The sequence below is a fragment of the Mitsuaria sp. WAJ17 genome, from assembly GCF_014174515.1.
GTDB lineage: Bacteria > Pseudomonadota > Gammaproteobacteria > Burkholderiales > Burkholderiaceae_C > Roseateles_B.
Genome location: NZ_JACJUG010000005.1, coordinates 1 through 115,343, shown reverse-complemented (window position 1 = coordinate 115,343; position 115,343 = coordinate 1). Strand labels below are relative to the sequence as shown.

Here is a 115,343-nt window from a genome sequence, read left to right as displayed (position 1 = left end):
GCGAGGCGGCGTGCATCGAATCGGTAGAAGTGATCACCGATCGCGGTGATGAACTCGTGCTCGTTCAACCACACGGCATGGGTGCTGCCACGCAGCGAGGTGTCGTTGGTCTCAAAGCTGAGCGTGCTCTGGCGCGCGAGCTCCCGTGAGTCCGCACCATCGTAGATCAGCAGGTGCTGGCCTGTGTTGCCCAGGAAGCCCAGCGAGCCGCCGGGGTTCAGGCTGATCGCATGCCCGCCGGCAATGCCGTCGAAGTAGGCGATCTTCCAGGCATAGGCGTTGTCGGCGGGATCGAAGAGGAACTGGCAGACGCCGGCCAAGCCCTCCAGGCCATTGAGGCCATTGCCATCCAGTGCGACATGGAATCGGTAGGGGTAGGCTCTCATGCCGCGTTATTATCATTCCATGGCACGCCGCCCAGGCACGATTGACCCTGCCCACACCGTGTGGGTTCATCAGCGCGCCGGCGCACCGGGCACGACGCTGCTGGATGAGTTGCTGGCCCTTTGCGGCTTCTGGGACAGTGTGGCGGGCCGGCGCGGTCCCGTGGTCATCAAGCCCGATCTCGACGTCTGCGAGCAGGCACCGCATGCCGGCACCGAAGCCCTGCTGGTGGAGCACCTGATCGATCGCTTGCACGAGCATGGCTTCACCGACGTGTCGGTGGCCGATGTTCGCCATGAAGACGACAGCTGGCTGCACAACCGCGATCCACTGCTTGTGCCGGAGCTGACAGGATGGCGCTTCATCACGCCTCGGGGGCGCCCCTACGAGGTGTTCGGCGGCGCGGGTGGCGAGCGCTGGCGCGGCGCGGCCTTGCGCATCGCCTTCGCCAAGAACCGCACGCACGAGGAACAGCATTTCGCGCTCTCGATCCACAATCTGGCCAGCCTGGCCCGGCCGCGCCGCGGCCTTGTGGAAGACGCTCTGCAGGTGCTTCGCGAGGCCCCGCCGCACTGGTGCCTGATTGACGCCGTCACCAGCGCCCACGGCGGTGCTGGCCAGCGCGCGCCGCGGCCGCTCGCGACGCACACCTTGATCGCCAGCCCCAGCGCCCTGCTGGCCGACTGGGCGGGCGCCGCGCGCATGGGTCTGGACCCCTACTCTTCGCCCGTCAACGCCGCCGCCTTGCATGCGTTCGGCCTGCCGCAACACCGCGTGGAAGGCAGCCTCGCGCCGTATCCCCTGTGGCGCAACGTGCATCCGCTGATGGCGCGCTCGGCACGTCAGCGCCAGGCGTCCGAGGGCGTCGGTGCGTTGGCCCCGGCCTGGTTCCAGACGGTGGACCGCGAACGCTTCGCGCTGCGCGACTTCTACAGCGACCGGCTCAACGCGCTGGTCACGCCCTTGATGGCCCGGGTGGACGACAACCCGCGCGCCTTCTGGATCGTGGTGACGCTGAACCTGCTGCTGGCGCGCCTGGGCGGGCTGGTGACGGCGCAGCAAACCTTGTTCTCGAAGGACAGGTTGCGCCGGCGCGAGGCACCGCTGCTGATCGATCCCGAGGCCTATTGCGCCGCCGACTACGACGCCGTCCCCGATGCCATGGCCTCTTACGAGACCCTGCTGGCCCACTTGCCGCCCGCACGCAATGGCCTTCGCTGGCGCCATGTGGACGGCGCCATCGTGTTCGGCAACGAGCATGTGGTGCCTGTGCCCTACGAGCGCTGGGTGCGCAGGGTCGATATCGCGCTCGGCATCCAGTACATGAACGACTACATCGGCGGCGCCACTGTGGCCGTGCGGCGCGATGGCCGGGGCCGGGTCCGGCATCAGGCCGAGCGCAATCTCTACCTGCCGCAGCCAAACTGGATGGTGCTGTTCGGCGGAGATGTGATCGACGTCGAGAAGCTGCAGTGCATCCGGCGCACGCCGGGCCGTCAGAGCATCTACTGGCGCACCGTGGCCAGCCCCAACGGCAGCGCGCTGGCGGATGACGGCTGCGTCGAGTTCGTGAGGACACCCGAGGGCCAGGTGCGGGTGCGCGTGGCCGGGCGCCAGCAGTTCGCGCTGCCGCTGGCGTTCAAGCTCTTCGACATCGATCTCGCGCCCGGCCTGCGCGACCCCATCGTCGAGGGAGCCTACACAAGCTTCTTCGAAGGCACGGTGGCGAACCTGCAGGCGGCCTACGAGGGGCGCGACTTTCGCATCGGCCATGACCCCGCGGCCGTCAGCCCGAAGCGCGCGCTGCCACGTCTGCTGGCCACCGCCACCGCGGCCGTGGCCGAGCTGCTGCGGGGGCGACGCAGTGCGAGCGAGCCCGGCGAGCTGGGCTCGCTTGGCGATGCGATGGCCTGGCTGATGGGCGCCGGCGCCGGGGCCGCCACACCGCCTCCCGGCCCGCCAGCCCAGGCCGCGGACGCGCAGGGCTTCCGCCATTTCAGCGCCCAGTCTGCGGCCAACGATGCGCAGGCACGCGATGCCGCCTTCGCCGCGGGCATGGCTGCGCTGGTGCGTGACGCCCCCGACTTCCTGCAGGGGCTGGCCGACGCGGTGCACCGCGATCTGGACCAGCTGGCGCGCGGATGAATGCCCCCGCCCTCGTCACAGGTGCCACCGGCATCGTCGGCAATCACATCGTGCGTGCCCTACTGGAGGAAGGACACGCCGTGCGCGTGCTGGTGCGCGCGGGCAGCGACAGGCGGGCGCTGGCTGGGCTGTCGGTCGAGGCTGTCGAAGGGGACGTGCTGGACGTCGATTCCGTGCTGCGTGCCGCCAAGGGCTGCGGCTGGGTGTTCCATGCCGCCGCCGTGTTTGCCTACGCCGGCATGGCGGCCGAGGAACAGGCCGACCTGGCCGTGCGCGGCACCCGCCACGTGCTGCTGGCGGCGCGGCGCGCGGGCGTGGGGCGGGTGGTCGTGACTTCGTCCTCGGTGACGCTGGGCTCCAGTACCGTGCCCCTGGTGCTGGACGAGGATGCGGTCTTCGACGAGCGGGAGCCCTCGGCCTATGTGTTGTCCAAGCTGAGGCAGGAGGAGGCCGCCTTCGAGGCCGGCAGCCGCCTGGGCCTGGAGGTGCTGACGGTCAATCCCACCCTGGTTATCGGCGGCCATGACCATCGGCTGGGGCCCAGCAATGCCAATCTCGTCAACTATCTCAACGACCCGCTGCGCTGCACCTTCCTGGGGGGCTGCAATGTGGTGGCCGCGCCTGACATCGGCCAGGCCCACCTCGTCGCGGCACGACGAGGCGAAGCCGGCAGACGCTACGTGGCCGGCAGCGAGAATCTGCGCTGGGAGGCGCTGCATGCCACGGTGTCCGAGCTGGCCGGCACCTTCGGCCCCACGCTGACGCTCAATCACACGGCCGCCTATCTGGCTGCCGCCGGCATGGAGGCCGCGGCGCGCCTGGCCGGCCGGCCCCCTCAGGTCACGCGCGATGAGGCGCGCATGGCCTGCCGCTTCTACTGGTACCGCCATGATCGGCTGGCTGCCCTGGGCTGGCAGCCTCGACCGGCCCGGCAGGCCCTTGCCGAGTCACTGGCCTGGGTGCTGGCGCGCGGCCATGTTGCGGACGCCGTCACCGCGCGCCTGCGCCTCTCACCTGATGTGCGGGCGGCCTCATGAAGCTGATGATGGTGTTGATGCAGCCCGCCGGCCCGCTGCTGCAGGGCCTCATGGAGCGCAGCTGCGAGCTTGCGCCCGTCTTGCCGCACGTGCAGGCCGCCGAGGTGATTCGGGACGAGGTCCTGCCCACGGGCGAGCGCCAGGTGGTGCAGCTGTGGCGTGCGCAGGTTGAGGTCCCGGTGCTCCTGCAGCCTCACCTCGATCCGGGATTGCTCGAATGGTCATTGACTTTGCGGCAGCCCGCCGGCGGATCGCTGATCCGATTCCATGCGGCCTCGCGTGCGGTCCAGGTGCCGGGGCGCTGCGAAGGGACGTTTCGCTTCACGCCGGCGGCAGGCGGGCGGGGCACACGCATCGAGATGGAACTTGAGTTCCCGAACACGAGTGAGAGCCTTCGCCGGATCTTCGGCGAGCTCGTGGCGCGCCACTGGCGGGCCTTGCTCGAGGGCGTAGCCACACGGCTCAGTGGGCCAGCAGGCTGACGACCGACCATGCCAGCGCGGCCATGGCGGCGGCCTCGGCGCGGGCTTCGTGCGTCATGTGCAGACCCATGGACAGTAGGCTGGCGTCGGGGTCAAAGGCATCATGGTGAAGGCGGCAACGCCGCTCCTCCAGCACTAGATGCAGGCAGCTGCCATCGGGCAGGCGGCGGCGCCAGTGCTCGGCGCTGGCCGGCGCGCCGCTACTGGCTCGGTAACGGCCGCTGGCCTTCAGCGCGGCGGCCTCGCGCCGCGAGACCGGGCGCTCACCGTTGCTGCGTGGAGCGTGCCCGAGCACGCGCCGCTCGCTGGCACGGTAGCTCATGCCTTGGCAGAGGCGCGCCTGGTGCGGGCGCGTGCCGCAGGGAGCGCCGAGGGCGTCTTCTGCCCGCTGTTGGCCAGGCGATCGAACTCGTCGTAGTAACTGGCGCTCAGGCGCTGAGCCAGGTCGGCGTAGGCGTGGGCGCTTTGGCGGCCGAAGTCGCTCAGCTTGCGGGCGGTGTCGGCCAGCGTGGCCTTGTCCTCCTGCACGGCCTGCAGCGTCTCGGCCGCCAGGGAGGAGAACCTGGAGGCCTGGTTGATATAGACCTGCAGGGCCTCGACGCCTGCGTTGAGCAGCTTCACCTCCAGCCGCGCGGCGCCGCTGAGCACTTTCTGCAGATCGATCGACGGGGTACGCATGGCCATGCTGCTCTCCTAGGCAGATAGATGCTGCGACTATAGGGTTGCGACCGCTGCGCAGCAATCACCCCATGGACGTCCCTGGATCCGCTGCCCGAGCGGATGCGATCCGTCGAACAGTGCCGTGTGGATGGCCTGCGGCCTCATGCCGTGGGTAGCAGGCCGACCGCGCCACCCGCCAGCCTGGCGTCGCCGGATGGGCGGCCCCGCATGCGTCGCTGCGGCTCAGACGCCTGCGCAGGCCGCTCCCGCCTGAAGCGCGCGAGCCGGTTCGCATACGGGTCCAGCGCATCTTCCGGCCGATCCAGGGGCAGGCCCACCACGGCTGCGAAGCGCGCGGGGCTGAGCTGCCCCTGCTGAATCAGCTCGTCCACCAGGGACAGCAGGGCCTGGCGATGGGCCTGGAGCAGCCCGGTCGCGCGGGCATGCTCGGCCTGGAGGAGGGCTTCGATGGGCGCGTTGCTGCTTTCGACATCGGTGCAATAGTTCTCTTCGCTGTCGGTGGCGACATCGCTACGCCCGATGCGCGGGCCGTGGCCCAGATGGCGCAGCATGCGGGCCGCCGTCTCGGTGGCCTTGCGCAGGTCGCTCTCGGCACCACTGGAGCTGAGCTCGGGCCCGAAGACCAGCAGCTCCGCCGCGCGGCCGGCCAGGCTGGTGCAGATGGAGTCGCGCAGATTGCGACGCGACCAGACCTTGCGCGAGCTGTAGGCGTTGTAACCGCCCTCGAAGCTGGCCACGTGGATCTTGATCTCCTGCGGCGCCCGGCCGAAGAGCAAGGCATGGACCAGGCCGTGGCCGGCCTCGTGCACGGCCAGCAGTGCGCGGAAGTCGGCGTTGCTGCGCTGGCGCAGGCGGCTGATCTCGAACGGTGCGGCAATGGCCTGACTGAGAGTTCCCCACTGCGCGAGGAGCGCGCGGCCGTCGGCACTCAGCCGCACGCAGTCGCCCGGCTCGGCACCGCGTTCGATGGCCCACAGTGCGGCCTTTGTCAGCCCTGCACCCAGGATGGCGTGGAGCGAGGAGAACAACGGCCGGGTGCCCTGCGCGGGAAACACGGCGTTGGCATAGATCTGCTCTTGCACGCTGGCATCCAGCTCGAAGCGCAGCTGGCATCGCTCCTCGGCCTCGCGGGCATAGCGGCTGCAGCCCTGCTCGATGAGCTGCTCATAGGCCCGGCGCGAGAGCGAGGGGTAGACCACATGCTCATTGCCCAGCCGCGCCACCTGCTCGGGCTTGAAGCGCTTGTTGAGTGCCTGCTTGACGTCGATGACGCTGAGCTTGCCCGTCAGTGCATGGAAGACATCGGCATCGCTGTCGCAGTCGTCCACGCTAGTGGCCAGGTCCTCGTACATCTCGTCGAGGTTGCCGCAGACGAAGATGAGCAGGCGGCTGTAGTCGGTCTCCCAGCGTTGCTGGCCGCTTTCGCGAAAGGCCAGCAGGCGATCCTGGATCTGCTCGGGTGTCCAGGCCATGATCTCCATCAGCGGCATCTCGAGCTTGAGGTTGCGCTGCAGCTCCCTGGCTTCCCAGCTGCGCAGCTTGAAGCGACGCTGGGTCGTGTCGGCTTCCTCGCGCTCGGCGTCGAAGGCAGCCTCGGCGAGCGAGGACTCGATGTCGCCCAGCAGTGACAGCGCGGGCGGCAGGCGCCCGTCGGACAGCAGGGCCCAGACGTCCTGGTAGCGCTCCACGCGCAGCTCGCCGCGCTTGCCGTCGATGGTGCGGAAGCGCTGGAACTCATCGAGGGCCAGGATGCCGGGCTCACCCTCGCGCACGCCGGACTCGGCCAGCATGCCCGAGATGCTTTGCGCCCCGCGCCAGCCGGCGCCGTTGGAGAAGCCGTCCATCTGAACCTCGACGAATCGGTCGTAGAAACCCAGCAGCTGCGCCAGCCGGCGCACGAGCTGAGTCTTGCCGGTGCCCGTGAGGCCCCAGAGGCAGACGATGATGGGCCGTGAGACCAGCTCGGGCATCAGGTACCAGGCGCGCACCGAATCGATGACGCGGTCGATGATGGCGTCGATGCCGAACAGCTCGCGCTTGAGCTGGGCGGCGATCTCCTGGAGCCGGCGATCCTTCAGCGCCAGCTGTTCGCGCAGCGAGGCGCGACTCGTCGTGGATTCATTCATCCCAATCCTTTCTTCGCAGCAGCGCCTGCAGCGCCACGCGGTCGGCACGACGCTGGGCGCCGCGGCTCTGGATGTGCTGGCCTGCGCCGCGCATGCCTCGCTGGCCGAGTGCACGCGCCACGGGGTCGCGTGCGCTTTTGCTCTGCTCGAGCAGCAGCGTCATGGGCTGCTTCATGCGGCGCAGGGCCTTGACCCGCCCCTCCTGGAGGGCGCGGGAACGGAGTTGTGCACTCATGTCGGTTTCCGAAATGCAAAAGCCCCGGCTCGATGGCTGCGGGGCTTTGGCTACCGCGCGATCTGAGGCCGTATCTGTGATCAGACACGGTTCAGCCGGGGCTCGGGAACCGTGTTCAGTCGTAGTTCGAGAGGAACAGGGAGGACATAGGGGGATCTCCGTCATGCGGGCGCTGTCGTGGGCGCCTTCAGCAATGGGGGCGAATGATGAGGGCAGGGAAAGCCGCTGCGCAAGAGTCATGGTGCCGTCACGTTGCGGCGCGCCAACGTTTTCCCTTTTGATGCGCGCAGTCTTGATGCTAGGCCATGGCGCGACGCGATACGCGCCAGCATGCGAGCGCGCATGTGCGGCGCCGTGGCCTACCTGGTGAAGGTCTTCAGCAGCTGCTTGAGCTGCTTGCGTCCGTCGCTGTTGGTGTCTCGGTAGGTCTTCAGCGCCAGGGCCAGGAACTGTTGCTCGCCAGGCGTGAGGCCCGTGGGCGCACGCTCCTCGTCGAGCCAGCCCGCTTCCTTGCCGCAGTGCTGCTCGATCTGGCGCGCGAGCTTGTCGCCGATCGGGCGGGCGCCGCTCTTGGCCATGGACCAGGTCGCGCCGCTGACCTCGATCCTTGCAGCCCAGCTGGACTCCAGCCCCTTGGGTGGATCGCCCGCGGCGATACGCTCTTCCGCGAATGACTGGAAGAGGGCGATGGCGTTGAGGCGGCGGTGGGTGCTGGGGCTGGACACGGCGGTGTTGTGAAAACACTTCACACCCATTCTAGGGGGGCGCGTGGGCTGGAGACCTGCTTGACGCGAATGTGAACACTCTTCACAATGCATCCATTCGACAACTGTCATCAACCCTTCGACAACACGGACAGACCATGCGCGCCGCAGCCCACGCCTTTCACGCCCATCGCCCCTTCCCGGGCGAGCAGAGCGTGCATGCTGCAGCTGGCCATCTTGACCATGCGCCGCAGCAGGCGCAGAGCGCGCTGCGCCACCGCCGTGACGAGGGGAATGCCACCCTGCCGGGGAAAGCTCCAGGCCACTGAAGCTTTCAAATGCCTGGGATCCCACGATCCCATGAAGCCCGGTCTCCCACAGGAACCGGGCTTTTTGCTTGGGGCCTGATGCTCAACACAGAGGCCCTGGGCCGCGGCTGACAGCCGCTGACTCGCAGGCGAATCACACAGACGCCATCTCGGGTGTGCCCGTGCACAAGCACCGGCCGGTCCGGTGTGCATGTGTGCCGGCACGTTCTGCAGACGGAGCCGGTGTGCAGCGTGAAGGCGGGCGCGCCCCGACCTGATCGCGTGCGGACACAGCCGAGATGGCAGCAGGAACAAATCGGCCGCAGGAAGAGCGCGGCGTCGGAACCGTCACCGACATCCATCGCGCATGAAGGTGCGCATTTGGAGAAATAGAAGCACTGGACGAAATACGTGCGCTTGGGGGTGGTCGTCGCCTAGCGGCCCAAGGCTCAAGGCTGTGACCCTTGCATCGCCGGTTCGCTCGGCGCATGGCGCCGGACGCACCCTTGGGGGCGGGCCGGAGGCCGAGTGCGAAGCACGAGCAATCCGGCCACTCACCCCCAAGCGCATGAAGAACAGACGGGCTGCAGCCCAGCTGCAAGAACAGCGGGTGTTGATCCCGCGGGCCGCGGCTTGCAAGCCTGCTGCCTCTGCCAGACAGCAAACCGTGCCGGCCACGAGAAGGGAGGACGCCATGCACGACAGCAAGCACGAAGTCTTGCAGCTTGACATCACCGGCCTGCCGCAGGCCTGGATCTCGATTGAGCAGGCCGCGGCGCACGTGGCCCGGCGCAGCGTCGCCTGGTCGCTGGGCGAGGCGCCCCTGGCCGTGCTGCGCGGTGGACTGAGCCTGCGCAGCGGGCGGCAGTCGGTCCTGGAGGTGCCGGCCATACTGGCCCTCAGCGGCCGGTCGCGCCTGAATCTCTTCGACCTGGCCCCCTGCTTCAACAAGGCCAAGCTGATCCGGCGCGACCGCCAGACCTGCGCCTACTGCGGTGACTCGCAGGAGGCGCGCACGCTGACGGTCGACCACATCCTGCCCGCCTCCCGCGGGGGCGGCTTGAACTGGATGAACACGGTCGCCGCCTGCCGCGCCTGCAATGCGCGCAAGGCCGACCGCACGCCGGACGAGGCCGGCATGCCGCTGCTGTTCACGCCCTACGTGCCCAGCCGCTTCGAGGACTTCCTGCTCAAGGGCAGGCGCATCCGGGCGGACGTGCATGACTGGCTGGCCGCGCGGCTGCCTAAGGAATCGCGCCTGAGCTGAGAGGGCCGAGGATCACCAAAAAAGACATGCGCAGGCCAAAAGCCTCGCGAGGAAGACCCTCATATGGATACACAACAGAAAACACGACACGACACGCAGCACATTCACGAGGAAATCCCTGGCGGCGTGCCGCTGAAGATGTGGACGCGCGGCGTCCCCGTCGAGCCCGAGGCCCGGCGCCAGCTGAGCCACGCGGCGCGCCTGCCCATCGTCTTCAGGCACATCGCGGCCATGCCCGACGTGCACCTGGGGATCGGCGCCACCGTGGGTTCGGTCATCCCGACGCTCAAGGCCATCATTCCGGCGGCGGTGGGTGTGGACATCGGCTGCGGCATGATGGCCTGCAAGACCACGCTGCGCGCCGAGGACCTGCCCGACAACCTCGCGCCCCTGCGCGCTGCCATCGAGCGCACCGTGCCGCATGGCCGCGCGCCGGGCAACCGCGACCCGGGTGCCTGGCAGAAGACGCCGGGCGCCGTCGATACGGCCTGGGCGCAGCTGGAGCCGGCCTTCACCGAGCTGTGCCGCGACTATCCGAAGCTGGAGAAGACCAACCATCACAAGCACCTGGGCACCCTGGGCAGCGGCAACCACTTCATCGAGGTCTGCCTCGACGAGGAGGGTGCCGTCTGGTTCATGCTGCACTCGGGATCGCGCGGCGTGGGCAATGCCATCGGCACGATGTTCATCGAGCTGGCCAAGCGCGACGCCATGCGCCATCAGGCTAACCTGCCGGACCGCGACCTGGCCTACTTCGAGGAGGGCAGCCGCTACTTCGGTGATTACGTGCGCGCTGTCAGCTGGGCGCAGAAGTACGCCGCATTGAACCGCGAGGTGATGATGCGTCGCGTGATCGAGGCGGCCAAGACGGTGCTGCGCAAGAGCTTCCAGAGCCACATCGAGGCGGTGAACTGCCACCACAACTATGTGCAGCGCGAGCAGCACTTCGGCGAGGAGGTCTATGTCACCCGCAAGGGCGCCGTCAGCGCAAAGGCCGGCCAGCTGGGCATCATCCCCGGCAGCATGGGCGCGCGCAGCTACATCGTGCGAGGCAAGGGCAGCCCCGAGTCCTTCGAGTCCTGCTCCCATGGTGCCGGTCGCACCATGAGCCGCGGTGACGCCAAGCGGCGCTTCACCCTGGCGGAGCACCGTGCCGCCACCGAAGGCGTCGAGTGCCGCAAGGACAAGGACGTGCTCGACGAGACGCCCGCCGCCTACAAGGACATCGACGCCGTGATGGCCGCGCAGACCGACCTGGTGGAGGTGGTGCATACGCTGAAGCAGGTCGTGTGCGTGAAGGGCTGAGACTGCCTCAGCGCCGCGCCACCCAATAGCTCGCACCCTGAGGCCCGTAGCGCTCGTCATGCAGCACGCCTGCCGCGAGCTCGAAGCGGTCGCCAGGCCGCAAGTGCCGGGTCCGGCCCTCAGCGGTGAGCCACATCTCGCCGGCCACGACCAGGGCCCGGGCCTGGAAGGGGTGGGTATGCGGCTGGAGCACGGTGCCGGGCGGCCAGACCCGTTCCAGGACCTCGGCGTAGCCGGCCGTCAGAGCCTCGGACCGGAACTTCTCGAAACGGGGATCGGTCATGGCTGAACCCGTGGATGGCAAGGCTGCCAGTGTGCAGCCGGACGCCGCGCCGGGCGATTGAATGGGCCAATGCCCGCAATCGGAGCCGTTGATCAGGCCTTGGCCTTCATGGCCGCCATCTGGCGGTCGGTGTCGGCCTTGCGGTCGGCCGCCACCTTCTGTGCGGCAGGCCGTTCGCCGACCAGCTTGGCATGGCTCTTCCAGTCCACGCCGTGCGCGGCCAGGAGGTCCTCGCCCAGCACGGCCTTGGTGGCCATGGCGACCAGGGGCAGGCTGACCCAGGCGGCACAGTCTGCCTGGGTGAAGGTCTCGCCGCCCACATAGGGAGCGAAGCGGGCCAGGCGCTTGAAGGCGGGGATGTTCTTGTCGAGCGTCTTGCGCACCCATTCCTGCTTGGACTCGCTGACCGTGCCGCCGAAGAAGGCCTGGGCATAGAGCTCGCGCGCGACGAGCTCCAGGTGCAACTCGATGAAGGCTGTCAGCTCGCGCAGCTTGGCCGCGGCGAAGGGATCGGCGGGCAGCAGCGGGTGCTCGGGGTAGGCCGCCTCCAGGTAGTCCATGATGACCTGGCTCTCGCACAGCGGGCCCTGGGGTGTCTTGAGGAAGGGGACCTTGCCCAGGGGCGAGCAGCTCAGCACGGCCTCGTCGGCCGACTTGGTCATTACCAGCTCTTCCTGGAAGGGGATCTGCTTTTCCAGCAAGGCCAGCTTGACCTTGTTGTAGTAGTTGGACAGCGTCAGGCCGCACAGCGTGATCATTGATGTCTCCCGTGGGTAGATTGGAATCCGCGAAGTCTAGGCGCATGGCGCGCCGCGTGCTGGCGCCCGTGCGACAGGCGTCGCCCTCATCGATTCACCAGCACGATGCCCAGGGCCAGCCCGGCCATGGCCCCCATCAGCCGACCCGAGACGGCCTCGCCCAGCAGGGCGCTGCCGGCCAGCAGGCCGAAGAGAGGGGTGCTGAGCGTGAAGCTGGCCAGGCGGGTGGCCGGGTAGTGACGGATCAGCCAGAACCACACGAGATAGCTGATGAAGGACACGATCACCGCCTGGAAGCCGAACAGCCCTGCCAGGCGCCAGCTCCACTGCAGCGGCCAGGCCTCGCCCGACCAGACGGCGCCTGCGCACAGCAGCAGGGCCGAGACGGCCAACTGGTAGAACAAGGTCTTCTCGGCGCTGGCCGTGGACAGGCGCGTGGCCCGGATGGCCAGCGTGGTGCCACCCCACAGCAGGGCGGCCAGCAATCCCAGGGCGTCGCCCAGCCACTGGCGCGGCGCGTCTGGCGCGGGCGCGGCAAAGCCCTCGGCGAAGGCATAGGCTACGGCACCGAAGGCCAGCAGCAGGCCCGCGCTCTGGCGCAGGCTCAGGCGCTCGGCATGGGCGATGAAGGGCATGCCCAGGGCCACGACGAAGGGCGAGAGGTAGATCCACACCACCATGCGCGCCGCCGTCGTGTACTGCATGCCGGCGTAGATGCAGGCGAACTCGGCCGCGAAGAGCGTGCCCACCAGCAGGCCGCCGGGCAGGCTGCCATCGCGGTCGAACAGCGGGATGCCGCGGGCGCGCGCCCAGGCCCACACCAGCACCGCCGCCACCAGGGAGCGCAGGCCGGCCTGCCACATCGGCGTGATCTCGGTCAGCGCCGCCTTGATGGCGACCTGGCCCAGGCCCCACAGCAGGCAGCAGGCCAGCAGGGCGCTGATGGCGAAGAGATCCAGATGGGCGCGGCGTTCGGACATGGCGGGTACTGCGGGTGATGAAGGAAGACGGCCGGCGCGCGAGCGCACCGGGCGGGTGCATTGTGCGGGCATTGCCGCACTAGGGTGGCGCACGGCGGGCGAGGTGCGACGATCGATGCCCGCCACCGGTGCGTGGCCGGCGCTGCTGCGGATCCGGCGCTGGCACGGGGCTTGCGCTGTCCTGCCTGTCTTGATGAACTCGAACGAAGGAGGGATTTCCCATGAGCGCATCCACCCTGCCGCCCGTGGCGGCCATCGGCCTGAGCCTGCGCCTGGACGATCTCAGCGATCCGCGCATTGCCGCCCTGCTGGAGGAGCACCTCGCGGACATGCGGCGCGTGTCACCGCCGGAAAGCGTGCATGCACTGGACCTCGAGCGGCTGAAGCGGCCCGAGGTCCGCTTCTGGACCGCCTGGGATGCCTCGGGCGAGCTGCTGGGCTGCGGCGCCCTCAAGCGCCTCAGCGGTGACCATGCCGAGCTGAAGTCCATGCGCACCGCCACCGCCGCCCGCGGCCGCGGCGTGGCCCGCGCCGTGCTGAACCGCCTGCTGGCCGACGCGCGCGACCAGGGGGTGTGCCGCCTGAGCCTGGAGACCGGCCCGCAGGACTTCTTCGCGCCTGCGCATGCGCTGTACCGCTCTGCCGGCTTCGAGGCCTGCGGTCCCTTCGAAGGCTACGTGGAAGATCCCTACAGCCTCTTCATGACCCGCACGCTTTGAGCCGTCGCGCCAGGCTCAACGCTTGCCGCCGCGCAGCAGGAGCAGGCCGCACAACAGCCCCGCTGCTGCACCGGCCAGGTGCGCGAAGGGCGCGATGGGCACGTCCCAGCCGATCACCGTGCGCAGCGGCGCCCCCAGGGGCTGCTCCGACAGCAGCTTCAGCAGCAGCCCCAGCCCGATGGCCGCGCCCAGCGCGCGCTCGCGGCCCTTGCGCTGCCACAGCATCACGACCAGCACCGCTACGCCAGCGTGCAGCACGCCGGACAGCCCGCCGTAGCGGTGCAGGCCCGGCTGCAGCAGCAGGCCCAGCTGCGTCAGCGGCCAGGCGATGAACCAGGCCAGGGCCGCGCGGCCGCCGGGCTCGCTGGCCCAGCCCAGCAGGGCCAGCACCAGGCAGCCGGCGAGGTTGGCCAGCAGGTGATGCCAACTCCAGTGCACCAGGGCGCCCGTCCACAGCCGCCAGGGCTGCTGCCAGACGAGATCGGCCTGCCAGTCCACTCGCCCGCTGGGTAGCACGGAGGTGGCGAGCAGGGCGGCCAGCAGGGCCAGCGCCGCGGCGGCGGCGCAGAGGGTGGTCCAGGCGCGCATCAGTTCGAAGTCTCAGTGGGAAAGACCGCCTGCCAAAGCGCCAGCACGGCGGTCTGCAGCGGGGCGGTGCCCTGGGCCGCCTGCGCGGCCTCGTCCAGCGCGGTGCTCTGCTCGTCCAGGCGGGCCCGGTGCTGCAGGCGGCGCAGCTCGCGGTAGGCATTGGCCGCATCGCGACCCACGCCGGCGGGCAGCAGGCCCGCGTCCTCGGCGCGCTGCAGCAGGGCGATGTTGCCGGCATTGGCCAGCAGCTCGGGATGCTGGCCGGAATGCGCCAGGATCAGGTACTGCAGTGCGAACTCCGCGTCCATCATGCCGCCGGGGCTGTGCTTGACGTCGAAGAGCCCCGGCTTCACCGGCCGCGCCGCGCGCACCTTCTCGCGCATGGCCTGCACCTCCTGGCGCAGGGCCTGGGGGTCGCGCGGGGCGGTCAGCACCTGGCGGCGCACGTCCTCGAAGCGCTGGGCCAGGCCGGCATCGCCCGCGCAGAAGCGCGCCCGGGTGATGGCCTGGTGTTCCCAGGTCCAGGCGGTGTTGCTGCCGCGGCCGATCTGGTAGTTGCCGAAGGAGCTCATGGAGGTCACGAGCAGGCCGGAGTTGCCGTTGGGGCGCAGGGCGGTGTCGATGTCGAAGAGCTCGCCCGCGGCCGTGCGCAGGGTCAGCCAGGTGATGAGCTTGCGCACGAAGGCGGCGTAGACCTCGGGGGCGTTCTCGTCGGTGTCCTGCTCGTTGTCGTAGAGGAAGACGACGTCGAGGTCGCCGCCATAGCCTAGTTCCTTGCCGCCCAGCTTGCCGTAGGCGATGACGGCGAAGCGGGGCTGCTCGCGGTGCTTCTGCTTCAGGCGCGACCAGGCCCAGGCGATCACGCACTGCAGCGTGGCATCGGCCAGGGCGGAGAGATCATCTGCCACCTGCTCGACGGTGATTTCGCCCTCGACGTCGCGCACCAGGGTACGGAAGACTTCGGCATGGTGGGCGCGGCGCACGCTGTCCAGCAGCGCCTCCTCGTCGGCCTCGCCGTGCTGGGCCCAGGCGTCGTGGCGGGCCTGCAGGTCGGCGATGAAGGTGGCGCCGTCGAAGCGCTCGTGCAGCAGGCGGGTGTCGGCCAGCTCGTCGATGACGCCGGGATGCTGCATCAGGTAGCGCATGGGCCAGCGGGCCAGGCCCAGCAGTCGCAGCAGCCGCGTCTGTACCGAGGGGCGCTCGACCAGCAGGGCCAGGTAGCTCTCGCGGCGCAGCAGGGGCTCCATCCAATCAATGAAGCGCAGGGCGGCGTCCAGGCTGCATTCGCCGTCTCGCACGCCCAGCGCCGCGCGGCCGACCAGCTTGGCCAGGCGCAGTCGGGACTCCTCGCGCAGGTTCTGCACCCGCGGCTGCTGCGCCCAGCGGCGCACGGCCTCGGCCAGCTCGGGCGGCAGCTTTTCCAGGAATTCGTCGGCGTCCACCGGCAGGGGCGGGCCGCCGCACTGGCCCTTCTTGCAGCCGCCCGGCGCCTGGCCGTCGTGCAGCAGGGCGTCGAACTCGGTGGCCACCAGCTCGCGCACTTCGCACAGCCGGTCCAGCAACTGGCAGGCGTCGGCGCTGCAGGGCAGGTCCATGGAGCGGGCGATCCAGCCCAGGTCCTCGTCGCAGCCGGGCAGGCAGTGGGTCTGCTGGTCGTCCAGGAACTGGATGCGGTGCTCCACGCGGCGCAGGAAGTCGTAGGCCGCGACCAGCTTCTCGGCGGTGGCGGGCTTCATCAGGCCGCGCGCGGCCAGGCGTCCCAGGGCCTTGACGGTGGAGCGGGTGCGGATCTCCGGGAACTGGCCGCCGCGCACCACCTGCAGCAGCTGCACGATGAACTCGATCTCTCGGATGCCCCCGCGCGAGAGCTTGACGTCATTGGCGCGCTCGGGGCGGCCGGCCGCACGGCGCTGGGCCTCGTCGCGGATCTTCCGGTGCAGCTGACGCAGGCCCTCGAAGACGCCGTAGTCCAGGTAGCGGCGGTAGACGAAGGGGGTGACCAGCGAGCGCAGTGCCACGGCACGAGAGGGCGGCTCGCCAGGTTCGGGCTGGTGGGGGGCCACCACCCGGCTCTTGAGCCAGGCGAAGCGCTCCCACTCCCGGCCCTGGACGAGGAAATACTCCTCCAGCATGGACAGGCTCACGACTGGCGGACCCGAATTGCCATTGGGCCGCAGGGCCAGGTCCACGCGGAAGACCTGGCCGTCCTCGGTGACGTCGCCGATCAGGGCATAGAGCCGCTTGGCCACCAGGCCGAAATACTCATGGGCGGTGACGACCCGCGGCCCCAGGGTCTGGCCGTCGTCCTCGTAGACGTAGATCAGGTCGATGTCGGACGAGACATTGAGCTCCCGCCCGCCCAGCTTGCCCATGCCGACGACCCAGAACTCGATGGGCTCGCCGGCGTCATTGCGAGGCTCGCCATTGATTTCGTCCTGCTCCAGCCGGGCCTGGCGCAGGGCGGCGCACAGGGTCACCTCGGCCAGGGTGGTCATGGCCTCGGTGATGACGGGCATGGGGGCGGCCTGCTCGATGTCAGCCACGGCCAGGCGCTCCAGCACCAGGTGGCGGCAGACCCGCAGGCTGCTGGCCAGCGGGCGGCCACCGGCCTGCAGCCGGTCGATGAGGGACTGCATGGCCTCGCGCCCCGGGACGCCGGGCGGCAGCAGGGGCAGCTCGGCTTCGTAGCGGCGGCGTATGCGCTGCACGAAACGGCTGTGGGCTGCGCTGGGCTTCGTAAAACTTTGCTCGACCGTGCTCATGGCTGGGATGCCCCTGGGTAAGATGCCGGTGCATTCCACGAGCGAAGGGCTGCCGTGCGCTTCAGCACGCGCGCTGGCCGAGGCTTCGAATCAAAACTCATGGTGTCCACTGCCGATTCCCGGCCTCTCGTGCCTCTGTCATGTCTTCGCTGATTGCCCACACGCTTGCCGCTGCCAGGCGTCCGCTACGCTGGACGCGCCGCTGCATGCGCTGGGCTGTCGTGAGCCTGCTGCTGTTGTGCACCTTGCTGCTGGCGGCCTGGCTCACGCTTCACTGGGCGATTCTGCCGCAGCTGGATCGTTGGCGCGCGCCCTTGGAACAACAGGCCTCCAAGGCGCTGGGGTTGAAGGCCGAGATTGGCCGCCTGGAGGCTGAGCCCGGTGCCTGGCTGCCGGCCCTCACCCTGCACGACCTGCGCCTCAGCGACGCCCAGGGCCGCACCGCCCTGCGCCTGCCCGAGGTCAAGGCGGTGTTGTCCCTGCGCTCGCTCTATGCCCTGGAGATCCGCTTCGCCCAGCTGCTGATCAGCAAGCCCGAGCTGGAATTGCGGCGCGACAAGAGCGGGCGCATCTTCGTCGCCGGCCTGGACATCGCCGAGGGCGAGCGCGCCAGCGACGGCGCCGAGCTCGCCGACTGGTTCTTCTCCCAGCCTGAGTTCGTGATCCGCCAAGGCCGCATTCGCTGGGTGGACGAGAAGCGCCAGGCCCCGCCCCTGGAGCTCAGCGGCCTTGACCTGGTCATGCGCAATGGCCTGCTGCACCACGATGTGCGCCTGGACGCCACGCCGCCCCCCGCCTGGGGCCAGGCCCTGAGCCTGCGCGGACGCTTCAAGCAGGCCCTGCTGAGCCGACCCAGCGAGTTCCAGCGCTGGAGCGGCAATCTCTTCGCCGACCTGCCCCGGGCCGATGTACGCGAGCTGCGCCGCTACCTGGACCTGCCCTTCGAGCTGTCAGAGGGCGACGGCGCCCTGCGCGCCTGGGCCGAGATCCGCGAGGGCCAGCCCCAGGCCCTGACCCTGGACATGGCCCTTCGCTCGGTGCGCATGCGGCTCTCGCCGCGGGTCGATGTGCTCGACCTCGGCGGCATTGCCGGCCGTCTGGAGCTGCGTCGCAGCGGCGCCCAGCTGACCCTGGCCGCGAAGCAGCTGGGTTTCGAGCTGGACGACCGCCTGGTCTGGCCTCGCAGCGACTGGTCGCTGAGCGTGGTGGAGGAGCAGGCCGGTTCGCGCGACGTGACCCAGGGCCCGGCTCCCGGCCGCATCGTGGGCGGCGAGCTCAAGGCCCAGCGCCTGGACCTCGACCTGCTGGCCCGCATCGCCACCAAGCTGCCCCTGGGCGACCAGTTGCGCCAGCTGATCGACGACATCGCCCCGCAGGGCATGCTCAGCGAGCTCAGCGCCGGCTGGGAGGGCAGTCTGGATGCCCCCCGGCGCTACCGGGCCCGCGGCCAACTGCAGCAGTTCAGCATGCAGGCCCAGGCCGGGGCCGACGCTGTCCACGTGGGGCGGCCCGGGCTGGACGGCGCCAGCCTGCACTTCGAGGCCACCGAGCGCGGCGGCCAGGCGCAATTGCACATTGCCGAGGGCTCGGTCGTCTTCCCCGGTGTCTTCGAGGCGCCGCGCATCCCGATTCAGCGCCTGTCGGCCCAGTTGGACTGGCGCATCGAGCCGCGCGCCCAGGGCCTGCCCCTGATCGAGCTGAAGGCCAGCGAAGTGAGCGTGGCCAACGACGACCTGCTGGGGGAGCTGGAGGCCACCTGGCGCACCGGCGCCGGCGAGGGTGTGGGCCGTGGCGGGCGCCTGCCGGGACTGCTGGACCTCAACGGGCGCCTGTCCGAGACCAAGGCCGCCTCCGTGTGGCGCTACCTGCCCCTGGGCGTGGGCGATGAGGCCCGCCACTACGTGCGCGACGCCGTGCTGGACGGCACGGCCAGCAACGTGCAGTTCCGCAGCCGCGGCGACCTCTGGGATTTCCCCTATGACCGCAGCAAGGATGGCCAGTTCCGCATCAGCGCCCAGGCCCGCGATGTGCTGCTGGCCTATGTGCCCAGCCACGCCGCGCGCGACCGTACCCCCGCCTGGGAATCGCCCTGGCCCGTGATGGAGCGGGTGCAGGCCGAGCTGCTGTTCGATCGCGGCAGCATGAGCATCCGCAACGGTCGCGCCCACGTGCTGGGCTACGAGCTCAGCAATGTGCACGGTGGCATCAAGGACCTGATCCACCACCAGGTGCTGGAGCTGGACGGCAGCGGGCGTGGGCCGGCCTCGGAGCTGATCCGCTTCGTCAACGTCTCTCCCGTGGGCCGCTGGACGGGCAACGCCCTGGCCACCGCCTCGAGCAATGGCAATGCCGCGCTCAAGCTGAGCCTGCAGATGCCGCTGGATCACGTCGATGGCACGCAGCTCAAGGGCAGCGTGCAGCTGCAGGGCAATGACCTGCGCCTGCGACCCGACATTCCCCTGCTGGGCGCGGCGCGCGGCCGGCTCGATTTCGACCACAAGGGCATGCAGATCGTTGGCGGCCAGGCCCAGGTGCTGGGCGGAGAGGCCAGCTTCGAGGGCGGCAGCCAGAAGGACGGCAGTCTGCGCTTCACCTGCCAGGGCACGGCCACGGCCGAGGGCCTGCGCCGCGCCTCCGAGATGGGCCTTCTGAGCCGCCTGGGCGGCTTCATGAGCGGGCAGGCGGCCTATCGCCTGCAGCTGGGCACCCGCGGCGGCGCCACCGAGATCTCGCTGCAGTCCTCGTTGCAGGGCCTGGGCGTGGACCTGCCCGCGCCCCTGAACAAGGAGCCCGAGGCCAGCCTGCCCCTTGTGTTCCAGACCCAAAGCCTGGGGCCGCAGCGCGACGAACTGCGCCTGGACGTCGGCACCCTGCTGCACGCCCAGTACCAGCGCGACACCAGCGACCCGGAGTCGCCCAAGGTGCTGCGCGGCGCCATCGCCCTCGAGGACAGGCTGCCTGCCTTGCCGGACAGCGGCGTGCACTTCCTGGCCCGCCTGGGGCGTGTGCAGGCCGAGCCCTGGCTGGCGGTGGAGTCCCAACTGCTGGGTCCGCCGGCTTCGGCGGCGGCCGGCACTGCCGAGGGCGGCTACGGCCCCAGCCGCCTCCAGCTGCAGGTACAGCAGCTGCTGGCGGGCGGCCGCGCCATCAACAAGCTCAGCGCCACGCTGAGCCGGACCGACGCTTGGTCCTGGCGTGGCAGCCTGGAGGCCGAGCAGCTCGCCGGCCAGCTCGACTGGCGCGACAACGCCGCGCCCCAGGGCGGCCGCCTCTTCGCGCGCCTGAGCCGCCTATCCCTGCCCAAGAGCGAGGCTGATTCCGTCAGCCAGCTGCTGGACAGGCCCGATGCCCAGGTGCCGGCCCTGGACGTGGTGGTGGAGGACTTCGAGCTGCGCGGCAAGCGCCTGGGCCGCCTGGAGGTCGAGGCCCAGCTGCAGGGCCCGCGACTGCCCGGAGGCCGCGAATGGAAGCTCAATCGCCTGCAGCTCAAGAGCCCCGACGCCACGCTCAGCGCCACCGGTCAGTGGAAGGCCGAGCCGGGGCAGAGCCAGCGTCGCACGCAGCTGAACTGGCAGCTGGACGTGGCCGACGCCGGCAAGCTGCTAGAGCGCATGGGCCAGGGTCAGGTCTTGCGCAACGGCCGGGGCAAGCTGCGCGGGCAGCTGGGCTGGCAGGGCTCGCCGCTGTCGCCCGACTACGCCAGCATGGCCGGCCAACTGAACGTCGCGCTGGACGCCGGCCAGTTCCTCAAGGCCGAACCCGGTGTTGGCCGGCTGCTGGGCGTGCTGAGCCTGCAGAGCCTGCCGCGGCGCCTGCTGCTGGACTTCCGAGACGTCTTCGCCGAGGGCTTCGCGTTCGACAACTTCGAGGGCGACGTGCGCATCGAGCGCGGCCTGGCCCGCAGCGAGAATTTGCGCATGCGCGGCGTGCAAGCCCTGGTGCTGATGGACGGCACGGCGGACCTGGCGCGCGAGACCCAGGACCTGCGCGTCCTGGTCGTCCCGCAGGTCAATGCGGGCGGCGCCTCGCTGGCCTATGCGGCCATCAACCCGGCCATCGGCCTGGGCACCTTCCTGGCCCAGTTGCTGCTGCGCAAGCCCATGGCTGCGGCGGGCACCAGCGAGTTTCACGTCACCGGAAGCTGGGAGTCGCCCAAGGTCGAGGAGGTGCCGCACAAGGGCGGTGTGCCCGAGGAGGCGGCCAGCCAGCCAGCGGGCAGCGGCGCTGTGCCCGCGCCCGGCGGGGCGCCCTCATCGAGCCCCGCCGTGCCGCCCCCCTTCACGCCGTCCCCCTTCGCGCCCTGAGGAGAAGCCCATGAAGATTGCTGCCATCCAGATGGTGTCCACGCCGGACGCGGCCCGCAACCTCGCCCGCGCCTGCGAGCTGATGGCCCAGGCTGCCGCAGCGGGGGCAGAGGCCGTGGCCCTGCCCGAGTACTTCTGCCTGATGGGCCTGCAGGACCGCGACAAGCTCGCCATCGCCGAGCGCGACCTGCTGCTCGCGCCCGACGCGCCCGCACCGCTGCAGCGCGCCCTGGCGCAGGCGGCGCGCGAGCTGGGCGTCTGGGTGCTTGGCGGCACCCTGCCCATGGCCTGCGAGGGCGATTCCGCGGGGCAGCGCGTGCGCAACAGCGTCTGCGTCTACGCACCTGACGGCCGTCGCGCAGCCCGCTACGACAAGATCCACCTCTTCCGCTTCAACAACGGCCGCGAGGCCTATGACGAAGGCCAGGTGCTGGAGCGCGGAGAGCAGCCCGTCACCGTGGACCTGAAGGCCCGCGACGGCCGGACCTGGCGCACGGGCCTGTCGGTCTGCTATGACCTGCGCTTCCCCGAGCTCTTCCGAGCCATGAGCTTCGTGCCGGGCCAGCCACCCTGCGACCTCATCTCCGTGCCTGCAGCCTTCACCTACACGACCGGCGAGGCGCACTGGGAGCTGCTGCTGCGCGCCCGCGCTGTCGAGAACCAGTCCTATGTGATCGCCCCCGCGCAGGGCGGCCGGCATGAGAACGGCCGCCGTACCTGGGGACACAGCCTGATCATCGATCCCTGGGGCCAGGTGCTGGCCTGCCTGCCCGAAGGCGAGGGCGTGGTGATGGCCGAGCTGGACGCCGAACGCCTGGCCGCCGTGCGCAGGCAACTGCCTGCCCTGCAGCACCGGTTGCTGTGAGCTGAGGCGCCGGCTAGAGACGGGCAGGCTTTGTCCGTCTTTTCCCGGCATCGGTGGCGGCCCGCGACGGCACCATGGAGGCCTGGAGACTGCCCACGATGCGCCCCGCCCTGACCCTTTCCTGTGCGCTGGCCCTGGCTGCCCTGCTGGGCGGCTGTGGCACGCCGGCCGAGCCCGAGCGCATGAGCCTGCGCGCCGCCGAGCGCCTGCAGCTGCGCAGCTGGATCCCTGAGGCGCTGCGCGGTCAGATCCGGCTGGGCAAGGTGGAGGGGGGCGCCGAGACCTGGCGCTACTGGGGCTCCAAGATCAGCGACGAGAGCCTGCGCATCGCCCTGGACGAGTCCCTGCGCGGCGTCGGCCTGGCGGCGCTGATGCCCGAGGGCGGTCGCTTCGAGCTGCAGGCCAGGCTGCTGAAGCTGGAGCAGCCCAAGGTCGCGGCCGATGTCACCGTGGCCCTCTACATGCATTACCGGCTGGTGGAAGTCGCCAGCGGCAAGCTGGTCTATGAACGCCAGATGCGCCTGGTGCACACCACTCCCCTGGATGCCGCCTGGCTGGACATGAACGAGCGCCTTCGCCTGGCCAACGAGGCGGCGCTGCACCAGTCGCTGGAAGCCCTGGTGCGCGAGCTGATCGAGCTGCGCCCGGCCTGAGCCGCGGGACAATGGCGGCACCGCCTGCGTGGCGACTGCCGGAGACCGCCATGACCGCCCCCGATCCCGACCGCCCCCTGTTGATGCTCACCACCCTGCCCAGCCGCGAGGCCGCGCAGGCCCTGGCGCGCGAAGCCGTGCAGCGCCGCCTGGCCGCCTGCGCGCAGATCCAGGCCATCGAGAGCATCTACCACTGGCAGGGCGCGCTCTGCGAAGACCCCGAATGGCGTCTGCTCCTCAAGACCACGCAGGCCCGCCAGGCCGCACTGGCGGCGCTGGTGGCGGACCTGCACCCCTACGAACTGCCGGCCCTGCTGAGCCTGCCGGTGCAATGGGCCGAGCCGGCCTTCGCAGCCTGGATCGTCGAATCGGTGGCAGCCCCGCAAGCCTGAACGCGGGCCAAGGCCTCAGGCCTTGGCGGTGGCCTGCAGCAGGCTGGTCTCGCGCTGCCCGCAATGCCGGGGATGCGGCGGATCTCGCCAACGGCCGCGCTGAAGCCTCCAGAGAGTCCGCCCGCAGCTCGGCAATCGGGTCCCTGCGGCCATAGGTGGTGTGCAGGCCCACCCCCTGGGCATGGCCCCACAGCGCGCGCCGCACAGTCTCGCCCAGGCTGCCCTCGACGGCGATGCTCATCGCCGCGCGCAGGCGGCCGGACTCCGTCTCGGGGGCGCAGCCTCAGCGTGCAGCCCTGGATCCGCTGGCGGGCGTGCACCTGCTGGTGGGGGCCTGAAGCAGGTTGCGCTCGTGCGTTGCTCGCCCAACTGGTTGGGTGGTGGTCATCTGCAGCAGGAAAAGAAGCGCTGATGGAACCTGTAATGTCTTACAGGTTGCCCCTGTGTTTCACGTAAAGGCCGTGCGTCCTAGGTGGTTGCCCCATGGGGTGCCTCTTGGCTCGCCGCATAGCCTTCGATCCGCTTTGCGCGGTGCCAGGCCGCGGGCCTTTCCTGGACATGACGCAGTACTTCCGTGGAGCAGGGAACCCGCAGCCGCTATCGCGTGCGCAAGGCTTTCAAACCTAACCTAGCAAGGAAAACCCATGAACGAAATCACCAGCGCACTGCAGCAAGTCGAACAGTGGATGCAAGACGAGTCCGCCGCCAGCCCCGCCGGCCCGCTGTTCTCCAGCGGCGTGTACAGCGAAGCCGAAATCGCTGGCGACGTGTCGCGTGAAACCCGTCAGGGCTGCTCCAGCTGCTCCGGCTCGCGCACCATCATGTGCTGCTGATGCACTGATGTGCAGACGCCAGGGGTTTCTATCCCTGGCGTCGAGACCCCGCCCTGGAGGCGGGGTCAGGCTTCCAGTCCTGGCTTACCGCCCAGGCGCCTCCCCTGATTACCGCCCGACCTGATCCGCTCGCCCATGCAGTCCACGCCCCCCGCTGAATCCGTCGCCGCCCGCGAGCATCCCGACCACGCCGCGCAGGCCCAGCCGACCGAGGCGACCGAGCCCGACTTCGTCCCCTGCCTGGTCCACTGGATCGCTCCCGCGGTTGCCACGCTCACCCACTCCCTGCAGGAGCTGGCCAGCCTCGACGCATCCGAGCGCTCCGTCATTGCTGACGCCTTGCGTCAGCACCTCGAACAACAGCTCCATGCCAAGCTCGCCCGCGTGCTGGTCATGGACATCAACGCTGCCCGCGTACAGGGCCGGCTGACCGCGGCAAGCTCCGCGGCACGCTGGGAGGAATACCTGGCCCAGGCCGCCACCCCGCAGCACTGGGAGAGGCTGGGCGAGCAATACCCGAGCCTGCTGGCCCGGGTCGGCTGGATCGTGGACCACAAGGTCAGCTTCGTGGCCACCCTGGCGCGCCATTTCGCCGAGGACAGGGCCTTGCTGGGCACGCTGCTGGGCCAGGCGCCCGGTACGCTGCAGGCCCTGGAACTGGCCAAGGGCGACAGCCACAATGGCGGCGCCGGCGTGGCCCTGCTGCGCCTGGAGGGCGGCACCGCGGTCTACAAGCCCCGGCCGCTCAATACCGACCAGGCCCTGGCCGATTTCCTGCAGCAGGTCCTGGCGGATGAGCCGGTCGCTCAGCGCGTGCGAGTGCCCGCGGTGCTGGACCGTGGCGATCATGGCTGGAGCGAGTTCATCGTCCATCGCCATGCCGCCGGCGAGCAGGAGCTGCGGCTGTTCTACCGCAATATGGGCCACTGGCTGGCCATCATGCGCTTGCTGGGGGGCACCGATTTCCACGGCGAGAACGTCATCGCCCAGGGTTGCCTTCCCATCATCGTGGACTGTGAGACCCTCTTCTGCCCGCGCACTGAGATCAAGCCCTCCGGCTTCGGCAATGCGGTGGACAAGGCCGACGAGGCCATGTTCGCCTCCCTCATGAAGACAGGCCTGCTGCCCGGTCGCGGCGCCTCGCTGGGCTGGCGCGGCGTGGACAACTCCGGCATGGGCAGCATCCGCCAGCAGCAGCCCAAGATCAGCATTCCCGCCCTGGTGGACGGCGGCCTCGATACCGTGCGAATCGGCCAGGTCCTGGTCGAGGTGGAGATCGCCAAGAACCACCCCTGCGAGACGCCCTCGCTGGAACGCTACTGGGGCCAGGTGCTGGAGGGCTATGACAGCCTCACCGCACGACTGGTCCAGCTGCACGCGCAGGGCCGTTTGGCGCCGCTGCTGCAGCCCTTCAAGCCCTGCCACATCCGCCTGGTGCCGCGGGCGACGGAGGTCTATGCCGAGCTGATTCGCATGCTCTGGCATCCCATCTCCCTGGCCGATGAGGCTCAGGCGCGCCAGCGCGCAGCGGGACTGCTGGCGCGCGCTGCGGCGCTGGTCTCGACCACGCCGTCCGACCCCGTGGTGATCCAGGCCGAGATCGACGACATGCTGCGCGGCGACGTGCCCTACTTCCACAGCACGGCAGGCCATGGCCGCATGTCCGGGCCTGGCGGCACGCACTGGCTGCCGGAGAGCGACCTCGTCGAGCAATGCCTGCGCGCCTGGAGCGCCTCGGACCAGCGCCTGGACCGCGACATCATCAAGGCCTCCCTGCTGAGCGCCTACCTCAATGACGGCTGGATGCCCACGGAGAAGTCCTTCCGCGTCCATGCCGTCCATGCGGCCAGCCCTGAGGATCTGGAGGCAAGGCGCCAGGCCTGGGCCCGTCGCCTGATCGTGCCCTTCCTGCAGAACTGCATCCGGGGCGAGGACGGCACGGTCACCTGGATCTCGCCCACCCTGGGTCCGACGGGCTGGGGCATCCAGGCCATCGACCAGAACCTCTACGGCGGCAATGCCGGGGTCGCCCTGCTGCTGGCCGCCTACCAGCGCGAGGTGGCCCAGGGTCGCGCACTGCCCCTGCCAGGGGCCGACGAACTGCTGGCCGCAGTGATCGAGACCATGAGAAAGGGCCTGTACCGCCAGGTCGAGCTGCAGCGATCCGCCGGCAAGGTGCGGCCGCACCAGCCAGGGGGCTACCTGGGCATCGGCTCGCAGATCTGGGGTTGGCTGCAGCTGGAGTCGCTGGGCGCCATCGGGGCCGAGGCTGTCGAGTGCGCCGCCCTGACCGCCGAATACATGCAGGGCTCCCTGGAGGCCGACCAGACCTATGACCTGCTGGCCGGAGCGGCCGGCGCCATCCCTGGCCTGCTGCTGCTGCACCGGCGCACCCAGCAGGCCGCGCACCTGGCACTGGCCGTGGCGGCCGGCGACCATCTGCTGGCGGCCGCGCGGCGCGAGGGCGGCCGGGCCTGCTGGCCCACGGCCGCAGCGCCCGAGGGCATGGGGGGCTTCGGCCACGGCAGCTGTGGCATTGGCTGGGCCCTGCTGAAGTTGCATGAGGCCTGCGGCGAGCCGCGCTTCCTGCATGCGGCGCAGGAGGCGCTGGCCTTCGAGGAATCCCTCTTCGATGTGGCTGACCAGAACTGGCGCGACCTGCGACACCTGGACGGCGTCAACTGCTCCACGGCCTGGTGCCACGGTGCCGTGGGCAACGGCCTGGGCTACCTGGACTTCACGGCCCTGATCGGCGAGGACCGGGTGCGCGAGCGTGTGCACCAGGCCGCAGGCGCGACCTTCCGTCAGGGCATGGGCTGGAATCACTGCGCCTGCCACGGGGACGCCAGCGCCCTGGAACTGCTGCAGGAAGCCGCCGACCGCGGCCTGGCACCGCCCGGCGTGAGCCGTGACGCCGAGCTGGCGCGCCTGCTGGCCAGCCTGGAGCTGCACGGCAGCCGCTGTGGCATCACGAACGACGTCTTCTCGCCCTCGCTGATGACGGGGCCGGGCGGCATCGCCTACCAGCTGCTGCGCTCGCATCCCCAGGCACGTCTGCCGTCCTTCGTGCGGCCATGAGCCAGACGAGGGACAGGGAGGGCGACGCGGCGGCGGCGCAACGGTCGCCGCAACAGCAGCCGACTCAGCGGCAAGACGAAGGCGACGTCTTCATCGCCACCGACAACCCCTACTGGGAGCTGGGCCAGTCCGATGCCCAGCTGAGCAGCTTTCCCGCCTTCTTCCGGCGGGTGGCTCGCGCCGCGCCGCCTGTCATCGCCCTGATGCGGCGGGTGGGGCTGGCCGCCGTCGTCGGCGTGCTGGTTTGCCAGCTGCTGGCCGGCCTGCTGTGGGCCTACACCCTGGTGCTGGGCGGCGGGCTCCTGCAGTCCCTGCTCGATGCCCATGCCCTGGCTCAGTCCATGAGGCAACACCTCGCGCCGCAGCTGGGCACGGTGCTGGGCCTGGCCCTGGCCTTCCTGGGCAAGCTGGCGCTGGACGCCTTGGCCGAGGTGCTGCGGGCCCGGCTCAGCCCTGCCCTGGTGGCCATGGCCGAACAGGACTTCGTCGAGGCCTGCCTGCGTGCGCCGCTGCAGCGCTTCGATGATCCGGAATTCGTCGATCGCATGCACCGCGCCCGCGATCGCGGCCTGCACTACGTCGAGAGCATCGTCGATCAGACGGTGGCGCTGAGCAGCGCGGGCATCGGCCTGGCGTCCGGCGCCGTGGCCCTGCTGGTGCTGCATCCGGCCCTGCTGCCCGTGCTGCTGCTGTGCCTGCTGCCCCAGGCGTGGACGGCCATTCGCGCTCTGCTGTGCGTGCAGAGCCACTGGGACCAGAGCATTGCCTTGTCTCGCCAGGGCTGGATGCTGCAGGAGCTGGCCAGCCAGCCCGAGCCCGCGGCCGAGTTGCGTGCCTTGCAGATGGAGCCTCTGCTCGGCGAGCGTCATCGGCGCGTCGCCGAGGCCTTGCGCACGAGCCTGGAACGGCTCAAGGCGGGCATTGCCCGCACGCGGGCCTGGGGCGCCGTCGTGAGCGGTCTGGCCCAAGGCCTGGCCTATCTCTGGCTGGTGCTGCTGGTGGACCGCGGCAGCCTGGCTCCGGCCCTGGCCGGCGCGGCCGCCCTGGGCCTGCGCACCAGCCTCGATGCGGTGCGCCAACTGGTGCATGCGCTGGACCAGATGATGGAGAAGGCGTTGTACCTGGACGACTACTTCGGCTTCGTTGGCCAGTCCCCAGTCGCGGCACCGCCGCCAGGCGGGCCGGCCGTGGCGGCGCCCCAGCGCATCACGCTGCAGGGCGTGGGCTTCGCCTACGCCGGTGCGCCGGACCGCCCGGTGCTGCACGACATCCACCTGGACCTGCAGTGCGGCAGCACCATCGCCCTGGTGGGCGAAAACGGCTCGGGCAAGTCCACGCTGGCCAAGCTGCTGGCGGGGCTTTACGAGCCCAGCGGCGGCAGCATGGCTTGGGACGGTGTGGACTGCCGCAGCCTGGACGCCCGACAGCGCCTGGCCCATACCCTCATCGTGCCCCAGCACCCGCTGCGCTGGCCCTACAGCGCAGCGCAGAACGTGCGCCTGGGGCGCGTGGGCCTGGCGGCGAGCGGTGATGACAGCGCCCGCTTCGCTCAGGCCGTGCGCGAGGCCGAGGCCGACGAGGTGGCCGCCCAGCTGCCCCAGGGCTGGCAGACCCTGCTCAACCGGCTGTTCAAGGGCGGCATCGAGCTTTCCTCCGGCCAATGGCAGCGCCTGGCCGTGGCCCGCGGCCTCTATCGCCAGGCCGCACTGACCATCTGGGACGAGCCCACCGCGCCCCTGGATGCCAAGGCCGAGGCCGCCGTCTTCGCGAGCCTGGCCAGGCTGCGCCGCGACCGCATGGTGGTGCTGATCACGCACCGCCTGGCCAGCGCACAGACGGCGGACCGCATCTATTTCCTCAAGGCCGGGCGCATTGCCGAGTCCGGCACGCATGAGGAGTTGATGGCCCTGGGCGGCGGTTATGCGCAGCTGCATGCGCTGCAGGCGCGGCTGTCCGAACGCATGGAGGAGGCCGCGGCGCAAGAGGCCACCGAGGCCATTGAGGCCGTGCAGGCCTTGCCCGAAGCGCCGCGCGAAGCCGAGGCCGCCTGAGCTGGCATTGCGCGACGAGCGCAGCCCTAGCGGCGCCCGAACATCATCTGCCGTGCCAGCGCCTTCTTCACCGGCGGCAGCGCCTGCAGCGCGGCCAGGCCCAGGCCGCGCAGGGCGGGCAGGGCGGGCCAGCGCCAGCTGAAGCTGCGAGCGAGGAAGTCGGTGCCGAGGATGGTGGACCAGCGGTCCGGCCCGCGCTGCCACTGCACGCGCTGCAAGGCCTGGGCCACGGCGGCGGCCAGTGGTGAGCCTGGCTGGCGAGCCTGCGCGTGCACCAGGGCCTCGACCAGGGCATAGGCATCGCGCAGGCCGAGATTGAGCCCTTGGCCGGCGACGGGATGCAGGGTTTGGGCCGCATTGCCGATGCGCACCAGCCGGCCCTCCACGAGGCTGCGCTCGGCATTGAGCCCCAGCGGGAAGCACTTCAGCGGGCTGATGCCGCGCAGGGGCGGCAGGCCCGGCGGCAGCTGCTGGTTGATCACGGTGAGGCGCTGGGCGTCCGTCAGTCCGGCCACCTCGTCCTCGGCCTGCGGCAGGCACCAGACCAGAGCCGCGCGGTGCGGCTGTTGGGGCGTGGGCGGCAGCGGCAGCAGGGCCAGCGGGCCATTGCGCGTGAAGCGCTCGTAGGCCACGCCCGGCGGCGAGGCCGGGTCCAGGGTCACCGTGCCCACCCAGGCGTTTTGCTGGTAGTCGTGGCTGAGGCTCTTGCGGGACTGCTCGGCAAAGACACCGCCCTCGGCGATCACGACCAGGTCGAAGCGATCGGCGATGCCGGCATCGACCTCCATCTCGTCGCCCACGGCGCGGATGCCGGCCACCGGCTGGCCAAAGCGCGCCATGGCCTGGGCCGGCCGCGACTCGCAATGGCGCAGCCAGGCGGCCTGCATGGGGGCCACCAGCTGTCCGTAGGCCAGCACCGCGCCCAGGCGCTCCTCTCCCTGCTCGCGGGCCTGGATGCTCACCACCGGCTGGCCGGCCTCGCCGAAGACCGGGTGGCGCAGCGTGGGCGGAGCCTGGCTGACCTGGACCTGCAGGATGGACTGCGCCGCCGCCTCGTTCCAGGCCTGCAGGCGCTGCAGCAGCTGCACGCTGCCCAGCGACAGGGCCAGGGTGCGCGGGTCGCCGCTGATGTCCTTGTCCAGGGGGCGGGCGTCGAAGAGCTGGATCTGGGCCTCTGGCAGGCGCCGGGCCGCCAGCAAGGCCAGGCCCAGCCCGGCCGGGCCCGCGCCGACGACGGCGATGCGCAGGGGCGCGGCGGGAGAGGGCGGGGCTGCAGGGGCGTCGGTGCGCATGGCGTGGGGGCGTCGCCGAGGGGACAGATGCCCGCAGGCGGCGCCACGGTATTGCGGGGGTTCCGCACTATAGCGAGCCCGCTGGGCTACGCTCCTGTCCATTGCCATGACGGCAGGTCAGGCTTGGCCCGGAGGCGGGCCGGTTGCTCATGTCGTCCAGGGCGCAAACCACGCCAAGAACCAAGAAGGAGTCAGGCATGCAATACCGTCGACTGGGCCGCAGCGGCCTGCAGGTGTCCGAGCTGTCGCTGGGTTCCTGGGTGACCTATCACAACCAAGTGGACAGCAAGTCCGCTGCCGAGATGCTGGCCGCGGCACGCGATGCCGGGGTCAACTTCTTCGACAACGCCGAGGTCTATGCCCAGGGCGCGAGCGAGCGCGTGATGGGCGAGGCCTTCAGGCAGCTGAAGTGGGCCCGCGAGAGCTATGTGGTCTCGACCAAGTTCTTCTGGGGCCTGCAGCGCGAGGGCAGCACCGTCAACCTGCAAAACACCCTCAATCGCAAGTATCTGATGCAGGCCATCGACGGCTCGCTCAAGCGCCTGCAGCTGGACTTCATCGACCTGGTCTACTGCCATCGCCCCGATCCGCATACGCCCGTCGAGGAGACCGTGCGCGCGATGAGCGACATGATCACCCAGGGCAAGGCCCTCTACTGGGGCACCAGTGAGTGGAGCGCTGCCGACATCCGCGCCGCCTGGGAGATCGCCGAGCGCCACCACCTGCACAAGCCGGTGATGGAACAGCCCCAGTACCACCTCTTCCACCGCAAGCGGGTGGAGCAGGAATACGCCCGCCTGTACGAGGACCTGGGCCTGGGCCTGACCACTTGGAGTCCGCTGGCCTCCGGTCTGCTGACGGGCAAGTACCGGCAGGGCATCCCCGAGGGCAGCCGCGGCTCGCTGGAGAGCATGAGCTGGCTGCGCGAGCAACTGCAGCACCCGCAGCGCAATGCCGCCGTGGCCGAGCTGGAGGCCATCGCCGCCGAGCTGGGCGGCAGCGTGGCCCAGCTGGCGATTGCCTGGGTGAACCGCAATCCTCGCGTGTCCACGGTGATCCTGGGCGCCAGCCGCATGAGCCAGTTGCAGGACAACCTGGCCGCACTGGCCTTGACGCCCAGGCTGAGCCCCGAGGTGCTGGAGCGCATCGACGCCCTGACCCTGCCCCTGGCCCAGTGAGGGCCCACGGCGGAGCGTTGCGCGCACCCCCCACTCAGGAGGGAGTGGCTCCCTCTTTGTAAGGGAGTGTCATGCTGCCCCGCTAACATCTGCCGGATGCTTGTTCGCCTGCTTTCACGCCCATTCGTTTCGGCGCTCGTCATGATGGCGCTGGCTGTTTCGGCCCGGGGCCAGGCGCTGGGCCCGGCGCATGTGCTGGTGGAGCCGCGCTTCGAGGCGGTGGGTGATGTGGCCTCGATCACCGATGGCGTGGTGTCCGCCCTGGCCCAGGATGGGCGCGGCTTCATCTGGATCGGCACCACGGCCGGTCTGGTGCGCTTCGACGGCTACCAGCTGCGCACCTACCAACTGGGCAACGACAGTCGCAAGACGCCCTCCGGCACCAGTTTCGTGCGCTCCTTGCTGGCTTCGCAGGAAGGAGTGCTCTGGATCGGCACCGAGAGCGACGGCCTGGCGCGCTTCGACCCGCAGACCGACCGCTGGACCTTCTTCCGCAGCAAGCCGGACGACCCGCAAGCCCTGGCCCCCGGCACCGTCCGCGCCCTGGCCCAGGCCCTGGATGGCACGCTGTGGGTGGGCACCATCGGCGGCGGCCTGGACCGCTTCGATCCGGCCACAGGCCAGTTCACCCACTTCCGCCAGGGCGCCGCCAGCGGGCTGCCGGACGACCGCATCCAGACCCTCTTCTTCGATTCCCACGGCGACCTGTGGGTAGGCACCTGGAACGGCCTGGCCCGCCTGCGCAAGGGCGCCGATCGCTTCGAGACCCTGCAGGTGGAGGGCCGCCCGCTGGGCGAGCGCATCATCACCCTGCTGGCGGAATCGCCGGACGGGCATCTTTGGGTGGGCACGCAGCAGGGCGACCTCCTGCGCCTGGGCAAGGAGTCTCCCAGGCTGCAATGGGTGGAGCTGGGCGAGCAGTCCGGTCGGCGCGACACGCTCTACGCCATGGTGGCGCCCGACCCGCAGCGCCTATGGATGGCGCGGGCCAGCGGCATCGAGGAGCGCGATCCCGCCAGCGGCCGCCTGCTGCGCCGCCTACAGCATGACACCCGCCGCCCCTGGGGTCTGGCCGGCAACGACGCGCGCGCCCTGGTCAAGGACGCCGCCGGCTGGATCTGGGTGGGCAGCTATGGCGGAGGACTGCAACTGCACAACCCGGCCAATGCAGGCCTGTGGGTGCGGCACTCCGACCTCGACGAGCGCAGCCCCCTGGCCCAGGCCGATGTGCGCAGCATCCTGCAGCTGCGCAGCGGCGCCATCTGGATGGGGACCAACGAGCGCGGCGTGGCCATCCTGGACCGCGATCTGCATCTGCAGGGCCATATCGCGCCGCAGGAGGGCAGTGGTGGCTTCCGCGGCGGGCGCGTGGGCGGCTTGGCGCAGACGCCCGACGGCCAGGTCTGGGTCGGCACCGACACGGCCCTCTACCGCTTCAACGAGGCACGCCAGCTGCTGGGCCAGTACGCCGCCGGCAAGGGGCGAATCCGGCGCCTGATGGCCGACAGCGCGGGCCGGCTGTGGGTGGCCACGCAGGACGGGCTCTTCCGCTATGACCCGGGCCAGGATCGTCTGCAGCGCATGGCGCTCAGTGGTGGCCGCAAGCTCAGTGGCGACGTCAACGCCCTGGCCGAGGACCCCGACGGCCGCCTGTGGATGGGCGGCGAGGGGGGGCTCTACCTGCTGCCCAAGGGCGGCGAGGAGCTGGAGGAGCTGCGCTCCCCGGCCGGCGCGGGTCTGTCCAATCACTCGGTGCTGGGCCTGCTGCTGGACCGCCAGGGGCGTTTCTGGGTGGACACGGCGGCCGGCCTTCACAAGCTCCAGCGATGGGAGGGCCAGGAAGCCCTGTTCGACCGCGTCAGCGAACGCCACGGCCTGGGAGGCAAGGCCTTCGGTGCCAATCTGATGGACGACGAGCAGGGCCGCATCTGGACCCACCGCGCCGTCTTTGATCCCAAGACCGGCAGCCACCACGAGCTCAGTGCGGCCGACGGCGCCGCCTTCGGCACGGGCTGGTTCCGCGCCTACACCCGGCTGCAGGATGGGCGCATGCTCATCGGCGGTAGCAAGGGCGTGTTGGTCATCGACGCCAGCCGCTTCAAGCCCTGGACCTACCAGCCGCCGCTGGTGGTGTCCGAGCTGCGCATTGCTGGCGAGCGCACCTCGCCGGGCCCCGTGGGCCACACCGTGGTGCTGCAGTCCGGGCAGCGCGATGTCAGCGTGGACTTCGCCGCCCTGGACTTCAGCCATCCGGCGGTGCTGAAGTACCGCTACCGGCTGCAGGGCTATGACAAGGACTGGATCCTCAGCGAGGCCAGTCAGCGCACCGCCAGCTACACCAACCTCGATCCCGGCCGCTACCTGCTGCAGGTGCAGGGCAGCAACCGCGTCGGCCAGTGGAGCCCGCACGAGCTGCTGATCCCCCTGCATGTGCTGCCGGCCTGGTGGCAGACCTGGTGGGCGCGCCTGGGCGGTGTGCTGCTGGGCCTGCTGGGCATCTACGGCATCGTGCAGATCCGCACCGGCTACCTGCGCCGTGCGCAGGTTGTGCTGGAGGCGCGGGTGCGGGAGCGCACGCACGAGCTGCTCACCCTGAGCCAGGCGCTCAAGGAGGCCAGCCTGACCGATCCGCTGACCGGTCTGCGCAATCGCCGCTTCCTGGCCCAGCACATCGAGTCCGATATCAACAGTGTGGTGCGCGGCTATGAGGGCGAGGTGCAGCGCATGGCCCGCGAGCCGGGGCAGGACATGGTCTTCTTCATGGTGGACCTGGATCACTTCAAGCAGGTCAACGACGACTACGGCCACGCCGCCGGTGACGCCGTGCTGGCCCAGATGCAGGCCTTGCTGCGCCAGGTCTTCCGCGATGCGGACTACCTGATCCGCTGGGGCGGCGAGGAGTTCCTGGTCGTGGCCCGCAACACCGACCGTCACCATGCGGCCGAGCTGGCCGAGCGCGCACGCCGCACGCTGTCGCGCTACGACTTCCAGCTGGACGACGGCCGCACCCTGCGGCGCACCTGCTCGCTGGGCTTTGCCGCCTTCCCGCTGTCGACGAAGTTCCCGCGCGGGCTTGACTGGAGCACAGTGGTGGACCTGGCCGATGCGGCGCTTTACGCCGTCAAGCGCGCTGGCCGTGACGGCTGGCTGGGCCTGGTCAGCGCCGAGGCCGACACGCTGGAGGAGCTGCGCGAATGGAGCCGCCGGCCCCTGGCCGAATGGGCGGCCACCGGCAGGCTCAAGGTGGCCGGCTCGGGCCAGCAGCCCGATGCGGTGCCGGCGGCCAGGGCCGAGGCCTGAGCGCGACGCTGAATCCAGAGGGAAGCAAGACCTGACCCCGCGGTGCGAGGCCAGGCCTGCCTTCAAAGGGCGCCACGGCAGGCGCAGCGCCCTGCACCTTACTGCGGGCGGTAGGTCACAGTCAGCGTGTAGCTGCCAGCCGTGTAGCCCTTCACCAGCACATAGCCGTCACTGTTCGTCGTGACGTTGATCGTGCAGCTCTCCGTGGCCGTGCTGCCATCGGACTTGCAGCCGTAGCTGCTGGTCGTGGGCACGGCGCCGAGCTTGCCGTAGATGTCGATGTCACCCGTGCCGGTGGTGGACAGCTTGAACGAGCCGCCGCCCTTGACCTTGAAGGGACCGTAGCTCTTCGTCTGGCCCGTGCTGAGGCTGCCGGAGAAGGTCTCGGTCTTGTCGGTGGGCGTGGTGGTGGGGCCGTCGCTGCCCAGCTCCACCGCATAGGCCAGGCCCATGCGCGCGAACTTCAGCGAATGGGCGCCGGTGCTGTCGCTGTTGGCCAGGGTGTCGTAGGCGGTGTGGATGTTCTTGTTGTCGCCGGACATTGAGGACTCGAAGGGCATGGTGGTCGCATAGCCCTTGGCGTTCCAGGAGGCGTGGTCCGAGCAGGCATAGCCGCAGCGGTCGGTGCCCACGGCGAGGGTCGGCAGGTAGGTCTTGATCAGGTTGGTGACGAAGGTGTTCTGCGCGCTGTCCGTGTAGTCGGTGAAGATGTAGATGTCGCTGGCTGAGCCCTTGTAGTTGGTCATGTCCAGCTGCATCACGCCCACGACGTTGGCGCCTGCCGCGGAGAAGCTGTTGGCAATCTCCGCCGAACCGCGCAGGCCCACTTCCTCGGCCGCGTAGGCCATGAACTTGATGGTGCGACGCGGCTTGTAGTTGTTGGCCAGCAGGGTGCGGTAGATCTCGGTGAGGCTGGCGACGCCGGAGGCGTCGTCATCGGCGCCCGGCGCGCGGGTGGTCTCGGAGGTGCCGGACTGGTTGATCGAATCCAGGTGGCCGCCCAGCACCACGATCTCGCTGCCGTTGTCCGTGCCCTTGATGGTGGCGATCACCGACTTCTGCTTCCAGCCGCTGTGGGTGAACTGCTCCACCGTGATGTCAGTGCGGCCGTTGGCCATGGTCAGCCACTTGTTCTTCAGCCAGTCCGAGGCGTTCACGCCGCCGCTGGTTTGGTAGTAGCGGTTGCTGTAGTTGTTGGACAGGTCGGAGATGGTCTGCACGATGTTGCTGGCCTGCATCTGCGACAGCATGGGGTTGACCACGGTCTGCTGGTCGATCACGTAGCTGGGGCGGGTGGCCAGGGTGCTGCGCTCGGTCAGGATGCGGGCGTTGCTGCGGCTGGCCGAGTGCAGATCCAGGGCGCGACGGCCGTCGCGCTCGCTGGCGTGGTGCATGTAGCCGCCGCAGCGGTGCTGGTTCTCATGCAGCGCGCTGGAGAGGGCTGGCAGCAGGTCTTCGTCGAGCTGCACCAGATGCAGCTTCTCGGCCTTGAGGGCGGCGCTGGGCGTGGCCAGGCCGGCGATGTCGCCGCGGCGCAGCTGGGCCTCGGACACGGCCACGGAGGCGGTGGCGCGGGCGCCAGGCTGCAGCTTCTGCAGCTCGGCGAAGGCGCCGTCGCCCAGGCTGATCCAGACTTTGTCACCAGCCTGGGCCGGGACGCTGAGGCAGAAGAGGCTGGCGGCGAGGGCCAGGGCAGACAAGGCATTCTTGCGTTGCATGGAGGTCTCCTAAAGGTAAGGAAGATGGGACCTCACACCGCCCTGCTCGTGGCAGCGATCAATGTCAGCAGGCCCCTGTTGCTTGCGCGCTGCGGGACTGCCAGCGTCGGCGACGCGATTGTTCGGGCGGCAATCGCCCGTTGTGCTCAGGGTTTGTGCTGGATTCGCAGTCCGTTCGGCTCATTGCCTGGGCGAATCTGTAAGACTTGACAGGGGTCCAGACGGCCTGACCCCCCTGCCTGTTGTGGCAGGCAGACGCCTTGCATCAGGACGTTGGGGCGGTGCCGAGGCCGTTCAGGGGGCGGGTGCCGGGGCGTTCACCGCGGCCAGGCGTTCGGGCGTGCCGACGTCCGTCCATTCGCCGCCATAGAGCGAGGCGCTGATGCGCCCGGCGCCGATGCCGCGCTCCAGGCAGGGGCGCAGGGGCAGGGGCTGGTCGGGGGCCACGCCCTCGAACAGGGCGCGCTTGAAGAGGCCCACGCAGGACCAGGTGAAACGCGGGCCGATCGCCTCGCCGCTGAGGGCCAGGCCTTGCGGGCTGATGCCGAAGTCGCCGCGCGGATGATGCGGCTGGTTGGGCACCAGCCAGAGGTGGGCCAGGCGCTCGCTGGCGGCGAAGTCCCGGGCGGCCTGCACGTCCAGGACCAGGCCGGGCAGGAAGACGTCGCCGGACAGCACCCAGAAGGCCTCGTCGCCGTCCGCGCACAGCTGGGGCAGGGCCTTGGCGATGCCGCCGGCGGTCTCCAGGGCGCGGCCGTGGTCGCGCTGCTCGTCGCTGTAGTGCAGGCGCAGGCCAAAGCGGCTGCCGTCCCCCAGCTGCGCCGGGAACTGCTCGGCCAGCCAGGCGCAGTTGATGACGACGTCGCGCACGCCGGCCGCGGCCAGGGCCTGGATGTGCCAGCTGATCAGCGGCTGGCCGCGCACGTCCAGCAGGGGCTTGGGGGTGTGGTCGGTCAGGGGCCGCATGCGCTCGCCGCGGCCGGCCGCCAGGATGATGGCTCTCATGCCCCGCAGTCTACGAGTCCCGGGGCCCGGGCCCTCAGCCCGGCAGGCGCGGCGCCAGGCCCAGCGGTTCGGGCAAGGCATTGAGCACGCGCTGGAACACGGCGTGGTAGGGCCCGTCCAACTCGGCCTGCAGCTGGCCCAGGTGGCGGCCGGTGAGCGGGTCCTTGTTCTCGGCGAAGGCCTGGTCCAGGTCCTGCCAGTCCTCCTCGCTGAAGAGCTGCATGGCGGCGGGCAGGATCTCGCGCTCCTCGATGTCCATGTGCTGCAGGTAGTGGCGCACATAGCGCTCGGCCTGCTGCTCGAAGGCGGCGCGGCGGGCATCGCCCAGCATCTCGAAGCCCAGCAGGCTGTGCTCCAGGTCGCGGATGGCGCGCTCGCCGCGGGCATGGTCCTCGTCGAGCTTGTCCAGCAACTCGCGCATGGCCGGCGCACGGGCGCGCAGCTTGGGGAAGAGAAGCTCGGACTCCTTGGGATGGTGCAGGCGCTCCGGGAACTCGTCCACATAAAAAAGCATGGCGCGCAGGGCGGCGAAGTCGGGCAGAGTGCCGACGCGGCGGTGCTCGGCCAGCAGCAGGGGCAGGGTGCGCAGCATGGCGGCCAGGGCCGCATGCTCGTCGCGGATGATGCGCAGGGTCAGGGGCTTGGGGCCGGTCATGGCGATGTCTCCGTGCGTTCTTTTCAGGCTTTGACGAAGACTCGCGCCAGCAGGCCCCGGTGGCCTTGCCATGGATCAAGAAGCGTGAAGCCCTTGGCGGAACCCCGGGGGCGTAATCGTTTGCGCGCAGCCAGGGTTTGCAGGCGGGGCGAAGAGACTTCATCGCCCCTTAAAATGCCGGGTTTACCCCCAACTTACCGCCCGCACCCACCATGGTTGACACCGCTGCAAGCACCCCCACCCTGATGGCCCACGCCATCCGCGCACTGGCCATGGACGCCGTGCAGCAGGCCAACTCCGGTCACCCGGGGGCACCGATGGGCATGGCCGAGATGGCCGTCGCCCTTTGGGGGCGCCACCTGCGCCACAACCCGGCCAACCCGCACTGGGCGGACCGCGACCGTTTCGTGCTGTCCAACGGCCACGGTTCCATGCTGATCTACGCCCTGCTGCACCTGAGCGGCTACGCGCTGTCGATCGAGGAGCTGAAGAACTTCCGCCAGCTGCACAGCAAGACCCCGGGCCACCCCGAGGTGGGCATCACCCCGGGCGTCGAGACGACCACCGGCCCCCTGGGCCAGGGCATCACCAACGCCGTGGGTCTGGCCCTGGCGGAGAAGATGCTGGCCAAGGAATTCAACCGTGAGGGTCACGCTGTCGTCGATCACCACACCTACGTTTTCCTGGGCGATGGCTGCCTGATGGAAGGCATCTCGCACGAGGCCTGTGCCCTGGCCGGCGCTTGGAAGCTGAACAAGCTGGTCGCTCTGTACGACGACAACGGCATCTCCATCGACGGCCAGGTCGCCCCCTGGTTCATCGACAACACCGCTCAGCGTTTCGAGGCCTATGGCTGGAACGTGATCGGCCCCATCGACGGCCATGACGTGGACGCCGTGGACGCCGCCATTGCCGCCGCCAAGAAGAGCAGCGACAAGCCCACGCTGATCATCTCCAAGACCCATATCGGCAAGGGCTCGCCCAACCGTGCCAACACCGCCAAGGCCCACGGCGAGCCCCTGGGCGCCGAGGAAATCAAGCTGACCCGCGAGGTGCTGGGCTGGGGCCACGAGCCCTTCCACATCCCGGCGGATGTCTACGCCGCCTGGGACGCCAAGACCGCCGGCGCCGCCGCCGAGAAGGCCTGGGACGAGCGCTTCGACGCCTACGCCGCCGCCCACCCCGAGCTGGCCGCCGAGTTCCAGCGCCGCATGGCCGGCGTGCTACCCGCCAACTTCGCACAGATCGCCGTGGACGCCGTCGTGGCCGCCCACGAGAAGGCCGAGACCGTGGCCAGCCGCAAGGCCAGCCAACTGGCCCTGGAAGCCTTCACCGCCGCGCTGCCCGAGCTGCTGGGTGGCTCGGCCGACCTGACCGGCTCCAACCTGACCAACACCAAGAGCACGCCCGCCTTCCGCCTGGAAGCCGATGGCAGCGCCAACGGTGGCCGCCACATCAACTACGGCGTGCGCGAGTTCGGCATGGCCGCCATCATGAACGGCATCGCCCTGCATGGCGGCTACATCCCCTACGGCGGCACCTTCCTGACCTTCAGTGACTACAGCCGCAACGCCATCCGCATGGCCGCGCTGATGAAGCAGCGCGTCATCCACGTCTTCACCCATGACTCCATCGGCCTGGGCGAAGACGGCCCGACGCACCAGTCCATCGAGCACGTTTCCAGCCTGCGCCTGATCCCGGGCCTGGACGTCTGGCGCCCGGCCGATACCGTCGAGACCGTGGTCGCCTGGACCATGGCCATTGGCAACGCCCAGCGCCCCAGCGTGCTGGCCCTGTCGCGCCAGAACCTGCCCTATGCGCCCAAGACCGCCGTCGATGAAATCGCCCGCGGCGCCTACGTGCTGGCCGAGCCCGCCGAGGTGGGCCTGAAGAAGAAGGCCCAGGTGGTGATCATGGCCTCGGGTTCGGAAGTGCAGCTGGCCATGAATGCCCAGGCCCTGCTGGCCAAGGACGGCATCGCCGCCCGCGTGGTCTCGGTGCCCAGCACAAACGTGTTCGACCGCCAGGACGCCGCCTACAAGGCCAGCGTGCTGCCCGCGGGCGTGCCCCGCGTGGCCGTGGAGGCCGGCGTGACGGACTTCTGGTGGAAGTACGGCGTCTCGGCCGTCGTGGGCATCGACACCTATGGCGAATCCGCTCCGGCGCCGGTGCTGTTCAAGCACTTCGGCTTCACGGCCGAGAACGTGGTGGACACGGTCAAGGTGGCGGTGGGGGCCGCACGTCTGAAGCGTTAAGCGCCTCGAAGGGCTATACAGTGTGCGCTTCACCACAGGAGGAGCGCATGACAGAAAAATCGCGCATCAACGCCACGAAAGGCCGCCTGCTGGCGGCCTTTTTCATTGCCGCCGCCATGAGCGGTGCCGCCCAGGCCCAGACCGACAGCACGCCGCCCTCGGCGGCTCAGTCGCTGAGCTGCCTGAAGCGGCCGTCGTCGGCCATCGAGTACCCCGCCAAGCATCAGCTCGACCGAGGCAGCGGCTTCATGCGCCTGCGCCTGCATTTTGAGAAGCCGGACGCCGCGCCGCGCGTCGAGGTGCTCAGCAACACGGCCCGCGAGGACATGCAGGACCGCGTCTACCGCTATGTGGCGGATTACCGCCTGCCTTGCCTGCAGCCCGAGGACGGCACCGTCAGCGCGGTGCAGGAGTTCAGCTTCAGCAACACCGCCATGGAGGACCTGCCCGTGCCGGAGGCGCCGCAGCGACGGCACTCCTTCTGCATCGTGATGCCCCGCGAGGGCATGCATGCGCCCCTGACGCTGTCGACCCAGGTCCAGCACGTGGTGGCCGCGGCGATGTTCACCGGCAACGGGGAGCAGCCGCCGGAGGTCAAGCTGCTGCACTCGACGGGCGACAAGCGCCTGGAGGCGTCCGTCGTCGAGCGGGTCCGCAGCTATCGCATGCCCTGCCGTACCGGGCAGGAGGGGCCGCAGGCCATGCAGCAGCAGTTCACCTTCACGCCGGCCGGCCACCGGCGCTATGTGCTGAAGCATGACGCCTTCACGCTGATGGCCTTCCTCAGCATGACCCAGGGCGTGCAGCAGCTGAAGGCCTTCTTCGACTTCAACACCATGAACTGCCCCTTCAAGGTCAACTACACGATGTACGGGCCGGCCCTGCCCAACGAGGTCGAGGTGGAGGGCGAGCGCGATCCCAACCGCATCCCCTTCCTCAAGTGGCTCAACCAGCGCCAGCTGGCCTTTGGCTCCGAGAAGCAGTCCAACGAGCTCTTCGGGCAGACCCTGCAGATCCAGGTGCCTTGCGGACAGCTGGACCTCGAACCCGCCGCGACGGCGGCGGCGCGCTGACGGGCGGGCGCGGAGGGGCGCGGGCTTGCGCTGGATCGAAAAGTGCAGCCTGCGTACCCCCTTTGTTCCGGGGCGGCAGCGCCCAGGGCTCCGGAATCGGCGAAAATCCCGCGCAGTCGAGATTTCACAGCTTTTTCATTTCACTCCGGAGACTTCCGCATGACGATCAAGATCGGTATCAATGGCTTCGGCCGTATCGGCCGCATGGTGTTCCGCGCCGCTGTCCAGAACTTCAATGACATCGAGGTCGTGGGCATCAACGACCTGCTGGAGCCGGACTACCTGGCCTACATGCTGAAGTACGACAGCGTGCACGGCCGCTTCAAGGGGGACGTGGCCGTGGACGGCAACACCCTGATCGTCAACGGCAAGAAGATCCGCCTGACCGCCGTGAAGAACCCGGCCGAGCTGAAGTGGGATGAGGTCGGTGCCGACATCGTCGTCGAGTCCACCGGCCTGTTCCTGACCAAGGACACCGCCGAGGCCCACCTGAAGGCCGGCGCCAAGAAGGTGATCATGTCGGCCCCGTCCAAGGACGACACCCCCATGTTCGTCTACGGCGTCAACGACAAGACCTACGCCGGCCAGGCCATCATCTCCAACGCCTCGTGCACCACCAACTGCCTGGCCCCCGTGGCCAAGGTGCTGAACGACAAGTGGGGCATCAAGCGCGGTCTGATGACCACCGTGCACGCCGCCACCGCCACCCAGAAGACCGTGGACGGCCCGTCCAACAAGGACTGGCGCGGCGGCCGCGGCATCCTCGAGAACATCATCCCCAGCAGCACCGGTGCCGCCAAGGCCGTGGGCGTGGTGATCCCCGAGCTGAACAAGAAGCTGACCGGCATGTCCTTCCGCGTGCCGACCTCCGACGTCTCCGTGGTCGATCTGACCGTCGAGCTGAACAACGCTGCCAGCTACGCCGACATCTGCGCCGAAATGAAGGCCCAGTCCGAAGGCGCGCTCAAGGGCGTGCTGGGCTACACGGAAGACAAGGTGGTGGCCACCGACTTCCGTGGCGAGTCCTGCACCTCGGTGTTCGATGCTGAAGCCGGCATCGCCCTGGACAGCACCTTCGTCAAGATCGTGTCCTGGTACGACAACGAATGGGGCTATTCCAACAAGGTCCTGGAAATGGTCCGCGTGGTCGCCAAGTAAGACCCGGCGCGGCCGCAGGGCCGCGTTTCAATCTCGATGCAAGGCCGCCCGGTCGCTCGACCTGGCGGCCTTCTTCATGGATGACGCGGTCCGCGCGGCGGCGGGCGTCCTTTCCAGGGCCCGGAGCAGGGCTGGCAGGTCCACGCGGTAGGTGGGACGTGCCAAGCCCTCGGTGTCTGCGCAAGGCAGCACCACGGACCGCCCTTGCGGACTGCCCAGCTCGACAGCCGGACTGCCTTGTGCCTCGCGGCAGCGGGCGTCGAGGTGCGCGGGCAGGCGAGCATCGGCCAGGGCCAGGCCATCGACTGTCGTGACGGTCAGGTCCTCGCGCAGCACCTGGCAGCCGGGCAGGCCGTCCAGGGTGACGCGCCCTGGTCCCGGGGTGAGGCTCACCGCGCCCCCGCAGTCTTTGCGCATCAGGGTGGCCAGCCACAGGGCCAGGCGCTCCTCCCGATCGGCCGCGGACGGCGGCTGCGGTGTGATCCAAGGCAGCGCGGCCAGCCATTGCTGCCAGGCCTCGTCCATCGTCTGCGGACCTTCGAGCAGCGCGCGCAGGTGCTGCAGGGCCCTCGCGCCCGCTGGGGTGCAGGTGGCGCGCAGACCGCAGCTTAGCGCCGTGGCGAAGTCGGGGGCTCGGCCCGCGCCAAGCTCGAGGTAGTAGTCGTCGATGCGTGCCCAGGCGTCCTGCGGCCCCGGGGCGGCTGCGAGTGCCATGGCATACACCGCGAAACCGCAGTCGTAAGGGCGTCTTCTTGCATCGCGCTCGGCGAGGCTCAGCGCGGCCCAGGGACGCCCGCCCGAGCTGGCCCGGCAGCGCTGCAGGGCGCCCGTCACCTCCTGCGCAGCCTCCTCCGCGGTGATCCATCCCTGTGCCAGCGACACCCGCCAGCGCAGGAACTCGGCGCCACCTTCGTGGATCAGCCGCCCCTGCGGGTCTGCTGCCGTGAGGTCCCTTCGCTGGAAGCGGTGGCTGATCTCGTGGCTGACGAGCCGGGCCAGCAAGCGTTCGCTTTCGCGGTCGGGCTGTGCCGGCCAGTTGACGAGGGTCAGGCGCAGCACATCGTGCGCATCGCCGTTCACTCCAGGCTCGCCTGCCTCGCCGTCCCGCCGGGCCACCGTCGCGGCCAAGACGACAGGCTGGTAGCGGGCGCCCGGCAGCGCCCGGGTGAGCGCCGTCCGCGTGGCCTGGGCAAGCTGCAGGATCCGCGCCGCCTCGCCCGGTGGCAGGCGTGGATCGAGAAAGGCCGGCAGCGGCTGCTCCCGGACGGGGCTCGCCCGGTCCAGGAGCAGTGCGGACACCTGCCCGTCTCCGGCTGGCTCCGGGCTGGCATGCCCGAGGACGAAGCGTCCCGACACGCCGATCCGCTCCGCCTCGACATGGTGCCGCATGCGGCTGCAGTGGCCCGTCAAGGCGTAGTCACCCGTGTGCACATAGGTCGCCCCTTGCATCGGGAAGGCGGGCGGGAAGGCGGCGGCTCGGGCGGTGGTGGTCGGCACCCGGAAGCGCCGTTGCCGGCAGGTCTCGCCGGTCGCCTCGAGCGGACCGAGGTGGACGCCATCCGTGGGTCCGCAGTCATCCAAGGGCACCCAGGTCCGCCGGAAGGCCTGGCTTGCCGGGTCCTGTTGGGCGAAGGCGGCCCGGGTGCAGCCGGCTGGCAGCTCATAGCGCAGCTCCAGGGATGCGTCATCCAGCCGCCGCAGCGTGAGCTGCACGAAAGGGTCAGGCGGGACGGGCGTGGAGCGAGGGGCCGCATCGGCCGTCCCGGTCAGCACGGCAAGCCCGATGCTCAGCAAGGAGGTCTGCAGGAGTGGGGGACGCAGGTACATGGCTGGGTGAGCGGTGAGAGAGGCGCCTAGCGGCCGCCGACGGTCAGGCCATCGACACGTACCGTGGGCTGCCCGAAGCCGACATGCAGGCGCTGCCCCTTCTTGACGCAAGTGCCGTAGCCCGGGTCCATGGCGAAGTCGCTGCCTACGAGCCGGACGTTGCGCAGCACCTCGCGACTGGTGCCGGTGAAGGTGCAGCCGAGCAGGGGTGCGGTGATCCGTCCGTGCTCGATGAGGAAGGCCTGATCGGACTCGAAGGTGAAGGTGCCGGTGCTGATGTTGGCCTGGCCGCCCGCGAGTTCGGCGATGTACACGCCATGCTGGACCGAGGCGAGGATCTCGCCGGGGTCCGCATGGCCAGGCAGCAGACAGGTGTTGGTCATGCGGGGCTGCGGCAGGCTGGCTGCACTTGCGCGTCGGGCATTGGCACTGTGCGGCACGCCCATGCGCATCGCGCTGGTCTGGTCGTGCAGGCCGCCTCGCAGACGCCCGTTCTCGATCAGCACGGTCGTGCGGCTGGGCTGACCCTCGTCGTCGCACTGCAGGCTGCCCCAGGCCCCCGCGCGGGTGCCATCGTCCACCAGCTGCACGCAGGGGGCGGCGATGCGCCGGCCCAACTGTCCAGAGAAGGGCGAGATGCCTTTGTGCAGCGCGTCCCCCTCCAGTGCGTGGCCGATCACCTCATGCATCAGCAGCCCCGGGCCACCGGGGCCCAGCACCAGGGGCAGGGGGCCGGCGGGCGCCGGCCTAGCCTCGCGCTGCTGGGCCACGGCCTCGCAGAAGGCGCTCAGGAAGGTCGCCAGCGCGGCGGCTTGCGGCGTCGGGGAGCCTGCGCGCCATCCCAGCGTCCGAAACACGGCAACCGGATCAGGGCGGCCCGTGGCCACCAGCTCCAACTCCAGCCAGGTGTAGCGCCGCCGCTCGGCCACAGGCTGCCCCTGCGGGCTCACGAGCAGCGTTCGGCACTCCTCGTGACGCAGCGCGAGCTCCACATCGAGCACCCCCGGAATCTCCCTGCGCAGCCCGTCCTCGATGCCGACCAGCCAAGCCTGCACTTGTTCGGGTGCCAGTCGGGCATCGGGCGGATCGAGGACCGTGGGCCGGGACGCAGGGCCCGGCGCCACATGGATCACCCCCCGGGGGCTGTGCGGCGACCGGTGCCGGCGAGGGAAGCTGCGCAGCGCTTCCTGCGCACCGCGCAATGCGGCTTCGAAGCTGGCCGGGTCCAGGTCGGCCCCGTTGACCAGGGCGCTGCAGCCCTCGCCGACGCAGCGCAGGCCCACGCCCTGCTCGGTCCTCGCCTCGCCGCTGTGCAGGCGGCCATTGCGCAGGACCCATGCCGCGCGCTGCCAGGACTGCGCGAAGACATCGGCCAGCAGCACGCCCCCGCGCTGCAGCTCACGCCAGCCCTGCAGGAGCTGCGCGTGGTCGATGCAGCCCGCCGCAAAGGCGGCGGGGGAAGCCGGGGCTGGGGAAGAGCTCGTGTCGTTCATGTCAGGCCGGGTGGGCGGCGGGCGAGATCCGGGGATTGAGGGCGCCGTTCCATCCTGCGCCGTGCGGGGTTCTGCGCACCGGCCGTATCCGGCCTGCGCCAGCCCGCAAGGCTACCTCGGGCGCCGCTGGATGCGAAATCAGGGGGGAGGCACCGCGGCGTCCGACGCCGCAGCGCCTCCCGCCGCCGCGGAGGTCGCAAGGGCTGGGGCCTCCAGACGCTGGAAACGGCCTTCGCGCACCACCAGCGGCGTCATCACCTTGCCGATCACGTCGCCGCTGGCGCTGACATCGAACGCCCCGGTCACCCCCTGGAAGCCGCGCACCTGCCGCAGGGACTCGGCAATGCGTGCGGGCACGGCCGACCGAGCGTCGCGCAGGGCGCGGGCCAGCAGCATCATCGTGTCGTAGCCCTGGGCAGCGCTGCTGTCCGGCAGCGTGCCGAAGCGGGCCTGGTAGGCCTTCACGAAGGCCGCGACCTCCGGCCGCGGTGTCTGATGGCTGAACTGGGAGAACACCACGACGCCCTCGACATCGCGCCCGCCCAGTTCGATCAGCTGCAGTGAGTCCAGGCCGGCCGCGCCGAAGATCGGCACGCGGATACCGGCCTGGCGCGCCTCCCTCACAATCTGGGCGCTCTCCGGCAGTGAGCCGGCCAGGAAGATGGCGTCGAAGTGCAGCAGCGAGGCCCAGTCGTGCATCACGGCCGCGTAGTGGTCCCCACCCATGCGGTAGGAGCGGCGGTCGGCGATCTGCACGCCCATCTCGCGGCACTGCTGCTCGAAGTGGTTGGCCAGGTCCGTGCCGTACTCGTTCTTGATGTAGTAGACCGCGATGTTGTGCAGGCCCTGGCTGCGCGCGTAGTCGCAGATCTGGCGCCCCTGGTCGCTGTTGTTCTGCAGCGTCCGGAAGGTGAGGCTGCTGCCGCCCTCGGTGAGCTTGTTGCCGCTCGAGCCAGGCGAGAGGTAGAGGATGCCGGCCCGCTCGTAGATGCGGGCGGCCGGAATGGCGATGAAGGTGTTGAGGTGGCCGATCGTGGCCACCACGTCCTCGTGGTTGGCGATCTCCTGCGCGGCCATGCGGCCATGGGCCAGCGTGCCGCCATCGTCCTTGACCAGCAGCCGCAGCGCACGCCCGTCGAAGGCGCCACCGCCCGCATTCACCTGCTCCGTCGCGAGCTGAACCCCCTTGAGCAGCGTGGACTTGCCGCCGCCCAGTGGCCAGGCCAGGGCCACCAGGAGGTCACCGCGGGAGGCCGCGAGGCGCTGCTCGCGTTCCTGCTGAGGGCTGAGCTTCTGGCAGGCTGCGAGCAGCAGACACAGGCACAGGCACAGCCGCTGCAGCAGGGTGGGGAAGGGGGGAACTCGGCGCATGGTGGGCTCAGGCAAGTTGACGCTTGGCCATGTCGGCGAACAGGCCCGGCGTCTGCATCAGCGTTGAATAGGTGCCCCGCTGCACGATGCGTCCCTTGTCCAGGACGTAGATGCAGTCGGCATGGAGGATTGTGCTGAGCCGGTGGGCGATCACGATGCGTGAGGCTCGCAGCTGGCCCAGGCTTTCGCTGACGATGGCCTGGGTCCGGTTGTCCAGGGCGCTGGTGGCCTCGTCGAAGTAGACGATGGCGGGCTTGTGCGCGATGGCGCGAGCGATGATCAGGCGCTGGCGCTGCCCGCCGGACAGCGTGCTGCCGCCGTCGCTCACCACGGTGTGCATGCCCATGGGCATGGCCTGGATGTCCGCGGCGAGTCCGCTGGACCGCGCGGCCTCCCAGGCGTCATCCAGCGAGAGCGAGGACGCGCCGACGATGTTCTTGAAGATGTCCCCACTCATCACCTTGCCACCCTGCAGCACGACGCCCAGCTGGCTGCGCAGCGCCACGAGGTCGATGTCATGGAGGTTTTGACGGTCGTAGTAGATGTCGCCCTGCTGTGCCTTCTCGAAGCCCAGCAGCAGGCGCAGCAGCGTGGACTTTCCGGAGCCCGACTCGCCCACCAGCGCTACGAACTGGCCGGGCTCGACCGTCAGAGACACGTCCTGCAGCACCGGCTGCTCGGAGCCGGGATAGCTGAAGCTGAGACTGGCGACCTCGATGGCGCCTCGCAGCCGGCCTGGGTCCCGGCGGCGCTCGCCGGCTTCGGGTGTGGCCGTGAGGATGGGCAGGGCGCGCTGGTAGATCGGGATGACGTCCAGCAGCGTCACGCCGATCCGCACCAGGCCCAGCATGGCGTTCAGGAACAGCGCGAACAGCGCGCTGAAGGCCACAAAGTCGCCGCTGGAGAAGCGCTCCGTGTGCTGCGACAACGCCGACGAGGAGATCAGCGCGAACAGCAGGGCGTTGGTCAGCACGGGAAAGACGCTGTTGAAGACCTGGGTGACGCAGCCCAGCAGGCCGGACTGCATCTGCAGGCGCTGCTGGTCAGCGAAATGCCGGCTCCAGTTGGCGAAGGCCTTGGATTCCGCGCCGGTCATGCGCAGCTTCGACAAGCCGCTCAGGTACTCGAGCGCACGGCCAGCCGTCTCGCCCCGGATGTCCGCGCTGGCCTTGGTGTAGCGGTAGCGCCGCCGTCCGATGAAGGCATGGAAGCCCGCCGCCACCAGCACGAGCGCCACGGCCAGCGCCGTCAGCGGCACGCTGTAGTGCAGCATCAGGACGAGGTTCACCATCGAGAACAGGCAGTTCATGGCGGAGCCGATGAGCGCGCCGGACAGCAGCTGACGGATCTCGTTGATGCCGTTGATGCGGGTGGCCAGGTCTCCTGCCGAGAAGTTGCGGAAGAAGGGCACCGGCAGCTTCAGCACGCGGTCCCAGATTGCCGCCTGGAGGTCGCTGCCGGCCCGGCTCTCGATGCGCAGCAGCAGCTGGGCACGGTACAGCTCGAAGACGAAGCTGGCCACCGCGATGACGGCCAGCAGCGCCAGGATCTGCGCCAGCTGGCTGCTGTCAGCCGCCGGGATGATGTCGTCAAACAGGTGACCGCTGGCGATGGGGATCAGCGTGGACAGCAGCGTGCCCAGCAGCCCGATGAGCAGGACGCCGCGGGCGTCGCGGTGCAGGTCCCGCAGGCAGAAGCGCAGCAACTCGGCGACGCCGACCGCGGTGGACGGCAGCTTGCGGTAGAACTGGAAGGCCAGCGTCGACAGGCCTTGCACGCTCGTCTCGTCCACGAGAAAGTGCAGGCCGTCCTTGGGGCCCACGGCCTCGTAGCGCCCTTGTGCATTGCGCAGCAGGGCCACGGGCCGACGCCCCTCGGTGACGAAGGTCAGCAGGGGGCCGTTGTCTTCCTCCCACCAGCGCCCCTTGAGCATCGTCGTGCGCATGCGCACGCCGGAGGCCTCGGCCAGGGTGCCCAGCGGCCCCCGCTTGCCTGCGGGTTGGCCTGGCGTGGGGGGCTTGAATTCGATGCCCTGGCGTGCGCCCAGCAACTGGCAGGCCACGAGCAGCGCATCGCCCTCGACCTCGTCACCTTCGGTGCTCGGGGAGAAGAGCGAGGCGAGATGCCCCAGCGCCTGCGACAGCGCCTGGCGGCTGAGGACCGCCTTGCGCTGCAGGCGGATTTCCTCCTCGATCTCCTCCTCGCGCCGGCGCTCATGAGCGGCCCGCAGTCCGGCTCGCCCTGCATCCAGGAGCGCCTGCAGGCGTGGGGCCTGGCCTGCAGGGGCGGCCGCGGTCGCGCCCTCCTCCCGCGAGGGTGGCTCCAGCAGGGCCAACCACTGCCCCAGGGCCGCCGTCAGGGCCGTGGCGCCCTCCGGCCCCTGGTCCTCGGCCCCCTCGGGCAGCACGAGGCACTGCGCGTGCTCGCGGGCCTGCAGGGTCCAACCGTCCTCGGCCCCATCGGGCACCACCGGCAGGGCGAAGACCTGCCCGGGCTCGAGGCATTGCCAGTGCGACCGCCGGGTGCCGCCATCGGTGTCCGTGATGGTGAGGAACAGGTCCGCAGGCCCCGAGGTAACGAGGCACAGCGCCCCGGCGGGCTGACAGGGCTCGCGCACATCGATGCGCCGGGCGCCGGCACGCTCGAAGCGCAGGATCAGGGCGGACAGCTCACTCATCGGACACCAGCCTTGCGTAATGGCCGCCGAGGGCCATGAGCGTCGCGTGAGTGCCGCGTTCCAGCACCTTGCCGCGCTCCAGGAAGATGATTTCGTCGCAGTCGCGGATGGCGCTCAGGCGGTGCGCGATGACGAGGCAGCTGCAGCCGCGCCGCCGGATGCTCTGCTCGACCAGGCGCTCCGTCAGCGGGTCCAGTGCGCTGGTGGCCTCGTCGAGGATCAGCAGCCGGGGATTCGTGCTGAGGGCCCGGGCAATCTCCAGGCGCTGGCGCTGGCCGCCGCTGAAGTTCGCGCCACCCTCGGAGACGAGGCTCTGGTAGCCGCCGGGGCGGGAGGAGATGAAGTCGTGGATCTGGGCATCCCTGGCGGCCTGGATCATCACGGAGTCCGGCACGGTGCGGTCCCACAGCGTCAGGTTGTCCCGCACGGTGCCGCTGAACAGCGAGATGTCCTGATCCACGACGGCCACCGAGTTCAGCAGCTGGTGGCGGGGCACGGCGCTGCGCGGGATGCGGTCCAGCAGGATCTCTCCCTGCCAGGGCTGGTGCAATCCGGCCACCAGCTTGGCGATCGTGGACTTGCCGCAGCCGGAGGGGCCGACCAGGGCGACGCGCTGCCCCGGCTTGAGCTGCAGGTTGAAGTTCTCCAGCAGCGGGGGCTCCATGCGGCTGAAGCCGAAGGTGAGCTGCCGCAGTTCCAGGGCACCGCTCAAGCGTGTGCCGTCGGTAACCTCGCTGTCGTCGTCGGGGCCGGTGTCGATGGGGGCATCGAGCGCGTCATCCAGCCGCTTCACGTCGCCGTGGAAGCTCTGCAGCTTCGCGCCCAGCGAGACCAGCGTATTGATTGGGCCCATGAAGCTGGCCACCAGCATCTGGAAGGCCACGAGCGAGCCCATGGACATCTCGCCGCTCATCACGCGCAGGCCGCCGATGCCCAGGATCGCCGTGGCGTTCAGCAGGCTCAGCAAGCGGGGCGCGAGGTCCAGCGGGATGGAGGTCCGGCTCATCTCCTGCATCGAACGCGCGAACCGCGCCTGGAAGCCCGCCCATCGAGCGAAGAAGTCGGTCTCCCAGCCCGAAGCCTTGAGCGTCTCGATGAGCATGAGGCCGTCCATCGAGGTGCCCATGACCTTGCTCTGGTCTATCGCCAGGCGCATGTTCAGCTCGCGGCGCTTCACGGAGACGGCGCGCAGCAGGCCGAAGTTCACACCGGCCACGCCGATGCTGAGCATGCCCATCCAGGGGTCATAGAAGAGCATGACGGCGGCGAAGAAGGTGGCGGTGATGAGGCCCAGCGTTGCATCTACAAGATCGCCGGACAGCACCTCGGCCACACGCGCGTTGATGAGCACCCGAGAGCTCACCTCCGAGGCCGAGCGCTGCTGAAAGAAGCTCAGCGGCAGCCTCAGCACATGCCAGAAGAAGCGCGCAGAGGTGCCCAGTGCGATGCGTGCCTCCAGTCGCAGCAGGTAGTAGTGCTGCAGCCAGGTCAGCGCACCCAGCAGCGCGCTGGTGGCGGCCATGCCGAGCACCAGCGGCCCTATCCAGCCCTGCAGCTGGCCCACGAGGATGGTGTCAATGAAGATCGCGCTGAAGGCCGGCACGGCGATGCCGGGCACGACCAGCAGCAGCCCAACCAGCAGCAGGTAGGTCAGGGCCCATCGCGTGTCGCCCAGGCGTGAGCGCAGCGCTTCCAGAAGGCTGTCTGGGCGCCCGCCGGGCTCAAAGTGCTCGGTCTTGCCGAAGGTGAGCACGATGCCGGTGAAGGACGTGTCGAACTCCGCAGCGCTGACCTCACGCCGGCCGCGCGCCGGGTCGTTCAGATGGAAGGTGTCGCGCCCCACGCCTTCGAGCAGGAGGAAGTGGTTGAAGTTCCAGTACAGCACCGCCGGCAGCGGGAGGCCGGCAAGCTGTGCCGGCTCGGCCTTGAAGGCGCGGGCTTCCAGGCCGTAGCCCCGAGCCGCCTTCACGAGGTTCAAGGCCTTGGTCCCGTCGCGGGAGACGCCGCAGGCTGTGCGCAGCTCTGCCAGCGAAACGTGGCGACCGTGGTAGGCCAGCACCATGGCCAGGCTGGCGGCACCACACTCCACGGCCTCCATCTGCAGGATCGTGGGTGCACGGACCCGAGGAGAGGCACCACGCCCGCCGCGAAGCGCATGCCAGCATCGCGTGATCAGGGAAAGCATGCCCACGTCACTCCGTGCCGAAGAGGCGCTTGAGCGCCGGGATGACGAGGGTGATCGGCCGGCGCACGGACAGGGTGATAGACGCCTGACACAGCGTGCCGTTCTGGATCGTGAAGGGCGGTCCCTGGCGCGTGGACCAGGCATAGCCGCTGGGCGTCTCCGGCGCCGGATTCAGCGTGGCCACAAGCTGGATGGGCGGCGTGGTGCCGACCAGCTGCTGCACCAGCTTCTCATTGCCGAAGACCTGCATCAGGCCACGGTCGGACGATGGGTACTCGGCCACGGAGGCGATGCTGCCCGAGAGGAAGCCGAACTCCTCCCGCCGGGCCGTGCTGGGGCTGATCTCCGCGCTCATGCCGATGCGCATGCGCTTGCCCTCCGCGGCGGGCAGGTAGATGAAGGCCTCCACCTCGTTCCGGTCGTTGCCGCTGGACTCGATGCTCACCATGGCGGCGCCGCGGTCCACGAACTGGCCGTCGCTGACGGTGACCTCGAGGATGCGGCCCGCGGCGGGGCTCACCACCAGGCCCGAGGTCTTGGCCTCGCGGGCCAGGGAGTCGAGCGAGGACTTGATCTCCTCGACCTGGCGCGCTGCCAGGGCGATCTCGTTGCTGCTGCGGGTGCTGGCGTCCTCGCGGCTGACCTCGGCCTGCTTGATCTGCGACTTGCTGGCTTCCACCTGCAGCTGAGCGGCGCTCAGCTCCAACTGGGTCGAGATGAGCGTCTGGCGCGTCAGCAGGCCCTGTTCCACGAGCGCCTGCTGGGAGCGGATGCGCTCCTTGAGCAGGCCGATCTGGCGCTCCGCCGCGGCGATCTGCGCAAGGGCTGCGTCGCGCTGCTGCTGGTAGCTGAGCTCCCGCAGCCGGCCGAGCTCCTGGTTGGCCTGGCGCGTCTGCTGCAGCTGCTGCTGTGCCTCCGCCAGGCGGGCTTCGGTCGCCTTGATCTTCTGCAGCGTGTCGTACTGGTCGATGCGGCCGATGATCTGGCCACGCACGACCCTGTCTCCGCGCTCCACGGAGAGGTCGGTCAGCCGCCCGCTCGAGGGCGCGGTGGTGAGCGTGATCCCGCCGCTCTTCACCAGGATGCACTGCTGCGCGCTGACCTTGCTGGGCAGGCGGCCGAAGACGGCCCACAGCAGCACGGCGCCCGTCACGAGGCCCAGGGCCATGAGGACGATCCAGGCCCGCGGAGACGTCACCTGCAGCAGGCTGTCCAGTTCGTCGGGGGAGGACAGGCGGTCGAGTGCCGCCTTTCTGAACAGGCCGTCTTTCATGGGAGCTTTCTGCCCACGGGATCACCGGAGCGCTGCAGGCTGTCAAGGGAATCCAGGGTGCTGAGGGCCCGGACATCCAGGCTGCCCAGCGTGTCCGCGTCCTGGTCGCTGCTGGGCGGCTCGAACAGGGTGCCGGTCTCGTGGCGCAGCCGCGCCAGGGCGGTGGCGTGGCTCAGCTGCAGCTGGGTGATGCCGACCTGGGCGTTCACGTATCGGGTCTCGAGGTTGATCACGTCCATCAGCGTCGCGATGCCCGAACGCAGCTTGACCACCTCCTGTGCCACAGCTTTCTCGTACAGGCTGAGGCCTTCGCTGGCCGTGCGGATCTGCTGGCCGTTGCGCCACAGCGTCTGGAGGGCGGATTCCACCTCGGACAGGGCTGATTCCCGGTTGTCCGCGGCGCGCAGCTGCAGCTGTTCCAGGCTTGCGATCAGCTCGCGCAGCCGGCCGCCGGCCCGGCGGTTCTCCACGGCGAACTGGTAGTTGAGCGTGGCGAACCACGAGGGGCCGGTGGCGCTGCGTCCCGAGAGCGGCGGCAGGCCCAGCAGGCGGCTGCCTTCCGAGGCCTGGCCATAGCTGAGGCCGAGCTTGAGGTCCAGTTGAGGGCGCTCAGCGTCGCGGGCGGCATCCAGCAGGGCACGCTGGGACTGCTGCTGCAGGGCATCCGCCCGCAGGTCAGGGCGTGCGGCCAGGGCCCGCTGCTTCAGTGTCTCGGCCTGGGAGAGCAAGGTGCCGATGGACTCCGACGGCACGGGAAACGGGTCTTCCGCCACGGGCAGCCGGTCGCTGGCCCGGGCATCCAGTCCCATGCTGCGGCCGAGCCGGCGCCTCGCCTCGCGTACGCGCAGCTGCGCCGCCTCGAGGGCATTGGCCTTGTCGGTGAGGTCCGCCCGCAGCAGGACGAGGTCGCCGGCCGGCTTCTCGTCCGCCTTCACCAGGGTCTCATTGGAGGCGAGCAGATCCCGCGAGCGCTGCAGCGAGCGCGTGGCGATGCCCAGCAGCGCGCACTCGGCCCGGTACTCCCAGTAGCGCTGGGTCAAGCCGAGCACCGCCTCGCTGGCCGTGGCACGCACGCGCCAGCGCTGGGTGTCCCAGGCCAGGCGCGCTGCCTCGTCCTCGGCCCGCGCCAGACGGCTGCCTCGAAGCACCGGCACCACGAACTGCAGCGTCAGGCGCGTCTGGTGCTGGCGCTGCGGCAGCTCGGCCGGCTGATCCAGGACGCCGCTCGTCTCCAGTCCCGTCTCCAGGCGGACCCCTTGACCCAGAAGTCGCTCGGCGCCCACGCGGTAGCTGCTGCTGCTGCGCGTGGTCTGGTCTGGTGTGGCGGATGGCGAGGCCGGGGTGACCGTGCGTGCCTGCCGGGCCTCGGTAGAGAGCGTCCAGTCGTACTGCCCAGCCGCCTGCTGGGCGCGTGCGGATGCGGCCTCCAGCTCATGCCGCTGGAGACGGGTCTGCACATGGCTCGACAGCCCCTGCGTCAGGACCTCGGCCAGCGAAAGCGGCTCCGCCACGGCCGGACAACTCACCAGGCCCAGCGTGGCGAGTAGCAGGGCGCCGCGCCCTGAGCTTGCGCACGCTCGTCGGCTCATGCGTCCGTCGGGATGTCGTAGCCTCGGGCGTTCAACAGCTCGGCCTGGCCGACGAACAGTGCCCGGCCGATGGGCATCAGGGCGTCGCTGCTGCGCAGGATATCGGCAAGGCTGAGCGTGTGACGCAGCATGACGTCGTGCTCCTTGAGGTTCTCCGCGGAACCTCGCCCCAGCTTGTGCAGCAGGTCGTGCCAGTAGAGCAGCATGTTGGCGGTGGCGTGGTAGGTCAGCAGGATCTTGCTGATCGTCCGCTTCTTGCCCTTGAGCGTGGAGTAGTGCGTGGACTCCTTGCGGGCCGGGTCGGTCAGGTGCTGGATGGCCGACATCAGCAGATAGTGCTGGTGGCTCATCTCGTGCACGAACACCTCTCCCAGGAACTCGGTGCTCAGCGGGAACCCACAGCTGAATACGCCCGCGCTCGGCAGGAAGCTGCCGCTCTGACGCATGTCCTCGCTGGTGAGCGGGCAGCAGGCCAGGCCGCGCAGCAGCGGAAGAATCCACTCGATGTAGCGAGGGTCTGCTTGCTGCAGCAGTTGCAGGGCCTCGCCGACCTGCTGCGCCGAACGCGCGGCTATATGGGCGTCCTCACCCTGCTGCGGGGGGACGGGCCAATCGACGAAGATGTCCACCACCGTGGATTCGTCGGGCTCCTTCCAGCTCTGCAGATAGAGATGCTCGAATCCAGGGGCGCGCAGGTGCGTCGGGCCGACGTAGACCCAGCGGGCGTCGGGGACGTGCCCGGTGCCAATGCGCAGGCCAAGGGGCGTCCACTCCAGGACCAGGGGCGGCACGGTGTCGTCGAGGCGCTCCACGCGCACCTCTTCGGTGGTGCAGGTCAGCCGCAGATGGCCCGCGACGTCGAAGAGATGGCCGTCCACGCCGAGGCGAACCGGTGCCTCCAGCCGGGTCTGCCACTGCCCGGGGATGCGCAGCGTGTGCAGGGCGCACATGAGATGCATCAGCGCCTCCTGCGGCCGGCCGGCCTGGTGCTTGCGCAGCGCCGCGCCCGCGTCGGGCTGCCAGGCCTGCGGCTGGGAGGGCAGGGCCTGGGACGACAGCGTGTGGCACTGGTCCAGCAGCGTCATCAGCGGGGAGCCGGCGTCGATCGTCCGGGAGACGGCGTCCAGCACGCCGCGGTGGAAGGTCGCCGCCATGACGCCCATGGGCTTGGCGGAGGTGAAGAGCTGAGGCGCGAAGCCGTGGGCAAAGAGGGCGCTGGTCATGATCGTGATCTCGGGGGCAGGAGAGGAAAGGTGCCGTGCGGGAGTCTGGAGCGAGCCGGTGGCTCAGGTCGTCGGCAGCGGGCCCGTCAGGCGGTGCTCGATGGCCTCGGCAGAGACGCCCCCCTGCACCAGCATCGAGGCGATGAAGGCGTAGATGCGCTTGAGGGCCTCGCAGTAGATCGATGGGTTGTCGAAGCCCCGGGCTGCCGAAAAGCGGTGCTGCGGCGCACCGCCGCGGCACAGGCGCTGCCAGAGGCATCCGGTGCAGGCCGCAGGCAACTGGCCCTGCGAGGCGTAGATCTCCAGCCAGGCATCGCTGTCCATCAGCGCCGACATCGTGCTTTCTTGCACCGTGTGGCCGGTCTCCCGGAAACGAGGGGCCAGCACGCGGATTGCGTCGTCGGGTGAGATGTCGCCGTTGCTCGAGACCGTGATCAGCTCGAAGGGGTTGTACTGGTTGGCAGCCAGGCGCTGGCAGCTCTCGTCATCGAGCAACGAATTCACGACGTGCCGGATGAAGCGCACCCGCGGGCGGTGCTGGCCGGCAAACCAGGCACGGCACACCTCCAGCATGTAGTCGCCGCAGGCCTGCACCAGTGCGGGGCTGACTTCCGGCGAATCATGGTTGAAGTCCGGCAGCAGGAAATTCACCGAGCTCGCGCGCAGCTCCTGCGCGAAATGCTGGTAGATGCGTCCGGCCGGCTGCCCGGGCGACACCACGCACAGGATGCCCGGCTTCTGCAGCCGCCCCTGGGCCGCCGCTTGCTGCAGCAGCTCCCAGCCGCGGCGGGATTCGCGGTAGGTGCCGCGGCCGCTGCGGGTGACGCGGGTGAGGTTGTGCAGGGACTCGTCGCCGTCCATGCTCATGCCGATGCCGATGTCGTACTGCGAGAAGATCTCGATCCAGGCCTCGTCGATCAGAACGCCGTTGGTCTGCATGGACAGCTGCAGCCGGCAGCGGCCCGCAAGACCTTCGCGCAGGGCTGCGCACAGCTGGCGGAAGGCCTTCTTGTTCATCAGCAGCGGCTCGCCGCCGTGAAGTCCGATGTGCAGCGAGCGCAGCCCCTGCGTGTGGACGGCTTCCTGAAGCCAGCCGACGAGGCCTGCGAGCGTGTCCGTGGACATCAGCGGCGGATGCTCTCGGTAGGACTCGTCGCCCATGAAGAACATGTAGCAGTAGGGGCAGGCGAGATTGCAGCGCTCGGTGATCTTGAGGATCATGAAGAGCGCGCCATAGGGCGAGGATCGCTGGGGCCGGGGCAAGCGGCTCGTCGAGGGGCGCGGCCGGTGGACGCGGACGATCTGGGCTTCGGTGGTGAGCATGGTGTCGGGTCGATGGAGGGCTCAGGCGGCCAGGGCGGACGGCGTTGCGGTACGCGCCAGGAAGTCGAGGCAGGCGCGGTCGCTGCCCGCAAAGAGGCGCTCTAGGCCGGCGCTGTCGTCCGGGCCGAGGCCGGCGCGGCGCAGCTCATCGACCAGATGGCCAAAGTGGCCGTCCCGACGTTGGCTGAACGGGAGGAAAGCCCGGATTTCCGCCAGCAGGCGCTGGTGCATCGGCAGCGTCGGGGACCAGCCCTGCAGCGCTCCGAGGGCGCTCTCGAATCGGTACTGATGCAGGCCCAGCAGGGCGCTGCCGAGCTGGTGGGCCTGCTGCACGAGGCCGGCATCGAAGGCGGGCAGGGGCGAGGCGTGGGGCGCCAGCAGCGTCATGCAGCAGGTGGCGCCCACCAGCGTGAGGTGGAAGGATCGGGCCCAGTCGGATTCGCCGGGGCAGGCGGCCGTGAAATCCCGGACCACCCAGGTGGGCTCGGCCGGGCACAGCCAGCCCTGGTCGAGCAGCGGGGGCAGCATTTGTGCGAGCAGGGCTTGCGCTTCAGGCCCGAGCGCCAAGCCGCGCAGGCTGGCGGTCTCGACCAGCTCAAGACCCAGGTCCAGGTCGCCTTGCGCCAGACAGCGCGCCATCGCGCCGGAGAGTGCGACGGGCACGAAAGGATCCGCACCGCTGAACTCGTGACCCAGCAAGGTCCGGTAGTACTCGGCATGCGTGAGCGCGAACAGCGCATCCTGGGTGGCATGGATCGGCGAGGGTGCGAGGGCCAGGGCGGAGCTGCGCAGCACGGCATCGACGTCAAGCGGCGCCTTGGCGCCGGCGTAGTGGCAGGCCGTGAGCAGCTCCAGGTGGCGGAAGGCATTGCCCTCGATGCCCCAGGCGAAGCGGCTGCCAAGGAGTGTCCGCACCCGCTCCTGCAGACCCTCGTCCAGCCAGCCCTGCTGCACAGCCAGCCCGAGTCCGCAGGTGAACATGAGCAGCGTGCCGCTGCGCCGCGCCGCCAGCGACAGATAGCGCTCATCGATGTGGCGGGCGACCTGCGCCTTCAGGCGCATCCAGTCCCCGCTGGTCGGCGTGCCGAGACGCTCGCCCACCATCAGCAGCAGGGCGAGTTCGTTGAAGCACTTGCGCCGGAACAGGTACTCCTGCGGCGTCGCGCCCTTGTGTGGATCGCAATGGTGGGCCTGCGCGACCAGCCAGGCCAGTGCCTGGTCTCTGGCCTCGCGCAGCCGTGTCGTGCTCAGGGATGGCGCCTGCATGGGGCTCTTCTCAGTGCTCGGCCAGTGCGGCAGCCCGCAGGCCGCGCGCCTGAAGCATCGAGGACTGCAGCTCGAAGCAGGCCAGGCCGGTGGGGCTCAGCCCCGGTGCCTCGCGCAATGTCTGTCCGAGGCTGTCGATGTAGCCGACCAGCTTGCCGAGCTCGCGGTCTGCCAGGTCCTGCCAGGGGCCGGACATCTGCAGCAGCCCATGCCAATAGAACGCCATGTTGGCGGTGGCGTGGAAGGCGAACAGGATCTTCTCCAGCGGGCGGTCCTTGCGCTTGAAGGACGAGTAGTAAAGCCCCGAGGCGACCTGCCGGTCGATCAGGGGCACCGCATAGCTCAGCAGGCTGTAGTACTGGTGGCTGATCTCATGCACCAGCGTCTCGGCCAGCAGCGGTGTCTGGATGGGGAAACCGACCGTCAGCATGCCCGCATGCGAGCGGTAGCTGCCACTCACGAGCATCTGCGCGTGGGGCACCCGACAGGCAGCAAGGCCGCGCAGCAGCGGCTGGCACCAGGGACGGTAGTTGCCGTGCAGTTGTCCGAGCAGGTCCAGGGCCTCCCCGGTCTGTCGAGCGGCCTGGTCTCGCCAGGCGGGGCCGAGGTCGGCGGCCGTCTGTGCGGGAGGCCAGTCCACCTCGGGATCGTCGCCGCTGCGGTAGCTGGCGGGCAGGGTCCAGGACTGCACTTGCTTGTCCTCGAAGCCGGCCGATGTGACCGTCGCCCCGGCGGCGAAGTCGATCCGGCTGTCCGTGGCCTGTCCGGGCTCCAGCACCCAGTGGGCGCCGATGTGCTGCCAGCACAGCGGCGCGGCGGGGGGCGGCAGGACCCACAGTTGCAGTCGGCCTTGCTCGCAGCGCGCCTTCACCGCTTCGTGCGCAGTGAAGGTTGCGCCGGCAAAGGAGAGGCGGCAAGGCTGCGGCAGGTCGAGCGTCCAGTCGCCCGTCGCGCCGGTGCCATGGGCCGCCAGCAGGAAGAAGATCGTCGCTTCTCGCAGCTGACCCCGGGACAGGCGGGCCATGCAGCTGCCCAGCTCCGGGCTCCACCAGCGCGCGGAGGCGGGCCAGTCGTGCAGGCCCAGGTTGTTCAGCGCGACGGCCAATGGCGTGTCCGGGGCCTCTTGCCCGTGCGCGCCTGTGGCGCCGGCCGCCTCGCAGGCGGCCTGCAGCTTGCGCCAGGTGGCCCGCGCCAGGGCGGTGGCCAGGGCTTGAACGCCGGGTTGGGGCTGGTGCCCATGCAGAGGCACGAGCAGCGATAGCAGCCAGTCCGGCGTGGCGGGCGTGTGCAATTCAGACATGACTCACCTCTTGCGTGGGCGCGGTCTGCGTCCAGTCCGTCGTCAGGCGACGCTCGATGGCGTCCTCGGAGGCCCCGGCCTGGATCAGGCTCCAGGCCACATGGCGATACAGCTTCTTCAGGCCGGCGCAGTAGACGCTCGGGTTGTCGAAGCCGTTCGCGTGGGAATAGCGATGGGCAAGGGCGCCGCCGCCGCACACATTGCGCCACAGGCAGCCGCTGCAGGCCGCCGGCAGGCTTGACTGGGCCTCGATGAGCTCCAGCCACACGGGCGTCTCGCGAAGCGCGGCGGCGCTGTCGATGCCGACCCGGTAGGGCAGTTGGCGCAGGCGCGGGGCGAAACCGCGGATCACGTCGTCGGGGCAGATCTCGCCGTCGGTGGAGATGGCGAACTGGTTGGGCAGCACCCGGCGGCCAAGGGCGGCTCGGCGGCACAGCTGATCGTCCAGCAGGGGGCCGACGAGCTCCTCGATGAAGCGCACGCTACCGCGCGTGCTGCTGCCGCCGAGCTCGACCCAGGCGTTGTAGACGCCGATGAGGAAGTCGCCGCAAGCCTCGATGTGGGCGGGGCTGGCCTCGGGGGCGTCGTGCGTGAGATCCGGCAGCAGGAAGTTCATGCCGTCGGCGTCCAGCGCCTCGCGGAAGTGGCGGTACGTTGCGGCGCCGCAGCGGTCCGGCGCGACAACGGCCAGGATGCTGGCTGAGGCGGCCCGACCCTCTTTCACGGCTTCATTCAGGAGCCGCCAGCCGCGCAGCGTCTCGGCGTAGGTGCCGCGACCTTTCTTGGTGATGCGGGTTCGGTCATGGGCCTGGGCATCGCCGTCGATGCTGACCCCGACGCGGATGCGATGGCGAGAGAGGATCTCGACCCAGCGAGCGTCCAGCAGCACGCCGTTGGTCTGCACCAGGAGCATCAGCTCGCACACGGGCTCGATGGCATCGCGCAGGGTCTGGCACAGGGCGTCGAAGCGGGCCGGCTTCAGCAGGAGCGGCTCGCCGCCATGCAGGCCGATCTGGACCTGGCGGATGCCCTGCTCGCGCACGGCGTCAAGGATGAAGGCCAGCGTGCGGCTCAGCATCTCATCGTCGGCGAAGGCGGGGTGCTCGCGATGCGTGTCATCCCCGCTGAAGTAGAAGTAGCAGTAGGGGCAGGCGAGGTTGCAGCGCTCGGTCACCTTCAGGATGACGCTGAGCGTGTGAAAGCGCTGAACCGGCGCAGCCGGCGCCTCAGTCCGCGCGGAACGGCGCGAACTGGGAAAGAAAGTGATCGGAGCGTCCATCGGTCGCCAGCGGATCCCGGGAATGCAAAGCTTGTTGTTGTGGTGTCGCGGCGCGGGGAGCGACCAGCCCGGAAGGCTGGCCGGCTGCACCGCGACGCGGCGTGCGACGGACCCATTGCTGGCCCGTCGCACGCAACGGGCAGGCGAGGCCGCCCAGAGGGCGATGCCGTCGCCGGCCCGCGCCGATCAGGCCGGGCTCTTGGAGTGCTTGGCTTCGTAGCGGCTGTAGCCGCCGCAGCCTTCGGCCTCGACGTCCAAGGCGATGCCGCCGGACAGGACTTCCAGCTCGGCCTCGACGATCTCGGTCAGCTGCTCGACGCTGGGTTGCACGGCCGGCACGTTGTCTTGTTCGGCTTTCTTGATTTCTTCGTTGAGCTTGGTCATGTTGATCTCCTGGTTGAAAAGTTGAGCGGGAACATTCCCGCGGGCTTGAGCCCATCCGCAAAACTGCGCCTCGGATGAATTCAATGGGTCACGGCGCACTACTCACGTGCGTCCGCAGAGTCGTTGATGACTTCGGCCACCTTGAACAGCGCTACGGGCGGATAGGTGCCCAGCTGCTTGGCCGACTTCATGTTGATCAGATAGGTGAACCGGTTGAGCGGCTCGATGGGAATGGCCGCCGGTGACGCATTCCGGAGCAGGATCTGCTCGGCCTTGTGCGCCGCGAGCTCGCCGGCGCTGAAGTAGTTGGACACGAGCCCGATCAGGGCGCCGTCGTTGCGGATCGGAGCCTCGGTGGCCGCGAACACCGGCACCCTGGCCGCCCGCGCCATGTCCACCACGGTGCGGGCGTGCTTGATCAGGAAGGAGTCGCTTGGCAGATAGATGAAATCCGGCTGGCGGGCCAGCAGGTTGTGCAGGGCACCGCGCAGCATGTCCAGCGTCGGCTGGGTCTGGCCGTCGGCAGCCAGCTGTCCCACCTGGACCACGATGCCGTTCTTCTCGGCCGTCGCCTTGACGTCCTGGACGGTCAGGGTGGAGTTGCGCTCATAGGGGTTGTGCAGGACACCCAGGCTGCGGACCTTGCGCATCGCCAGCAAGGCCTGGATCTGCGCCGGGACAGGCGCCAAATGCGTCACGCCCGTGAAGTTGCGCCCCGAGGACTTGAGGGACCGCGTGATGTTGGCGCCCAGCGGGTCGGCCACCACATTGAAGACCACCGGAATGTCCGTGACGCGCTCGTCGCTCGAGGCCTCGTCCAGCGTGCCGACGACCTTGGCGGTGACCGTCGTACCGAAGGTGTAGATGAGGTCCGGCCTGACTGCGCGAGCCTCCCGCACGAATTCGCTGACGCGCTGGTTGTCGGCCTGCGCGTCGCGCACGATGAACTCGACCGGGATGGCGTGCTTGTCGAAGTAGGCCATGAAGCCCTTCTCGGCATCCGTGGTGCCCCGGTAGAGGATCATCATGATCTTCAACGGGCGAGGAGACTGACTGGCCCATGCCGGCAGCATCAGCACCGAGGCGAGTGTGAGGGCGGTTCTGCGGTGGGCGTTCATGGGATTACAGCGGCTTGGTTTGGGTGGATGCGTTCTTGCCTGACTCGAGCCACTGCAGGCTGAGCATGAAGACCAACGCGCAGCTCATGACGATCGCGCCAATGCCGACAAACGCCCCGGAGAAGCCGAAGTGGGCGATCAGGAGGCCCGCGAGGATGGGGCCGAGGACGTTGCCGAGCCGCTCGATGAGCCTGAAGATGCCGGTCGTGGTGCCCGCGCCCATCTCCTGGACGAGCTCGCGGCAGCATTCGTTGATCAGCGAGAGCTGCGGCGACACGCCGATGGCATGGGCGATGCCGAGCAGGGTGGTGCTGATCAGCACGCCGGTGAGCGAGTCGAAGCTGGTCAGGCTGAGCATGGCCGCCGCCGATAGGAAGCCTCCCAGCCCGACGAACCAGCGCAGCTTGCCGATGCGGTCGGCCAGGTTCGCGATGAGCGGTGACAGGACGATGATGGCCAGCCCGTAGGCCATGATGATCCGGCCCGTGGTCGACTGGCTGTTGCCCAGCAGCTTGAGATAAAGCGGAACGGTGTAGTAAAGGAAGCCGGACAGTGCGATCTTGGACGGCACGGCGGCGAAGAAGGTCACCAGCACGAAGCGTGGGTTGGACAGCAGGCGCTTGAACTCCTTCATGCCCGGCGGCTGGCGGGGCGTGGCGGCGGCGTCGCTGCCATGGATGAAGTTCAATACCACGAGCGCGGCCGTTGCGCTCAGCAGCCCGGACATCAGGATGGTCGGGGCATAGCCGATGCGGTCGGCCAAGATGCCACCGATGGCCGAGCCCGAGAGGGATCCCGCGAAGAACGTCGAGATGAACGTCGCCATCGCCTTCGTCCTCTGGGAGGGCGGCGTGTTCGCGCTGATGTAGCTCTGCGTGGTGATGAAGGCGAGGCCGTAGCCCACGGCCGTCATGCTGCGCCAGACCAGCAGCTGAACAAGGCTGGTGGCTGTGGCGGTCAGCAGTAGGCCGAGCGTGGTGATGCCGGCCCCGACGATGAAGGCCTTGCGGCTGCCGACCTTGTCGCTCCAGGTACCGACCCAGGGCATCGAAAGTGCCCAGGTGAACATGAAGATGGAGATGGGCAGGCCTACCACCAGCTCGCGGGAGAGTCCGCCGATGTCTGTGTAGAACTGCCCGGCGTAGACCGGAAAGAAGGACAGCGAGAGCGAGTCCGCGAAGATCAGCAGGAAGAAGGGCCAGCGGATATGGTCCACGGCGGCGCATTCGATGACATTGGGCTTGCCGGGGTCGCCGAAGCGGTTGTGTCCGATGAGGTGCTGATAGCCAGGGTGCTCAGCCAGCGCGGTGGCGCCCCAGCGCTGCCTGAGCGCCTGGACGCGGCGGTTGAGCGCCTCCACCGTGAGGTTGAAGCTGCGGCCGAGCTGCGCGATGCCGCCCAGCCGCTCATGCGGCAGACGGTAGGAAAAGTCGCGTTCCCGGACCTTGCTGAGCAGAATCTGCGTGGCCGTCATGGGCGTCGCAAAGACGAAGGTCAGCGTGAAGCGCAGCAGCTCCACGGTGATCAGGCCAGACACCACGAGCACGGCCAGCAGGTCGTAGAGGATGGCGCGCATCCGCTCCGTCACGAACGACGCGGGGCGGCCCAGGTGCAGCGTGGCCCAGGCGCCGCTCGACAGGGGCATGCGCATGCAGGTGTGGAAATGCTCCCCGCGCAGCGTGGTGCCATCGACGTCGCAGGTGGTGCTCAGCGCAGCTCGCGCCGCGCTGCCAGAGTTCCTGAACAGCACGTGCCCCTTGTCATCGGCGACGTAGAGATAGGCGAGACCGGCGTGCTCGCGCATGGCTTCGTCGAGGAATTCGTTCGCCCCGAACATGTCCGGCAGCGCGATGCCGTGCTGATGCGCGCGCTCGAAGACCGCAAAGACTGACTCACCCACGGTGCGCGATGTGCGCGCCATCTCGGGGATGATGTTGCGCTCGAAGCGCTGCAGCGTGAGCCAGGTCAGCAGCATGGCGGCCACGACAAGCAGCAGGGCGATGAAGACCGTGAGCCGGATTCGCAGGGCGTTCATGGTGCGCGTGCCTCAACGGGGGCGGGAGGCCGGCGCCTGCCCGAGCTGCTGCTCGATGGCGGTGATCTGATGGGCCACCTCTTGGGTGGTCGCCACGAAGTCGGCGATGGCGCCGTAGGTGTGCTCGTCCAGCAGCTGGTCGTCCAGCGGTGCGGCCGCGGCACCGGTGCCGGCGCCTTGGATATAGGACGCGACCGCCCGGATCCGTCGAGTCATGCGTCGGGCGAGGAGGTACACACCGCCCAGCGTGATCAAGGCCAGGACCAGGAGGTTCAGCAGGGCGTCCTGCCCGAGCTGCCAGCCCATCTGGCGTGCCTGCTGCTCCACTGGCGTGCGTGCATAGGCAATCACGACGGCCCCTGCCTTGGCACCGAAGTCGTTGGCGTAGGACAGCCCGATTTGGTCATTGGCGTCGTCGGCGACCTGCCAGACTTGATCAACCCCCGCTTCGGCGTAGCGCGCGGCCCACCGTTCACGAGACGCCGGGCTCGCCGGACCCTTGACGAGCTCCCGGTTGCTGTCGCCGATGATGGCGATGTATTGAATATCCGGGTGCTTTTGCAGCATTTCCCCGATATTGGTATTCAGCTGCGCATTTTCCTGAGGCTGTAATCCTGCGCTGAAACCAAGGGTGATGGCCTGGCGAAGATCTCTTGCCAGTACCAGAACGCTGTTTTGATTCAGCTCATTAATGGTTTTCCTGTAATTTGAGTAATTCAGGAATGAAATCAGGCCGAGCACGAAGGCAATGATGAGCGTCAGCAGTATTCCGATCCGCAACCAGATGGCATCCGCCTTCGCCGCGCCCATTGTGGGCAGGGCGGAAGTCAGGGTTTGTGCCGAGTTTGGCGCGACGTCGTGTTGCATCGTGACGAGGTATCGAGTCGAGGTGGGTGTGCCGTATAGAAATTAGGAAACGAGTTTTCAGGGCTCAGATCGACTTGGCGGCCGGAGTCTAGAGCAAAAGGTTTGCGACGCATCAAGGAGTGGAGGGGTAAAAGGGAAAGTCAGGATGTAAGAGTTGACTATGTAAGATGTTTCTATTTCATGAAAAATGCGTTGACTTCAGGTATTAGAGCTGCTATTTGAGCCCGCTCCAGGGCCCTCGCGTTGGGCTCGACGGGCGGCGCTGCACCACCTGGCAGGTGTGAGGCGATGGGTGTTTTGCCTAGCGCTTCTTTTCGTTCGCGTGGGGCGCAAGTCCCTAAACTGCCGGGCATTGGCCAGCCCTAGACCGGAGTCTTCCCCCCATGTCACAGCCCACCGTTTTGCGCCCGCTTGCCCTGGGCCTGCTCATGGCCGCGTTGGCGGCTGCCTCCGGCCTTCAGGCCGAGCCGATGGTTTCATCGACCGCTGCGCTCACGCCGGCCCCCGTGGGGCGGGTCATCGTTCGCTTCAAGGCGGGTGCCCAGAGCCTGCGCGCCCAGGCGCTCAGTGCCAGGACCGACGTGGCCACCGCCCGCCAGATTGCCCGCAACCGCGCCCAGGGTTTGGGGCAGCGCACGGGTCTGACCCTGCACGCCCACCACAGCCTGGACGAGCGCACCCAGGTCGTGCTGGCCAGGGGCCTGAGTTCCGAGGCCCTGGCGGCCCGTCTGGCCCGTGACAGCGAGATCGAGCTCGTGGCCGTGGACCATCGCCGTCGCGCCGCCAATGTGCCCAACGACCCGCTCTATCCGCAGGTCAACCAGGCACAGGGCAGCAATGGCCATGGCCAGTGGTACCTGATGCCGCCAAGCAAGGACCTGATCTCCAGCATCAACGCCGAAGGCGCCTGGGACCTGGGCACGGGCAGCAGCAGCGTGATCGTGGCTGTGCTGGACACGGGCGTGCGCTACGACCACCCGGACCTGTCGGCCAAGCTGCTGCCCGGCTACGACATGATCGGCGCGATGACCAATGACGTTGACGCCCCGGCTGTCGCCAACGACGGCGACCGGGCCGATAGCGATGCCCGCGATCCCGGCGACTGGGTCAGCAATGCCGATATCGAGGCCGGCAGCATCAGCGGCTGCACCTACGACGATGTCGCGAACAGCTCCTGGCACGGCACGCGGGTGGCCGGTCTCATCGGCGCGGCGAGCAACAACGGTGTCGGCATCGCCGGCGTCAGCTGGGCCAGCAAGATCCTGCCCGTTCGGGTGCTGGGCAAGTGCGGTGGCTATGACTCGGACATCTGGGCCGGCATGCGCTGGGCGGCGGGCATCGCCGTCCCCGGCCTCCCGCAGAATGCCACGCCTGCACGAGTGCTGAACATGAGCCTGGGCGGCGGAGGCAGTTGCAGCGATGGCGGCGGCACTGCCACGCTGTATGCAGAGACCGTGGCCGCGGTGCGGGCCAAGGGCGCGGTCATTGTGGCCGCGGCGGGCAACACCTCAGGGCAGGCGGTCGGCCTGCCGGCCAACTGCAGCGGCGTCATCGCGGTGGCGGGCCTGCGCCATGCCGGCACCAAGGTGGGCTTCTCCAGCGTGGGGCCTGAGGTCGCGCTTGCAGCACCGGGGGGCAACTGCGTCAATGCCAGCGGCGCCTGCCTCTATCCCATGCTCAGCACCACCAACTCGGGCAAGCAAGGGCCGGTTGCCAACGACAACGCCTACACCAACAGCGATGCCTCGGTGGGCACCAGTTTCTCCGCGCCCCTGGTCTCGGGCGTCGCCGCGCTGCTGCTGTCCGCGCGGCCCGATCTGACGCCGGACCAGGTCCGCCAGGCCCTGGTGAGCACGGTCCGTCCCTTCCCGACCACGGGCGGCGGCTCGGCCGGCGATGCCAACCCGCCCGCCTGCTCGGCCCCCACGGGCGCCGAGCAGCTGGAGTGTTACTGCACCACCAGCACCTGCGGCGCAGGCATGCTGGACGCGCGCGCCGCACTGGCCAGCGTGGCCCCGCCGCCCACCACTTCCGGCGGCGGCGGTGTCATGAGCCCTGCCTGGCTGCTGGCCCTGCTGGCCAGCGTGCCACTGCTGCGCCGCGCGCGGCGCGCGCCATGAGTCATCGGTTGGAAGATGGGGCGGCGCTGGCTGCCTCGGCGTCACTGGCGGCATTGCCGGCGGCACAGCTGCGACCCTCGCCCAGCTCCTTGATGCCGCGCAGCTTGCCCTGGGTGACCCCGTCGGCCTGGGCGAAGCGCAGCACATGCAGGCTGCTGGCGGCCTGCAGCTGCATCACCCGCAGGCCCTTGAGCGCACGCTGGCTCATGGCCTCCAGGGCGGCCTCGGCGGCCTTCTCGCTGCCATGGCGAGACAGCACCATGGTGGGCACCTCTTCAGGCGGGCCGGCCAGGTACTCGAAGTTGATGCGCATGCGCTTGTAGGTCTCTTCCTTGCGCTGCTGGAAGTCCTTGTTGGGAAGGCGGATGGTGGCCACGGCCCAAACGCCGGCCTGCTCGGCGCGCAGGTCCTGCCACTGCGCGGCGGCGATGCCGGCCTTGTCCAGTTGGGCCTGTGCGCTGCGCAGGGCCTCGTCACCGATCAGGGGGCCGTACTCGAGGCAGGCGCGGGCCTGGACCGACTTCGCGGCCTGGGCGTTCAGCAGCTGCATTTGGTCGGGGTTCACCTGCTGCTGCAGGCGGGCGGGGTCGCTGTCGCCGCGGGCATGCAGGCCGGTGAGGCCATCCAGCCAGCCCTGGGTGAAGATGAAGACCAGCAGGTTCAGCAGCAGGGTCGCGACGAGGAGGATTCTCAGCATGCGGGCGGCTCGCTGACTTGCAGGCGCACGGACACCTCGCCCGCGCTGACAGTCTGGCGCTGGCCCTGCACGTCCATCAGCAGCTCGCCCTGGACAGTGACGCCCGCGCCCACGCCCTCGATGCCGGCGGCCATGAGAGGGCGGCCGCGCAGCAGGTCCCGGGCCTCGTAGCGCTGCTGCCAGGCGCCAAAGCCGCCCTGCCCGAAGCCGGTGACGGCCAGGATCAGCGGACGGGCGACACGGCGCAGCACCTCGGGCGCGGTCAGGGTGGTGTCGAGTTCGTCCAGGCTGGCATAGCCGCTCATGAACTGGCTCTCGTTGCCGGGCTTCTGCGGACGGATGTTCAGCCCCACGCCGATCACCGCGATGCGCTGGTCGCCCGCGCTGACGGTTTCGATGAGGATGCCGCCCAGCTTGCGGCCGTCCAGCCACAGATCATTGGGCCACTTCAGCTGCAGGCGCGGCGGGCGGGCGGGCGCCGGCTCCAGGGCCTCCGCCATCGCGCAGCCCACGGCCAGGGACAGGCCGGCCCAGTCCGCCAGCGCCAGCGGCAGTGCGAGGGAGAAGGTCAGCGAGGCACCGGCCTCGGCATGCCAGATGCGACCCATGCGGCCGCGGCCGGCGGTCTGGTGCTCGGCAACCAGCAGGCAGGGCTGCATGTCGTGGGCGCGGCGGCCGAAGCCGCCCCGCTCGCCCGCGCGTTCCTGGCCGCGCTCGCCAGCGGAGTGCTGCTCCGAACGCACACGCTCCAGCAGCACGCTGTTGGTGGAGTCGGCGCGGGCCAGGACCTCGATGGACAGGCCAGGCAGCAGCGGTTCCAGGTCTTGCCAGAGCGACTCGGCGCCCCAGTTCTGATGATTGGCAGCCATGTGGTGCAGGGATGTCAGCGTTTGGGCGTGAGCATGGTGCCACGGCATTGCGGCGCGCCGCAATGACAGGCGTATTCCTTCTTCAGCTTGGGGGTGTAGCGCTCGTCCACCGTCAGCCCGTAGTCATAGAACAGCTCTTCGCCGGGCATCAGGTCGCGCAGGGCCTTGATGAAGACGCGGCCGTTGACCTCGTCGGCCTCGCAGTTGGGATCGCAGCTGTGGTTGATCCAGCGCGCGCTGTTGCCGCCGTGCAGGGCATCGATCACCGAGCCGTCGTCCAGGCCAAAGTAAAAGGTGTGGTTGGGCTGGCTGGGGTCATGGGGATGCCGGTCCATGGCCTCGTCCCAGTCGATGCGCTCGCCGGTGTATTCGACGATGACCTCGCCCATGGCGATCTCCGCCACCGCGTACACCCCGCGCCCGTGCACGCCCGAGCGCCGCACCTGGATGCGGCGGCCGCCTCCCTTGGTCACCTTGGCGGCCTTCCTCACTGCCATGGTGGATGGCGCGTCTGCGGACTTCTTGCGGGCGGCTTGCGGCATGGCTCGAGTTGGTTACATTGAAATCATGGGTGCGTGCGCGTGTGCGTGCGCGCGAGGCCGCATTGTAGGCAGAGCTTTTGCTGCCGGCGGCCAGCCCCACCAGGAACGTCAGAAGAGACCATGAGCAAAGCCCTGATCATTGCCGAGAAGCCTTCCGTCGCGCAGGACATCGTGCGCGCCCTCACGCCCCAGTCCGGCAAGTTCGACAAGCACGATGAATACTTCGAGAACGACCAGTACGTGGTGAGCTCTGCCGTGGGCCACCTGGTGGAGATCAAGGCGCCGGAGGAATACGACGTCAAGCGCGGCAAGTGGAGCTTCGCCCACCTGCCCGTGATCCCGCCGCACTTCGATCTCAACCCCATCGACAAGAGCAAGGGCCGGCTCAACGCCCTGGTCAAGCTCATCCGCCGCAAGGACATCGAGACCCTGATCAACGCCTGTGACGCGGGCCGTGAAGGGGAGCTGATCTTCCGCCTGATCGTGCAGTACGCTGGCACGGCCAAGGCGGCCATCAACAAGCCGGTGAGCCGGCTGTGGCTGCAATCCATGACGCCGCAGGCCATCCGCGAAGGCTTCGAGCGCCTGCGCAGCGATGCGCAGATGCTGCCCCTGGCCGACGCCGCGCGCTGCCGCTCCGAGGCCGACTGGCTGGTGGGCATCAATGGCACACGCGCCATGACGGCCTTCAACTCGCGCGACGGCGGTTTCTTCCTGACCACCGTGGGCCGGGTGCAGACGCCCACGCTGTCCATCGTCGTGGAGCGCGAGGAGAAGATCCGCAAGCACGTGGCCCGCGACTACTGGGAAATCCGCGGCAGTTTCGACGCCGAGGCCGGCCAGTACGAGGGCAAGTGGTTCGACCCCGCCTGGAAGAAGAACGCCGAGGATGCCGAGCTCCGGGCCGACCGCGTCTGGACCAAGGCTGAGGCCGAGGCCATCGCTGCCGCGGTCAAAGGCCAGCCCGCCACCGTCACCGAAGAGAGCAAGCCCAGCTCGCAAAGCAGCCCGGGTCTCTATGACCTCACCACGCTGCAGCGCGAGGCCAACTCGCGCTTCGGCTTCTCGGCCAAGACCACGCTGGGCCTGGCGCAGGCCCTCTATGAAAAGCACAAGGTCCTGACTTACCCGCGTACCGATTCCCGCTATCTGCCCGAGGACTACCTGGCCGTTGCCAAGCAGACCGCCGAGATGATTGCCTCCGAGGACCTGCCCGGCCCGCTGCAGGCGCTGGCCGGCCATGCGCGCGTGGCGCTGAACAAGGGCTACATCAAGCCCACCAAGAAGGTCTTCGACAACGCCAAGGTCTCGGACCACTTCGCCATCATCCCCACGCTGCAGGCGCCCAAGAGCCTCACCGAGGCTGAGGCCAAGCTCTACGAGCTGGTGGTCAAGCGCTTCCTGGCGGTGTTCTTCCCGGCGGCCGAGTTCCAGGTCACCACCCGCATCTCCACGGTGAAGGCCGGCGGCAAGGACTACAAGTTCCAGACCAACGGCAAGGTGTTGGTCAACCCGGGCTGGCTGGCCGTCTACGGCAAGGAAGCTCAGAACGAAGAGGACGGCAGCGGTGCCAGCCTCGTGCCCGTGAAGCCCGGCGAGGTGGTGCGCACCGAGAGCGTGGACGTCAAGGGCCTGGCCACCAAGCCCCCGGCCCGCTACACCGAAGCCACGCTGCTCTCCGCCATGGAAGGCGCGGGCAAGCTGGTGGATGACGACGAACTCCGCGAGGCCATGGCCGAGAAGGGCCTGGGCACGCCAGCCACGCGAGCCGCCACCATCGAAGGCCTGATCACCGAGAAGTACATGCTGCGCGAGGGCCGCGAGCTCATCCCGACCGCCAAGGCGTTCCAGTTGATGACGCTGCTGCGCGGCCTGGGCGTCGAGGACCTCACCAAGCCCGAGCTGACCGGCAACTGGGAATACCAGTTGGCCGAGATGGAGAAGGGGCGACTGAACCGCGAGGAGTTCATGGCCCGCATCGCCGAGATGACCGAGCGCGTGGTTCAGAAGGCCAAGGAATATGACCGCGACACCATCCCCGGCGACTACGCCACCCTCAAGACGCCCTGCCCCAAGTGCGGCGGTGTGGTGAAGGAGAACTACCGCCGCTTCACCTGCTGCGGCCAGGACGGCGCATCCGAGGGCTGCGGCTTCTCCATCGGCAAGATCCCCGGCGGCCGCAGCTTCGAGCTGCACGAGGTCGAGCAGTTCCTGCGCGACAAGAAGATCGGCCCGCTGGAAGGCTTCCGCTCCAAGGCAGGCTGGCCCTTCACGGCCGAGCTGGCCCTGGTCTATGACGAGGAGATCCAGAACTGGAAACTGGAGTTCGACTTCGGCGAAGACGCCAAGAAGGCCGACGAGGCCGCCGAGGCCGTGGACTTCAGCCAGGCCGAGCCCCTGGGCGCCTGCCCCAAGTGCGGCGGCACCGTCTACGAGCACGGCAGCAACTACGTCTGCGAGAAGAGCACCGGCCCGGCGCCCAGCTGCGACTTCAAGAGCGGCAAGATCATCCTGCAGCAGCCCATCGAGCTGAACCAGATGCGCAAGCTGCTGGAGACCGGCAAGACCGACCTGCTGGAGAACTTTGTCTCCAACAAGACCCGCCGCAAGTTCAAGGCCTTCCTCAGCTATGACGCGAAGGCCGGCAAGGTGATGTTCGAGTTCGAGCCCCGCGCGGCCAAGCCGGCCGCCAAGACCGCGGCCCGCAAGACGGCGGCCAAGAAGGCCTGAGGGGCGCCACCGGCGTCCCGATGCAAGGAGTCGCATGCGAGCACCGCTGAGGGACTGGAGCATCCAGACCCGCCTGATGGCCGGCCTGGGCGCCGTTGCGACCCTGCTGGTGCTGGCCGTGGGCGCCTACTGGACCAGTCGCGAGGAGCGCCAGCTGACCGAGGCCCTGCTGCAGCGCCAGGAGCGCCTTTCCCAAATCGCGGCGCGCGGCTTCGCGGGGCCCATCTGGAACCTGGACAGCGCGGCGATCTCCAACCTGCTGGATGCCGTCATGGCCGATCCCGAGGTGCAGGCCATCGAGCTGGAGGCGCTGGGCGTCGATGTCCAGCCCTTGCGCCGCCAGCGGGACAAGGTCGCCACGACCGCTCCCCTGGTCAAGGAGTTCGACGTGGTCTACCAGGCTGTGGCGCAGCAGCGGCCGGTCAAGGTGGGCCAGGCCCGGCTCTACTTTACCGGCGAGCGCGTGGCCGCCGCGGTGGCGGAGATGCGGCGCTTCGTGGCGATGCTTCTGGCGGCGGTGCTGGTGGCGGTGCTGGCCTCCTGCTACTGGCTGGTGAACCGCCTGGTGAAGCAGCCGGTCTCGCGCCTGGGCGCTCTGGCGCAGCGGGTCTCGCACGGCGAGCTGGGCGTGACGCTGGCCGTCGAGCGCCGGGACGAGATCGGCGAGCTGACCGAGCAGTTCAACCGCATGAGCCACCAGCTGCGCCAGTCTTCGGAGGGCTTGCGCGCCAGCGAGGCCCGCTACCGCAGCCTCTTCGAGAACGCCACCGAGGGCATCTTCCAGACCGACGGGCGCGGCCGCCTGCTCGGCCTCAACAAGGCCATGGCCCAGATGCTGGGCTACGAGCGGCCCGCCCTGGCCCTGGCCGCCTCGCGCAACCTGCGCCGCCTGGTCCAGCTGGAGCCGGGCGAGCTGCGCCGCGTGCTGCGCGCGCTGATGCGCCACCGTCTGCTGCAGCAGGTGCCCATGCTGGTTGGTACACACGACGGCCGGCAGCTGTGGATCGAGCTCAGCGCCCATGTCGTGCCCGAGGGGCAGGGGCAGGAGGCCCGCATCGAGGGCATGATCAGCGACATCACCCAGCGCCGCCTCGCCGAGCAGGAGCTCACCCGGCATCGCGACCACCTCGAGGAGTTGGTCGAGGCGCGCACCATGGAGTTGTCCCAAGCCAAGATCCGTGCCGAAGCGGCCAACCAGTCCAAGAGCCGCTTCCTGGCCACCATGAGCCATGAGTTCCGCACGCCGCTCAACGCCATCCTGGGCTTTGCCCAGCTGCTGCAGATGGACGAGGGCCTGGACGAGGCCCAGCGCAACAAGATCAACCTCGTGCGCGACTCCGGCGAGCACCTGCTGGCCCTGATCACCGATCTGCTGGACATGGCCAGCATCGAGGCCGGCAAAGTGCGGCTGCAACCCGCCACCGTGGACTTGCGCGCCCTGCTGGAGGTGGCCTGCGATGCCATCCGCCTGCGCGTGGCCGAGAAGCGCCTGGCCTTCCTGGTCCGCATCGACGAGAACCTGCCGCTGCGCGTGCGCGTGGACGGCCAGCGCCTGCGCCAGGTGCTGCTCAACCTCCTCTCCAACGCCGTCAAGTTCACTGACCACGGCCGCCTGGGCCTGGTGGCGGAGCTGGTCGGGCAGTCGCCGGCCACCGCGACGGTGCGCATCGAGGTCAGCGACACCGGCATCGGCATGAACGAGGCCCAAGTGGGCCGGCTGTTCCAGCCCTTCGAGCAGGTGGCCGAGGATGCCCGCCGCAGCGGCGGCACGGGCCTGGGCCTGTCCATCAGCCAGCAGCTGGTGCGCCTGATGGGCAGCCGCATCGAGGTGCACAGCGAGCCGGGCGCGGGCAGCAGTTTCTGGTTCGACCTCGAACTGCCCCTGCAGGCCTGAAGGCCATGTGCCTCCAGCAATACTGTCGGCCATGAACGAGGGCGTCCTGGACAAGCTGCTGGCCATCATGGTGGCGGTGGGCATTGGCTGGCTCGTGGGCCGCATGCGCTGGCTGGGCGGGCTTGACGCCGGCGGCACGGGCGGAGACCCGGCCCGGGTGCTGTCCAACGCCGCCTTCTACATCTTCGTGCCGGCCCTGATGTTCCGCACCACGGCGCGCATCGACTTCCATCACCTGCCCTGGGCCACTCTGCTGGGCTTCTTCCTTCCCGTGGTGCTGGGCATGCTGGCCTGCTATGCCTGGCTGCGCTGGCGCGGGCGGGGCGCGGTGGCCAGCCCCAGCGTGCGGGCCATCACGGCCAGCTTCGGCAACACCCTGCAGGTGGGCGTGCCCCTGGCGGCGGCAGTCTTCGGCGAGCAGGGCCTGGCCATCCACATCACCGTGGTGAGCCTGCATGCCCTGACCCTGCTGAGCGTGCTGACCCTGCTGGTGGAGCTGGACCTCGCCAGCGCCGCACATGCACACAACCCGCAGGGCCTGCGCGCCACCATGCTGGCGACGGCCCGCAACACCATCATCCATCCGGTGGTGCTTCCCGTGCTGGCCGGTCTGCTCTGGAACGCCACCGGCTGGCGCCTGCCCCAGGCACTGGACGAGGTGCTGCAGATGCTGGGCACGGCCGTGGTACCCCTGTGCCTGACGCTGATCGGCATGTCCCTGGCCTACTACGGCTGGCCGGTGCGCTGGCGCTCGGTGCTGGGGCTGCTGGCCTGGAAGCTGCTGGTGCTGCCGGCCCTGGTGCTGGGCCTGGGCCTGTGGCTGCTGGAGCTGCCCGCGCTGCCGCTGGCGGTGATCGTGATGATGGCGGCGCTGCCGCCGGGCTCCAACGCCCTGATCTTCGCTCAGCGCTACCGCTGCGAGGAAGCCGAGACGACAGCCGCCGTGGTGCTGGGCACCCTGCTCTTCGCCTTCAGCGCGCCGCTATGGCTGACGGGACTGGTGCGCCTGGGCCTGCTCTGATGTACTGAGGGTCTCGCCTTGCGGCGTCGTGGTGTCAGGTCTTGCCTCATGTCCATTGCCCTTGAGTTTTGTCCCGCCACGCAGGTGCCGGCCACGGCCCTGCACGAGGCCTTCGGTGCCGCCTTTGCTGACTACCTGATCGGCCCCTTCATGCTGCCCTTCGAGGCCTGGCCGGCCTTTCTGGCGCGCCAGGGCGTGGATCTGGGCCTGAGCCGCGTCGCGCTGGACGGCCAGGGGCGCATCCTCGCCTTTGCACTCAGCGCGCCGCGCCCCCGGCATGCCAGCTGGCGCCTGGGCACCATGGGCGCGCTGCCGGCCGCGCGGGGCAGCGGCGCGGCGCCGGCCCTGCTGGAGGACTTCCTCGCCCGCGCGCGCCAGGCAGGCTGCCGGCGGGCCGAGCTGGAGGTCTTCGCCCAGAACGAGCGGGCACGCCGGCTCTATGAGCGCCAGGGCTTCGTTGCCCGTGATCCGCTGCACGGCTACACCGGCGCGGTGCCCGCCGGCCCGCTGCTCGTCGCACGCGAGCTGGCTTGGAAGGAGGCCCTGGACTGGCTGGATGAGGCGGAGGGGCAAGACCTGGCCCTGCCCCTGCAGCAGACCCGCCCGGGCCTGGACGGCGCCATGGGCCAGCGTGCCTGGGCCTGGGGCTCGGCCCTGCTCACCGGCGCGCCCAGGGCGGACGATGCCGAGGTCTTCCAGATCGGAGCTCTGGTGGATCGATCGCCCGCCCAGTTAGACGCTCAGGCCCTGCTGCAGAGCCTGGCCGCGCAGCATCCGCAATGGCAGGAATGGCGCATGGCCCAACTGCTGCGGCCCGGCGTGGGCGGCGAGGCCCTGGAGCGCCTGGGCCTGCAGCGCCAGCCCCTGTACCAGCTCTGGATGCTGCGGGCGCTTTGAGTGCGCTGAGCGCGGTGGGCCCTGTGAGCCGGCGCCGCGCGGCTCAGGCGGCCTGCAGAGGCAGGTGGATCTCCACCAGCGCCTCGTGCGCCGGCACCTCGGGGAAGAAGCGCAGGCGCTGAAGGAAGGGCGGGGCGTGGCGCAACTCCAGGCCGCTCTGGGGCAGCCACACGCCGTAGAGCCAGCGCATGGCCTGGTCCAGGCTGGCATCGGGGCCCTCATGGCGCAGCACGGCATGCAGGCCGCCCGGGATGCGATCAGCGACGAGGCCCTGTGGGTTCGGTGGCACGGGCTGGTCCCAGGCCACGGCCAGGCCGAAGCGGCAGTCGGCGGGCGCCACCGAGCCGGGGTCGTCATAGAGCACGTTGAATGTGGCGGCCTTGGTCGGTGGCAACTGGCGTTCCTTGCGCCAGGCGATGAAGCGCTGCAGGCTGGGGGCCAGGTCTTGCATGGGCCCCCGGTGGATCAGCAGCGCCACGGGGATGTCGGGGGTCTGAGCCAGGCGCACCTGGTCGAGCTGGAAGGGGTCGTCGTTCATGGGCCATTGCTCCGCTTGATGAAGTTGCCGCTCGCAGGCCGCCCAGGCCGCGGAGCGCGGATCGCGCCGCCACTGGCTGGGGGTCTTGTCGAACAGACGACGAAAGGCGCGCGTGAAGGCCTCCGGGCTCTCGTAGCCGCTTGCCAGGGCCACCTCCAGCACCGGCATGGCCGGCCGGTGGGCCAGCCACTGGGCCGCGCGGCGCATGCGTGAGAGCTGCACATAGCGGGCCAGGGGCAGGCCGCACAGGGCGGCGAACTGGCGATGGAAGTGATAGGGCGAGCTGTGGGCCAGGGCGGCCAGGCCGCCGAGGTCCAGGGCCGCCTCGGGCTGGCTGTCCACATGGCGCAGCACCTGCTGCATGCGGGCCTGCCAGCGGTGCAGGGAGTCGGTGGAGGAGGCTTTCTCGGGCGCTTTCATCGTGGGGCGAAGCCTAGGGGCCGGGGCGAAATCCCGCCGTGCCGCTCTTGCTGACCTGGGCGGATGCCGGCGGCGAAAGAAGGGCTTGTCCAGCGGCGAAAGCCTGTCGCGGGGCGTGCCGGGGCTGTTGTCGGAGAATCGGGCGCATGAGTACCGCAGTTTCGCTCGCCTCCCTGCCCGATCCCGCCCAGGACATTGCCGCCTACATGGACGCCCTGGGCGCCGCCGCGCGCGACGCCAGCCGCCAGATGGCCGCCGCGCCCACGGCCGCGAAGAACGCCGCCCTGCTGGCCCTGGCTCGCCGTCTGCGCACGGCAGGGCCAGCCTTGGCCGAGGCCAATGCGCGCGACCTGCAGGCCGCCGAGGCCGCGGGCCTGGCCGGCCCCATGCTGGACCGCCTGCGCCTCTCGCCCGCCGTGATCGCCACCGTGGCCGAGGGCTGCGAGCAGATTGCCGCCATGCCCGACCCCATCGGCGAGATCACCGGCGTCAAGCGCCGCCCCAGCGGGATCAGCGTGGGTCAGATGCGCGTGCCCCTGGGCGTCTTCGGCATGATCTATGAGAGCCGCCCCAACGTGACCATCGAGGCCGCCTCGCTGGCCATCAAGAGTGGCAACGCCTGCCTGCTGCGCGGCGGCTCCGAGGCCATTCACTCCAACATGGCCCTGGCCGCCCTGGTGGCGCAGAGCCTGGAAGAGGCCGGCCTGCCCGGCAGCGCGGTGCAGCTGGTCGGCACCACCGACCGCGCTGCCGTCGGCCGGCTGATCGCCATGCCCGAGTTCGTGGACGTGATCATCCCGCGCGGCGGCAAGGGCCTGATCGAGCGCATCGCCAGCGAGGCCCGCGTGCCCGTCATCAAGCACCTGGACGGCAACTGCCACTGCTATGTGGACGCCGAGGTGGACCTGGACCTGGCCCTGTGCGTGGTCGATAACGCCAAGACGCAGAAGTACAGCCCCTGCAACGCAACCGAGTCGCTGCTGGTGCATGCAGCGCAGGCTGCGGCCTTTCTGCCGCGCATCGGCGCCGTGTTCGCGGCCAAGGGCGTGGAGATGCGCGGCTGCCCGCGCAGCCTGGAGGCGCTGCAGGCCGTGCCGGGCGCCCAGGTGGTGCCCGCCACCGAGGCCGACTGGAGCACCGAGTACCTTGCCCCCGTCATCAGCATCAAGGTGGTGGACAGCCTGGACGAGGCCATGGCCCACATCAACCAGCACGGCTCGCACCACACCGACGCCATCCTCACCACGAACCACCCCAACGCCATGCGCTTCCTGCGCGAGGTCGACTCCGCCAGCGTGATGGTCAACGCCAGCACCCGCTTCGCCGATGGCTTCGAGTACGGCCTGGGCGCGGAGATCGGCATCTCCACCGACAAGTTCCACGCCCGCGGACCGGTGGGCCTGGAGGGGCTCACCTCGATGAAGTGGATCGTGCTGGGCCAGGGCGAGGTGCGCGGCTGAGGCGCCCCGGGCCGAGCAGCAGGCGTGTTATGGTCCGCGCCAGTATTTTTACCGCTCAGCCATGATTGCTCCTCGTTCCCTGACGCGCCTGCTGAACGCTTCCCTGCTGTCGATCCTGGCCCTGGCAGCACAGGCCGCGCCGCCTCCCACGACCTATGTCACGGAGGCCGGCTGGGGCAACCTCAGCTTCCAGGGGGAGCGCTTCGAGCTGCTGGCCATGGGGTCCAACGGCCACAGCTGCACCCTGGACGGCGCACGCCAGGGCAGCCAGGGCGACGCAGGGGAGGGCTGCAAGCTGCAGTTCAAGCCCCTGCCGGGCGGGCGCCTGCAGGTGGGGCCCGCGTCGCCGGCCATGGAGTCGGTCTGCCGCATGTTCTGCGGCCAGCGGGCTGCCTTCGATGGCATCTACCACCCGACGCCGGTCGGCTGCACCGACGCCGAGCGGCAAGCGCGCCGCTCGGCCGGCCTCAAGGACTACAAGGCGGGCCGCCATGCGGAGGCCGCGGCGCGCTGGGGCGAGCTGGCGAGCGCCTGCGGCCCCTACTTGCACTGGTCGGAGGCCTATGCGCTGAACAATGACCGCGCCGTGGCGGCCTATCACCTGGGCCGGCCGGACGAGTGCCGCCGGCTGTCCCGCGAGGGGGCTGACGAGGAGCAGCTGAAGATGTTCCGCGAGACAGCGCCCACCGACCACGACATCCTGCTGCCCCTCTACCGCGCCGCGCGCTTCAACCTGCAGCGCTGCAGCGAGCAGGCCGCCGGGAAGCGCTGAGCCCGCGCCGGCTCAGCGCCAGCCCGTCACCTGCGCATCGGCCGGCGCCGAGAGCTTGTAGCGGGCGCTGAAGCGCTGAGTCTGCTTCGGGGCCAGGGTCTGGCGCCAGGCGCGGATGCCGCGCTGCTCGCGCCAGTCGCCGGCCTGGGGCTCGGGGCTGAGCAGGGCCTCGATGCGGATGTCCGCATGCTGGCTCACCGGGCTGGCCTCCAGCACCAGCAGGGGCAGGGGCTTGTCCGTGCGGTTCTCGACCTCGTAGGCCCGCTCCACCTGGCGCTCCTGGCGCTGGCTGATCAGGCCGGCGTTGGCGCCGTCCAGGCGTTCGGGCAGGCGGCGCACGCGCAGGCGGTCGTCGCGGCCGAAGACCCAGTCGGCCTTCTGCTCGCCGCTAAAGAAGAGCTGCGTCTCGCCCACCAGAAGGCCGTCACGGTAGAGCTGCAGCTTGCCGCGCGGCCAACTGCCGGCAGGGCGGGCCAGTTCGGCGATGAGGAAGGCGGCGCTGTCCACCTGGGGCTGGACGCGGCTGTAGACCGCGGTCTCCACCGCCTCCTTGCCGAGCGAGAGCTGCAAGGGCTGGGCGCCGCTGAGCAGGCGCTGGCGGGTGGGGATGGCGTACTCGGTGGCGAACTCGCCGACGAAGACCTCGGGGCGGAAGTCGGTGCGCGCGCGTGAGCCGGCCACGGTCACGGACTCCTTGAGCATCTGGACCGCAGGCGCCGGTGCCGCCGCCGCCATGGGCGCAGGCAAGGGCCTGGCCTCGCGGCGGGCGAGTTCTTCCTTGGGGCGGATGTCCAGCAGCCAGGGCGACAGATAGCCCGGCCCGCCCTGCGTCCGGCCCAGCTCGGTGCTCAGGCGCAGGGGCACGTTGCTCCAGTCCTCGCCGGTGCTTTGCGAGACCTCCGCGCGCCGCTCCAGGCTCAGCTGGCCCGTCGTCGTGTCCAGTCGCGCGCGGTACAGGGGCGTCCAGCCGGCCTGCTCGCTGCGGTAGCGCAGGCGCAGCTCGCCGCCCTGCACGGTGTCCACGGGCACGGTCAGCACCTGGTATTGGCGCTGGTCGCCCTCCTGCTCGCGGGCCTGGGCCAACTGGCGATCCAGCGCCTCCATGCGCTCCTTCAGGGCCTGCTGGCGCTGCAGCTGGTCCAGGGTCTGGCGGCGCAGGGTCTCCAGGGTCTCGGAGAGCTTGCCGCCGGGCGGCAGGTCCTTGCCCGTCAACTGCTTGAGGAAGTTGAGGGAGACCGCCAGGGCCTCCGATTCCGCCTGCAGTTGCCGCGACTGGTGCTCCAGCTCGCGCACCTTGCTGCCGCGTTCGCATTCGGGCAGCAGCTCGGCGGGCTTCAACTCCAGGCGGACCTCGCCCACGCCCATGTCGGCGGCGGGCAGCAGCTGGAGGGAATCGGCGACCAGCTCGGGGCTGAGGCAGCTGAAGCGTGCCTCGCGGGCCTGGGGCGCCAGGGCCAGGGCCCGCTCGATGGTCGCGCCCTGGGGGTGCAGGGTGACCTGGCGAAGGGTGTCGGCCGCCTGGGCCAGCAGGGCCGGGCTGGCCAGGGCGGAGAGGGCGAGAAGGGACTGCAGGGGCTTTGCTTGAGGCATGGCTGCGGGGCTTCCAGGGGGGACTTCAGCCTAACACCGACGGCCCGCCGCCGGGCGATGTCGAGAGGGCTCCCGGCGCGTGCTGCGATCGGCAATGGCACACTGCGGCCCATGAGTCTTCCTCCGCAAGCCAATTCCACCCGCAAGGCCCTGGTGCTCTTCTCCGGCGGCCAGGACTCCACCGCCTGCCTGGCCTGGGCGCTCGATCGCTACGCCCAGGTCGAGACGATCGGGTTCGACTACGGTCAGCGCCACCGCATCGAGCTGGACTGCCGCCAGACCGTGCGCCGCGAACTCGCCGCGCAGTTTCCCGCCTGGGCCGCCAGGCTGGGCGAGGACCATATGCTGGACCTCGCCCTGCTGGGCCAGATCTCCGACACCGCGCTGACCGAATCCCGCGCCATTGAGATGCAGGCCAACGGCCTGCCCAACACCTTCGTGCCGGGCCGCAACCTGCTCTTCCTGAGCTTCGCCGCCACCCTGGCCTACCGCCGCGGCGCCTCGGTGCTGGTGGGCGGCATGTGCGAGACGGACTACTCCGGCTACCCCGACTGCCGCGACAACACCCTCAAGGCCCTGCAGGTGGCCCTGAGCCTGGGCCTGGACCAGCCCATGACCATCGAGACGCCGCTGATGTTCATCACCAAGGCCCAGACCTGGGCCCTGACCCAGCAGCTGGGCGGCGCCGCGCTGAACGAGCTCATCATCGAGCACACCCACACCTGCTACCTGGGCGAGCGCCAGCAGCGCCACGCCTGGGGCTATGGCTGCGGGAGCTGCCCGGCCTGTGAGCTACGGGCCCAGGGCTACGAGGGTTTCCTGGCGCTGCAGCGCGCCGGTGCATGATGTCCTGGATGACGTCCTGGTCCTGGACCCCCTGGCTGCTGGCCGCCATGCTCTTCTTCTGGGGCGTGGGCGGCTACAACCGCATGATGCGGCTGCGCAACGCCATCGGCACCGCCTACGGCCAACTGGACGGCCTGCTGACGCAGCGTGCCCAGCTCTGCGCCCGGCTGCTGGAGCAGCTGCGGCCCCTGCTGCAGAACGAGCAGGCCACCTTCGACGCTCTGGAGAACGCCCAGGGCGAGGCCCAGTCCGCCGCCAATGCCGTGCGTGCCAAGCCCTATGCGGCGGACCCGGTGGCCGCCCTGGCCGTGGCGGCGGCCGTGCATGCGGCGGCGCTGACGCGGCTGATGTCGCTCGTGGAGCACCATGGCGCGTTGGCCGAGCATCCGGAGGTCTTCGCCCTGGTGGACGAGTTGAAGATGGTGGAGCGCCAGCGCGCCTTCGCCCGGCAGGTCTTCAACCAGGCCGTGGGCGTCTACAACGAGGCGGTGCAGCAGTTCCCCACGCGGCTGCTGGCCAGCTTCTTCGGCTTTGGCGAGGCGCGCTCGCTGTGATCAGCCTGCCGGGCTGATCAGCTGCACTCGATCACGCCCGAGCTCACCAGCTCCTGGAACAGCGCCATCAAGGCCTGGCCGCGCATGGTGTAAGGGTTGAGGCGGGTGCTCTCGCAGTACTTGAGCACCAGGGCCGGGTTGAGCCGGTGCAGGTTGACCTGGCCCATGCTCCAGCCGGCGAAGCGGCGCTCGTCGATCTCTTCATAGCTCAGCAGGATCACGTCGTGGTGGCGCGGGTCCTGCACGATGGCTTTGTAGCGCGCGTTGACGGCATCGCGGCCGCCCTCCAGCACCTGGATGAAGACGCCGTCGCTGAGGCACAGCAAGCCGGTGATGCCCTCGGCCGGGTTGTGTTCGCGGGACTGCTTGAGGATGGCCGCCAGCTGGGCTTCCTTGGTGCCTTCGGCGGCACGGCTGGCGTAGAGAAGACGGACGAGCATGGCTGGCTCCTGGGAAAGTGCTTACTTCTTGCTGAGCAGGGAGAGGAACTCGCGGCGCAGATTGGGGTCCTTGAGGAAGGCGCCGCGCATCACACTGTTGGTCATCATGGACTCGCTGTCCTTGACGCCGCGCCAATGCATGCAGAAATGGTCGGCCTCCATCACGATGCCCAGGCCGTCCGGCTGCACACGCTCCTGCAGCTCGTTGGCCAGCATGGTCACGGCCTCTTCCTGGATCTGGGGGCGGCTCATGATCCAGTCGGTGAGCCGCGCGTACTTGGACAGACCGATCAGGTTGGAGTGCTCATTGGGCAGCAGGCCGATCCACACCCGGCCGACGATGGGGCACAGGTGGTGCGAGCAGGCCGAGCGCACGGTGATGGGTCCCACGATCATCAGCTCGTTGAGCCGGGTGACGTTGGGGAACTCGGTGACGTCCGGGGCCTGGACGTAGCGCCCCTTGAAGACCTCGCGCACGAACATCTTGGCCACGCGCTTGGCGGTCTCCTGGGTGTTGTGGTCGCTGTCGGTGTCGATCACCAGGGCGCGGAGCACGCCCTGCAGCTGCCGCTGGACTTCGGCCTGGATCTCGTCGAGCTCGCCGTCCTCGATGAAGTCGGCAATATTGTCATTGGCATGGTGGCGGCAGTCGGCGGCCAGCAGCCGGTAGCGCACGCGCTCCGAGGCGGGCAGGGCGGCCAGCTCGTCGGCGCTGAGGGCGGGAAGGGGGGCGGTCTTGCCGGGCATGGGGATCTCTCGCTGCTTTTCCTGCGCGGATTGTGGCCTTTTTGGATCGATCCGGTGCGCTGGGTCCGGACTTGGCCCCAGGCCACGACCGGGCAAGCCTCTGCGCGCTTCACGCCGGTCTAAGCCTGGCCGCAGCCCCGCACTTACACTGCCCGGGTGTCAGAAACCTCCTCTTCCCCTGCTGCCGGCATCCCCCTGCAGCGCCTCCTGCAGCAGACGGCGGACGCCGTCCAGGCCGTGCGCCAGGGGCGTTCGCTCACTGATGTGCTGGCCCGCTGCCCGCGCGAGCTGCGCCCCGGCACCCAGGCCCTGAGCTTCCTGGTGCTGCGCCAACTGGGGGCGGCCCAGGCCCTACGCCGCCAGCTGGCGCCCAAGGCGCCGCCGCCCAAGGTCGAGAACCTGCTGCTGTGCGCCCTGGCCCTGCTGTGGCCCAGTGACGATCCGCCCTACGCCGCGCACACCGTGGTCGATCAGACTGTGCGCGCTGTGCGCCAGCGCGCAGCGCCCAGCGCGGGCTTCGTCAATGCGGTGCTGCGCCGCTTCCTGCGCGAGCGCGAGGCCCTGGTCCAGGGCCTGCAGCGCGACCCGGTGGCCCACCACAACCATCCGCAGTGGTGGATAGACCGCGTCCGCCAGGACTGGCCCCAGCACTGGCAGGGCATCCTCGCCGCCAACAACAGTCGCCCGCCCATGACCCTGCGCGTCAATGCCCGCCAGGGCAGTGCCACGGCCTATCAGGCGCGGCTGGCGGCGCAGGGCATGGCTTCGCGCCTGCCGGGCGAGCGCCTGCCCCAGGCCCTGCTGCTGGAGCGGCCCCAGCCCGTGGCTGCCCTGCCGGGCTTCGAGCAGGGCGCCGTCTCGGTCCAGGACGCCGCCGCCCAGATAGCCGCCCCGCTGACCGTGGCCGCGCTGACCGTGGCCGCGCTGCGGGGGCGCGGCGCAGAGGGGCAAGATCTGACCCTGCCCGCCCTGCCGCCCGGCGCCCGGGTGCTGGACGCCTGCTCGGCCCCCGGGGGCAAGACCGCGCACCTGCTGGAGCTGCAATCGCTGGACCTCCTGGCTCTGGACGCCGATCCCGAGCGTCTGTCCCGCGTCGAGGACAACCTGCGCCGCCTCCAGCTGCAGGCCCAGACCCGCGCCGTGGACGCCCGCCAGACCGCTCAGTGGTGGGACGGCCGCCCCTTTGACGCCATCTTGCTGGACGCCCCCTGCAGCGCCTCCGGCATCGTGCGCCGCCACCCGGACGTGCGCTGGCTGCGCCGCCCCGAAGACATCCCCCAGCTGGCCCGCATCCAGGCCGAGCTGCTGGACGCCCTGTGGCCCCTGCTCAAGCCCGGTGGTCGCTTGGTCTATGCCACCTGCTCGCTCTTCAAGGCCGAGGGGCAGGACCAGGTCGACGCATTTTTGCAACGCCAGCCGGACGCCGAAGCCGCGGAGTGCGCAGGGCTCACGGGCCATCTGCTGCCCGTGCCTGACAATGGCTCCCGAGACGCGGCCGGGCAGGCCGTCCCGCTGGACGGCTTCTTCTATGCCCTGCTCCTGAAATCGCCTGCATCCACCCGCTGATGGTTTTCGCCCCCCTGGCGCACGAGGCGCCATGTCTGCTGCGCTGTGCCTGGTCCTTCAAGGGCCCGGGCTGCGCCGTGGCCTGGAGGCAGCGGGCGCTGCGCTGGGCCTGGAGCCTGCTGATGGTGCTGACCCTGGTGCTGGGGGCGGTGCCCGTAGCGCGGGCGGAGGGCATCCACCTGAGCGACCTGCGCACCGAGCGCACCGACGAAGGCCTGCTGCTGAGCTTCAGCGCCCGCTTCGAGCTGACCAAGCCGGTCGAGGAAGCCCTGCTCAAGGGTCTGCCGGTCTATTTCCAGGCCGAAGTCAATGTGATGCGCAGCCGCTGGTACTGGCGCGATGCCCGGGCTGCCCGTGGCGTGCGCAGCTGGCGCCTGGTCTGGCAGCCCCTGACCCGACAGTACCGGGTGACCACCGAAGGCCTGCACCAGAACTTCGACAGCCTGCCCGAGGCCCTGGCTTTCATGCGCGGAGTCTCCGGCTGGCGTATCGCCGAGCCTCGTGACATCGATGAGGACGGCAAGTACTACCTCGAGTTCAGCTACAAGCTGGACACCTCCCAACTGCCCCGCCCCATGCAGATCGGCCTGGGCGCGCCCCAGGGCTGGGGCCTGAGCGTGGAGCACAAGCTCAATCTCGCGCCTGACTTCAGCGGCCGGCTGCAGCCATGAGCGCCGCCCGGCCGCCCGAAGGGGCTCATTCCCGCCTGGCGGGACAGCACGCAGTGCGAAGGGTGCGCACGGTGATCGCCGCCCGGCCGCCCGAAGGGGCTCATTCCCGCCTGGCGGGACAGCACGCAGTGCGAAGGGTGCGCGCGGTGATCGCCGCCCGGCCGCCCGAAGGGGCTCATTCCCGCCTGGCGGGACAGCACGCAGTGCGAAGGGTGCTCCAATGAGCCGTGTGAGGCGCTGGGCCTGGCTGGTCTCGCTCCTGGCGGTTGCCGGGGCGGCGGGCCTGCTGGCCTTCCTGCTGTCCATCGGCGCTACAGCCGAGCGCGGTTTCTTCGAGCGGCACTACGGCTGGCTGTTCTGGCTCAACGTGGGTGTGGCCCTGGTGCTGGCCACCGTGATCATCAGCGCCGGCGTGCGCCTGGTGCTGCGCGTGCGGCGCGGCAAGTTTGGCAGCCGCCTGCTGCTCAAGCTGGCCGGCATCTTCGCCCTGGTGGGCGTGGTGCCCGGCGTGCTGATCTACACCGTGTCCTACCAGTTCGTGAACCGCTCCATCGAGAGCTGGTTCGACGTGCGCCTGGCCAGCGCGCTGGAGGCCGGGCTGAAGCTGGGCCAGGGCACGCTGGACGGCTTGGTCAACGAGCTGGGCAGCAAGACCAAGAGTGCCGCCGAGCGCCTGGGCGAACAGGGCGGCAGCACGCCGATGACGCTTGCCCTGGAGCGGCTGCGCGACCAGCTCTCGGCTCGCTCCGTGAGCCTGCTGGGCGCCAATGGTCAGCCCCTGTTCGTGGTGGGCGGCGCCGAGAATCCGGCCCTCACCCTCAGCCGCACCAGCAGCAACCTGCTGCGCGATGCCCGGCGCCAGGGCGTGATCAGCAAGATCGAGGGCCTGGAGGACGAGTCCAAGGCCCTGGAGGGCCAGGCCCGCATCCGCGCCCTGGCCGTGGTGCCCAGCAACGACTTCAGCCTGGGGGCCAGCGACCGCTACCTGATGGTGGTGCAGGGCCTGCCGGGCTCGGTGCTGGCCAATGCCCTGGCCGTGCAGAACGCCAACCTCGAGTACCAGCAGCGTTCCCTGGAGCGCGACGGCATGCGCCAGATGTACCTCGGCACCCTGACTCTGGTGCTGATCCTGGCCGTGTTCGCGGCCCTGCTGCTGGCCGTGACCCTGGGCGATCAGCTCGCCCAGCCCCTGCTGCTGCTGGCCGACGGCATGCGCCAGGTGGCCCAGGGCGACCTCACCGCCAAGCCCACCATCGCCTCGCGCGACGAGCTGGGCGGCCTGACCCGCAGCTTCGCCGACATGACCCAGCAGTTGGCCGACGCTCGCCACATGGTCGAGCAGAGCGTAACCCAGCTGGAGAGCGCCCGCACCCATCTGCAGACCATCCTGGACAACCTCACTGCCGGCGTGATCGGCTTCGATGCCCGCGGCGGCATGGACACCATCAACCCCGGCGCCACCCGCATCCTGCGCCTGCCCCTGTCGGCCTACCAGGGCCAGCGCATGGAGGCCGTGCCCGAGCTGCAGGACTTCGCGGCGGAGGTGGCGCAGCGCTTCGCTAGCAGCATGGACAACGACGGCACCTGGCAGGACAGCTTCGAGCTCAAGCTGCCCGGCAAGGAGGAGGCCCTCACACTGCTCGTGCGCGGCGCCAGCCTGCCCGAGGGCGAGCGCCTGATCGTGTTCGACGACATCTCCGAGGTGGTCTCCGCCCAGCGCTCTGCCGCGTGGAGCGAGGTCGCGCGGCGTCTGGCCCATGAGATCAAGAACCCGTTGACGCCAATCCAGCTCTCCGCCGAGCGCCTGCAGCACAAGCTCGAGGCCAAGCTGGAGGGGGCGGACCAGGCCATGCTGGTGCGCTCGGTGGGCACCATCGTCAATCAGGTGCAGGCCATGAAGCAGCTGGTCAACGAGTTCCGCGACTACGCCCGCCTGCCCGCCGCCCAGCTCAAGCCCCTGGACCTCAACGCCCTGGTGGGCGAGGTGCTGATGCTCTACGTCTCGGCCCAGGAAGCCGGCCGCCTGCATGCCGAGCTGAGCCATGAGCTGCCCCTCATCGTGGGCGACGCCACCCAGCTGCGCCAGGTCATCCACAACCTCGTGCAGAACGCCCTGGACGCAGTTGCTGATCGAGAGCAAGGGCATGTGCGGGTACGCACGCTCAAATCCGTCGGCGACACTGGCGAACTGCGTGGCTTGCGCCTCGTGATCTCGGACAACGGCCCCGGCTTTGCGGAGAAGGTGCTCAAGAGAGCCTTCGAACCCTACGTGACCACCAAGTCCAAGGGCACGGGCCTGGGGCTTGCCGTGGTCAAGAAGATCGCCGATGAACACGGGGCGCGGATCCGCCTCAGCAATCTGCATCCCGAGGGCGACGAGTCCCTGCCGCCGAATGGCGCGCAAGTTTCGTTATCATTTTCAAAACTCGCGACTGCACCGAGCCCGGCCGAGCCGAGCGACGCTCCCGGGGCCGCGTGAACAGTAGGCATACATGGCAACCATTCTTGTTGTTGACGACGAACTGGGCATCCGCGCCCTGTTGTCTGAAATCCTGACCGACGAAGGTCACACCATCGAACTGGCCGAGAACGCCGGCCAGGCGCGCGCCGTCCGCGAGCGCATGCGGCCCGACCTCGTGCTGCTGGACATCTGGATGCCCGACGTCGATGGCGTCACCCTGCTCAAAGAGTGGGGCAGCAGCGGCCAGCTGACCATGCCCGTGATCATGATGAGCGGCCACGGCACCATCGACACCGCGGTGGAGGCCACCAAGTTCGGCGCCATCGCCTTCCTTGAAAAGCCCATCACCTTGCAGAAGCTGCTGCGCGCCGTGGAGCAGGCCCTGGTGAAGACCGCCCCGCGCCCCGCCGCGCCGCCGCCCGGCATGCCCAGCTATGCCACGAGGCCTGAGCTGCCCATGCACGCGCACGGGGCCGTGATGAGCCATGGCGTCCACAGTGCCGCCCCGGCTATCGCCCCCGTGCAGGCACTGGCTTCCGAGCAACTGTTCGAGCTGGACCGCCCCCTGCGCGAGGCCCGCGACGCCTTCGAGAAGAGCTACTTCGAGTTCCACCTAGCCAAGGAGAACGGCTCCATGACCCGCGTGGCTGAAAAGACCGGCCTGGAACGCACCCACCTGTACCGCAAGCTGAAGCAGCTGGGCGTCGATCTTTCAAGAAACAAGCGCAACAGCCAAATTTAGTGTTATAGTCATGGTCTTCGCTGATCACGGCGTCGCAAGACGAAGCGGTTGGTGAGGCAAAGATGGCCAAGTAGCTCAGTTGGTAGAGCAGCGGATTGAAAATCCGCGTGTCGGTGGTTCGATTCCGCCCTTGGCCACCAAGATAAAAACTCCAAGCGCCGCTTAGCGTTTTGGGGTGCAAGAAGCCCGGCATGACCGGGCTTTTTTTCGTTCGCGAGAAACCTCAGTCCGCATGTCGCCGGGCGATTTCCGGTGTGCGCTTTGCGCGCCAAGCGAGTTCGATGCCCCCTGGTGCGCTGACAGCTGCGTAACATTCTGTTCGCTGCATGCGCTGCACAAGGGGGTAAAAGAAGGGAACGCTATGCCAATCGTAGTGGCGATTCGAACGTGATCGCGTTCGAATCAGTCGACTCGTCTATCAAAGTGCAATTCCGTGACCGTACGGTGTACCTGTGCACGGCCCAAAGCGCGGGAGCGCAAAACGTGGAGGAAATGAAGCGCTTGGCTCAGCAGGGGCGCGGGTTGAACAGCTTCATCAATCGGCGAGTGAAGAAGGCGTACGCGTCAAAGACGCGCTAGGGTGCACCATGGAAACATTGCCAGTACACCTCTTCAAGAGCAGCTTCGGTCCCTTTCTGGAAGAGCTGAACGCGCACGGTGTGCGCTACCAGATGCGCGCTGTGCGATCAGGTGTTCCCATGGCCTCAGGCGAGGCGCTAGAGATCGTCAAGGTCCTTGGCTCCGCGACCTTCTGGCCTGCGGTCGCAGCTGTAGTTGTTGCCTTCATCAACAAACGCAACGGGCGCAAGGTCATCATCACGACGCAAGACAAGACCGCCGTGCACGCCGAAGGGTTGTCCATGGTGGAACTGGAAAAGGTGTTGAAAGCGGCCGCGCACTTCACGGCGATCGACCCCAACCCTCCGGCCGGTTCTGGTCAGCGCCGCGACGACAAAGCTATGTAAGGAGCGGTTGCAGCCGGCCGCCAAAATCGACTAGCTGGGCAGCATCACTACAACTGCTACCGCCTGCGCCGCAGCATCGGTGGCCTGCCGCCCATCGCCAGACCCAGTTCGACAAGAAGCAACCTCTTGACGTTTCACAACTAAGCCGTGCATTCGAGTTCTCTTCGCCCAGGGTTTCTTCAGCCTTCCGCGAGGCTGCATGGCCTCGGGTAGTTCTCACTCCTACTTCTTGGGGGGGGGGGGGGCTATCCTCTTGCTCGCTGCTACATTGCCCAAGCCGGGCAATCTGAACCTGAACGGTGATGGATGCTTGGCAATAGGGAGAAGACTAAGTCTTCTATGGGAAGCCATTAGATATTTTTATACTATGCAAGAAATTTTTGATGTGCAATTGCTGGAAGTAATTTCCGGGGGGGATCGTTGGGGAGATACACCCGAAGGACGATCGACGGCGAATGGAGGAAGTCCTGATAAGCAAGGGCCCCATGAAATCTGCAAAGATCTCGGGTTCCGAATTGACGGACATGAGGTTGAAATCTGCATCGTTTCGAAAACAACAAAATGAGGGTTGCGATGATTGAATTGAAGTGCGATGAATTGGTCCATATTTCGGGCGGCGATCGATGGGGAGATGGACATGATGAGAAAAATCATGAAGACCCCAATCTTCTTGGCCGTGCGTGCACTCCCGTAAAAGACCCCGCCCTGGGTGAGGGATGGGAAATCTGTGTGGTGACGCGCTACAAGATCCCCATGTAAACTAAGGCGCCCTTCCGCTTTATGGAAGGGCGTTGCTTATGATGAAACTAATTGCATTTTGCCTGCTGTGGCTGGCCTCCTTTAGTTCGCAGGCATTCGAGTCTGGCTCCATAACGAGAGTGTCTGATGCCGTGTTGCGGATTGAGGGGGTTCTTACGCCGGCTGTTTCTAGGCGGTTTTATGAATTAATTGATGATAAGGTAAAGTTGATTCAGATTTCAAGTGAGGGTGGGGTTACTGAGTCTGGGCTGGAAATTGCGGAAGAGATTCAGCGTCGATCGCTTGATATCGAGATTGAGGATTTTTGTGCTTCCAGCTGCGCGAATTATCTGTTCATAGCTGGAAATAGAAAGTTTATTAAATCTGGGGCGATTATTGGATGGCATGGCGGCCATTCGTTCACGCCATTTAGACCAGGTTTGGACTCTCAGGTGCGACTTGAGGAAAAGAAGATAATACTGCAGCGCGAGCAGCTTTTGTATGCTAAGGCCGGAGTTTCTGTTGACTTGATTGTGTATTCTGGAATACTCACTGTTGGAGCACTAAAGGAAGGGCTGGTTCGCAGAGACTACACTCTATGGTGCCCTTCAGTTGCAGAGTTGGAACGGCTCGGTGTAAAGAATATAGTGTCGAGCGGGAGTTGGGGGGGTTCAAGAGAAATTGAGGAGAGGTTGAATGCTTTGGGATATCTTGGGCAGTCCGTTTATGTTGGCAAAGCCTATTCATACATTCCTGAGGCGTTTTTGATTGAAAAGAGATAGGCGCTCGGAAAAGTGGGATATCCGGTTTGATATGGTGGGGAGGACAGGAGGGTCTTCATTTGTGAGCGACGGTTCGGTCGGTTCGCATGGTGCGTCGAAACTATGCCTTTGTCACAAATCATGAAATTTCGTTCCGGCGAGGAACTCAAGTGAAGCTGTTCGGGCCTAAGTTCTGCGGTTCGGTCAATAAAGGGAACAGGCGCCTCGTAACTCGTTGAGAATATTTGGGCTTTCAGCGGAGCTCGCCAGGCTAGAAGTTCAGTCGTAATGAACTTCTGCTGCATGTGCGAAGCTGACAATAAGATCTTCTCGGTGAGGCTCAGCTTTTCACGCCGAGGATGAGTTCGGGTCTATAGGTAATAACGTCGCGCCCTTTGCCGACGGGGTAAAGACGTGAGTCCAGAGCGCGCTGAGCAAATTGCTTCCACGATCTATGCGGAGGCAAAGCCGGTTTTGCAGATTTCTGGGATTGGTGGCCGGCTCTGGAGACGAAGCGTGCCGACTACGGATGCGCGCTACGGACCGTGGCTGCGGGCTCGGTACACCGTCCTAGATCAAGAGGTCTGGAATGAACGGGTGCCTTGCCTCTATCTTGTCGGGGGCGCCGAAGACAGTCGAATTCGATATGCAGGCATCTCACGCAACCGCATGCGTGACAGGTGGCGCGAGTCTCCAGCGGTTGATCATGAGACCGGGGCGAAGATTGCAAACCAGCTGTTCCATAGTCAGTGCTGGAAACGCATCCAGATGGAGCATGCACTGACAGGGCATGCCGAGTACATTGTGAAGTGCATTAACGGCCACGCATTACGGACCGTGATTGAGCGCATCGGCCCTCCTGTGTCTGGCTTTGCTGCCCTGGGGGCAGACGCCGAAGGTATCGCGGCAAGCGTGGAACGTTGGCTGTGCAATCACAGTAGCGAGCGCCTCGTCTCCTGGAACGTGGCAATGACAGCAAAGCTGCGCCCTGCAAAGGGCAAGGTGAGCTAGCAAGAAGTGACCGAGGCAGGGAGGGCAGGGCGCCAGTGCATCGGGTCTTACCTGATCGGTGCTCCACTCGGATCCCGCCCAAAAGTAAGAGGGTGGGTAGACCGAACTTGAAGGTTCGGGTGCCAAGTTCGGTGCTCGGTAGACGTATTGCCTTGTCAGGCATGAGGAAAACGCCCATCGCCATAGTGGCTGCCGAGGCAAGGGGTTCGGTTCAGAGTTCGGTCGTTCGGTCGACACTCGGTTCGGCAGTACCGTAACTCGTTGACGATGCTAAAGATTTCAGCGGAGCTCGCCTGACCGTTCCTTGTGTTGAAAATCCGCGTGTCGGTGGTTCGATTCCGCCCTTGGCCACCAGAATTCGCGAAAGCCCGATCAGTGATGGTCGGGCTTTTTGCTTTCCAGGGCCTGATCCCTGCTCCGTCTGGACCTGCTGTGTCCTCGCGCAAGGCTTCAGGTCCCGCTGACCTGCCACGGTTGGGCAAAGGCTGAGGCGCGCGTTTCGCTGTCGCCGAGCGCCATGTTCGTCAATGCCGACACAGGCGCGAACGAGCACTCACCATTGGAAGCTGTCGCACAATGCTCTAGCGCCGCTGCCTTGCGCGGAGCATCCGTTGAGGCCACAGATGCAAACTTGGTATCGCGTAACCGTCCGCCTTGAGTCGATCGGCGCAGAAGCCAGGACGCTTTACAGCCGAGGCAGAGACGGTGGCATCGAACACTGGTTCGAAGGAGGCTTGCGGCATGAGCTGTTTTTGCGCCCCGGTGGCGAGAGCGAAACGATAGAGCTTCGACCAGGTGAGCCTGTTTCGCTATCGGCACTGATTCAGTGTCTTTGTGGCCTGACCATCGCCGAAGGCACGAAATGGCTCTCCCATGAAAGCAATCGAGGCACCGTTGCTTGTGGTGAAGTGGTGGCTGTGCACGAGGCGTGGATTGAGGGTCAAAGCCCAGATCTGCCATCAGATGCCAATTGGGCTGGACATCTCCTCTTCTGACGTTCTGTAAGGATGAATCCGCGTGTCGGTGGTTCGATTCCGCCCTTGGCCACCAGAATTCATGAGTGCTGACAAGCACTTGCAGAGAGCCCCGCGCAGCTAGACTGTCCGGGGCTTTTCTACAATTCGCACTGACATCTACAAACACAGTCGAAGATTCCTGGGGAGGGCTTTGAACATGTTCTCGGCCCTGCGCGCAGGCGTGACTGCGCCGCCAGCGCCCACTTCTTCAAGGCATCTGCAGGGGCGACCAGACGGTCCGTGCGATCAGATTGATCGCATGATCGGCGGGAATGAAGGCGCCCAGGCTGCAGCCCCGGCCTCAGCGGTCGCCAGCCGGCGGGACCGCCCGGGTGACGATCTCCTGCCGCTTGTACTGCGCCAGGCCCTGCCAGGCGCTGCCCGTCAGGCTGACCAGGATCAGCAGGGCAAAGGCCTGCAGCTTGGTGATGCGCGGCAGCTGCCAGATCGGAACGACGGCGTGGTTCCAGCAGACCTGGAACGCCCAGCAGGCGATATACCCGACCAGCACCACCAGCACGGCAGGCCCGAAGCCCAGGGCCGCCTGGCTCCATTCGATGTCCATGGTTTCCTCCTCCCCGCTGTCTTGGCATCCCTTGTGCGCGCCCGCGTTCCGGATCAGGCGCGGGCCGCCATCTTGAAAACATGCGGCGGGGAGTGTGCCATGGGGAGGCTGCACCGGCGCCATCCCCTAAAATCGGGGATCTGACAGCCCCATGTCAGCGCCAGCGCCCACATTGCGGCGCGCGCCTTCATGCACGAACCGGGGCACGAACCGGGGCACGCAGCGGTCCGAGCGGTCGCCCCGCAAGGGCTGGGCAAGTCCTTGTCAGAGGCAGTTACACAGGGTAGCCAGGGCGTCAACGTAACGCCAAGTTGGGGATCTTCATGGACGTGACCGCGCAGCGGCACCACGCCTTTGCCGGGCCACCCGGCCTGCTGTTTCTGGCACGCCTGTGCTGTGTGGCCCTGGGCTACTACCTAACCGCCCGCATGGGTCTGCAGATCCCTTATGTGGGCACGCATGTCTCCCTGTTCTGGCTGCCCACCGGCATTGCGGTGGCGGCCTACTACCGCTGGGGCGGCCGCATGGCCCTGGCCGTGCTGGCGGCAGCCTTCCTGGTCAATCTGGAGCTGGGTGGGCCGTTGTGGGCGGTCGCGGGCATTGCGCTGGGCAACACCTTGGGCCCCTTGTTGAGCAAGCAGGTGCTGACGCGTCTGGACTTCGACGCCACGCTGGGCCGCCGTCGCGACCTTGGCGTCTACCTGCTGGCCGTGGCGCTTGGCATGCTGGGGAGCGCCAGCAATGGCACGCTGTGTCTGCTGGGAAGCGGCCTGCTGGCGCCCGATCAGTGGCTCTCGGCCTGGACCACCTGGTGGACGGGCGACGCCGTGGGCGCGTTGCTGGGCGGCATCCCCCTGATCACGCTGAGCGCCAGCGCCCTGCGCCAGGGCTTCGCAGGACGCCGGGGTGTACTCAACCTGCTGCTGCTGGGCATGGTGCTGGGCTGCGGGCTGCTGAGCTTCACGCCCTGGGTCCCCCCGCATCCCGGCCTGGCCTTTCCCCTGCTGGCCCTGCCTCTGTTCCTGATGGCCCTGCTTGCGCTGCGGGGGGGCGTGATGGTGGCCTCGCTGGCGGTGCTGCTGCTGTCCGGCACGGCGGCCTGGGGCACGGCCAATGGCGCCGGCCCCTTCGCTTCGCAGGACGCTCACCTGGGCCTGCTGGCCTTGTGGAGCTACATCACGGCACAGGCCTGCACCAGCGTGCTGATCTGCGGTCTCGTGACCGAGCTTCTGGCCAGCCGGCGCCAGCAGCAGGCCCTGTTCCAGCATGCGCAGCAGGGCATTCTGATGGTCGAGCCCGATGGACGGCTGCGTGCCTTCAACCCGGCCGCGCGGCGCATCCTGGACCTGGACGCCAGCATCCAGCCCGGCCTCCCGCTGTCCGCCCTGCCGGCCGGTACGGGCACGCAACTGCAGGTCTGGCTGCAGGCCAACGGGGCGCTGCCCCAGGTGTCCCAGCAGCCCTACCTGAGCATCGTCACCTGCCAGGGGCGGCGCGTGGAGCTTGACGTTCAGACTGCCCGCTACCGCGATGCGCGCGGGCGCTGGCAGACACAGCTGATGCTGCGCGACGTCACCGAGCGCCGGCAGGCCGAGGAGGCGCTGCGCCAGAGCGAGCAGCGCATGCGCAGCATCGCCGACCGACTGCCCATGCGCGTGGGCTACGTGGACCGGGAGCAGCGCTTCCGCTTCATGAATCTGGCCTTCGAACGGGACTTTGGCCGCCCGCGCGCGGCGATGCTGGGCTGCACGATCCAGGAGGTGGTCGGCCCGGCGGCCCATGCGCAGGCCGCGAGCGCCATCCAGCGTGTGCTGGCCGGCGAGCCCGTCACCCTGGACGCCGAGAAGACCACGCAGGAGGGCTACCACTGCGAGCGTCTGACCTTCGTGCCGCAGTTCGGCGAGGATGGCCGCAGCGTGCTGGGCTTCGTGACCATGGTGGTCGATACCACGGCCCAGAAACTGGAGGAGCGCCGCCTGATCGAGCTGAGCCTGTCGGATCCGCTGACCGGCCTGCTGAACCGGGCCGGCTTTGATCAGCGCCTGCAGGAGGCATTGGGCCGGGCCGGCGCGCGCCCCAGCTGCATGGCCTTGCTGCTGCTGGACATCGATGGTTTCAAAGGTGTGAACGACCGCCTGGGCCATCCGGCAGGTGACCTGCTGCTGCGCGGTTTTGCCGGCCGCCTGGCCCGCACGCTGCGCAGTGCAGACATCCTCGCGCGGCCGGGGGGCGATGAGTTCGCGGTGATCGTCGAAGGGCTGCCGGACGAGGCCACCGCGGCGCGCATCGCCGGCAATCTTGTCGAGGCCATGCGTGCGCCCTTCGTGCTGGAGTCGCACGCCGTTTGCATCAGCACCAGCATCGGCGTGGCCGTGCATGGCGGCGAGCTGCCCGTGCAGGCCGGCGAGCTGCTCAAGCGGGCCGACCAGCGCCTCTATGCGGCCAAGGCCGCGGGGCGGGATCGCTACACCGCGCACTGAAAACTGCCGACGCCTGCATCAAGCTGTCATCCTGCGCTGCGATGCTTCCGGGCATTTCCCCGGAGTTACGCATGCAGAATTCACCCCGCATCCTTGGTCACCTGATGCCGCTGGCCGGCCTTCTCCTCGCTGCCCTGGCCGCCTGCGGCGGCAGTTCCTCGGAGCCCAAGGACTGGCCGCTGGCCTCCGCCGTGATCGCCCACCGCGGCGCTTCGGCCCTGCGCCCGGAGCACACGCTGGCGGCCTACCAGAAGGCCATCGACGACGGCGCGGACATCATCGAGCCCGACCTGGTGTCCACCAAGGACGGCGTGCTGGTGGCCCGGCACGAAAACGCCATTGCCATCCTCAACGCCGACGGCAGCGTCAAGGAAGCCACCAGCAATGTGGCCGACAAGCCCGAGTTCAAGGACAGGCTGCGGACCAAGAGCATTGATGGCGTCAGCATCCGCGGCTGGTTCACGGAGGACTTCACCCTGGCCGAGCTCAAGACCCTGCGGGCCCGCGAGCGCATCCCCGCCGTGCGCCCGGCCAACGCGGCCTACAACGACCAGTTCGAGATCCCGACGCTGCAGGAGGTGATCGACCTGGCCAAGGCCCAGACGGCCGCCAAGGGCCGCACCATCGGCATCATTCCCGAGACCAAGCACCCGTCCTACTTCCAGTCCATCGGCCTGCCCCTGGAGCCGGCCCTGCTGGCGGTGCTGGACAAGAACGGTTGGAACCACCGTGACGCGCCGGTGATCGTGCAGTCCTTCGAGGTGGCCAACCTCAAGGCCATCGCCCAGAAGAGCACGGTGCGCTTGGTGCAGTTGATCAACAGCAGTGGCCGGCCCTGGGACTTCGTCCTGGAAGGCGCCGCCAACACGCGCGGCTATGCCGACATGGTCACGGCCAGCGGTCTCAAGGAGATCGCGCGCTATGCCTATGCGGTGGGGCCGTACAAGGAATGGGTGATTCCCCAGACCCGCGATGCCAAGGGCGTGCCCACCGGCCTCGGGCAGGCCACCAGCTTTGCCCGCGATGCGCATGCGGCCGGGCTGAAGATCACCATCTGGACCCTGCGCCCCGAGAACGCCTTCCTGCCCGCCAGCCTGCAGGGCACGCCCGGCAGCGATGCGACGGCGCGCGGCAACAGCGTGGCCGAGATCCGGGCCTACCTGGACGCCGGCATTGACGGCTTCTTCACCGACGATTCGGCCGTGGGCCGGCAGGCGGTGCAGGGCTGGAAGCCGGCGAACTGAAGCGCGGGGGCTTGCGGAGCGCCGCGCCGCCGCCGTGGAAGGCGCGGTCACAACGCGTTAGTTGCGTGAGCATCGGTTCGGCGTCCCACAAAGCCGCTGCGTCAGGCGTCATGGATAAATCCAGATTAATACCTTTCTGGGATCGGTAATGGGCCATAACGACACAACTGGTTATTAAGTGGACTGGTTTTGCCGGATGTTGGCCGGGCGTTGATCGCCCAGCATGGCGTCACCGCTGAGCCTGAAGGCGCGTTCCTATCCGGGGCCGCCGGGTCGGCCCTGCGGTGCAGGACCGACCTCGCGCGGGCTGCCCGGGCGACGGCCGCGCCCGGGATGGGCTGGCGTGATGCAAGCCTGCGGTGCCTTCCATCCCAACCCCGCCCGGCCCACTTCCGCCTCTGCCTCACAAGGTGCACAGGTCTTCGGGCCCGGGCACTCTTGAAAGGTGATCCATGACCAAGTCATCCCAAGCCCCCCGTCGCCAGGCCCTGCAGCTGATGGGCGCGGCGTCCGTCCTCGCCCTCACCGGGCGCGAGGCCGCCAGCGGTGAGCTGCTCTACGGAGCGGCAGCGGCGGCCTGCCGCAACGACATCGAGTCCACCGCCGGGCCCTATCCCAATATCGACCCCCTGGAGCGGCGCGACCTGCGCGCCAACTCGCGCGGCAACACCAGCCTCAAGCCCGGTGCGCCGCTGACGCTCAAGATACGCATCCATGACGTCGAGAACGCCTGCGCGCCCATCCCGGGTGCGGTGGTGGACATCTGGGGCGCCGATGCCGTCGGCACCTACGCCGGCTATGCGCCCTTCAACACCGTGGGCCAGGACTTCTGCCGCGGCTACCAGCGCACCGACGCCAATGGCCAGGCCGAGTTCCTGACCCTGTTCCCCGGTAGCTACACGGGCCGCGCCCTGCACATCCACTTCTCCATCCAGAGCCAGGCCCGCAACCTGCGTCCCAATGACGACGGGCGCAACCTGCCGGACGTGTTCGTGGCCCAGCTCTACTTCGCGGCCAGCACCGCCAACGAGGTTTTCAGCAGCTACCCCGTCTACCAGCAGGGCGCGCGGCGCACGCCCAACGAGGCCGACAGCATCTATCTCAGCGATGGCGGCAGCACCTACATCGTCACGGTCACCAAGACGGCCAGCGGCTATGTGGGCGAGATCGACGTGGGCGTGCGCAAGGCCGCCATCGGCATGGGCACGCCCTCCACCGAGGTGCCGCTGTCGTCCGGCGTGCCGGTGGCGGTGAGCCTGGCCGCCAAGCAGACGCGGCTCTACAGCATCAAGCCGGCAGCCGGCGCCCGCCAGCTGCAGCTGCGGCTCAGCGGCGGCGCGGGCGATGGCGACCTGTTCCTGCGTGCCAACGGCGCGCCGACGCCCACGCTCTACGACCGCAAGTCCGACGGGCCCACGAATGCCGAGAGCATCACCTTGACGCCGGTCGCGGCCGGCGCCAAGTACTACGTGCTGGTGCAGGCCTATGCCGCGGTCTCGGGCGCCAGCCTGGTGGCCACGTTGAGTTGAGGCCGCCGGTGATTTGACGCGATGAGCGGGGATCCAAGGCCGCCCGCCCCGGCGCAAGGGGCGGGCGGCACGCTAGGATGCCGGGCTTTCCCTTCTTCGCCCGACCCCTGCCATGAGATCGTCCATCCACATCGTCGATGTTGATCGCACGGAGACCTGGACGCGCTACCGCAAGGGCCTGTGCGACAGCTGCGCCGCCAACTGCTGCACCATGCCCGTGGAGGCCCGCCTGGCCGACTTGGTGCGGCTGGGCCTGGTCGATGCATTCGAGGCCGAGCACGAGGCACCCAAGCATATCGCCAAGCGCCTGGCCAAGGCCGGGGTGATCGAGCACTTCAGCTTCAAGCACGAGATCTTCCAACTGGCCCGTCGCGCCGGTGGGGACTGCCAGTTCCTTGACGCGCAGAGCCGGCGATGCACGGTGTACGAGCGCCGCCCCGACATCTGCCGCAAGCACCCGCAGGTGGGGCCGCGGCCCGGCCACTGCCCCTACGGCGCACGTCGGGAGCCGGCTTCGCGCGACTGACGCTGCGGCTGGCCGCAGCATCCCGCCCGCATCTTCCCTCCCTGACCGGCGCCTTGGCCTGCAACCGCCCGCCCGACGATCCCAGCCGCTAGGCCGCTTGAGGCGCAGCCGCGCTTGGGTTAAAAAGACTGCCCAATGGCCGCAGAGCCAGGGTGTCATTCGGGCTTGACGGCTTTATGCGTCGAGGGTGAAAAAGACGCAGCGGCTGTTCCGCCTGACCATTCATCAGGAAGGAAATCGTCGTGCGCAACAACCAACCGGTCACCGACCGCGAGTACCTCTTTCCGCCCGGGCAGAACCTGGTATCAACCACGGATCTTCAAGGGCGCATCCTCTACTGCAACCCGGCCTTCGTCGAGGTCAGCGGCTTCGAGCGCGACGAGTTGCTGGGCCAGCCCCACAACATGATCCGCCATCCAGACATGCCGCCAGAGGCCTTCCGGGACATGTGGGAGACCATCGCCAGCGGCCATCCCTGGTCCGGCCTAGTTAAGAACCGCCGCAAGAACGGCGACCACTACTGGGTGATGGCCAATGTGACACCGCTGATGGAGGGCTCGCGCGTGGCCGGCTATATGTCGGTGCGCACGGAGCCTGAGCGCGAGCACGTGCGGGCCGCCGAGGCCCTCTACCGCAAGCTGCGCCACGAGGCGGACCAGGGGCGGCCGCTGCACCGCCTGCACCGCGGCCAGCTCGTGCGTGTCGATCTCCTAGGGCGGCTGAGGGCTCGCCTGCAGCTCGGGCCGCAGGGCGCGCTGGCCGGCCTTTTCCTGCTGCAGGCCCTGCTGCTGGCCCTGGTGTTCCAGCTGGGCAGCGCCTGGGCCGTGGCTGCCGGCGTGCTGAGTGCCCTGGCAGGCAGCTGGCTGGCCCGGCGGCTGCTGGCCGGCCCGTTGGATGACCTACTGCCCTTTGCCAACCGCATGGCGGCGGGCGATCTGACCCAAAGCATCAGCCAGTGCCAGAGGGGGCACAGCGGGCGACTGGCGCTGGCCATGAATCAGCTCAATGTGAACCTGCAATCGGTGGTGCGCGACGCGCGCACCGAGGCCCACAAGATGCAGGCCGCTACCTCGGACATCGCCACGGGCAATCTGGAGCTGTCCCAGCGCACCGAGTCGCAGGCCAGCAGCCTGCAGCAGACAGCGGCCTCCATGGAGCAGATCACCGGCACCGTGCGCCAGACCACTGCCTCGGCCCACCAGGCCACGGTGCTGGCTCGCGAGGCCAGTGCCGTGGCCGCCAACGGGCAGGCGGCGGTGGACGAGGTATCGCGCACCATGGATGCCATCCGACAGTCCTCCAGCAAGATGGCCGACATCATCCAGGTCATCGACACCATCGCCTTCCAGACCAATATTCTGGCCCTCAATGCTGCGGTGGAGGCCGCGCGGGCCGGGGATTCGGGGCGTGGCTTTGCCGTGGTGGCCAGCGAGGTGCGGGCCCTGGCCCAGCGCTCGGCTACGGCGGCGCGGGAGATCAAGGCGCTCATCGAAGCCTCTGCCTCCGACGTGGAGGCCGGCCATCGGCACGCAGGGGAGGCACAGCAGACCATGCATGGTGCCGTCGAGTCGGTGCAGCGGGTCGCGGCCCTGATCAGCGGCATCGAGCGTGCGGCCACCGAGCAGCTGGACGGCATCTCGCAGGTCAACTCGGCCGTCGCCAGCCTGGACATCATCACGCAGCAGAACGCCGCCCTGGTCGAGCAGATCGCGGCCGCCGCCGCTGCCCTCAAGGACCAGGCGGACACCGTCAGTGACACGGTGAGTATCTTCAAGGTGGAGTGGCAGCGGGAGGCTGCAGAGGCTCCGGATGCCGTGGCCCTGCGCAAGTCGGCCAAGGCCAGGCGCCAGGGCCTGCAGGTGCGGCCTGTGGTCTGAGCGTGGGGGCGACGCAGCGGTCCCGAGGCCGTACAGTCGCCCCCCATGCAAGACCAGCACCCTGACGCCCAGCACCCTGACGATCAGCACCCTGACGCCCAGAGCCCGCAGCCCATGGTCGAGGACGATCCGTCGCCGGCCTCTAGCAGCAGGCACGGCACGGCACGGCGCGAGAAGCTGGGCCTGGCCCTGGCCGGCGGCGGTTTCCGGGCCAGCCTTTTCCATGTGGGCGTGCTGCGCTACCTGGCCCGGGCCGATCTGCTGAGGTATGTGGAGGTGCTCTCCACGGTGTCCGGGGGCAGCCTGGTGGGGGCGCTGTATGTGCTGCAGCTGAAGCAAGTGCTGGAGGACCGGGATGCACGGGTGCCGGGCAGCGGGCCCCTGCGCCTGGAGGTGGACGACTACGTAGGCATCGTCGCCGAGGTGGAGGCGCGCATCCGCGAGATCGTCAGCCAGAACCTGCGCATGCGACTGCTGCTGAACGTGGGGCGATGGACAGCGATCAGCCTCGGCCTGGCCTCGCTGGGCAAGCACTTTGCGCGCTACCTGGACGCACAGCTGTTCAATCGGGTCTGCCAGCAGCTGCACAAGCAGTCGGCCGCGTTACAGCGGCGGCAGGGGGGCTGCCCGGAGGGGCCCTTCACGGACTTCATCCGCAGGCGACCGAAGTTCGCCCAGCCTCGCCTGAGCCTGCGTGCGCTGCGCATGTGCGCGGCGCGGGTCGATGCGCAGGGCGGCACGGAGAACTACAACCACGCCGCCTTGTGGAGCCCGGCGCCCGGCGCGAAGCCGGCCTCCGCCGTCACCCGGCTGATCGTCAACACCACCTCGCTGAACTCCAGCGGCCGCTTCTGGTTTTCGCATGCGGAGTTTGGCGAGTGGTACCTGGGCTATGTGCGGCAGGCCGACATCCGGGGCGACCTGTGGCCGCGCAAATGGCTGCAGCAGGAAGCCCGTTCCCTTGGCTCTGCGCAGGCGGCGCCGGAACAGGTCGAGCAGGCGCTGGCCGAGCTGTCGCGGGCCTACTGCAAGGAATTTCGCGTGGCCACCATGCCGGACGAGGCCGAGGTCCGGGCGCAGATGCTGGACCGCTGGCCGCTGCTGTGCTGGTGGCGCGAAGCGGAGCAGCCCCTGCAATGGCCGCGCCTGCTCGCCCTGCAGGCGCGCCTGGCGTCCTGCCGGCAGGGGCCGGCCGCGAAGTCGAGGACCGTGCCCAGGCTGGCCACCCTGCTGCGGGACATCGAGATGGGCAGGGCCCGGCAGCTGAAGAACTTCGCCTGGCTGCTGCGCGTCGGCCGGCATGGCATCAAGGGCGGCCCTGCCGTGCGCGATGGCATGAGCGACCTGCAGCTGGCGGCGGGCTTCATTGAAGCGCTCAAGGCCGTGGACGACGGCTGGTTGCCGGCGCTGGGCCTGGAGCCGGGTGCGGGCGCGGCGGCGATGCTGCAAGGGGGCGGCCAGGCCCAGGGCATGAGCGCGGCGCCCCTGCAGGACTGGGCCGACGCGCTCCTGCTGCTGGTGATCGAGGTCTACCAGTGCCGTTGCGCCGAGTTCATGTCACCCCATGTCTGGCGGGACTGGCAGGACATGCCCTTGTCGGAGGCCGTGGCGGCCTCGGCCTCCTTTCCGCCCGTGTTCCCGCCCCATGTGCTGTCGACCCTGGTGGACGATCGCAAGATCCGCGCGCTGGGCCTCACCGATGGTGGCGTGTTTGACAACCTGGGCAGCACCGCCCTGCTGGACGAGCAGTGCACCATGATCATCGCCAGTGATCCCGGCGGCGTCTTCGACACCCGCGCCCGCGAGGTGTCGGTGGGCCGCATCGGCCTCATGGGGCGCCTGGTGGAACTGCTGAGCGAGCGGCCCAACCAGCTGTTCCGGCATGAGCTGCGCGAGCGCCGGCGCATGGGCGAAGCCTTCGAGACCTTGGCGGCCGGCGCCGTGGGCGGGGACGCCGCCCAGTTCGTCGGCGCCCGCTCGCTGACGGCCCTGAGCACTTTTCGCATCGCTCCCGCGGCGGACCTCAACAGGCCGGGCAGCCGCGGCCAGCTGCTGTCGGCCGTTCGCACGGACCTCGATGTGTTCGGCCCGATTGAGCAAAACGCCCTGATCCAGCAGGGCGAGCATCAGGCTGAGCGGCACCTGCAGCGTCGTTTCGCGCCCGGCGCTGGCAGGCCTGTGCAGGTGGCGCAGCGCGAGCTGCCGGATCTGCCAGGGCCCACGGCCCGGGAGCAGGATGTCCTTGCCGTGGCCAGTCACCGCTTTTTGCGCCTGCCGCGCCTGTGGCCGCTCAGCTGCCTGCTGCTGCTGGTGCTCTTGATGGCTGCGGCCTGGCATTGGCCCTGGCCGGCCGCCTTGGACGCTGCCCTGGTGGCGTTCTGGCGAAGCCTGTCCTGCCTGCCCCAGGGGCCGGGCCTGCTGGGCGCGGCGACGCTGTCCGCGCTGTGGGCTCAGGTGGCGGCCTGGCACTACCTGCCCTTGCTGGCGCCGCCGGCACTGCCCCTGGCCTGGCTGGCCTTCAAGCGCTGGCTGGCCGCGCCTGGCCTCTGGCGGACGGGTTTTGCCGCGCTGGGCCGGTGGCTGCGCCGTTCGGCCCTCATGCTGGGCCTGCGGGCCGTTCATGAGCTGCTGCTGCGCTGGTCTGTCGGGCGCTGGCTGTTCGGACAGAGCGGGGCCACCTGGCGGCGGCGGCTGCGCTACGTCAGGGGGCTCGTCGTGTATGGCCTGGGCCTGGTGCTGCTGCCCGGCACCCTGGGCCCCCTGTGGATGATGCTGCCGCTGCTGTTCGCGCTGGCGCTGGCGGGCGTTGGCCTGCTGTCGCTGGGCACCACCTGGCTGTACCGGCGGCTGACGCGCTGAAGGGGGGCGACGGCCCCATTGCCCCGACGCGCCAGCCCTCGCGGCCGATCCGGGATAATCGGCCCGTCCCCCATTCCAGGGGCCCGACCCTCTCGCTGCAGCATCCATGTCGAATCTGATTGTTCACGGCGGTACCCCGCTGGCTGGCCGCATCATCCCCTCGGCCAACAAGAACGCCATCCTGCCCATCCTCTGTGCCACCTTGCTCACCGCCGAGCCGGTGCGTCTGCGGGGCATTACCGAGATCACCGACGTCAAGAAGATCCTCGAGGTCTTCCGCAAGCTGGGCAGCACGGTCGAGGTCGATTACAAGACCGGCATCCTGGACGTGCACCACCGGGACACCCACTTCGACGCCGCCACCGACCGCCTGCCCGAGGAAATGCGCTCGTCCATCATGCTGGTGCCCGGCCTGATGGCGCGCTTCGGCGCCGCCCGCATCGAGGACGACGTCAAGGGCTGCACCCTGGGCGCTCGCGAGATCGATCCGCATGTGGAAGTCTTCGAACGCTTCGGTGCCAGCGTGCAACGCCTGCCCGATGGCCTGCTGCTGAGCGTGGACCGCCCGCTCAAGGGCAATGACCACTGGACGGACTACGCCTCCGTCACCACCACCGAGAATTTCGTGCTCTGCGCCGCGCTGGCGCAGGGCACGTCCACGCTGATGAACGCGGCCTCGGAGCCGCATGTGCAGGAATTCTGCGCCTTCATGCAGATGCTGGGCGCGAAGATCGAAGGCCTGGGCACCTCGCGCCTCAAGATCACCGGCGTGGAGCGCCTGGGCGGCGGAGACTTCAGCTTCGCCGAGGACTTCCACGAAATCGTCACCTTCCTGGCCCTGGGCGCCATCACGGGCGGCGACGTCCAGGTGAAGAATTCCCAGCCCGAGCAGTTCCCGCTGATCGACCGCACCTTCGCCAAGTTCGGCGTGCACATCGAGCACAAGGACGGCTGGTCGCGCGCCCTCACGCAGGGCCCGCTGAAGGTCAAGGAGCCCTTCACCCGCAACATCCTGCAGAAGGTCGAGGCGGCGCCTTGGCCTTACCTGCCCGTGGACCTGCTGCCCATCTTCGTGGCCCTGGGCGTCAAGGCCGAAGGCAGCGTGATGTTCTGGAACAAGATCTACGACGGCGCCATGGGCTGGACCTCGGAGCTGTCCAAGTTCGGCGCGCATGCCTTCCTGTCCGACCCGCACCGCATGGTCACCTTCGGCGGCAAGCCCCTGCATGCGGCGGAGGTGGAGAGCCCCTACATCATCCGCGTGGCCATCGCCCTGCTGATGGTGGCGGCGTCCATCCCGGGGCGCTCGGTGATCCGCAATGCCACGCCCATCCGGCGGGCGCACCCGCATTTCGTCGAGAACATCTGCACGCTCGGTGCCCGTATCGAGTGGGTGGAGGGGGACTGACCCGCCCCTTGGGCTGGCCCAACCCTGATACTGCGGCGAGTTTCCTGCTGTCCGAACGCTGCCCCGGCCCATGGCCAAGTTCCTGTCGTCCCTGCTGTTGAGTCTGGCCCTGCTGCCCTGCGCGGCACGGGCGACAGAGCCGCTGCCGACCCTGCACTGGCTGGTGCAGGACGTGCCGCCGCATTTCAGCTACGTACGGCCTGGCCAGGTGCCGCAGACGGTGGAGGACATCGGCCAGGGCGAGCTCGACGGCTTCATGCGCATCCTGGTGCGGCGCCTGCCGCAGTACCGCCACGTGCTGCTGGAGATGCCCTTCACCCGCTTCGAGCTCCAGGCGCGCCAGGGCCAGACACTGTGCTCCGTCCTGCATGTGAAGACGCCGGAGCGCCTGGGCTGGCTCTATTTCAGCCACCTCTATCCGCCGCTGTTCTCGCGCCAGCTGCATGTGGTCGTCCACAAGGACCGCCTGGCGCAGTTCGAGACCGCGATCACCGGTCAGCCCCTGCAGCTGGCGGATCTGCTGCAGCGTCAGGAATTGCAGGGCCTGCTGCCGCGGGATCGTGCCTTCGGGCCTCGCATCGACGCCTTGCTGAAGCAGGCGGGAGATGCCGCGCCGCGCACGGTGGTGCCCAATCGCAACATGCACCTGCTGCACATGCTGCGGGCCCGGCGTATGGACTACACGCTGGAGTACCCCTCGGTGGTCGATGAGTTCATGCGCCTCAACGGCGGGGACGACCTGGTCAAGCTGCCCCTGGCCGAGGGCCGCAGCACGCAGCTGGCCACCGTGGCCTGCACGCGCAATGCCGACGGCCGTCAGCAGATCGAGGCCATCGACGCCGCCGTGCGCCGCCTGGCGCAGGAGAAGGACCGCGAAGCCTGGCAGCGCAGCTGGCGCAGGGAGCCTCTGGACGAGCAGGACCGCCAGCGCGTCAACCGCTATATGGACGAGCGGGCCCGCGGCGGCCCCGTCATTGAATGAGCCGTCCGCCCAAGCTGGCCCTGCCCATGCGCGAGGGTGTCAGCGCCTCGGCCCTGGCCTGCCCGCCGGGGGACTGGCCGCTGCTGCTGGACTTCCTGGCCCATCGCCTGCCCCTGGTCAGCCGCGAGGACTGGGCCGGGCGCATGGCCGGCGGCGAGGTGCTGGGCCCGCAGGGTCAGGTCTTGCCTGAGGGCACGCCCTACCGCGGCGGGCAGCGCATCTACTACTACCGCCGTGTGGCCCGGGAGACTCCCGTGCCCTTCGAGGAGCTGCTGGTCCATGTGGACGATCAGCTGGTGGTGGCCGACAAGCCGCATTTCCTCTCGGTGACGCCCAAGGGCCGCCATGTGCAGCAGACTCTGCTGACCCGGCTCAAGCGTCGCCTGGGCCTGCAAGACCTGACCCCCATCCATCGCCTGGACCGCGAGACGGCGGGGCTCACTGTGTTCTGCGTGCAGCCCGCGCACCGCGATGCCTATCAGCGCCTCTTTCGCGAACGCAGCGTGGACAAGGTCTACGAAGCCGTGGCTGCGGCGCCACCTTCCGGGCTTGCGCTGCCACAACGTTACCGCAGCCGGCTCGTGGAACGCGAAGGCGAGGCCTTCATGCAGATGGCTGAGGCGCCGGGCGAGCCCAATGCCGAGACCGACATCCGCTGCCTGCGGCTGCTGGGCCCGGGGCGGGCGCTTTACGAGCTGCGTCCGTTGACCGGCCAGAAGCACCAGCTGCGGGCGCAGATGTGCGCACTGGGCCTGCCCCTGGCGGGCGATCGCATCTATCCGTTGCTGCAGCCGCCGCGCGAGGACTTTGACCAGCCTTTGCAGCTGCTGGCTCGGTCCATCGCCTTCGTCGATCCCGTCAGCGGGGCGCCGCGGGCCTTCCGTTCGGAGCGCCAGCTGGCGCTGGTCGAGGCCGCAGGCGGCGCGCCCACGGCCTGACGGGGCGGCCGCTGCGGGCCTCGAGCGCCCCTGTGCGATTTGCGGCCTTCGCGCCCTGCCATCACCCCAGCAGGAGGGAGCAACAAGGCGCAACAGCAGCCTGGCGCGCCAGGCCGGCCGGCCTACACTGCCAGCGCCCCGGTCGAGCAAGGGGCGGGAGCAGAACAATGGCAGCGATGGGCAGAGGAGTGAAGATCCTGGCAGGCGTGGGCCTGGCGGCGGCGGTGGCCGCGGCGGGCTGGTGGGGCTGGCAGCGCCAGCGCGGTGCCCCCGAGGCCAGCGAGGCCGACAGCGGCCCGCCGGCCGCCTTCGCGCTGGCGGACTGCAAGGCCCGGCTCTTCGACGGCTCGCCGGCCATCGCGGTGATGTTCACCCAGGCCCTGGCCGGGGGGCAGGACTTCGGCAAGCTGCTCACGGCAACCGAATCCGCCCCCAACGAGGAGGCCGACAAGGCCACGCCCGTCGAGGCCCGCTGGGTGCTGGGCGACAACCCCCGCGTGCTCTACCTCCCCTACGTGAAGCCCGAGCGCAAGTTCCGAGTGAAGCTGGCCGGCGAGCTGGCGGCCCGGGCCGGCGCGACGCTGGCCACGCCCCAGCAGTGCGAGGTGGCCAGCGAGGCCATGCCCGACGCCTACTACTTCGCCAGCCGCGGCACCGTGCTGCCGGCTGAGATCAACGGCGGCCTGCCCGTCGTGACCGTCAACACCCCCCAGGTCGATGTGCAGTTCCTGCGCATCCGCCCCGAGAACCTCAGCGCTTTTCTGGACCAGGTTGGCGGACGGCGCGAGCGCCCGAAGGCGGCCAGCTACGAGGAAGGCAGCGAGGACTACGAAGGCGGCTACTACTACGAGGATCCGGGCCGCCGGCTCAAGGGCCGGACCTCCGGCTATGTGCTGGACCAGCTGCGCGGCATGTCCGACAGCGTCTACATCGGCCGCTTCACCACTGACGAGCGTTCCAACCGCCGCAACGTCTCCTTCCTGCCTGTCGAGCGCATCAAGGAGCTGCAGGAGCCGGGCATCTACGTGGCGGTGATGAACACGCCGGGCCGTTTCGGCTGGGACTACCAGGTCACGCACTTCTACGTCACCGACATCGGCCTGCACCTGCGCCGCCATGCCGCGCAGCTGGATGTGTTCGCCACCTCGCTCAAGAGCGGCACGGCGCTGTCCGGCACCGAGCTGACCCTGGTGGATGAGGCTGGCAAGGCCCTGCAGCAGCTCAGCAGCGACGGCCAGGGCCATGGCGTCTTCACCCAGAAGCTGGACAAGGCCCGCGTGGTGCTGGCCCGGCGGGGCAAGGAGATGTCCGTGCTCTCGCTCAACGATGCGGCGCTGGACCTCTCGGAGTTCGACGCCATCGGGCACCCCTCGCGCAACAACAAGCTCTTCATCTATGCCGGGCGTGACCTCTACCGCCCCGGCGAGAGTTTCCAGGCCTCGGTATTGGCCCGCGACGCCGACGGTCGCGCCTGGGACAAGGCCGTCCCGCTGACCCTGAGCCTCAAGAAGCCCGACGGCAGCAATGCCGCCACCCTGCTGGTACGCCCGGGGACCACCGGCGCCGGCTACTACCAGCAGGCCATCACCCTGCCGGCCGACGCCCCCACGGGCCGCTGGCAGCTGCAGGCGCGCGTGGACCCGGCCGCCAAGCAGCCGGACGCGCAATGGGGCTTCCAGGTCGAGGAGTTCCTGCCCGAGCGCATGAAGCTGCAGCTCAACGCCGCCGAGGCCGTGCTGACGGGCGACGCCGCGCTGCGCGTGGACGTGCAGGGCGACTACCTCTATGGCGCGCCGGCCTCGGGCAACCGCGTCCAGGCCAGCCTCTACACGGAGCGTCAGCTCAACCCCCTGGCCCGCGCACTGCCCGGCTTCATCTTCGGCGACTTTGCCGACGACAAGGCCCAGAAGCGCAGCGACGCCGAGGACGACGAACTGGACGACAAGGGCCACACCACCCTCAATTTCCACCCCGCGCTGCGCGAGCGCAGCTCCCCCATGCTGCTGCGCGCCAGCGTCAGCCTGCTGGAAAGCGGCGGCCGCCCGGTGGTGCGCTCGCTGGAGCGCAGCTGGTGGCCGGCCGAGCAGCTGCTGGCTATCCGCCCGCTCTTCGATCGCAACGTGGTGCAGGAAGGCGGCTTGGCCGAGTTCGAGCTGACCCGTGTGGATGCCGCCGGCAAGTTCCACCCGGCCGCTGAGCTGCAGCTGCGACTCGTCTACGAGGAGCGGCAGTGGTACTGGCGCTATGACGACAGCCGCGGATGGCATTCGGGCTTCAACACCCAGGAAGAGCTGGTGGAGGCCCGCCAGATCAAGCTGGACAAGCGCAGCAAGATCGCGCTGCCGGTGCGCTGGGGCCGCTACCGCCTGGAGATCGCCGATCCGACGACGCAGCAGACCCTGCGCTACGGCTTCTATGCCGGCTGGGGCGCTCAGGATGCCGACGATGTCGGCAACCGGCCCGACCGCGTGCAGCTCAAGCTGGAGGGAGCGCCCTTCAAGCCGGGCCAGAAGGCGAAGCTTGAGATCAAGCCGCCGCATGACGGCGAAGCCCTGGTGACGGTGGAGGGCGACCGCGTGCTGTGGAGCGAGCGCCTGGCCGTGAAGGCGCGCGGCACCACGGTGGAGATCCCCGTGGCCGAGGACTGGAAGCGACATGACCTCTACATCACCGTGGCTGCCTTCCGGCCCGGCAGCCAGGGCGACAAGGTCACGCCGGCCCGCGCCCTGGGCCTGGTGCACCTGCCCCTGTGGCGCGAGGACCGCAAGCCCAAGGTGGAGCTGGTCGCGCCGCCGAAGGCCACGCCGGAGCAGTCACTGCCCATCAAGGTCAAGGTGCCGCAGCTGGCCGGCAAGCCAGCCCTGGTGACCGTGTCTGCGGTGGACGTGGGCATCCTCAGCATCACCCGCTACAAGACGCCGGACCCGCAGGATTTCTTCTTCGGCAAGCACCGCTACGGCGCCGACCTGCTGGACCTCTACGGCAAAGTGATCGAGCGCATGGAGGGCAATGCCGCCCGCCAGCGTTTCGGCGGCGATGCCGGCAAGCGCGACACCCAGAGCATGCCGCGCAAGGTGCTGCTGGTGGACCTCTTCAGCGGCCCGGTGCAGCTCGATGCCAAGGGCGAGGCCACGGTGAGCCTCAAGCTGCCGGACTTCAACGGCACCCTGCGCGTGATGGCCGTGGTGTCCAGTATCGACAGCTATGGCAGCGCCCAGGCGGAGACCGTGGTGGCCGCGCCCCTGGTGGCCGAGCTGTCCATGCCGCGCTTTCTCTCGCCCGGTGATAAGGCCACCATCGCGCTGGACGTGAGCAACCTCTCCGGCAGCGCCCGCGAGGTCAGGGTGCGCCTGGAGGCCGACGGCCCGCTGCGCGTGGCCGCGCAGCCCGAGCCCGTGCAGCTGGCCGACAAGCAGCGCAAGGTGCTGAGCTTCCAGGTCGAGGCGACCGAGGCAGCGGGCCTGGTGCCGCTCAAGCTGCATGTGCAGGCCGGCGAGCTGAAGCTGACGCGCGAGGCTGCGCTGCAGCTGCAGCCGCTGACCCCGCCCGTTCATGAGCTCAAGCGCACGCGCCTGGAACCCGGCGCCACGCTGAAGCTCGATGCCAACCTGCTCGACGGCTATTGGGGCGGCTCGGCCAGCGCCACGCTGAGTCTCTCCGACAAGCCGCCCATCGACATCCGCGAGCAGGTCAAGGGCCTGCTGGGCTACCCCTATGGCTGTCTTGAGCAGACCACCAGCAGCGCCTACCCGCTGGCCATGATCGATGAGGAGGCCGCCAAGGCCTTCGGCGTCACGCCGGTCCCCCGCGAGGAGCGTGCCCGCCGCCTGGACAGCGCCTTCGGCCGCCTGGCCGGCATGCAACAGGCCAAGGGCGGCTTCGGCCTCTGGGCCAACACCAGCCCCTACGAGGCCTGGCTGTCGGCCTATGTGACCGGCTTCCTGCAGGACGCCAAGGACGCCGGCTTCGCGCCCCCCGAGAGCATGCTCAGCCGCTCCATGGACAACCTCCTGGAGCAGTTCCAGCGCAGCCCCGGCCAGCAGACCCAGCCGCCCAAGGAGCCCAAGCGGGATGACAAGGGCCGGGTGGCCAGCTACAGCGACATCGAGCTGATCCGCATCGCCCACCAGCGCTTTGCCGAAGCGGCCCATGCGGGCTATGTGCTGGCGCGCGCGCAGAAGGCGCCGCTGGCCACGCTCAAGACCCTGCATGACCAGTACCGCGGCAATGCCCGCTCGCCCCTGCCCCTGATCCACCTGGGCCTGGCCCTCAAGCTCATGGGCGACGAGAAGCGGGCCAGGCAGGCCCTGGACGAGGGCCTGAACCGCGCCTACGGCATCAACCCGTCGTTTGCTGCGGCGCAGGAGTCGTGGTGGGAAGAGTGGCTGGGCGACTACGGCAGCCGTGTGCGCGACCAGGCCATGGCCTATGCGCTGCTGGCCCGTCACGGCATCCAGCACGAACGCCGCGAAGGCCTGCTCTTCGACCTGGCCGGCGACTTCGACCGCCGCCGCTACTTCTCCACCCAGGAGCGCCTGGCGCTCTTCCTGGCGGTGCGAAGCGCCCATGGCCAGGCGGGCGGGGAGGGCTGGAGCGCCAGCCTGCAGACGGGCAGCGGCGCGCCCGAGGTGCTCAGCGGCAAGGAGACGGCACAGCGCGACGTCGCTGCCACCCGGCTCAAGGCGGGCGCCGTGCTGAAGAACGAGGGCAAGGGCTCGCTGTTCGTAGAGCTGCATGCCCAGGGCTATCCGACCAAGCCCCTGTCGTCGCAGACCGACAGCATCGTGATCGAGCGCAGCCTCTTCACCATCGATGGCAAGCCCGTCACCGCGCGCCAGTTCACTACCGGCGAGATGCTCGTCGTGCGCCTGCGCGCCACGGCCAGGCGCCCCATCAAGGACGGTCTGATCGTGGACCGCATCCCGGCCGGCTTCGAGGTGGAGAACCTCAACCTCAGCCAGGGACCGCAGGCCGGCGAGTTCACCGTGGAGGGGCAGAACATCGCCCAGGCCAACGCGAACACGCGCATCGTGCACACCGAGTACCGAGATGACCGCTTCGTGGCCGCCGCGCAGCTGGACGGCAGCCCGCTGGATGTCTTCTACCTCGTGCGCGTGGTGACCCCGGGCCGCTACCAGGTGCCGGCGCCCTTTGCCGAGGATATGTACCGGCCCGAGCTGCGCGGCATCGGCAAGTCGGAGGCCGAGATCACTGTCCTCAACAAAAAATGAAGCCACGCCCTGATCGTGCTCGCCTGAACGGCGTGCAGGCCTCGCATCGATGACGCGGCCATGCCTGCACGATTGAGCCTGATGCGCCGGGCCCCGCGCCGCCGGGCCTGGTGCGTGCTCGCCGTCCTCGTGCTGGCGCTGCTGGGCCTGGACCGACTCTTTCCGCTGCCAGCCGCGGCCTGGCCGGACAGCCCGGCGCGGCGGCCGCTGGAAGCGGTTGCAGTGCTGGCCGAGGACGGCACGCCGCTGCGCTACTGGCCGGGCGCGGACGGCGCCATGCGGCACCGGGTCACGCTGGAGCAGGTCTCGCCGCTGTATGTCGAGGCCCTGCTGGGCTACGAGGACCGCGCCTTCTGGTGGCACCCCGGCATCAATCCGGCGGCCCTGCTGCGGGCCGCGTGGCAATGGCTGCGGGCAGGGCAGGTGGTGTCGGGCGGCTCCACGCTGACCATGCAGGTGGCTCGCCTGCTGGACGCGGAGTGCGCCGATCGCCAGCGCAATCTGCAGACCTGCGCCACCCGCAGCGTTGGCGCCAAGGTGCGTCAGATGCTGCGCGCCCTGCAGCTGGAATGGCACCTCGGCAAGCGTGAGATCCTCACGCTCTACCTCAACGAGGCGCCCATGGGCGGCATGGTGGAGGGGGTGGAGATGGCGGCGCAATCCTACCTTGGAAAGTCCGCGCGCTATCTGTCCCATGCCGAAGCGGCGCTGCTGGCGGCTCTGCCGCAGAGCCCCTCGCGGCTGCGACCCGATCGCCACCCGGCCCTGGCCCAGCTCGCGCGCGACAAGGTGCTGGATCGCCTCATGAGCCAAGGCGCCTGGAACGCCGCACAGGTGCAGGACGCCAAGCTGGAGAGGGTCTTTGCACCCCCCCTGCGCTCGCGCGTGCTCGCCCCGTTGCTGGCTGAGCGTCTGCGCCAGCGTGGGCTGAAGGCAGGGCAGGCTGTGGTGCCTTCCCTGCTGGATGCGGGCCTGCAGCAGCGCCTGGAGCAAGTTCTGCTGGACCGGCTCAACACGCTGCCAGAGCAGGTCTCCATCGCCGCGCTGGTCGTGGACAACAGCGACGGCGCCGTGCGCGCCTACGCGGGCTCGGCCGATTTCAGCGACATGAAGCGTGCAGCCCACGTGGACATGGTGCGCGGTCTGCGCTCCCCGGGGTCCACGCTCAAGCCCTTCCTCTATGCCATGGCCCTGGACCAGGGCCTGGTGCACTCCGAAAGCCTGCTGGTCGATGCGCCGCAGAACTTCGGCGGCTATGCGCCCGGTAATTTTCAGGCGGATTTCTCGGGGCCGGTGAGTGTGTCCGAGGCCCTGCAGCGCTCGCTCAACGTGCCGGCGGTGGACCTGCTGGAGCGTCTGGGTCCCGAACGTTTCGCGGCCCAGTTGCGAGGGGCGGGCCTGCGTCTGCGCATGCCGGCCAATGCCACGCCCAACCTGAGCCTGATCCTGGGCGGCGGCAGCACGCGGCTGGAGGAGCTGGTGGGCGCCTACACGGCCCTGGCCCGCGGTGGCGAGGCCCTGCTGCCGCGCCTGCAGGCCGAGGATCCCATGCGCCCGACGCGCCTGATGAGCGAGGGCGCCGCCTTCATCGTGCGGGAGATCCTGGAGAACGGCGGCCGCCCTGGCGCGCCCTTCCGGGAGTCCGAGGCCCGCATTGCCTGGAAGACGGGCACCAGCTTCGGCTTCCGCGATGCCTGGGCCTTGGGCGTGACGGATCGCTACACCCTGGGCGTCTGGATGGGCCGCCCGGACGGCACGCCCAACCCGGGCCACTTCGGCGCCAACAGCGCGGCGCCGCTGCTGCGCGACCTGGCCGCCGCCCTCGGGCCCCAGCAGCTCGCACCGCGCCGCC

86 protein-coding genes, 1 tRNA gene and 2 pseudogenes (1 of these 89 running past the window's edge) are annotated in these 115,343 nt (G+C 69.0%); 49 read left to right on the top strand and 40 right to left on the bottom strand.

Translation table 11 applies throughout. The features are described from left to right. Window positions 1–386, bottom strand: partial view of a hypothetical protein gene (locus H5407_RS05770; protein ID WP_183103486.1) — the beginning only. The gene continues 823 nt to the left of window position 1, outside the view; 386 of the gene's 1,209 nt are visible here — the first part of the coding sequence; its start codon is at window positions 384–386; its stop codon lies off the left edge, out of view. 19 nt (window positions 387–405) lie between these two features. Here H5407_RS05770 and H5407_RS05765 point away from each other — a divergent pair, with 19 nt between their 5' ends. From H5407_RS05765 to H5407_RS05755, 3 genes are read left to right on the top strand one after another with little or no spacing between them, the layout of a single operon-like run. Next, complete coding sequence (locus H5407_RS05765; RefSeq protein WP_183103485.1) at window positions 406–2,529, top strand: hypothetical protein; 2,124 nt, start codon at window positions 406–408, stop codon at window positions 2,527–2,529. Beyond that, window positions 2,526–3,566 carry an NAD-dependent epimerase/dehydratase family protein gene (locus H5407_RS05760; RefSeq protein WP_183103484.1) on the top strand — a complete coding sequence of 347 codons (1,041 nt, stop codon included), beginning with the start codon at window positions 2,526–2,528 and terminating at the stop codon, window positions 3,564–3,566. Before H5407_RS05765 ends, H5407_RS05760 begins: the two co-directional genes overlap by 4 nt. Next, window positions 3,563–4,048: a hypothetical protein gene (locus H5407_RS05755; RefSeq protein WP_183103483.1), complete on the top strand. Its 486-nt coding sequence runs from the start codon at window positions 3,563–3,565 to the stop codon at window positions 4,046–4,048. Before H5407_RS05760 ends, H5407_RS05755 begins: the two co-directional genes overlap by 4 nt. Here H5407_RS05755 and H5407_RS05750 read toward each other — a convergent pair. From H5407_RS05750 to H5407_RS05725, 6 genes are all read right to left on the bottom strand, one after another. After that, window positions 4,029–4,370, bottom strand: coding sequence for a hypothetical protein (locus H5407_RS05750; RefSeq protein ID WP_183103482.1), 342 nt, complete (start codon window positions 4,368–4,370; stop codon window positions 4,029–4,031). The genes H5407_RS05755 and H5407_RS05750 overlap by 20 nt on opposite strands. After that, window positions 4,367–4,732, bottom strand: coding sequence for a hypothetical protein (locus tag H5407_RS05745; protein WP_183103481.1), 366 nt, complete (start codon window positions 4,730–4,732; stop codon window positions 4,367–4,369). Before H5407_RS05745 ends, H5407_RS05750 begins: the two co-directional genes overlap by 4 nt. Window positions 4,733–4,869: 137 nt before the next feature. Beyond that, on the bottom strand, window positions 4,870–6,855 hold the full coding sequence (locus H5407_RS05740; protein WP_183103480.1) for an AAA family ATPase: 1,986 nt from the start codon (window positions 6,853–6,855) through the stop codon (window positions 4,870–4,872). Further along, window positions 6,848–7,090 (bottom strand): hypothetical protein, encoded by a 243-nt coding sequence (locus H5407_RS05735; protein ID WP_183103479.1) that lies wholly within the window; start codon window positions 7,088–7,090, stop codon window positions 6,848–6,850. Before H5407_RS05735 ends, H5407_RS05740 begins: the two co-directional genes overlap by 8 nt. A gap of 359 nt (window positions 7,091–7,449) precedes the next feature. Continuing rightward, a complete protein-coding gene (locus H5407_RS05730) occupies window positions 7,450–7,815 on the bottom strand; it encodes a hypothetical protein (protein ID WP_255501088.1) in 366 nt (121 codons plus the stop codon). 110 nt (window positions 7,816–7,925) lie between these two features. Next, window positions 7,926–8,156: a hypothetical protein gene (locus tag H5407_RS05725; protein ID WP_183103477.1), complete on the bottom strand. Its 231-nt coding sequence runs from the start codon at window positions 8,154–8,156 to the stop codon at window positions 7,926–7,928. A 640-nt stretch (window positions 8,157–8,796) separates the two neighbouring features. On the opposite strand from H5407_RS05725, the gene H5407_RS05720 reads away from it, so the two are divergent. Both H5407_RS05720 and H5407_RS05715 read left to right on the top strand, forming a co-directional pair. Next, entirely contained in the window at window positions 8,797–9,369 is a 573-nt protein-coding gene (locus tag H5407_RS05720; protein WP_183103476.1) for an HNH endonuclease, read from the top strand. A gap of 63 nt (window positions 9,370–9,432) precedes the next feature. After that, on the top strand, window positions 9,433–10,674 hold the full coding sequence (locus H5407_RS05715) for an RtcB family protein (RefSeq protein WP_183103475.1): 1,242 nt from the start codon (window positions 9,433–9,435) through the stop codon (window positions 10,672–10,674). Between the two features lie 7 nt (window positions 10,675–10,681). Here H5407_RS05715 and H5407_RS05710 read toward each other — a convergent pair whose 3' ends face one another. From H5407_RS05710 to H5407_RS05700, 3 genes are all read right to left on the bottom strand, one after another. Next, window positions 10,682–10,957 carry a cupin domain-containing protein gene (locus H5407_RS05710; RefSeq protein WP_183103474.1) on the bottom strand — a complete coding sequence of 92 codons (276 nt, stop codon included), beginning with the start codon at window positions 10,955–10,957 and terminating at the stop codon, window positions 10,682–10,684. A 92-nt stretch (window positions 10,958–11,049) separates the two neighbouring features. After that, a complete protein-coding gene (locus tag H5407_RS05705) occupies window positions 11,050–11,715 on the bottom strand; it encodes a glutathione S-transferase (protein WP_183103473.1) in 666 nt (221 codons plus the stop codon). 86 nt (window positions 11,716–11,801) lie between these two features. Continuing rightward, window positions 11,802–12,695, bottom strand: coding sequence for a DMT family transporter (locus H5407_RS05700; RefSeq protein WP_183103472.1), 894 nt, complete (start codon window positions 12,693–12,695; stop codon window positions 11,802–11,804). 221 nt (window positions 12,696–12,916) lie between these two features. Between H5407_RS05700 and H5407_RS05695 the strand changes: the two genes are divergently transcribed. Next, window positions 12,917–13,414 carry a GNAT family N-acetyltransferase gene (locus H5407_RS05695; protein WP_183103471.1) on the top strand — a complete coding sequence of 166 codons (498 nt, stop codon included), beginning with the start codon at window positions 12,917–12,919 and terminating at the stop codon, window positions 13,412–13,414. 15 nt (window positions 13,415–13,429) lie between these two features. Here H5407_RS05695 and rrtA read toward each other — a convergent pair whose 3' ends face one another. Both rrtA and glnE read right to left on the bottom strand, forming a co-directional pair. After that, the gene (rrtA, locus tag H5407_RS05690; RefSeq protein ID WP_183103470.1) at window positions 13,430–14,002 is read right to left on the bottom strand and encodes a rhombosortase; all 573 of its coding nucleotides are present in this window, start codon (window positions 14,000–14,002) and stop codon (window positions 13,430–13,432) included. Beyond that, entirely contained in the window at window positions 14,002–16,764 is a 2,763-nt protein-coding gene (gene glnE, locus H5407_RS05685; RefSeq protein WP_183103469.1) for a bifunctional [glutamate--ammonia ligase]-adenylyl-L-tyrosine phosphorylase/[glutamate--ammonia-ligase] adenylyltransferase, read from the bottom strand. Before glnE ends, rrtA begins: the two co-directional genes overlap by 1 nt. A gap of 206 nt (window positions 16,765–16,970) precedes the next feature. On the opposite strand from glnE, the gene H5407_RS05680 reads away from it, so the two are divergent. The 7 genes from H5407_RS05680 (at window position 16,971) to H5407_RS05650 (ending at window position 28,940) form a co-directional block, all read left to right on the top strand. After that, window positions 16,971–21,068 (top strand): YhdP family protein, encoded by a 4,098-nt coding sequence (locus H5407_RS05680; protein ID WP_183103468.1) that lies wholly within the window; start codon window positions 16,971–16,973, stop codon window positions 21,066–21,068. 10 nt (window positions 21,069–21,078) lie between these two features. Next, entirely contained in the window at window positions 21,079–21,933 is an 855-nt protein-coding gene (locus H5407_RS05675; protein WP_183103467.1) for a carbon-nitrogen hydrolase family protein, read from the top strand. 98 nt (window positions 21,934–22,031) lie between these two features. Beyond that, window positions 22,032–22,586 (top strand): hypothetical protein, encoded by a 555-nt coding sequence (locus H5407_RS05670; protein ID WP_183103466.1) that lies wholly within the window; start codon window positions 22,032–22,034, stop codon window positions 22,584–22,586. Between the two features lie 50 nt (window positions 22,587–22,636). Then, window positions 22,637–22,978, top strand: a complete 342-nt coding sequence (cutA, locus tag H5407_RS05665) for a divalent-cation tolerance protein CutA (protein WP_183103465.1) — start codon at window positions 22,637–22,639, stop codon at window positions 22,976–22,978. A gap of 644 nt (window positions 22,979–23,622) precedes the next feature. Beyond that, window positions 23,623–23,811 carry a DUF6229 family protein gene (locus H5407_RS05660; RefSeq protein WP_183103464.1) on the top strand — a complete coding sequence of 63 codons (189 nt, stop codon included), beginning with the start codon at window positions 23,623–23,625 and terminating at the stop codon, window positions 23,809–23,811. Window positions 23,812–23,946: 135 nt separating this feature from the next. Further along, entirely contained in the window at window positions 23,947–26,889 is a 2,943-nt protein-coding gene (locus tag H5407_RS05655) for a type 2 lanthipeptide synthetase LanM family protein (protein WP_183103463.1), read from the top strand. After that, window positions 26,886–28,940, top strand: a complete 2,055-nt coding sequence (locus tag H5407_RS05650) for an ATP-binding cassette domain-containing protein (RefSeq protein ID WP_183103462.1) — start codon at window positions 26,886–26,888, stop codon at window positions 28,938–28,940. Before H5407_RS05655 ends, H5407_RS05650 begins: the two co-directional genes overlap by 4 nt. Window positions 28,941–28,966: 26 nt before the next feature. Here H5407_RS05650 and H5407_RS05645 read toward each other — a convergent pair whose 3' ends face one another. Continuing rightward, a complete protein-coding gene (locus tag H5407_RS05645) occupies window positions 28,967–30,232 on the bottom strand; it encodes an FAD-dependent monooxygenase (RefSeq protein WP_183103461.1) in 1,266 nt (421 codons plus the stop codon). A gap of 197 nt (window positions 30,233–30,429) precedes the next feature. Between H5407_RS05645 and H5407_RS05640 the strand changes: the two genes are divergently transcribed. Then, entirely contained in the window at window positions 30,430–31,410 is a 981-nt protein-coding gene (locus H5407_RS05640; RefSeq protein ID WP_183103460.1) for an aldo/keto reductase, read from the top strand. A gap of 141 nt (window positions 31,411–31,551) precedes the next feature. Continuing rightward, the gene (locus H5407_RS05635) at window positions 31,552–34,710 is read left to right on the top strand and encodes a ligand-binding sensor domain-containing diguanylate cyclase (RefSeq protein ID WP_183103459.1); all 3,159 of its coding nucleotides are present in this window, start codon (window positions 31,552–31,554) and stop codon (window positions 34,708–34,710) included. A 98-nt stretch (window positions 34,711–34,808) separates the two neighbouring features. On the opposite strand, the gene H5407_RS05630 is transcribed toward H5407_RS05635, so the two are convergent. From H5407_RS05630 to H5407_RS05620, 3 genes are all read right to left on the bottom strand, one after another. Beyond that, a complete protein-coding gene (locus H5407_RS05630; RefSeq protein ID WP_183103458.1) occupies window positions 34,809–36,428 on the bottom strand; it encodes a M20/M25/M40 family metallo-hydrolase in 1,620 nt (539 codons plus the stop codon). A 294-nt stretch (window positions 36,429–36,722) separates the two neighbouring features. Then, complete coding sequence (gene murU, locus H5407_RS05625; protein WP_183103457.1) at window positions 36,723–37,433, bottom strand: N-acetylmuramate alpha-1-phosphate uridylyltransferase MurU; 711 nt, start codon at window positions 37,431–37,433, stop codon at window positions 36,723–36,725. A 34-nt stretch (window positions 37,434–37,467) separates the two neighbouring features. After that, window positions 37,468–38,088: a hemerythrin domain-containing protein gene (locus H5407_RS05620; protein WP_183103456.1), complete on the bottom strand. Its 621-nt coding sequence runs from the start codon at window positions 38,086–38,088 to the stop codon at window positions 37,468–37,470. Window positions 38,089–38,300: 212 nt separating this feature from the next. Here H5407_RS05620 and tkt point away from each other — a divergent pair, with 212 nt between their 5' ends. From tkt to gap, 3 genes are all read left to right on the top strand, one after another. Continuing rightward, window positions 38,301–40,343, top strand: coding sequence for a transketolase (gene tkt, locus H5407_RS05615; RefSeq protein WP_183103455.1), 2,043 nt, complete (start codon window positions 38,301–38,303; stop codon window positions 40,341–40,343). Window positions 40,344–40,390: 47 nt separating this feature from the next. Further along, window positions 40,391–41,416, top strand: a complete 1,026-nt coding sequence (locus H5407_RS05610) for a hypothetical protein (protein ID WP_183103454.1) — start codon at window positions 40,391–40,393, stop codon at window positions 41,414–41,416. 159 nt (window positions 41,417–41,575) lie between these two features. Next, window positions 41,576–42,574: a type I glyceraldehyde-3-phosphate dehydrogenase gene (gene gap, locus H5407_RS05605; RefSeq protein WP_183103453.1), complete on the top strand. Its 999-nt coding sequence runs from the start codon at window positions 41,576–41,578 to the stop codon at window positions 42,572–42,574. 27 nt (window positions 42,575–42,601) lie between these two features. Here gap and H5407_RS05600 read toward each other — a convergent pair whose 3' ends face one another. The 16 genes from H5407_RS05600 to H5407_RS05525 form a co-directional block, all read right to left on the bottom strand. Beyond that, entirely contained in the window at window positions 42,602–44,401 is a 1,800-nt protein-coding gene (locus tag H5407_RS05600; protein WP_183103452.1) for a hypothetical protein, read from the bottom strand. A 26-nt stretch (window positions 44,402–44,427) separates the two neighbouring features. Beyond that, a complete protein-coding gene (locus tag H5407_RS05595) occupies window positions 44,428–45,894 on the bottom strand; it encodes a TldD/PmbA family protein (RefSeq protein WP_183103451.1) in 1,467 nt (488 codons plus the stop codon). A 138-nt stretch (window positions 45,895–46,032) separates the two neighbouring features. Further along, window positions 46,033–47,265, bottom strand: coding sequence for an ABC transporter substrate-binding protein (locus H5407_RS05590; protein WP_183103450.1), 1,233 nt, complete (start codon window positions 47,263–47,265; stop codon window positions 46,033–46,035). Window positions 47,266–47,272: 7 nt separating this feature from the next. Beyond that, complete coding sequence (locus H5407_RS05585; RefSeq protein ID WP_183103449.1) at window positions 47,273–49,942, bottom strand: NHLP bacteriocin export ABC transporter permease/ATPase subunit; 2,670 nt, start codon at window positions 49,940–49,942, stop codon at window positions 47,273–47,275. Continuing rightward, window positions 49,935–52,127: an NHLP family bacteriocin export ABC transporter peptidase/permease/ATPase subunit gene (locus H5407_RS05580; RefSeq protein ID WP_183103448.1), complete on the bottom strand. Its 2,193-nt coding sequence runs from the start codon at window positions 52,125–52,127 to the stop codon at window positions 49,935–49,937. Before H5407_RS05580 ends, H5407_RS05585 begins: the two co-directional genes overlap by 8 nt. 7 nt (window positions 52,128–52,134) lie before the next feature. Beyond that, on the bottom strand, window positions 52,135–53,400 hold the full coding sequence (locus tag H5407_RS05575; protein ID WP_183103447.1) for an NHLP bacteriocin system secretion protein: 1,266 nt from the start codon (window positions 53,398–53,400) through the stop codon (window positions 52,135–52,137). Next, window positions 53,397–54,911, bottom strand: coding sequence for a TolC family protein (locus H5407_RS05570; protein WP_183103446.1), 1,515 nt, complete (start codon window positions 54,909–54,911; stop codon window positions 53,397–53,399). The genes H5407_RS05575 and H5407_RS05570 overlap by 4 nt, the downstream gene beginning before the upstream one ends. A 74-nt stretch (window positions 54,912–54,985) precedes the next feature. Further along, window positions 54,986–56,212, bottom strand: coding sequence for an aKG-HExxH-type peptide beta-hydroxylase (locus H5407_RS05565; RefSeq protein WP_183103445.1), 1,227 nt, complete (start codon window positions 56,210–56,212; stop codon window positions 54,986–54,988). A gap of 63 nt (window positions 56,213–56,275) precedes the next feature. Next, complete coding sequence (locus H5407_RS05560; protein WP_183103444.1) at window positions 56,276–57,535, bottom strand: radical SAM protein; 1,260 nt, start codon at window positions 57,533–57,535, stop codon at window positions 56,276–56,278. Window positions 57,536–57,556: 21 nt separating this feature from the next. After that, the gene (locus tag H5407_RS05555) at window positions 57,557–58,801 is read right to left on the bottom strand and encodes a DUF6895 family protein (protein WP_183103443.1); all 1,245 of its coding nucleotides are present in this window, start codon (window positions 58,799–58,801) and stop codon (window positions 57,557–57,559) included. A gap of 10 nt (window positions 58,802–58,811) precedes the next feature. Further along, window positions 58,812–60,101, bottom strand: a complete 1,290-nt coding sequence (locus H5407_RS05550; protein ID WP_183103442.1) for an aKG-HExxH-type peptide beta-hydroxylase — start codon at window positions 60,099–60,101, stop codon at window positions 58,812–58,814. Next, entirely contained in the window at window positions 60,094–61,380 is a 1,287-nt protein-coding gene (locus tag H5407_RS05545) for a radical SAM protein (protein WP_183103441.1), read from the bottom strand. Before H5407_RS05545 ends, H5407_RS05550 begins: the two co-directional genes overlap by 8 nt. Window positions 61,381–61,566: 186 nt before the next feature. Continuing rightward, complete coding sequence (locus H5407_RS05540) at window positions 61,567–61,764, bottom strand: hypothetical protein (RefSeq protein WP_183103440.1); 198 nt, start codon at window positions 61,762–61,764, stop codon at window positions 61,567–61,569. 98 nt (window positions 61,765–61,862) lie between these two features. Next, a complete protein-coding gene (locus H5407_RS05535; RefSeq protein WP_183103439.1) occupies window positions 61,863–62,792 on the bottom strand; it encodes an ABC transporter substrate-binding protein in 930 nt (309 codons plus the stop codon). 94 nt (window positions 62,793–62,886) lie between these two features. Continuing rightward, window positions 62,887–64,917: an MFS transporter gene (locus H5407_RS05530; RefSeq protein ID WP_183103438.1), complete on the bottom strand. Its 2,031-nt coding sequence runs from the start codon at window positions 64,915–64,917 to the stop codon at window positions 62,887–62,889. A gap of 12 nt (window positions 64,918–64,929) precedes the next feature. After that, window positions 64,930–65,784: a hypothetical protein gene (locus H5407_RS05525; RefSeq protein ID WP_183103437.1), complete on the bottom strand. Its 855-nt coding sequence runs from the start codon at window positions 65,782–65,784 to the stop codon at window positions 64,930–64,932. 383 nt (window positions 65,785–66,167) lie between these two features. On the opposite strand from H5407_RS05525, the gene H5407_RS05520 reads away from it, so the two are divergent. Further along, the gene (locus H5407_RS05520; protein ID WP_183103436.1) at window positions 66,168–67,904 is read left to right on the top strand and encodes a S8 family peptidase; all 1,737 of its coding nucleotides are present in this window, start codon (window positions 66,168–66,170) and stop codon (window positions 67,902–67,904) included. 1 nt (window position 67,905) lies between these two features. Here H5407_RS05520 and H5407_RS05515 read toward each other — a convergent pair whose 3' ends face one another. The 3 genes from H5407_RS05515 to H5407_RS05505 are packed head-to-tail and all read right to left on the bottom strand — an operon-like array spanning window position 67,906 to window position 69,967. Then, on the bottom strand, window positions 67,906–68,601 hold the full coding sequence (locus H5407_RS05515; RefSeq protein ID WP_183103435.1) for a hypothetical protein: 696 nt from the start codon (window positions 68,599–68,601) through the stop codon (window positions 67,906–67,908). Beyond that, window positions 68,595–69,470: a biotin--[acetyl-CoA-carboxylase] ligase gene (locus H5407_RS05510; RefSeq protein ID WP_183103434.1), complete on the bottom strand. Its 876-nt coding sequence runs from the start codon at window positions 69,468–69,470 to the stop codon at window positions 68,595–68,597. Before H5407_RS05510 ends, H5407_RS05515 begins: the two co-directional genes overlap by 7 nt. Before the next feature lie 14 nt (window positions 69,471–69,484). After that, complete coding sequence (locus H5407_RS05505) at window positions 69,485–69,967, bottom strand: SET domain-containing protein (protein ID WP_255501097.1); 483 nt, start codon at window positions 69,965–69,967, stop codon at window positions 69,485–69,487. A 165-nt stretch (window positions 69,968–70,132) separates the two neighbouring features. Between H5407_RS05505 and H5407_RS05500 the strand changes: the two genes are divergently transcribed. From H5407_RS05500 to H5407_RS05485, 4 genes are read left to right on the top strand one after another with little or no spacing between them, the layout of a single operon-like run. Beyond that, on the top strand, window positions 70,133–72,742 hold the full coding sequence (locus tag H5407_RS05500; protein WP_183103432.1) for a DNA topoisomerase III: 2,610 nt from the start codon (window positions 70,133–70,135) through the stop codon (window positions 72,740–72,742). A 34-nt stretch (window positions 72,743–72,776) separates the two neighbouring features. After that, entirely contained in the window at window positions 72,777–74,636 is a 1,860-nt protein-coding gene (locus H5407_RS05495; protein ID WP_183103431.1) for an ATP-binding protein, read from the top strand. Window positions 74,637–74,667: 31 nt separating this feature from the next. After that, a complete protein-coding gene (locus H5407_RS05490) occupies window positions 74,668–75,657 on the top strand; it encodes an AEC family transporter (protein ID WP_183103430.1) in 990 nt (329 codons plus the stop codon). A gap of 48 nt (window positions 75,658–75,705) precedes the next feature. Continuing rightward, on the top strand, window positions 75,706–76,554 hold the full coding sequence (locus tag H5407_RS05485; protein WP_183103429.1) for an N-acetyltransferase: 849 nt from the start codon (window positions 75,706–75,708) through the stop codon (window positions 76,552–76,554). A 43-nt stretch (window positions 76,555–76,597) separates the two neighbouring features. Here H5407_RS05485 and H5407_RS05480 read toward each other — a convergent pair whose 3' ends face one another. Then, on the bottom strand, window positions 76,598–77,512 hold the full coding sequence (locus H5407_RS05480) for a GyrI-like domain-containing protein (protein WP_183103428.1): 915 nt from the start codon (window positions 77,510–77,512) through the stop codon (window positions 76,598–76,600). Window positions 77,513–77,658: 146 nt separating this feature from the next. On the opposite strand from H5407_RS05480, the gene H5407_RS05475 reads away from it, so the two are divergent. Both H5407_RS05475 and H5407_RS05470 read left to right on the top strand, forming a co-directional pair. After that, the gene (locus H5407_RS05475; RefSeq protein ID WP_183103427.1) at window positions 77,659–78,972 is read left to right on the top strand and encodes a glutamate-5-semialdehyde dehydrogenase; all 1,314 of its coding nucleotides are present in this window, start codon (window positions 77,659–77,661) and stop codon (window positions 78,970–78,972) included. Window positions 78,973–79,033: 61 nt separating this feature from the next. Next, the gene (locus H5407_RS05470; RefSeq protein WP_183103426.1) at window positions 79,034–79,744 is read left to right on the top strand and encodes a hypothetical protein; all 711 of its coding nucleotides are present in this window, start codon (window positions 79,034–79,036) and stop codon (window positions 79,742–79,744) included. A gap of 12 nt (window positions 79,745–79,756) precedes the next feature. Here the strand turns inward: H5407_RS05470 and H5407_RS05465 are convergent, their stop codons facing one another. Continuing rightward, on the bottom strand, window positions 79,757–81,334 hold the full coding sequence (locus H5407_RS05465) for a mucoidy inhibitor MuiA family protein (protein ID WP_183103425.1): 1,578 nt from the start codon (window positions 81,332–81,334) through the stop codon (window positions 79,757–79,759). 111 nt (window positions 81,335–81,445) lie between these two features. Here H5407_RS05465 and queC point away from each other — a divergent pair, with 111 nt between their 5' ends. Beyond that, window positions 81,446–82,180, top strand: coding sequence for a 7-cyano-7-deazaguanine synthase QueC (queC, locus tag H5407_RS05460; protein ID WP_183103424.1), 735 nt, complete (start codon window positions 81,446–81,448; stop codon window positions 82,178–82,180). Between the two features lie 8 nt (window positions 82,181–82,188). Further along, on the top strand, window positions 82,189–82,734 hold the full coding sequence (locus tag H5407_RS05455; RefSeq protein ID WP_183103423.1) for a LemA family protein: 546 nt from the start codon (window positions 82,189–82,191) through the stop codon (window positions 82,732–82,734). 17 nt (window positions 82,735–82,751) lie between these two features. On the opposite strand, the gene H5407_RS05450 is transcribed toward H5407_RS05455, so the two are convergent. Together H5407_RS05450 and folE are read right to left on the bottom strand one after the other, a co-directional pair. Continuing rightward, the gene (locus tag H5407_RS05450; RefSeq protein WP_183103422.1) at window positions 82,752–83,174 is read right to left on the bottom strand and encodes a BLUF domain-containing protein; all 423 of its coding nucleotides are present in this window, start codon (window positions 83,172–83,174) and stop codon (window positions 82,752–82,754) included. A 21-nt stretch (window positions 83,175–83,195) separates the two neighbouring features. Further along, window positions 83,196–83,921 carry a GTP cyclohydrolase I gene (folE, locus tag H5407_RS05445; protein WP_183103421.1) on the bottom strand — a complete coding sequence of 242 codons (726 nt, stop codon included), beginning with the start codon at window positions 83,919–83,921 and terminating at the stop codon, window positions 83,196–83,198. 156 nt (window positions 83,922–84,077) lie between these two features. Here folE and rsmB point away from each other — a divergent pair, with 156 nt between their 5' ends. The 11 genes and pseudogenes from rsmB to H5407_RS05395 all read left to right on the top strand — a co-directional run bounded on the left by rsmB (window position 84,078) and on the right by H5407_RS05395 (window position 93,831). Beyond that, the gene (rsmB, locus tag H5407_RS05440; RefSeq protein WP_310737620.1) at window positions 84,078–85,487 is read left to right on the top strand and encodes a 16S rRNA (cytosine(967)-C(5))-methyltransferase RsmB; all 1,410 of its coding nucleotides are present in this window, start codon (window positions 84,078–84,080) and stop codon (window positions 85,485–85,487) included. Then, window positions 85,487–86,158 (top strand): DUF4390 domain-containing protein, encoded by a 672-nt coding sequence (locus H5407_RS05435; protein WP_255501086.1) that lies wholly within the window; start codon window positions 85,487–85,489, stop codon window positions 86,156–86,158. Before rsmB ends, H5407_RS05435 begins: the two co-directional genes overlap by 1 nt. 220 nt (window positions 86,159–86,378) lie before the next feature. Further along, the gene (locus H5407_RS05430) at window positions 86,379–88,637 is read left to right on the top strand and encodes an ATP-binding protein (protein WP_183103420.1); all 2,259 of its coding nucleotides are present in this window, start codon (window positions 86,379–86,381) and stop codon (window positions 88,635–88,637) included. A 13-nt stretch (window positions 88,638–88,650) separates the two neighbouring features. Next, a pseudogene (locus tag H5407_RS24830) lies at window positions 88,651–88,932 on the top strand (response regulator); the annotation flags it as partial. Window positions 88,933–89,175: 243 nt separating this feature from the next. Further along, window positions 89,176–89,361: pseudogene (locus H5407_RS24825) on the top strand (helix-turn-helix domain-containing protein); the annotation flags it as partial. Between the two features lie 64 nt (window positions 89,362–89,425). Beyond that, window positions 89,426–89,501, top strand: a tRNA-Phe gene (locus tag H5407_RS05420). 447 nt (window positions 89,502–89,948) lie between these two features. After that, a complete protein-coding gene (locus tag H5407_RS05415) occupies window positions 89,949–90,326 on the top strand; it encodes an effector-associated constant component EACC1 (protein WP_183103418.1) in 378 nt (125 codons plus the stop codon). Between the two features lie 573 nt (window positions 90,327–90,899). Beyond that, the gene (locus H5407_RS05410) at window positions 90,900–91,085 is read left to right on the top strand and encodes a hypothetical protein (RefSeq protein WP_183103417.1); all 186 of its coding nucleotides are present in this window, start codon (window positions 90,900–90,902) and stop codon (window positions 91,083–91,085) included. 38 nt (window positions 91,086–91,123) lie between these two features. Then, window positions 91,124–91,846 (top strand): hypothetical protein, encoded by a 723-nt coding sequence (locus H5407_RS05405; RefSeq protein ID WP_183103416.1) that lies wholly within the window; start codon window positions 91,124–91,126, stop codon window positions 91,844–91,846. Between the two features lie 393 nt (window positions 91,847–92,239). Next, on the top strand, window positions 92,240–92,836 hold the full coding sequence (locus tag H5407_RS05400) for a hypothetical protein (protein WP_310737619.1): 597 nt from the start codon (window positions 92,240–92,242) through the stop codon (window positions 92,834–92,836). A 623-nt stretch (window positions 92,837–93,459) separates the two neighbouring features. Then, window positions 93,460–93,831 carry a hypothetical protein gene (locus H5407_RS05395; RefSeq protein WP_183103415.1) on the top strand — a complete coding sequence of 124 codons (372 nt, stop codon included), beginning with the start codon at window positions 93,460–93,462 and terminating at the stop codon, window positions 93,829–93,831. Between the two features lie 322 nt (window positions 93,832–94,153). Here the strand turns inward: H5407_RS05395 and H5407_RS05390 are convergent, their stop codons facing one another. Further along, window positions 94,154–94,417, bottom strand: a complete 264-nt coding sequence (locus H5407_RS05390; RefSeq protein WP_183103414.1) for a hypothetical protein — start codon at window positions 94,415–94,417, stop codon at window positions 94,154–94,156. 323 nt (window positions 94,418–94,740) lie between these two features. On the opposite strand from H5407_RS05390, the gene H5407_RS05385 reads away from it, so the two are divergent. The 11 genes from H5407_RS05385 to pbpC form a co-directional block, all read left to right on the top strand. After that, window positions 94,741–96,897 carry a sensor domain-containing diguanylate cyclase gene (locus H5407_RS05385; protein ID WP_183103413.1) on the top strand — a complete coding sequence of 719 codons (2,157 nt, stop codon included), beginning with the start codon at window positions 94,741–94,743 and terminating at the stop codon, window positions 96,895–96,897. A 71-nt stretch (window positions 96,898–96,968) separates the two neighbouring features. Then, window positions 96,969–98,141, top strand: coding sequence for a glycerophosphodiester phosphodiesterase (locus H5407_RS05380; RefSeq protein WP_255501085.1), 1,173 nt, complete (start codon window positions 96,969–96,971; stop codon window positions 98,139–98,141). 452 nt (window positions 98,142–98,593) lie between these two features. After that, entirely contained in the window at window positions 98,594–99,670 is a 1,077-nt protein-coding gene (locus H5407_RS05375; RefSeq protein WP_183103412.1) for a pre-peptidase C-terminal domain-containing protein, read from the top strand. A 112-nt stretch (window positions 99,671–99,782) separates the two neighbouring features. Then, a complete protein-coding gene (locus tag H5407_RS05370) occupies window positions 99,783–100,196 on the top strand; it encodes a YkgJ family cysteine cluster protein (protein WP_183103411.1) in 414 nt (137 codons plus the stop codon). A gap of 242 nt (window positions 100,197–100,438) precedes the next feature. Next, window positions 100,439–102,073: a PAS domain-containing methyl-accepting chemotaxis protein gene (locus H5407_RS05365; RefSeq protein WP_183103410.1), complete on the top strand. Its 1,635-nt coding sequence runs from the start codon at window positions 100,439–100,441 to the stop codon at window positions 102,071–102,073. 45 nt (window positions 102,074–102,118) lie between these two features. Then, complete coding sequence (locus H5407_RS05360) at window positions 102,119–104,932, top strand: patatin-like phospholipase family protein (protein WP_183103409.1); 2,814 nt, start codon at window positions 102,119–102,121, stop codon at window positions 104,930–104,932. 106 nt (window positions 104,933–105,038) lie between these two features. Next, entirely contained in the window at window positions 105,039–106,340 is a 1,302-nt protein-coding gene (locus H5407_RS05355) for a UDP-N-acetylglucosamine 1-carboxyvinyltransferase (RefSeq protein WP_183103408.1), read from the top strand. Between the two features lie 70 nt (window positions 106,341–106,410). Then, the gene (locus H5407_RS05350; protein ID WP_183103407.1) at window positions 106,411–107,322 is read left to right on the top strand and encodes a hypothetical protein; all 912 of its coding nucleotides are present in this window, start codon (window positions 106,411–106,413) and stop codon (window positions 107,320–107,322) included. Continuing rightward, window positions 107,319–108,260: a pseudouridine synthase gene (locus tag H5407_RS05345; RefSeq protein ID WP_183103406.1), complete on the top strand. Its 942-nt coding sequence runs from the start codon at window positions 107,319–107,321 to the stop codon at window positions 108,258–108,260. Before H5407_RS05350 ends, H5407_RS05345 begins: the two co-directional genes overlap by 4 nt. 167 nt (window positions 108,261–108,427) lie before the next feature. Next, a complete protein-coding gene (locus H5407_RS05340; protein WP_220800489.1) occupies window positions 108,428–113,491 on the top strand; it encodes an alpha-2-macroglobulin in 5,064 nt (1,687 codons plus the stop codon). Window positions 113,492–113,563: 72 nt separating this feature from the next. Further along, a partial coding sequence (gene pbpC / locus H5407_RS05335) for a penicillin-binding protein 1C (protein WP_404935595.1) occupies window positions 113,564–115,343 on the top strand: 1,780 nt, incomplete at its 3' end.

What these genes read in the sequence shown, in the direction of transcription:
- H5407_RS05765 (WP_183103485.1), top strand. Translation starts at nt 406, where the DNA reads ATGGCACGCCGCCCAGGCACGATTGACCCTGCCCACACCGTGTGGGTT.
- H5407_RS05760 (WP_183103484.1), top strand. Translation starts at nt 2,526, where the DNA reads ATGAATGCCCCCGCCCTCGTCACAGGTGCCACCGGCATCGTCGGCAAT.
- H5407_RS05755 (WP_183103483.1), top strand. Translation starts at nt 3,563, where the DNA reads ATGAAGCTGATGATGGTGTTGATGCAGCCCGCCGGCCCGCTGCTGCAG.
- H5407_RS05750 (WP_183103482.1), bottom strand. Translation starts at nt 4,370, where the DNA reads ATGAGCTACCGTGCCAGCGAGCGGCGCGTGCTCGGGCACGCTCCACGC.
- H5407_RS05745 (WP_183103481.1), bottom strand. Translation starts at nt 4,732, where the DNA reads ATGGCCATGCGTACCCCGTCGATCGATCTGCAGAAAGTGCTCAGCGGC.
- H5407_RS05740 (WP_183103480.1), bottom strand. Translation starts at nt 6,855, where the DNA reads ATGAATGAATCCACGACGAGTCGCGCCTCGCTGCGCGAACAGCTGGCG.
- H5407_RS05735 (WP_183103479.1), bottom strand. Translation starts at nt 7,090, where the DNA reads ATGAGTGCACAACTCCGTTCCCGCGCCCTCCAGGAGGGGCGGGTCAAG.
- H5407_RS05725 (WP_183103477.1), bottom strand. Translation starts at nt 8,156, where the DNA reads ATGGGATCGTGGGATCCCAGGCATTTGAAAGCTTCAGTGGCCTGGAGC.
- H5407_RS05720 (WP_183103476.1), top strand. Translation starts at nt 8,797, where the DNA reads ATGCACGACAGCAAGCACGAAGTCTTGCAGCTTGACATCACCGGCCTG.
- H5407_RS05715 (WP_183103475.1), top strand. Translation starts at nt 9,433, where the DNA reads ATGGATACACAACAGAAAACACGACACGACACGCAGCACATTCACGAG.
- H5407_RS05710 (WP_183103474.1), bottom strand. Translation starts at nt 10,957, where the DNA reads ATGACCGATCCCCGTTTCGAGAAGTTCCGGTCCGAGGCTCTGACGGCC.
- H5407_RS05705 (WP_183103473.1), bottom strand. Translation starts at nt 11,715, where the DNA reads ATGATCACGCTGTGCGGCCTGACGCTGTCCAACTACTACAACAAGGTC.
- H5407_RS05700 (WP_183103472.1), bottom strand. Translation starts at nt 12,695, where the DNA reads ATGTCCGAACGCCGCGCCCATCTGGATCTCTTCGCCATCAGCGCCCTG.
- H5407_RS05695 (WP_183103471.1), top strand. Translation starts at nt 12,917, where the DNA reads ATGAGCGCATCCACCCTGCCGCCCGTGGCGGCCATCGGCCTGAGCCTG.
- rrtA (WP_183103470.1), bottom strand. Translation starts at nt 14,002, where the DNA reads ATGCGCGCCTGGACCACCCTCTGCGCCGCCGCCGCGGCGCTGGCCCTG.
- glnE (WP_183103469.1), bottom strand. Translation starts at nt 16,764, where the DNA reads ATGAGCACGGTCGAGCAAAGTTTTACGAAGCCCAGCGCAGCCCACAGC.
- H5407_RS05680 (WP_183103468.1), top strand. Translation starts at nt 16,971, where the DNA reads ATGCGCTGGGCTGTCGTGAGCCTGCTGCTGTTGTGCACCTTGCTGCTG.
- H5407_RS05675 (WP_183103467.1), top strand. Translation starts at nt 21,079, where the DNA reads ATGAAGATTGCTGCCATCCAGATGGTGTCCACGCCGGACGCGGCCCGC.
- H5407_RS05670 (WP_183103466.1), top strand. Translation starts at nt 22,032, where the DNA reads ATGCGCCCCGCCCTGACCCTTTCCTGTGCGCTGGCCCTGGCTGCCCTG.
- cutA (WP_183103465.1), top strand. Translation starts at nt 22,637, where the DNA reads ATGACCGCCCCCGATCCCGACCGCCCCCTGTTGATGCTCACCACCCTG.
- H5407_RS05660 (WP_183103464.1), top strand. Translation starts at nt 23,623, where the DNA reads ATGAACGAAATCACCAGCGCACTGCAGCAAGTCGAACAGTGGATGCAA.
- H5407_RS05655 (WP_183103463.1), top strand. Translation starts at nt 23,947, where the DNA reads ATGCAGTCCACGCCCCCCGCTGAATCCGTCGCCGCCCGCGAGCATCCC.
- H5407_RS05650 (WP_183103462.1), top strand. Translation starts at nt 26,886, where the DNA reads ATGAGCCAGACGAGGGACAGGGAGGGCGACGCGGCGGCGGCGCAACGG.
- H5407_RS05645 (WP_183103461.1), bottom strand. Translation starts at nt 30,232, where the DNA reads ATGCGCACCGACGCCCCTGCAGCCCCGCCCTCTCCCGCCGCGCCCCTG.
- H5407_RS05640 (WP_183103460.1), top strand. Translation starts at nt 30,430, where the DNA reads ATGCAATACCGTCGACTGGGCCGCAGCGGCCTGCAGGTGTCCGAGCTG.
- H5407_RS05635 (WP_183103459.1), top strand. Translation starts at nt 31,552, where the DNA reads ATGATGGCGCTGGCTGTTTCGGCCCGGGGCCAGGCGCTGGGCCCGGCG.
- H5407_RS05630 (WP_183103458.1), bottom strand. Translation starts at nt 36,428, where the DNA reads ATGCAACGCAAGAATGCCTTGTCTGCCCTGGCCCTCGCCGCCAGCCTC.
- murU (WP_183103457.1), bottom strand. Translation starts at nt 37,433, where the DNA reads ATGAGAGCCATCATCCTGGCGGCCGGCCGCGGCGAGCGCATGCGGCCC.
- H5407_RS05620 (WP_183103456.1), bottom strand. Translation starts at nt 38,088, where the DNA reads ATGACCGGCCCCAAGCCCCTGACCCTGCGCATCATCCGCGACGAGCAT.
- tkt (WP_183103455.1), top strand. Translation starts at nt 38,301, where the DNA reads ATGGTTGACACCGCTGCAAGCACCCCCACCCTGATGGCCCACGCCATC.
- H5407_RS05610 (WP_183103454.1), top strand. Translation starts at nt 40,391, where the DNA reads ATGACAGAAAAATCGCGCATCAACGCCACGAAAGGCCGCCTGCTGGCG.
- gap (WP_183103453.1), top strand. Translation starts at nt 41,576, where the DNA reads ATGACGATCAAGATCGGTATCAATGGCTTCGGCCGTATCGGCCGCATG.
- H5407_RS05600 (WP_183103452.1), bottom strand. Translation starts at nt 44,401, where the DNA reads ATGTACCTGCGTCCCCCACTCCTGCAGACCTCCTTGCTGAGCATCGGG.
- H5407_RS05595 (WP_183103451.1), bottom strand. Translation starts at nt 45,894, where the DNA reads ATGAACGACACGAGCTCTTCCCCAGCCCCGGCTTCCCCCGCCGCCTTT.
- H5407_RS05590 (WP_183103450.1), bottom strand. Translation starts at nt 47,265, where the DNA reads ATGCGCCGAGTTCCCCCCTTCCCCACCCTGCTGCAGCGGCTGTGCCTG.
- H5407_RS05585 (WP_183103449.1), bottom strand. Translation starts at nt 49,942, where the DNA reads ATGAGTGAGCTGTCCGCCCTGATCCTGCGCTTCGAGCGTGCCGGCGCC.
- H5407_RS05580 (WP_183103448.1), bottom strand. Translation starts at nt 52,127, where the DNA reads ATGCTTTCCCTGATCACGCGATGCTGGCATGCGCTTCGCGGCGGGCGT.
- H5407_RS05575 (WP_183103447.1), bottom strand. Translation starts at nt 53,400, where the DNA reads ATGAAAGACGGCCTGTTCAGAAAGGCGGCACTCGACCGCCTGTCCTCC.
- H5407_RS05565 (WP_183103445.1), bottom strand. Translation starts at nt 56,212, where the DNA reads ATGACCAGCGCCCTCTTTGCCCACGGCTTCGCGCCTCAGCTCTTCACC.
- H5407_RS05560 (WP_183103444.1), bottom strand. Translation starts at nt 57,535, where the DNA reads ATGCTCACCACCGAAGCCCAGATCGTCCGCGTCCACCGGCCGCGCCCC.
- H5407_RS05555 (WP_183103443.1), bottom strand. Translation starts at nt 58,801, where the DNA reads ATGCAGGCGCCATCCCTGAGCACGACACGGCTGCGCGAGGCCAGAGAC.
- H5407_RS05550 (WP_183103442.1), bottom strand. Translation starts at nt 60,101, where the DNA reads ATGTCTGAATTGCACACGCCCGCCACGCCGGACTGGCTGCTATCGCTG.
- H5407_RS05545 (WP_183103441.1), bottom strand. Translation starts at nt 61,380, where the DNA reads ATGGACGCTCCGATCACTTTCTTTCCCAGTTCGCGCCGTTCCGCGCGG.
- H5407_RS05540 (WP_183103440.1), bottom strand. Translation starts at nt 61,764, where the DNA reads ATGACCAAGCTCAACGAAGAAATCAAGAAAGCCGAACAAGACAACGTG.
- H5407_RS05535 (WP_183103439.1), bottom strand. Translation starts at nt 62,792, where the DNA reads ATGATGATCCTCTACCGGGGCACCACGGATGCCGAGAAGGGCTTCATG.
- H5407_RS05530 (WP_183103438.1), bottom strand. Translation starts at nt 64,917, where the DNA reads ATGAACGCCCTGCGAATCCGGCTCACGGTCTTCATCGCCCTGCTGCTT.
- H5407_RS05525 (WP_183103437.1), bottom strand. Translation starts at nt 65,784, where the DNA reads ATGCAACACGACGTCGCGCCAAACTCGGCACAAACCCTGACTTCCGCC.
- H5407_RS05520 (WP_183103436.1), top strand. Translation starts at nt 66,168, where the DNA reads ATGTCACAGCCCACCGTTTTGCGCCCGCTTGCCCTGGGCCTGCTCATG.
- H5407_RS05515 (WP_183103435.1), bottom strand. Translation starts at nt 68,601, where the DNA reads ATGCTGAGAATCCTCCTCGTCGCGACCCTGCTGCTGAACCTGCTGGTC.
- H5407_RS05510 (WP_183103434.1), bottom strand. Translation starts at nt 69,470, where the DNA reads ATGGCTGCCAATCATCAGAACTGGGGCGCCGAGTCGCTCTGGCAAGAC.
- H5407_RS05505 (WP_255501097.1), bottom strand. Translation starts at nt 69,967, where the DNA reads ATGGCAGTGAGGAAGGCCGCCAAGGTGACCAAGGGAGGCGGCCGCCGC.
- H5407_RS05500 (WP_183103432.1), top strand. Translation starts at nt 70,133, where the DNA reads ATGAGCAAAGCCCTGATCATTGCCGAGAAGCCTTCCGTCGCGCAGGAC.
- H5407_RS05495 (WP_183103431.1), top strand. Translation starts at nt 72,777, where the DNA reads ATGCGAGCACCGCTGAGGGACTGGAGCATCCAGACCCGCCTGATGGCC.
- H5407_RS05490 (WP_183103430.1), top strand. Translation starts at nt 74,668, where the DNA reads ATGAACGAGGGCGTCCTGGACAAGCTGCTGGCCATCATGGTGGCGGTG.
- H5407_RS05485 (WP_183103429.1), top strand. Translation starts at nt 75,706, where the DNA reads ATGTCCATTGCCCTTGAGTTTTGTCCCGCCACGCAGGTGCCGGCCACG.
- H5407_RS05480 (WP_183103428.1), bottom strand. Translation starts at nt 77,512, where the DNA reads ATGAAAGCGCCCGAGAAAGCCTCCTCCACCGACTCCCTGCACCGCTGG.
- H5407_RS05475 (WP_183103427.1), top strand. Translation starts at nt 77,659, where the DNA reads ATGAGTACCGCAGTTTCGCTCGCCTCCCTGCCCGATCCCGCCCAGGAC.
- H5407_RS05470 (WP_183103426.1), top strand. Translation starts at nt 79,034, where the DNA reads ATGATTGCTCCTCGTTCCCTGACGCGCCTGCTGAACGCTTCCCTGCTG.
- H5407_RS05465 (WP_183103425.1), bottom strand. Translation starts at nt 81,334, where the DNA reads ATGCCTCAAGCAAAGCCCCTGCAGTCCCTTCTCGCCCTCTCCGCCCTG.
- queC (WP_183103424.1), top strand. Translation starts at nt 81,446, where the DNA reads ATGAGTCTTCCTCCGCAAGCCAATTCCACCCGCAAGGCCCTGGTGCTC.
- H5407_RS05455 (WP_183103423.1), top strand. Translation starts at nt 82,189, where the DNA reads ATGACGTCCTGGTCCTGGACCCCCTGGCTGCTGGCCGCCATGCTCTTC.
- H5407_RS05450 (WP_183103422.1), bottom strand. Translation starts at nt 83,174, where the DNA reads ATGCTCGTCCGTCTTCTCTACGCCAGCCGTGCCGCCGAAGGCACCAAG.
- folE (WP_183103421.1), bottom strand. Translation starts at nt 83,921, where the DNA reads ATGCCCGGCAAGACCGCCCCCCTTCCCGCCCTCAGCGCCGACGAGCTG.
- H5407_RS05435 (WP_255501086.1), top strand. Translation starts at nt 85,487, where the DNA reads ATGGTTTTCGCCCCCCTGGCGCACGAGGCGCCATGTCTGCTGCGCTGT.
- H5407_RS05430 (WP_183103420.1), top strand. Translation starts at nt 86,379, where the DNA reads ATGAGCCGTGTGAGGCGCTGGGCCTGGCTGGTCTCGCTCCTGGCGGTT.
- H5407_RS05415 (WP_183103418.1), top strand. Translation starts at nt 89,949, where the DNA reads ATGGAAACATTGCCAGTACACCTCTTCAAGAGCAGCTTCGGTCCCTTT.
- H5407_RS05410 (WP_183103417.1), top strand. Translation starts at nt 90,900, where the DNA reads ATGATTGAATTGAAGTGCGATGAATTGGTCCATATTTCGGGCGGCGAT.
- H5407_RS05405 (WP_183103416.1), top strand. Translation starts at nt 91,124, where the DNA reads ATGATGAAACTAATTGCATTTTGCCTGCTGTGGCTGGCCTCCTTTAGT.
- H5407_RS05395 (WP_183103415.1), top strand. Translation starts at nt 93,460, where the DNA reads ATGCAAACTTGGTATCGCGTAACCGTCCGCCTTGAGTCGATCGGCGCA.
- H5407_RS05390 (WP_183103414.1), bottom strand. Translation starts at nt 94,417, where the DNA reads ATGGACATCGAATGGAGCCAGGCGGCCCTGGGCTTCGGGCCTGCCGTG.
- H5407_RS05385 (WP_183103413.1), top strand. Translation starts at nt 94,741, where the DNA reads ATGGACGTGACCGCGCAGCGGCACCACGCCTTTGCCGGGCCACCCGGC.
- H5407_RS05380 (WP_255501085.1), top strand. Translation starts at nt 96,969, where the DNA reads ATGCAGAATTCACCCCGCATCCTTGGTCACCTGATGCCGCTGGCCGGC.
- H5407_RS05375 (WP_183103412.1), top strand. Translation starts at nt 98,594, where the DNA reads ATGACCAAGTCATCCCAAGCCCCCCGTCGCCAGGCCCTGCAGCTGATG.
- H5407_RS05370 (WP_183103411.1), top strand. Translation starts at nt 99,783, where the DNA reads ATGAGATCGTCCATCCACATCGTCGATGTTGATCGCACGGAGACCTGG.
- H5407_RS05360 (WP_183103409.1), top strand. Translation starts at nt 102,119, where the DNA reads ATGCAAGACCAGCACCCTGACGCCCAGCACCCTGACGATCAGCACCCT.
- H5407_RS05355 (WP_183103408.1), top strand. Translation starts at nt 105,039, where the DNA reads ATGTCGAATCTGATTGTTCACGGCGGTACCCCGCTGGCTGGCCGCATC.
- H5407_RS05350 (WP_183103407.1), top strand. Translation starts at nt 106,411, where the DNA reads ATGGCCAAGTTCCTGTCGTCCCTGCTGTTGAGTCTGGCCCTGCTGCCC.
- H5407_RS05345 (WP_183103406.1), top strand. Translation starts at nt 107,319, where the DNA reads ATGAGCCGTCCGCCCAAGCTGGCCCTGCCCATGCGCGAGGGTGTCAGC.
- H5407_RS05340 (WP_220800489.1), top strand. Translation starts at nt 108,428, where the DNA reads ATGGCAGCGATGGGCAGAGGAGTGAAGATCCTGGCAGGCGTGGGCCTG.